Origin of the sequence: Flavobacterium hydrophilum, from assembly GCF_003202405.1 — a bacterium.
Taxonomy (GTDB): Bacteria; Bacteroidota; Bacteroidia; order Flavobacteriales; family Flavobacteriaceae; genus Flavobacterium; species Flavobacterium hydrophilum.
Map to the genome: position 1 here is coordinate 57,672 of NZ_QJHL01000007.1, position 115,343 is coordinate 173,014.

At 33.5% G+C, this 115,343-nt stretch carries 90 protein-coding genes and 5 tRNA genes (2 of these 95 cut by a window edge); 57 read left to right on the plus strand and 38 right to left on the minus strand.

Annotation, left to right across the window (positions count from 1 at the left end; genetic code table 11):
* The 3 genes from DMB68_RS21095 to DMB68_RS21105 all read left to right on the plus strand — a co-directional run.
* Positions 1 to 661, plus strand: partial view of a P-loop NTPase fold protein gene (locus DMB68_RS21095; RefSeq protein WP_110348619.1) — the end only. It extends 2,588 nt beyond the left edge of the window; only the last 661 of its 3,249 coding nucleotides appear in the window; its start codon lies beyond the left edge, outside the window; its stop codon occupies positions 659 to 661.
* Between the two features lie 167 nt (positions 662 to 828).
* The gene (locus DMB68_RS21100; protein ID WP_110348620.1) at positions 829 to 2,517 is read left to right on the plus strand and encodes a DUF262 domain-containing protein; all 1,689 of its coding nucleotides are present in this window, start codon (positions 829 to 831) and stop codon (positions 2,515 to 2,517) included.
* Entirely contained in the window at positions 2,507 to 4,498 is a 1,992-nt protein-coding gene (locus tag DMB68_RS21105) for a DUF262 domain-containing protein (protein ID WP_110348621.1), read from the plus strand. The genes DMB68_RS21100 and DMB68_RS21105 overlap by 11 nt, the downstream gene beginning before the upstream one ends.
* A gap of 307 nt (positions 4,499 to 4,805) precedes the next feature.
* Here the strand turns inward: DMB68_RS21105 and DMB68_RS21110 are convergent, their stop codons facing one another.
* From DMB68_RS21110 to DMB68_RS21120, 3 genes are all read right to left on the minus strand, one after another.
* Positions 4,806 to 5,465 (minus strand): hypothetical protein, encoded by a 660-nt coding sequence (locus DMB68_RS21110; protein WP_110348622.1) that lies wholly within the window; start codon positions 5,463 to 5,465, stop codon positions 4,806 to 4,808.
* 108 nt (positions 5,466 to 5,573) lie between these two features.
* The gene (locus DMB68_RS21115; RefSeq protein ID WP_042563947.1) at positions 5,574 to 5,831 is read right to left on the minus strand and encodes a hypothetical protein; all 258 of its coding nucleotides are present in this window, start codon (positions 5,829 to 5,831) and stop codon (positions 5,574 to 5,576) included.
* Between the two features lie 91 nt (positions 5,832 to 5,922).
* Positions 5,923 to 6,336 carry a helix-turn-helix domain-containing protein gene (locus tag DMB68_RS21120; RefSeq protein WP_042563948.1) on the minus strand — a complete coding sequence of 138 codons (414 nt, stop codon included), beginning with the start codon at positions 6,334 to 6,336 and terminating at the stop codon, positions 5,923 to 5,925.
* A 173-nt stretch (positions 6,337 to 6,509) separates the two neighbouring features.
* Here DMB68_RS21120 and DMB68_RS21125 point away from each other — a divergent pair, with 173 nt between their 5' ends.
* Genes DMB68_RS21125 through DMB68_RS21145 form a run of 5 tightly spaced genes read left to right on the plus strand, consistent with a single transcriptional unit; the run spans position 6,510 to position 10,315 of the window.
* Positions 6,510 to 8,147, plus strand: a complete 1,638-nt coding sequence (locus tag DMB68_RS21125; RefSeq protein ID WP_110348623.1) for a hypothetical protein — start codon at positions 6,510 to 6,512, stop codon at positions 8,145 to 8,147.
* Positions 8,148 to 8,158: 11 nt separating this feature from the next.
* Positions 8,159 to 8,995: a hypothetical protein gene (locus DMB68_RS21130; protein WP_110348624.1), complete on the plus strand. Its 837-nt coding sequence runs from the start codon at positions 8,159 to 8,161 to the stop codon at positions 8,993 to 8,995.
* Positions 8,982 to 9,344, plus strand: a complete 363-nt coding sequence (locus tag DMB68_RS21135) for a hypothetical protein (RefSeq protein WP_110348625.1) — start codon at positions 8,982 to 8,984, stop codon at positions 9,342 to 9,344. The genes DMB68_RS21130 and DMB68_RS21135 overlap by 14 nt, the downstream gene beginning before the upstream one ends.
* A gap of 11 nt (positions 9,345 to 9,355) precedes the next feature.
* On the plus strand, positions 9,356 to 9,913 hold the full coding sequence (locus DMB68_RS21140; RefSeq protein ID WP_110348626.1) for a hypothetical protein: 558 nt from the start codon (positions 9,356 to 9,358) through the stop codon (positions 9,911 to 9,913).
* A gap of 57 nt (positions 9,914 to 9,970) precedes the next feature.
* A complete protein-coding gene (locus DMB68_RS21145; protein WP_110348627.1) occupies positions 9,971 to 10,315 on the plus strand; it encodes a hypothetical protein in 345 nt (114 codons plus the stop codon).
* A 247-nt stretch (positions 10,316 to 10,562) separates the two neighbouring features.
* Here the strand turns inward: DMB68_RS21145 and DMB68_RS21150 are convergent, their stop codons facing one another.
* Complete coding sequence (locus DMB68_RS21150) at positions 10,563 to 11,720, minus strand: IS3 family transposase (protein WP_110348628.1); 1,158 nt, start codon at positions 11,718 to 11,720, stop codon at positions 10,563 to 10,565.
* 36 nt (positions 11,721 to 11,756) lie between these two features.
* Entirely contained in the window at positions 11,757 to 12,848 is a 1,092-nt protein-coding gene (locus tag DMB68_RS21155) for an IS3 family transposase (protein WP_110348629.1), read from the minus strand.
* 249 nt (positions 12,849 to 13,097) lie between these two features.
* Between DMB68_RS21155 and DMB68_RS21160 the strand changes: the two genes are divergently transcribed.
* The 4 genes from DMB68_RS21160 to DMB68_RS23815 all read left to right on the plus strand — a co-directional run bounded on the left by DMB68_RS21160 (position 13,098) and on the right by DMB68_RS23815 (position 16,290).
* Positions 13,098 to 13,412: a hypothetical protein gene (locus tag DMB68_RS21160; RefSeq protein WP_110348630.1), complete on the plus strand. Its 315-nt coding sequence runs from the start codon at positions 13,098 to 13,100 to the stop codon at positions 13,410 to 13,412.
* A 150-nt stretch (positions 13,413 to 13,562) separates the two neighbouring features.
* Complete coding sequence (gene mobA / locus DMB68_RS21165) at positions 13,563 to 13,997, plus strand: conjugal transfer protein MobA (RefSeq protein WP_110348631.1); 435 nt, start codon at positions 13,563 to 13,565, stop codon at positions 13,995 to 13,997.
* Between the two features lie 369 nt (positions 13,998 to 14,366).
* Complete coding sequence (locus tag DMB68_RS21175) at positions 14,367 to 14,627, plus strand: hypothetical protein (protein ID WP_086894140.1); 261 nt, start codon at positions 14,367 to 14,369, stop codon at positions 14,625 to 14,627.
* A gap of 10 nt (positions 14,628 to 14,637) precedes the next feature.
* Complete coding sequence (locus DMB68_RS23815) at positions 14,638 to 16,290, plus strand: recombinase family protein (RefSeq protein WP_394335925.1); 1,653 nt, start codon at positions 14,638 to 14,640, stop codon at positions 16,288 to 16,290.
* Here DMB68_RS23815 and DMB68_RS21185 read toward each other — a convergent pair.
* Positions 16,250 to 16,322 (minus strand) — tRNA-Met (locus tag DMB68_RS21185). The two genes, DMB68_RS23815 and DMB68_RS21185, sit on opposite strands and share 41 nt — an antisense overlap.
* A gap of 431 nt (positions 16,323 to 16,753) precedes the next feature.
* Here DMB68_RS21185 and DMB68_RS21190 point away from each other — a divergent pair.
* The 5 genes from DMB68_RS21190 to DMB68_RS21210 all read left to right on the plus strand — a co-directional run bounded on the left by DMB68_RS21190 (position 16,754) and on the right by DMB68_RS21210 (position 26,038).
* The gene (locus DMB68_RS21190; RefSeq protein WP_110348633.1) at positions 16,754 to 18,211 is read left to right on the plus strand and encodes an ice-binding family protein; all 1,458 of its coding nucleotides are present in this window, start codon (positions 16,754 to 16,756) and stop codon (positions 18,209 to 18,211) included.
* A 75-nt stretch (positions 18,212 to 18,286) separates the two neighbouring features.
* Positions 18,287 to 20,293 (plus strand): OmpA family protein, encoded by a 2,007-nt coding sequence (locus tag DMB68_RS21195; RefSeq protein ID WP_110348634.1) that lies wholly within the window; start codon positions 18,287 to 18,289, stop codon positions 20,291 to 20,293.
* Between the two features lie 272 nt (positions 20,294 to 20,565).
* Positions 20,566 to 21,447: a GTPase Era gene (gene era, locus DMB68_RS21200; RefSeq protein ID WP_026985744.1), complete on the plus strand. Its 882-nt coding sequence runs from the start codon at positions 20,566 to 20,568 to the stop codon at positions 21,445 to 21,447.
* 335 nt (positions 21,448 to 21,782) lie between these two features.
* Entirely contained in the window at positions 21,783 to 23,093 is a 1,311-nt protein-coding gene (gene der, locus DMB68_RS21205) for a ribosome biogenesis GTPase Der (protein WP_110348635.1), read from the plus strand.
* Positions 23,094 to 23,248: 155 nt separating this feature from the next.
* Positions 23,249 to 26,038, plus strand: a complete 2,790-nt coding sequence (locus DMB68_RS21210) for an outer membrane beta-barrel protein (protein WP_110348636.1) — start codon at positions 23,249 to 23,251, stop codon at positions 26,036 to 26,038.
* 163 nt (positions 26,039 to 26,201) lie between these two features.
* Here the strand turns inward: DMB68_RS21210 and DMB68_RS21215 are convergent, their stop codons facing one another.
* The 8 genes from DMB68_RS21215 to DMB68_RS21250 form a co-directional block, all read right to left on the minus strand.
* Positions 26,202 to 26,939 (minus strand): DUF2490 domain-containing protein, encoded by a 738-nt coding sequence (locus tag DMB68_RS21215; RefSeq protein ID WP_110348637.1) that lies wholly within the window; start codon positions 26,937 to 26,939, stop codon positions 26,202 to 26,204.
* A gap of 163 nt (positions 26,940 to 27,102) precedes the next feature.
* On the minus strand, positions 27,103 to 29,691 hold the full coding sequence (locus DMB68_RS21220) for a TonB-dependent receptor (protein WP_110348638.1): 2,589 nt from the start codon (positions 29,689 to 29,691) through the stop codon (positions 27,103 to 27,105).
* 248 nt (positions 29,692 to 29,939) lie between these two features.
* The gene (locus DMB68_RS21225; RefSeq protein WP_110348639.1) at positions 29,940 to 30,353 is read right to left on the minus strand and encodes an RrF2 family transcriptional regulator; all 414 of its coding nucleotides are present in this window, start codon (positions 30,351 to 30,353) and stop codon (positions 29,940 to 29,942) included.
* 112 nt (positions 30,354 to 30,465) lie between these two features.
* On the minus strand, positions 30,466 to 31,284 hold the full coding sequence (locus tag DMB68_RS21230) for a TPM domain-containing protein (protein WP_110348640.1): 819 nt from the start codon (positions 31,282 to 31,284) through the stop codon (positions 30,466 to 30,468).
* 3 nt (positions 31,285 to 31,287) lie between these two features.
* Positions 31,288 to 31,725, minus strand: a complete 438-nt coding sequence (locus DMB68_RS21235; protein ID WP_110348641.1) for a TPM domain-containing protein — start codon at positions 31,723 to 31,725, stop codon at positions 31,288 to 31,290.
* 60 nt (positions 31,726 to 31,785) lie between these two features.
* A complete protein-coding gene (locus DMB68_RS21240; RefSeq protein WP_110348642.1) occupies positions 31,786 to 32,370 on the minus strand; it encodes a LemA family protein in 585 nt (194 codons plus the stop codon).
* A 33-nt stretch (positions 32,371 to 32,403) separates the two neighbouring features.
* On the minus strand, positions 32,404 to 32,736 hold the full coding sequence (locus tag DMB68_RS21245; RefSeq protein WP_110348643.1) for a MerR family transcriptional regulator: 333 nt from the start codon (positions 32,734 to 32,736) through the stop codon (positions 32,404 to 32,406).
* A gap of 46 nt (positions 32,737 to 32,782) precedes the next feature.
* Positions 32,783 to 33,760 carry a M23 family metallopeptidase gene (locus tag DMB68_RS21250; protein ID WP_110348644.1) on the minus strand — a complete coding sequence of 326 codons (978 nt, stop codon included), beginning with the start codon at positions 33,758 to 33,760 and terminating at the stop codon, positions 32,783 to 32,785.
* Positions 33,761 to 34,028: 268 nt separating this feature from the next.
* Here DMB68_RS21250 and alaS point away from each other — a divergent pair, with 268 nt between their 5' ends.
* Together alaS and DMB68_RS21260 are read left to right on the plus strand one after the other, a co-directional pair.
* Positions 34,029 to 36,665, plus strand: a complete 2,637-nt coding sequence (gene alaS / locus DMB68_RS21255) for an alanine--tRNA ligase (protein ID WP_110348645.1) — start codon at positions 34,029 to 34,031, stop codon at positions 36,663 to 36,665.
* Between the two features lie 199 nt (positions 36,666 to 36,864).
* Entirely contained in the window at positions 36,865 to 37,242 is a 378-nt protein-coding gene (locus tag DMB68_RS21260; RefSeq protein WP_110348646.1) for a GxxExxY protein, read from the plus strand.
* 101 nt (positions 37,243 to 37,343) lie between these two features.
* Here the strand turns inward: DMB68_RS21260 and DMB68_RS21265 are convergent, their stop codons facing one another.
* Positions 37,344 to 39,089: an ABC transporter ATP-binding protein gene (locus DMB68_RS21265; RefSeq protein ID WP_110348647.1), complete on the minus strand. Its 1,746-nt coding sequence runs from the start codon at positions 39,087 to 39,089 to the stop codon at positions 37,344 to 37,346.
* A gap of 300 nt (positions 39,090 to 39,389) precedes the next feature.
* Between DMB68_RS21265 and DMB68_RS21270 the strand changes: the two genes are divergently transcribed.
* The 7 genes from DMB68_RS21270 to DMB68_RS21300 all read left to right on the plus strand — a co-directional run bounded on the left by DMB68_RS21270 (position 39,390) and on the right by DMB68_RS21300 (position 51,149).
* Entirely contained in the window at positions 39,390 to 40,133 is a 744-nt protein-coding gene (locus DMB68_RS21270; RefSeq protein ID WP_110348648.1) for a hypothetical protein, read from the plus strand.
* A 226-nt stretch (positions 40,134 to 40,359) separates the two neighbouring features.
* Positions 40,360 to 41,310, plus strand: coding sequence for a GSCFA domain-containing protein (locus tag DMB68_RS21275; RefSeq protein WP_110348649.1), 951 nt, complete (start codon positions 40,360 to 40,362; stop codon positions 41,308 to 41,310).
* A 199-nt stretch (positions 41,311 to 41,509) separates the two neighbouring features.
* The gene (locus tag DMB68_RS21280) at positions 41,510 to 46,612 is read left to right on the plus strand and encodes a translocation/assembly module TamB domain-containing protein (RefSeq protein WP_110348650.1); all 5,103 of its coding nucleotides are present in this window, start codon (positions 41,510 to 41,512) and stop codon (positions 46,610 to 46,612) included.
* Complete coding sequence (gene tamL / locus DMB68_RS21285; protein ID WP_110348651.1) at positions 46,596 to 48,911, plus strand: translocation and assembly module lipoprotein TamL; 2,316 nt, start codon at positions 46,596 to 46,598, stop codon at positions 48,909 to 48,911. The genes DMB68_RS21280 and tamL overlap by 17 nt, the downstream gene beginning before the upstream one ends.
* 104 nt (positions 48,912 to 49,015) lie before the next feature.
* Positions 49,016 to 49,498 carry a 3'-5' exonuclease gene (locus tag DMB68_RS21290; RefSeq protein WP_110348739.1) on the plus strand — a complete coding sequence of 161 codons (483 nt, stop codon included), beginning with the start codon at positions 49,016 to 49,018 and terminating at the stop codon, positions 49,496 to 49,498.
* An 88-nt stretch (positions 49,499 to 49,586) separates the two neighbouring features.
* Entirely contained in the window at positions 49,587 to 50,858 is a 1,272-nt protein-coding gene (locus DMB68_RS21295) for a DUF2851 family protein (protein ID WP_110348652.1), read from the plus strand.
* A 63-nt stretch (positions 50,859 to 50,921) separates the two neighbouring features.
* The gene (locus tag DMB68_RS21300) at positions 50,922 to 51,149 is read left to right on the plus strand and encodes a PspC domain-containing protein (protein ID WP_110348653.1); all 228 of its coding nucleotides are present in this window, start codon (positions 50,922 to 50,924) and stop codon (positions 51,147 to 51,149) included.
* 62 nt (positions 51,150 to 51,211) lie between these two features.
* Here the strand turns inward: DMB68_RS21300 and DMB68_RS21305 are convergent, their stop codons facing one another.
* On the minus strand, positions 51,212 to 52,660 hold the full coding sequence (locus DMB68_RS21305; RefSeq protein ID WP_110348654.1) for an amino acid permease: 1,449 nt from the start codon (positions 52,658 to 52,660) through the stop codon (positions 51,212 to 51,214).
* Between the two features lie 248 nt (positions 52,661 to 52,908).
* On the opposite strand from DMB68_RS21305, the gene DMB68_RS21310 reads away from it, so the two are divergent.
* The 19 genes from DMB68_RS21310 to DMB68_RS21400 all read left to right on the plus strand — a co-directional run bounded on the left by DMB68_RS21310 (position 52,909) and on the right by DMB68_RS21400 (position 70,476).
* Positions 52,909 to 53,796, plus strand: coding sequence for a ComEA family DNA-binding protein (locus DMB68_RS21310; RefSeq protein WP_110348655.1), 888 nt, complete (start codon positions 52,909 to 52,911; stop codon positions 53,794 to 53,796).
* A gap of 12 nt (positions 53,797 to 53,808) precedes the next feature.
* Positions 53,809 to 54,951 carry an acyl-CoA dehydrogenase family protein gene (locus DMB68_RS21315; protein ID WP_110348656.1) on the plus strand — a complete coding sequence of 381 codons (1,143 nt, stop codon included), beginning with the start codon at positions 53,809 to 53,811 and terminating at the stop codon, positions 54,949 to 54,951.
* 119 nt (positions 54,952 to 55,070) lie between these two features.
* Positions 55,071 to 55,265 carry a 30S ribosomal protein S21 gene (rpsU, locus tag DMB68_RS21320; RefSeq protein WP_110348657.1) on the plus strand — a complete coding sequence of 65 codons (195 nt, stop codon included), beginning with the start codon at positions 55,071 to 55,073 and terminating at the stop codon, positions 55,263 to 55,265.
* Between the two features lie 163 nt (positions 55,266 to 55,428).
* Positions 55,429 to 56,322, plus strand: a complete 894-nt coding sequence (locus DMB68_RS21325; RefSeq protein WP_110348741.1) for a tyrosine-type recombinase/integrase — start codon at positions 55,429 to 55,431, stop codon at positions 56,320 to 56,322.
* Between the two features lie 34 nt (positions 56,323 to 56,356).
* Complete coding sequence (gene hpf / locus DMB68_RS21330) at positions 56,357 to 56,659, plus strand: ribosome hibernation-promoting factor, HPF/YfiA family (RefSeq protein WP_110348740.1); 303 nt, start codon at positions 56,357 to 56,359, stop codon at positions 56,657 to 56,659.
* A gap of 91 nt (positions 56,660 to 56,750) precedes the next feature.
* Positions 56,751 to 56,824 (plus strand) — tRNA-Thr (locus DMB68_RS21335).
* A 52-nt stretch (positions 56,825 to 56,876) separates the two neighbouring features.
* Positions 56,877 to 56,957 (plus strand) — tRNA-Tyr (locus tag DMB68_RS21340).
* Positions 56,958 to 57,045: 88 nt separating this feature from the next.
* A tRNA-Thr gene (locus DMB68_RS21345) sits at positions 57,046 to 57,117 on the plus strand.
* 53 nt (positions 57,118 to 57,170) lie between these two features.
* The gene (tuf, locus tag DMB68_RS21350) at positions 57,171 to 58,358 is read left to right on the plus strand and encodes an elongation factor Tu (RefSeq protein WP_031456758.1); all 1,188 of its coding nucleotides are present in this window, start codon (positions 57,171 to 57,173) and stop codon (positions 58,356 to 58,358) included.
* Positions 58,359 to 58,422: 64 nt separating this feature from the next.
* Positions 58,423 to 58,493 (plus strand) — tRNA-Trp (locus DMB68_RS21355).
* An 18-nt stretch (positions 58,494 to 58,511) separates the two neighbouring features.
* Positions 58,512 to 58,709 carry a preprotein translocase subunit SecE gene (secE, locus tag DMB68_RS21360; protein ID WP_047777913.1) on the plus strand — a complete coding sequence of 66 codons (198 nt, stop codon included), beginning with the start codon at positions 58,512 to 58,514 and terminating at the stop codon, positions 58,707 to 58,709.
* Between the two features lie 10 nt (positions 58,710 to 58,719).
* The gene (gene nusG, locus DMB68_RS21365; protein WP_029273444.1) at positions 58,720 to 59,271 is read left to right on the plus strand and encodes a transcription termination/antitermination protein NusG; all 552 of its coding nucleotides are present in this window, start codon (positions 58,720 to 58,722) and stop codon (positions 59,269 to 59,271) included.
* A 68-nt stretch (positions 59,272 to 59,339) separates the two neighbouring features.
* Entirely contained in the window at positions 59,340 to 59,777 is a 438-nt protein-coding gene (rplK, locus tag DMB68_RS21370) for a 50S ribosomal protein L11 (protein WP_110308668.1), read from the plus strand.
* 13 nt (positions 59,778 to 59,790) lie between these two features.
* Positions 59,791 to 60,480 carry a 50S ribosomal protein L1 gene (rplA, locus tag DMB68_RS21375; RefSeq protein ID WP_110348658.1) on the plus strand — a complete coding sequence of 230 codons (690 nt, stop codon included), beginning with the start codon at positions 59,791 to 59,793 and terminating at the stop codon, positions 60,478 to 60,480.
* 22 nt (positions 60,481 to 60,502) lie between these two features.
* Positions 60,503 to 61,003 carry a 50S ribosomal protein L10 gene (gene rplJ / locus DMB68_RS21380; RefSeq protein ID WP_110348659.1) on the plus strand — a complete coding sequence of 167 codons (501 nt, stop codon included), beginning with the start codon at positions 60,503 to 60,505 and terminating at the stop codon, positions 61,001 to 61,003.
* A 93-nt stretch (positions 61,004 to 61,096) separates the two neighbouring features.
* The gene (gene rplL, locus DMB68_RS21385) at positions 61,097 to 61,468 is read left to right on the plus strand and encodes a 50S ribosomal protein L7/L12 (protein WP_007807437.1); all 372 of its coding nucleotides are present in this window, start codon (positions 61,097 to 61,099) and stop codon (positions 61,466 to 61,468) included.
* Positions 61,469 to 61,733: 265 nt separating this feature from the next.
* A complete protein-coding gene (rpoB, locus tag DMB68_RS21390) occupies positions 61,734 to 65,546 on the plus strand; it encodes a DNA-directed RNA polymerase subunit beta (protein ID WP_110348660.1) in 3,813 nt (1,270 codons plus the stop codon).
* Between the two features lie 259 nt (positions 65,547 to 65,805).
* Positions 65,806 to 70,113: a DNA-directed RNA polymerase subunit beta' gene (gene rpoC / locus DMB68_RS21395; protein WP_110348661.1), complete on the plus strand. Its 4,308-nt coding sequence runs from the start codon at positions 65,806 to 65,808 to the stop codon at positions 70,111 to 70,113.
* A 54-nt stretch (positions 70,114 to 70,167) separates the two neighbouring features.
* Entirely contained in the window at positions 70,168 to 70,476 is a 309-nt protein-coding gene (locus DMB68_RS21400) for a DUF3467 domain-containing protein (RefSeq protein ID WP_025572408.1), read from the plus strand.
* 238 nt (positions 70,477 to 70,714) lie between these two features.
* Here the strand turns inward: DMB68_RS21400 and DMB68_RS21405 are convergent, their stop codons facing one another.
* Entirely contained in the window at positions 70,715 to 72,307 is a 1,593-nt protein-coding gene (locus tag DMB68_RS21405) for a peptide chain release factor 3 (RefSeq protein ID WP_110348662.1), read from the minus strand.
* Positions 72,308 to 72,655: 348 nt separating this feature from the next.
* Here DMB68_RS21405 and DMB68_RS21410 point away from each other — a divergent pair, with 348 nt between their 5' ends.
* Complete coding sequence (locus DMB68_RS21410; RefSeq protein ID WP_110348663.1) at positions 72,656 to 74,089, plus strand: peptidylprolyl isomerase; 1,434 nt, start codon at positions 72,656 to 72,658, stop codon at positions 74,087 to 74,089.
* A 77-nt stretch (positions 74,090 to 74,166) separates the two neighbouring features.
* Complete coding sequence (locus tag DMB68_RS21415; RefSeq protein ID WP_110348664.1) at positions 74,167 to 75,120, plus strand: AAA family ATPase; 954 nt, start codon at positions 74,167 to 74,169, stop codon at positions 75,118 to 75,120.
* Between the two features lie 54 nt (positions 75,121 to 75,174).
* On the opposite strand, the gene xrtN is transcribed toward DMB68_RS21415, so the two are convergent.
* Both xrtN and DMB68_RS21425 read right to left on the minus strand, forming a co-directional pair.
* Positions 75,175 to 76,488 (minus strand): exosortase N, encoded by a 1,314-nt coding sequence (gene xrtN, locus DMB68_RS21420; RefSeq protein ID WP_110348665.1) that lies wholly within the window; start codon positions 76,486 to 76,488, stop codon positions 75,175 to 75,177.
* On the minus strand, positions 76,416 to 78,914 hold the full coding sequence (locus DMB68_RS21425) for an XrtN system VIT domain-containing protein (protein WP_110348666.1): 2,499 nt from the start codon (positions 78,912 to 78,914) through the stop codon (positions 76,416 to 76,418). The genes xrtN and DMB68_RS21425 overlap by 73 nt, the downstream gene beginning before the upstream one ends.
* 421 nt (positions 78,915 to 79,335) lie before the next feature.
* Between DMB68_RS21425 and DMB68_RS21430 the strand changes: the two genes are divergently transcribed.
* From DMB68_RS21430 to DMB68_RS21450, 5 genes are all read left to right on the plus strand, one after another.
* The gene (locus tag DMB68_RS21430; RefSeq protein ID WP_110348667.1) at positions 79,336 to 82,101 is read left to right on the plus strand and encodes a bifunctional aconitate hydratase 2/2-methylisocitrate dehydratase; all 2,766 of its coding nucleotides are present in this window, start codon (positions 79,336 to 79,338) and stop codon (positions 82,099 to 82,101) included.
* A 370-nt stretch (positions 82,102 to 82,471) separates the two neighbouring features.
* Positions 82,472 to 84,736 (plus strand): aconitate hydratase, encoded by a 2,265-nt coding sequence (locus tag DMB68_RS21435; RefSeq protein WP_110348668.1) that lies wholly within the window; start codon positions 82,472 to 82,474, stop codon positions 84,734 to 84,736.
* Between the two features lie 382 nt (positions 84,737 to 85,118).
* A complete protein-coding gene (locus DMB68_RS21440; protein WP_110348669.1) occupies positions 85,119 to 86,234 on the plus strand; it encodes a C40 family peptidase in 1,116 nt (371 codons plus the stop codon).
* Between the two features lie 318 nt (positions 86,235 to 86,552).
* Positions 86,553 to 88,781, plus strand: a complete 2,229-nt coding sequence (locus DMB68_RS21445) for a lantibiotic dehydratase family protein (protein WP_110348670.1) — start codon at positions 86,553 to 86,555, stop codon at positions 88,779 to 88,781.
* Complete coding sequence (locus DMB68_RS21450) at positions 88,774 to 89,631, plus strand: thiopeptide-type bacteriocin biosynthesis protein (protein WP_110348671.1); 858 nt, start codon at positions 88,774 to 88,776, stop codon at positions 89,629 to 89,631. Before DMB68_RS21445 ends, DMB68_RS21450 begins: the two co-directional genes overlap by 8 nt.
* A 72-nt stretch (positions 89,632 to 89,703) precedes the next feature.
* Here DMB68_RS21450 and DMB68_RS21455 read toward each other — a convergent pair whose 3' ends face one another.
* Complete coding sequence (locus tag DMB68_RS21455; protein ID WP_110348672.1) at positions 89,704 to 90,084, minus strand: response regulator; 381 nt, start codon at positions 90,082 to 90,084, stop codon at positions 89,704 to 89,706.
* A complete protein-coding gene (locus DMB68_RS21460; RefSeq protein WP_110348673.1) occupies positions 90,074 to 91,498 on the minus strand; it encodes a sensor histidine kinase in 1,425 nt (474 codons plus the stop codon). Before DMB68_RS21460 ends, DMB68_RS21455 begins: the two co-directional genes overlap by 11 nt.
* Positions 91,499 to 91,930: 432 nt before the next feature.
* Between DMB68_RS21460 and DMB68_RS21465 the strand changes: the two genes are divergently transcribed.
* Positions 91,931 to 93,340 carry an APC family permease gene (locus tag DMB68_RS21465; protein WP_110348674.1) on the plus strand — a complete coding sequence of 470 codons (1,410 nt, stop codon included), beginning with the start codon at positions 91,931 to 91,933 and terminating at the stop codon, positions 93,338 to 93,340.
* A gap of 90 nt (positions 93,341 to 93,430) precedes the next feature.
* On the opposite strand, the gene DMB68_RS21470 is transcribed toward DMB68_RS21465, so the two are convergent.
* The 9 genes from DMB68_RS21470 to DMB68_RS21510 all read right to left on the minus strand — a co-directional run bounded on the left by DMB68_RS21470 (position 93,431) and on the right by DMB68_RS21510 (position 104,709).
* A complete protein-coding gene (locus DMB68_RS21470; RefSeq protein ID WP_110348675.1) occupies positions 93,431 to 95,149 on the minus strand; it encodes a sensor histidine kinase in 1,719 nt (572 codons plus the stop codon).
* 71 nt (positions 95,150 to 95,220) lie between these two features.
* Positions 95,221 to 96,348 (minus strand): sensor protein KdpD, encoded by a 1,128-nt coding sequence (locus DMB68_RS21475; RefSeq protein ID WP_110348676.1) that lies wholly within the window; start codon positions 96,346 to 96,348, stop codon positions 95,221 to 95,223.
* Positions 96,349 to 96,439: 91 nt separating this feature from the next.
* Positions 96,440 to 97,519, minus strand: coding sequence for a porin (locus DMB68_RS21480; RefSeq protein WP_110348677.1), 1,080 nt, complete (start codon positions 97,517 to 97,519; stop codon positions 96,440 to 96,442).
* Between the two features lie 442 nt (positions 97,520 to 97,961).
* The gene (locus DMB68_RS21485; RefSeq protein WP_110348678.1) at positions 97,962 to 98,513 is read right to left on the minus strand and encodes a K(+)-transporting ATPase subunit C; all 552 of its coding nucleotides are present in this window, start codon (positions 98,511 to 98,513) and stop codon (positions 97,962 to 97,964) included.
* A gap of 99 nt (positions 98,514 to 98,612) precedes the next feature.
* The gene (kdpB, locus tag DMB68_RS21490; protein WP_110348679.1) at positions 98,613 to 100,670 is read right to left on the minus strand and encodes a potassium-transporting ATPase subunit KdpB; all 2,058 of its coding nucleotides are present in this window, start codon (positions 100,668 to 100,670) and stop codon (positions 98,613 to 98,615) included.
* A 188-nt stretch (positions 100,671 to 100,858) separates the two neighbouring features.
* Positions 100,859 to 102,580 (minus strand): potassium-transporting ATPase subunit KdpA, encoded by a 1,722-nt coding sequence (gene kdpA / locus DMB68_RS21495; RefSeq protein ID WP_110348680.1) that lies wholly within the window; start codon positions 102,578 to 102,580, stop codon positions 100,859 to 100,861.
* Positions 102,581 to 102,654: 74 nt separating this feature from the next.
* The gene (gene kdpF, locus DMB68_RS21500; protein ID WP_073099479.1) at positions 102,655 to 102,732 is read right to left on the minus strand and encodes a K(+)-transporting ATPase subunit F; all 78 of its coding nucleotides are present in this window, start codon (positions 102,730 to 102,732) and stop codon (positions 102,655 to 102,657) included.
* A gap of 143 nt (positions 102,733 to 102,875) precedes the next feature.
* The gene (locus tag DMB68_RS21505; protein WP_012024048.1) at positions 102,876 to 103,157 is read right to left on the minus strand and encodes a DUF7674 family protein; all 282 of its coding nucleotides are present in this window, start codon (positions 103,155 to 103,157) and stop codon (positions 102,876 to 102,878) included.
* Positions 103,158 to 103,365: 208 nt separating this feature from the next.
* Entirely contained in the window at positions 103,366 to 104,709 is a 1,344-nt protein-coding gene (locus tag DMB68_RS21510) for a sigma-54-dependent transcriptional regulator (RefSeq protein WP_110348681.1), read from the minus strand.
* Positions 104,710 to 104,882: 173 nt separating this feature from the next.
* Between DMB68_RS21510 and DMB68_RS21515 the strand changes: the two genes are divergently transcribed.
* Positions 104,883 to 105,890: an LLM class flavin-dependent oxidoreductase gene (locus DMB68_RS21515; RefSeq protein WP_110348682.1), complete on the plus strand. Its 1,008-nt coding sequence runs from the start codon at positions 104,883 to 104,885 to the stop codon at positions 105,888 to 105,890.
* 42 nt (positions 105,891 to 105,932) lie between these two features.
* Here DMB68_RS21515 and DMB68_RS21520 read toward each other — a convergent pair whose 3' ends face one another.
* Positions 105,933 to 106,433, minus strand: coding sequence for a pyridoxamine 5'-phosphate oxidase family protein (locus DMB68_RS21520; RefSeq protein WP_110348683.1), 501 nt, complete (start codon positions 106,431 to 106,433; stop codon positions 105,933 to 105,935).
* Between the two features lie 18 nt (positions 106,434 to 106,451).
* A complete protein-coding gene (locus DMB68_RS21525) occupies positions 106,452 to 106,826 on the minus strand; it encodes a SpoIIAA family protein (RefSeq protein WP_110348684.1) in 375 nt (124 codons plus the stop codon).
* Positions 106,827 to 107,028: 202 nt separating this feature from the next.
* Here DMB68_RS21525 and DMB68_RS21530 point away from each other — a divergent pair, with 202 nt between their 5' ends.
* Complete coding sequence (locus tag DMB68_RS21530) at positions 107,029 to 107,649, plus strand: DUF4230 domain-containing protein (protein ID WP_110348685.1); 621 nt, start codon at positions 107,029 to 107,031, stop codon at positions 107,647 to 107,649.
* A gap of 192 nt (positions 107,650 to 107,841) precedes the next feature.
* Here DMB68_RS21530 and DMB68_RS21535 read toward each other — a convergent pair whose 3' ends face one another.
* Complete coding sequence (locus tag DMB68_RS21535) at positions 107,842 to 109,599, minus strand: aromatic amino acid hydroxylase (RefSeq protein WP_110348686.1); 1,758 nt, start codon at positions 109,597 to 109,599, stop codon at positions 107,842 to 107,844.
* A 240-nt stretch (positions 109,600 to 109,839) separates the two neighbouring features.
* On the opposite strand from DMB68_RS21535, the gene DMB68_RS21540 reads away from it, so the two are divergent.
* Together DMB68_RS21540 and DMB68_RS21545 are read left to right on the plus strand one after the other, a co-directional pair.
* Positions 109,840 to 110,913 (plus strand): DKNYY domain-containing protein, encoded by a 1,074-nt coding sequence (locus DMB68_RS21540; RefSeq protein ID WP_110348687.1) that lies wholly within the window; start codon positions 109,840 to 109,842, stop codon positions 110,911 to 110,913.
* A gap of 8 nt (positions 110,914 to 110,921) precedes the next feature.
* Entirely contained in the window at positions 110,922 to 111,335 is a 414-nt protein-coding gene (locus DMB68_RS21545) for a nuclear transport factor 2 family protein (RefSeq protein WP_110348688.1), read from the plus strand.
* Between the two features lie 30 nt (positions 111,336 to 111,365).
* Here the strand turns inward: DMB68_RS21545 and DMB68_RS21550 are convergent, their stop codons facing one another.
* The 5 genes from DMB68_RS21550 to DMB68_RS21570 form a co-directional block, all read right to left on the minus strand.
* Positions 111,366 to 111,809 (minus strand): hypothetical protein, encoded by a 444-nt coding sequence (locus DMB68_RS21550; RefSeq protein ID WP_110348689.1) that lies wholly within the window; start codon positions 111,807 to 111,809, stop codon positions 111,366 to 111,368.
* Between the two features lie 38 nt (positions 111,810 to 111,847).
* A complete protein-coding gene (locus DMB68_RS21555; protein ID WP_110348690.1) occupies positions 111,848 to 112,231 on the minus strand; it encodes a group III truncated hemoglobin in 384 nt (127 codons plus the stop codon).
* Positions 112,232 to 112,315: 84 nt separating this feature from the next.
* Positions 112,316 to 113,560, minus strand: a complete 1,245-nt coding sequence (gene ilvA, locus DMB68_RS21560) for a threonine ammonia-lyase IlvA (protein WP_110348691.1) — start codon at positions 113,558 to 113,560, stop codon at positions 112,316 to 112,318.
* A 176-nt stretch (positions 113,561 to 113,736) separates the two neighbouring features.
* Complete coding sequence (locus tag DMB68_RS21565; protein ID WP_110348692.1) at positions 113,737 to 114,279, minus strand: DUF4136 domain-containing protein; 543 nt, start codon at positions 114,277 to 114,279, stop codon at positions 113,737 to 113,739.
* 30 nt (positions 114,280 to 114,309) lie between these two features.
* A protein-coding gene (locus DMB68_RS21570) for a urocanate hydratase (RefSeq protein WP_110348693.1) crosses the window boundary here: on the minus strand, positions 114,310 to 115,343 show its 3' portion. Its footprint extends 943 nt past the window's final position; 1,034 of the gene's 1,977 nt are visible here — the last part of the coding sequence; its start codon lies off the right edge, out of view; its stop codon occupies positions 114,310 to 114,312.

Here is a 115,343-nt window from a genome sequence, read left to right on the forward strand (position 1 = left end):
ATCAAATCTAAATATTGAAGAAGTTGATGATGAATTTATTGTTGATTGTTTTAAGTATAATACATTTAAGGTGTCTATAGTGTTTATAGATAATTTTAATGATGATTTTAAAAACTTAGATGAGGATTCTTATAATACGGTTTTTGGTGATGGAAGCGATGTGCATTTTAGATATTTTGAACAGTTAAAGATTGAATCGCTAACCCAAATATCACTTGATGTTTTCCAGGGGCAATTATTAAATAAAATTAAGTTAGGACAAGTTAATTTGCAGTGGTGGCAAATTCTTAAAAAATACGAATCTAATCATGAGAATTTATCAATTATAGACACCTTAAAAAACCTTAGAGACCAAATTCTAAATTCTAATATTGATTTAACTTTAGAAGGCGCAAAGATTTTATTACCATATTTTATAAAATATAATTTATTGGATTCTAATACAGATGTGTTTAGGACTATAATAAAAAACAGTTTCTTAAGTGATGAGTATTTTAATAATATTCTAATAACAAATTCTGATTACGTAAAATCATTATATCAAAAGACCTCGCCAGATGGGAAAAATGGATTTCGTAATACAATTAATGAAAAACGTGAAGCAGTGCAATCAATAGAACAAATAGCTAAACTTATAGATATAAGGAAGTCTAAAGATTAAGCTAATTCAAATCTTGTGGTAAAAAATGTTAAAGCAATAAAATATTTTTATTTGGTCTCATAACGGAGATACATACGGAAAGAATTTTTTTGTGAATATAAAAAAGCTAAATTTGAAAGACTTTTCGAATTAAAAATTTCTAAAATTATATTTAAAAAATAACTTAGGTGAATAACATATTAGAACTTAAAACAGTAAATGAACTTCAAGAATATAACTTTTATATTCCTTCTTACCAAAGAGGTTACAGATGGACAACTAAAGAAGTTCTAGAATTATTAAATGATATTTCAAATTTCACTCCTAGATTGGTTAATGATAATACTGAGGAAAGAACATGGTATTGTTTACAGCCAATTGTAATAAAAGAAAGAGAAGATTCTAAATACGAAGTTATTGATGGACAGCAGAGACTGACAACAATATATCTAATATTACATTATTTAAATCAAGATTTTGTAGAAAACAGAAGAGATCAATTATTCTCTTTAGATTATCAAACAAGAGATAGCTCAAAAGACTTCTTGCTAAATTTACAAGAAGATACAAATGAAAAAAATATAGATTTTTATTACATATCCAATGCTTATAAAACTATTTCTAATTGGTTTAATAATAAAAGTATAAATTTTGACAAGGGAAATTTTCGTTCAAAATTTAAATTTAATTCCAAAGTAATTTGGTATCTAAGTAAAGAAAGTGATTCCATTTCAATATTCACAAGAATTAATATCGGTAAAATACCACTTACCAATTCAGAACTTATTAAAGCACTGTTTCTAAATAGCTCAAATTTTAATAAAGAAGACAATAAGTTAAGACTTAGACAACTTGAAATTGCTACTGAATGGGATAACATTGAAAATTCTTTACAAAATAATAAGTTTTGGTATTTTCTTAATCAAAATCAAATTTCTACCAATCGAATTGAATTTATTTTTAATCTGATGAATGATGAACCTGATGATGAAGATAATTACTCAACTTTTAGATTTTTTAGTAAAAAATTTAGTAGTGGAAATAATTTAACTTTAGATAATAATTGGCAAGAAGTAAAAAGATATTTTCAAAGGTTTAGTGAATGGTTTAATGAAAGAGAATTATATCATAAAATAGGTTTTTTAATTAGTATTGATGCAGTTAATATTAAAAAACTATACCAAGAATCTGACAAGGCAACTAAATCTGAATTTAAAATGTATTTAGATGAGTTGATTAAATATCAATTTAGAAGTATTGACCTGGCTGAACTACAGTACTCAGACACTAAAGAAGTTAGAAAAGTTTTGTTGCTTTATAATATATTAACAATGTTGTCAACTACTAAAGATAATTCTTATTTCCCTTTTGATTTATATAAAAATGAAAAATGGGATATTGAGCATATTACCTCAATTAAAGATAAAATTCCTGAGCACAATAAAGGACAGTGGCTAAGTGACGCAATTACTTTTATTGGAAAGGAAAGTGATGAAGAAAAAAGTTTAAGAGAAAGAATTAATTTATGGGATGATGACAATGATGACGAGTTTAGAAAACTTTTTGAAGATATAGTTGCTTATTTTAATTCTAGTTTAAATGTCGATGACGATATAAATAGTTTATCTAATTTAACATTATTAGATTCTTCTACTAACAGAAGTTATAAAAATGCTGTTTTTCCATTCAAAAGAAGGATAATTATAGATCGAGATAGAAAAGGAATATTTATTCCAATTTGCACTAAAAATGTATTTCTAAAGTATTTCAGTGATTATCCTCCAAAGATTTCATTTTGGTCTCAAGAAGACAGAGAAAATTACGAAAATGACTTATTTAAAGTTTTAAATTCATATCTAGGAAATAATGGCAACTGAACAGACAAAATATAAAGGTGAAATACTTACTTTTTTCGATTTATTAAATAGTCAAAAAATTGAGATTCCAATTATACAAAGGGATTATGCTCAAGGCAGGCTTGCAGAAAAAAAAATAAGACTTAATTTTTTAAGTGCACTTTTAAATAGTATTAAAAGTGATGAACAGATAATGTTGGATTTCATATATGGTAGTTCTACAAACGAAGCATTTCAACCTTTAGACGGACAACAGAGATTAACAACATTGTTTTTACTTCATTGGTATGCAGCTACTAAAGATTCCGAATTAGATGAAGAAGTCAAAAATATTTTGTTAAAATTCACTTATGAAACTCGTATATCATCCCGAGAATTCTGTAATGCACTTATAAGGAACAAAGTAGTTTTAAATAAAGATTCCTCACCGAGAGAAAAAATTATTGATTCATCATGGTTCTTTTTATCATGGAAAAACGATCCTACGATTGATGCCATGCTTAGAACATTAGAGGATATACACGATATGTTTTTTGAAGTAGAAAATCTTTGGCAAAAATTAATAGCAAAAGATGATAATTTAATAAGATTTTATTATGTCAATTTAGAACATATCGGATTAACTGATGACTTATATATTAAAATGAATGCAAGAGGAAAACTTCTTACTCCTTTTGAAAATTTTAAAGCAAGTTTTGAAAAATTAATTAGAGATGAGAAATGGGACACGAATAGTGATTTCAGTTTAACATTCGCAAATAAAATTGATGGTGTTTGGACAGACTTATTTTGGAAATACTTTAGAAAAAACAATAGTATTGATAATGCTTTTATAAGGTTTATTTCTACAATTATCATGATTCGAAAATCAATTGATAGAAAGGAAAAATTAGAAGACAGAGCTACTTTACTTTCTAAATTGCATGACGATCCAAATATTGTTGCAGTTAAAATGTTTAATGAGAGTAGTTTTGAATATTTAGTTGAATGTTTAGATTTACTACAGATTAAATTAGCAGAAATTAAAAATGTTCAAATATTATTTCCATTATTTAGACATCAACCCAAAAATGATTTTTTTAATGAAGTATTAATAGAAGATAATGTTTCTTACACACAAAAAGTGCTCCTATATGCTCAAATTGAATATTTTAGAAGAGTAAATATTTTTGATGATACCATGTATGTTGAATGGATGAGAGTCGTTAGAAATATTGTATCACAGGGAGATATAGAAAAAAACGGAAAAAGAACTGATATTGTAAGAAGTCCTCAAACTTTTGATGGTATTATTTATCTTATTTCTGAATTAGCTCAGGGATGCTCTAATATTTATCAATATTTATCTAATTCACCAAATATAAAATCTACTTCAGCAAAAGAGCAGATCGAAGAGGAAAAATTAAAAGCAAATTTAATTATTGATAAGCCCTCAAGAAAAGAGATTATACATTCTTTAGAAGATACAGATCTGCTAAGAGGAAAAATCAGCTTTATTTTTTATTGTTTAGATTTTAATGGAATCATTAGTAACTTCAATGATGAACAATTTTTACAAATTAGAGATGCTTTTATAAACAATTTAGGGGTTGAAAATAATCTAAATAATAATTTACGAAGAGCGCTTTTAACAATTTCTTTTGAAGAAAATTTTGAGTTTTATAATTATTGGTGGTCATCGTGGAATGTTATTGATGGAGAAAAGAGAAAATTAATAAATTCTTATAGAGAAATTGAATACATAATAAACTCTGAAGAATACAGAGGATATTTTAAGACTTTGCTATTTAAATTAATTGATAAACAATTAGTTGATATAATAAATGATTTTATACCACCTTCAAATTTTCCAAATTGGAAAACTAGACTAGTAAAAGAGAGTCAGTTACTAGACACAATGAGTCTGTCGAATTATATTGCTATACCGCAGGATAAAAGTTGTTGCTATTTATTAAAAAGTCCACGACCTAGAGATATTACTGGTTGTATTAAAATTGAATAACTCCATGGAATTAGGACATCTTTTAGTGTTTTAAGAATTCAATAATTCTGAATTCCTAACAAAAAATGTAATAAAAATGAAGTGTGTATTTTTATCTAATTAATTTTAAACCAGATATTTAGTTCTTTTTTCGTTGTTGTTTTGAGACATAATCTGAAAGAATATTCAGAACGAGGTAATGGATTAAAGAAAAAATAGTTTGTATATACAAGCAAGAAGATTTAGTAAAAATTGAAGGTATAAAATAAGAAGAGTAATTAGGTTTTAAATGATCCTATTTAAATAAATAATGGTATGGTAGCATAACTTATTTAAGACGTTCAGCTGAAAATTTTTCTGCAATGACATATGGCTGTTTCAGATAAAAGTCGTTCGGACTCACATCTTCGTTTCCAAATATCAAAATTTTGCTTTTTTGTTTGTGTACATAGCGTTTATCAGCTCCGGTAACTTCATGAGTAACGTTAAATGTAAGGTTATGTTTTGCACAAACTTCTTTGATAGGTTTGCCTATTGATTTGGGAATACTTATATTTCTTTTGCTGAAGATTCTATAATGTTCTTCACTATTCCATAAAATGTCTGGGACAGTAATCCAGTTTCCGGTCTCTCTTTCAAGTATCATAGAAATATCAGCAATAAATTGATTAATATCTTTAGGTACTCCAATTATTTCGCATTCAAGTTCATTATGATTGTAGAGAAGTAATGCTGGATGTTTATCTGAAATTTTTAATCTAGTATATGGCAGGAGGATATTCCAAAAGAAACCATGATATTTTTCAGTGTTTCTGCAAGTTATTTTCCACTCTTCACGTTCGATGGGAATATCATAACTGGTTTGATTAATTGAAAAAATCATCTCCACAGTATTATCCGATGTTTTGAAGGTGAATAATTCAAGTTTAAAATCACAGTTTTGATAAAAATCATCGGTATGTGTTCTTTTAATTAAATCTTCTATCATAGAGTCTTAGTGTAATTGTTATATCAAAATCGGTATATGTAAAGTATTTAGTAATCTGTCAAAAATAATTTCGTTTCTATCCATTTCCGATGAAGTTGAAAAAAAATACTACTTAACTGTGCTGAGTAATGTAATAATATCATTTACGTTATGAGAAGAAATATAATCTAATATATAATTTTCTGCTTCTTTTTTGAGCTCTGTAGAAGTTGAAAAAGTGTTCATGTAGAAATCTTCATTTTCATCTTCAATATGAATAATTTCAGTATAGCCTTTACTAATTAATGTCCCTTTTAGTTTTAGTACTTTAAGCTCACTTTCCCTGCTAATTTCTTTCTTTATTCTCAGCTTTATAGTTTTATTCATGGTATTTTATTTTATAATTTATGCAAATATTTGACAACAAAAAAGAGACTCGAAAGTCTCTTTTTGGAATTAATATATCTTTTATAAAAGCTTATTTTGCTTTTAGTAATTTTTCCAAATATTCGACTTTGTCTTTTTCAGCTTGAACCAAACGTTCGTATAGTTTGATCTGTTGTTCGTGAGATTCGATTAATTTATCCAATGGGCTAAATGTGCAATGATTCGCATTGAATGCACCATGCGTAAAACTATTGTCATTAAAATTATTAAAATAATTAAACACACCCTCTTCTGAAAAATTCTTAATTGCTTCCACAGTTACTCCCAATGCTTTTGCTACTTCTTTTAATTTTTCTTCTTCTATTGTTTCGCTGTTTTCCATAATAGAAATAGCCTGCTGATTTGTTCCCATAGCTTGTGCCAATGCTTCCTGTTTCATGTCTTTTAGTTCACGAATACGACTGATTTTTCGTCCTATGTGATTTGGTTTTGTTACTGTACTCATAGCTCAAAGATAATAATTAAGAATAAAAAAGTAAGTCTCCTGTATGATATAGAAAAAGTCTTGTACGGTACAATACAAATTGATACGGTACAGTACGACTAATCACTTACTTGTCTGTGTGTTAAACAAAAATACAATTTTTCACACAAGTATTAATTAAAAAAAATAAAATTATGAGTAGTGTAATTCAATTTCAAGATCAGAAAGAATTGGAGAATGCCGTTAGAGAGCTCCAATCATTTATGGACATTACAGCGGTCACCCTGCATGAGGCAGAGACCGCGGGTAAAAGAGGTTATATATTTACTATAATCTTAAGGGAAGATTCACAGCAGATTGCATCGGAAATGTATGACTGGGCGGATAAGGTTTTAAAAAAATATCCGTCCGTTCCTTATGTAATTATAAATCTATGGGATGTACTGCATCGCTTAAAGCATGGGAGCTTGTATTATCTAAAGTGGTATTTATCAAACATAAGCCTGTTTAAAAACGAGGAGTTTGATTTTAAGATTACAAAAGATATTCCGACTGTATCTGTTCTGCTTAAAAAAGCAGTAAAGAAAAACCGCGGGCTTTTAGCCAAAGCAGAATCATTAAGAAGAGGTTCCCAGCATTATGAAGGAACAAATAACCATTATATGGCACTCTATACAATCCATCAGGCGGTAAACCTTCTTTTTGGTATAATCGGAGAACTGGTCATGGGAAAATCTCATTCGAATCACTATACATTAGATCACTTAAATACGATAAAGGAATATGCACCTATCTTGAAGCAGGTGTTCAATACTGATCATGATAAGGATAAAGAAATTGCAGATTTACTTGATAGAGCAAGGATTGAATTTCCTTATGGAGGCAAAACAAAGATTAAGAAAGACAGGGTTAAGCAAGCACAGAAGAAACTTTACCGCATCTTAAAAGAAACTAAAAAGATCTTCCAAGACCAGCTTTCTTACTGTGAGGAAAAATCCGTTTTTTTTATTGAACCAAAACAGAATCCAGAAATTTTAAATGATGCAGTAATAGACTATGAGAAGATTGTTAGTGATACCGTTACGTCCTATCTTAAGACTGAGGCAGTTTATTGTTTTGGAACAGTGGAAAAAAGGGTTAAATACTTTTATCTATTAGTGCTTGTCAAAGAAAGTAAAGCAAATGCAGTGCATGATCTGGCTGATATTATTAAAAGTAGAACCAAAGAGCATTGCACAGCAACACTTTTGATTCATCATATTTCTGAGCTTAAGAGCGCAACAGGTGATCAGAAGTATTTCTTTTTAAATATTATAAAAAACGGAAAGGCTTTGTTTAAAAAAGAATCTGCTGTTCTGGAACTTGGAGATCTTCCAGTCCGCAGTGTAACATCGGCAAAAGAATACCTGTGCTACAGAAATATTGTGGTAAACAATATGGAAAGATGGCAGGAAGATTATGAATGGGCATGTTATGCTCCTCTTAAAGGTTTGATGCTCCATACTATGACAGAGCAGATCTGTCTTGGGATGATCCGTTTGTTTATGGGATATTCTCCAAATCATTTTTCCCTTTCCTATCTATTGGAAATCTGCGATCATTTTAACCCTGAAATAAGCAGTTACTTTCCGAGGGATACAGAGCAGGACAGAAACTTGTTTACGATATTAAGCAGGTCATTTGCTTCGCTGAGATACAGCGGTGCTGATACTTTTTCTGAACTGGATATGAATCTCTTACAGGATCGATACAATGATTTTGCTGGTTTCTGCACAGGTGTTGTACAAGATGAATTAAGACGTACTGAGAACTTGATTTCGGCTGAACTTTAAACAGAAAGATCATGTACTATAATATTTTAACACAGAAAGACCATGCCAAATATAGGGCAGTCAAAAAAACAGTGAAGCTCTTAGTAGAGTTTGTAGAAGCTGATTGTATTTACTTTTCGGATTCTGCTGTAGAATCAAAAATAGGGATTCTGACAATTGTTGTGAGCAAAAAAAGCCCCCATTACTATGACGATGTTGTCTTCCATTTATGGAAAGTAGTTGAAAAATACAATAATTTTTCATTTTGTTTTTTTGACAGGGAGTGTATAAAGAGAGAAGTCGGAAAAGGAAATTTATTTTTTCTTTTCAATTGTAAAGAAATAGATCTTGTGTATAGAAACTCTGGAGGGAAACCTGTTGTGGATATAAAAAAATTAAACATGAAACGGCTTTTGAAAAAGACTGTTGCAAATTATCAAATGTGGATATCAGAGGCCAATACTATTGGCAGAGATTTAAAGTATCACCGTGGAAACGAGAATCATTTAATGGCATTGTATGTTATACATGAGCAGTTTCGATATCTTTTTATTAATACCTCATGGGTTCTAACGGGTGAATGGGTGATGGTTGAAAATATTTCAGACCAGCAGGAGCGTATTGCGAAGTTTAATAGTGCCTTATGTAGAACTTTTGATTTAGATAACAAAGAAGAGAAAGAACTTTTAAGAAAGCTTGATCTTGCCCGAAAAGCTGTTCAGTGGGGAGAAGAAATTGAACCGTTAACTGCAGAAATTGTTGAATCAGCATATGAAAAAATGCAGTGGCTGATGAGTGAAGTAAAAAAAATGTATCAGCAGTATGCTGAGCAAACCAAACAAATATTTAAAGAATATGGAAACCAATGAAAATAAAAAGGGGGATGATTTTATCAAAGAACTGAAAAGCAGTTTTTATTTTAGAACATTGACCCCGCAGAGAGAGAAAGAAGGTATTTATCATGCAGATATAAAATTTACGAGCTACATAAAACTCATTTATACAATACAGGATCTGCTAAAAATTGCACTTCACACACTAGAGAATTCAGATCTTGAGAATTCCAGCCAAATCGAAGATCCCTCTTTTCATCTTACGAGTATTTTGGAAATTGCAATACAGCTAATGCCGTGTAGTGAAGCGGAAGGGCTTGACAAACTGCATAAGCTTTATTTAGAGATTAATAGCGAAAATAAAAATGAAAAAATGGATAACTAATTTTTTAAATCATGAAAAAGAAGAAAAATAACTTTGAGACTAGGTTCTGGGCTGGATTTGAGGCAGGAAATCCATTTGAAGCATCTGATGCCCTTTTTGATTTTGCACATCTTGACTACTATAAACGAAATTTAACACAGGCAGTACTGTACAGCTTTAAAGAAGAAATCTGCAGTAATGATAGACCAAGCGAGATTTTTATATTCTATAAAGCAATATGCTCATTTTTGAAAACATACTACTGCTTGTATAAAAAAAGCAGTAATTGGAGAGTGAAAGAGTCAATCCGCACAGAAAATGTATTTCATCTCACTTCACTGACAAAGCAGGAATATGACAATCCTTTCGCCGTATTTCGAAAGGCATTTGCAGAGAAAAGCCTTAAGGAGTTTGAATTTTTCCTTTCTGAAATAGTGAGCGTTTCGTTGTCTCCGTACAAAGGAGACGGTGATATTGATCTTACAACTCCGTATATCCATTTAATAAAAATGCTTGATGCGGGAGAGCTTATGCGTGAAAGAGGGCTTGAGAAAATAAAAAAAGTTAATGAATCTAAAGAGAATGCCTAATGCTGAAATTACTGCATCAATGCATATAACTCGATTTAACTAGTAAAATATATAGATATGAAAAAAAATAAAATTAAATTAAATGATCTGGTTGAAAATCCGGAGCATTACTTTATAATGCTTAAACCTGCATCAAAAATGCGAAACGATATACATAATCTGGAGATAAATGTTCAGGGATATTCCGATCTGTTTTGTATGATTATGGATTTACTCAAAGCAGGAATGCTGGCATTAGACGGAATGGAAGTCAGTACCAATAATAGTCCGAGGCATGTTGAAAGATACGTTTACAGCCTTTTGAGAATAATAGAAATGCTAATTCCATTGGAAGAAGGTGACTTACTGGATATGCTCCACAAGAAATATTTAAAAGAAAATAAAAAGAGCACGACGAACTAATCTATGTCCATTTATAATTTTAATAAAACGGCGACTTTGGAGACGTTTTCCAGCCCCGCAGGGCAAGTTGTTTTGAGATGCTGAATTCATTTCAAGCATCTCAAAACACAACTTGCCGTTGTCCCGTGACAACTTATTTAGGAATGGATTTAATTGAAAGGGCTTGATGCCCTTTTTTATTGTAATGGTTATACGTTATTATTGAGATGTGTACAATGCAATGCCGGATTATTAATGTACAATGTGATTATATTAAATGTAATCTATCAAATTCTTCGATTGTTTTATGGTCTAAAAATGAATGCCTTCTTTTTTTATTATACCAATTTTCAATATATTCATATACATCGGCTCTCATCTGTTTTCTGGTTAGGAGTTTATTCCCGTTAATTAATTCTCTTTTAAAAGAGCTGAAAAAACTTTCACAAACGGCATTGTCATTATGATTTTGCCTACGACTCATACTACGTATTACACACTTATAAGAGTCTAGTGTACTAGCGAAAATTTTATTAGCATATTGAACACCTCTATCAGAATGAAAGATTAAATCTTTAGTAATTTTCCTGTTCTTAACTGCCATTTTCCAAGCGGGTAAAATTGTTGCTTTGGTACTCATTTTTGTGCTTAAAATCCATCCTATTATTTTTCTATCAAATAAATCCATAACAACCGTAAGATATAAAAAGCCTTTTTTTGTCTGTATATATGTTATGTCTGAAACCCAAGCTTTAGCAGGCTCACTGACTGTAAATTCTCTATTTAAAACATTTGGAACGACATATAAATTATGATGCGAATCAGTTGTTAACTTAAACTTTCTTTTAACTTTTCTACGCAAGCCCAACATTCTCATGTATTTTTTTACTGATGAGTTTCTTATTTTAAACCCTCTGCTTTGTAGTTCCTTTGTAATTTTAAAACATCCATATGTTCTCTTGAATTCATAATAAATGTTCATAATTTCTTGTTTTAATAGAATTATTCGAGCTTCTGAATCAGTAAGTTCTTGTTTTTTTGTTCTATAATATGTGGTTTCTGAGACGTTTAATACAGTTAACATTTTTGCAATTGAAAATTTATATTTATTTTCTTCGATAAAGTTTTTAGTCATTATTTTCCCTTGAGAAACATATTTGGTTCCTTTACTTAAAATCTCGAGTGTAATTTTTGAATTTTTAATTTTCTTTTCAAGGTCAGTGATTATGGCTTTTTCAGGAGTCAATTTAGGGTGACCCCGTCCACAAAAACTTCCTGTTCCAAATTTTTCAAAGTCTTGTCGCCATTTATACAAGGTATCTGGAGTTATTCCTAGTTCCCTTGCAAGGCTTGCAGTTTGCCTATTGCCTCTCTTATAACTTAATTTAACTGCATTTTCTTTAAAATTACGTTCGTATTTTTTCATAGTCTGAAGTTTGGTAATTTATAGCGGAATATCTTTTTAATGAAGATTTTCAATATATTCAGATATTTTTTCTTCCATTTGTTTTTTAGTCAGAAGAACCTTTAAATCAGTTAATTCAAATTTGAGGGAAATAAAAAAGTTTTTAGCCACAGCATTATCTAAATGATTCTGTGTCCTGCTCATACTTCGTATAATATTTTTATATGTGTTTAATTTACGGGTAAATATCTTATTAGCGTATTGAGGGGATCTATCGGAATGAAATACTAATTCCTTTTTTGTTTTACGATTTTGAATAGCCATTTCCCAAGTAGGCAAAGAAGTTTCCTTTATTGTCAACCCTTCACTCAAATTCCATCCAACAATTTTTCTGTCAAATAAATCCATAATAATAGTTAGGAATAAGAGTCCCTCCACTGTTTCTAAGCTTGTTATGTCCGATATCCAAATCTGAGAAGGCTCGTCAGCTTTAAACTTTCGATTTAGAACATTAGGAAAGATACAAGGATTATGGGGAATAAATGATGAGCCAGTTGTTTTATGTCTGCTACTAAGCTTACTTACAAGACCGAGTTTTTTCATATGAACAGATACGGAACACTCTTTTAATTTAAAACCTCGACTTTGTAATTCTGCAGTAATTTTTCCACTGCCATACAGCCCTTTATTTTCATAAAATATAGAAGTTATTTCTTTATCTATTAAAGTTGTTTGAAGTTGTTTGGGAGAAAGTAATTTATCTCGCCATCTATAATATGTAAATTCTTCTATGCCTAAAACTTTACACATTTTCCAAAGCGGATATTTATTTAGATTGTTTTTAATAAAATGAAAAATCATTGGTTTGCCTTCAGGGATATATTTGCTTGCGCTCTTAAAAATTTCAATTTGAAGTTCTAATTCTTTAAGCTTTCTTTTAAGTTCAGAAGATCTTTTTTGTTCGGGGGTTCTAAAATATCCACGCCCGCAGAAACTTTCTGTTCCGTATTTTTGAAGTTCAGCTTGCCATCTGTAGATGTTTGTGGTAGCTATGCCCAGTTCTTTAGCCACCTTAATAGGATTTGTTTCAAGTGCCATTTGTACTGCATTTAGTATGAAATCGCGATCGTAAATTTTACGTTTTTCCATTTCTTAAATTTCAAATTCTATACTTATGTGAATTTAAGAAATATAATGGCATTGAGTTATAAATAATAAAAGATAATATTAGCTAAGTATTTCATTATATGTGTATTAAAAATTAACTCGATTAGAGTTAAAACTTAAAATGGCTACCTGTGCATATTATTATTTACTCATGCAGGTAGGCAAGTCTTAAGGTATTCAAGTAATCAAGCAATGAAGCAATCATATATTCAAGTGCGCAGGTAAGCATGTATGCAGGTTGGCATTCCTGCCTGCAAGCCAGCAGGCAGTCACGCAATCAAGCGTGCAAGTATACACAAAGGTCAGCGGTTGCCAAGCCAGTCCAGCAGTGCCTTAAAAAAAATATTTTTCCAAAAGAAAACAGAAAAAATGAAAAAAGAAAAAGAAAGCAATCCCAAAGGACGGGATTCAGACAGGCCAAAAGGAATCGGAATAAGTCCCGAAGGGTGTCTTGAGAGGAACGAGCAAGGCATTATGCCGAAGTCTTTTTGCCAGACTGTTAAGCCCGTCATACCTTCGGTTTCTTTTTATTATTTCTTTGGATAATTATAAATAAAAAGAATTCCAATATTAAAGGTTTAAGACTGGGCTAAGAACAAAAAGCCAAATGCTTCCAACTGCTTCCACACACTTCCAAATTGGATTGTAACTCTGAGTATATTTTATATTGGTTTAAAGAAATTGAAATAAGAAGTTATGGAAAATGAAGAAAAAAAGAATCGGAATAAAGGAGGAAGACCTTCCAAAATAGATCCCGCCGTCCACCGCTATTCCATCAGTCTTACTGCAGAAGAAAATGCACGCTTCCTGACTCTTTTTGAAACCTCAGGGATGCATGTAATGGCACACTTTATTACAGCGTGTGTTTTTCAAAAAGGAATAAAAACAGTTAAGATTGATAAAGCGACAATGGATTATTATATGCGCCTGACCTCATTTTACAGCCAGTTTAGGGCTGTCGGGGTAAATTACAATCAGGTTGTAAAGATTTTATATCAAAAATTTTCCGAAAGGAAAGCTTCGGCATATCTGTACAAACTCGAAAAGCAGACAATAGAACTCGTTGTTTTATCTAAAAAGATAATACAGCTTACAGAGGAATTTGAAGAAAAACACATTAAAAAGCCTTGACATAACAGCGAAATTTCAAGAAATATAATTCTACAGACGTGTTTAATTCGCGTCTAATGTATGAAACATGATTTTCAGTGTGCCATATATAAAGAATTGATAAGATACATTGGTAAAATTTTATTAATTGCTGTTTATCGAAAAAACACCTTTCGGTTTGTTCTAGCCAAGCTTTAATTATTGAAATTGCTGTAAGCCTGCAATTTTCGTTTTCGATATTATGTCTTTGAAAGACAAGGAGTACCAGTGGCACTATAAACGTCATAGCTTCAAACATGCATAATTATATTTATTAAAATAAATATAATTATGTGTAATTAGGAAGGATCGTGAAAGCGGTCTTTTACAGTTTAGAGCAGGAGGTGCACGATGAGAAATGAAAGAACGGATAAAAGAAAAACCACTATAGGCAGGGAGTTAGTAGAGCCACATGCTGAGAGCACAAATATAATGCTCGAACAAAGAGAGAGCGTTTCTGGTAATGAGAAAGGAAAAACCGTAAAGAATCAGCAAAAATTAACTATTGAAGAATTAAGAAGTTGTAAAGGTTTTGAAACAATATCCGAAGCGGAAGGACAGGAGATAATTGAAAGCCTGTTTCAATTGGCAGTAATAGTTTATAATTTTTAAAACTAAGAATATGAGTATTGAAAATTTCAAAAAATTTCAAAAAGAAAAACTAACTCAAAAAGATGAGGTAAAAGAAATTTGGGGTTACACTAGGGTAAGCTCAAAACTACAGTTAGTAAATAATAGTCTGGAGGAACAGCGCAGTGAAATAGTTCAGTTCGCATCTAGGAATGGCTATACACTTAAGAACATACTTGGAGGTACTTATGAAAGCGCCTCGGGAGATTTCACAAGAAAAGAGTTTACAAAACTATTGGAAGAAGTTAAAAGCTCAAAGCAGAAACCTTTCGCAATTGCCATTAAATTTATCAGTAGGTTCTCCAGAACAGGAGGCAACGCTATCACTATTGTGCACGAACTAGTTGATAAGCTGGGTGTTCATCTAATCGAGACATCATCAGGACTATGCACCAATGATGAATACAGTAAACTGGATATTTACAGCAAGCTCTTGGATGCCAGAAGGGAAAACATGGACAGATTAGAAAAAACAATTCCTGGCATGAAAGCACTGCTAAGGTCAGGGAACTGGCTTGGCAAAGCTCCCAGAGGCTATACAATGCGGGGGAGAAAAGTAGGTGACTATGCCTTAATGCAGGACACGCAGTCTATTACAATCAATCAGGAAGGAGAGATTTTAAAAAAGGCATGGAAATGGAAACTTGCAGGGGAAAGAGATTATGTGATCAGACAGAAACTTGAAAAACTGGATTTGATTATTTCAAAGCAGGGGATTAGCTCTATGTGGCGCAACCCTTTTTATTGCGGGATCTTAGTTAATGCATTAATTGAAGAACCAGTGAAAGGAAACTGGGCGGGATTAGTTAGTGAAGAAGATTTCCTGAAAGTTGATAATATGCTTTCGGAAAACAACGTAATCACTGTTAAAGAATATTGTAAAACTAAAGTCAATGAGTTTAGACCCCTTACAGGATTTTTAAGATGCGAGTGCGGATGCCTGCTGACAAGTTATGAGGTTAGAAAAAAGAAAGCACATTATTATAAATGTCAAAAGTGTAAAAATGCCAGTTTTAATGCTCTGACCACTCAAAAATCAAAAATGGAAGGTTTGAATGATTCTTTTGAAAGATTATTGTCAAGGTATACATTAAATTCAAAATTTGTAGAGCCTTTTAAAATACAGTTAAATAAATTCTTTGATGCTGTGAACGCAGAGGCTAAAGATGAAACGAAAAGCTTACTTCTAAAGAAAAAAGAGATTGAAACTAAAATTGAGAATTTGGATAAACGCTATTTTGAGAATACAAATTTTGGAGATGATAAATACAATAGATATGCGCTTCAGTTTGAGACCGAATTAAAGATGATTGAAAGCCAGATATACTCCAATGCAAAAAAAATATCTAACCACAACAGACATATCGATAAGGTAGTTGAAAAAGTCTCGAACATCAGTAAATACTGGAGTGAGGGAGATATAGAGAGTAAAATAAAAATTCAAAACTTGGTATTTCCTGAGGGATTGTCAATTAGGGCTGAAAACAGGCAATATCTAACCAATAAGGTTAACCTTGTTTTTAGGTTAGTGTCAACATTTACAGGGCTTGATACAGGTAATAAAAAACAAAAAACCCATCAAAATTTTGATGGGTTATTCTCTGTAGCGGGAACAGGACTCGAACCTGTGACCTTCGGGTTATGAGCCCGACGAGCTGCCTACTGCTCTATCCCGCGATGTTTCGGGTGCAAATATACGTCGTTTTTTTAGAAATGCAACCAAAAGTTTAAAAAATGTTTTATTTTCTGTATTAACTTAATATAGATATAGTTACGCGAGTTAAGGAAAAGTGAGTTGGATTTATCTGAATATTTTGAAATGAATATCTTTAAAAATTCAGGCTTTTGCAATATCAAATTAAAGAACAAGTCAATTATAGCATTTCTAACTTAATCTCAAAGGAATTGCTTTTGATGTTTTTAATAACATATTTTTAAAAATTTATATAAATTATTGAAATTTTATTAATTTAATATCTATAAAATTATTATTATGTAAGTTTTTTCAGGATGTGAATACTACAACTCTCAACTATAATCGTATAATGTTTTCCACTTCATTGGGGTCATCTTTGCCTTAACAAATGTTTAACGTTAATAAATCCCAAATGAAAAAAATACTACTCACAATCGCAATACTATTTATTGTTTTAATTTCAGGATGTGCAAATGATGATTTCGAAGAAATTGTTGGTGTATGCCCTGTTGTATTATCAACGAACCCGGATCAAGGTGCTATTGGTATTCCATTAAACCAAATAATTTCAATCAACTTTAACGAAGAGATGAATCCGGAAACTATAGACGGATCTTCCATTATCATTACAACACCAGCAGGCGTGACTGTTCCAGGGACGGTTACCTACTCAGGGACAACAGCAACATTTACTTCCACCAATGCACTTACACCTAATACTATTTATAGCGGTAGAGTGAAAACATTGGCGAAAGATACAAATGGCAATGCTTTACAAACCGACTTTGTATGGTCATTTACCACAGGTATTGCACCAATTGTAAATTCAACTAATCCTGAAAATAATGCAACGGCTGTTCCACTTAATAAAATCATTACGGCTACGTTTAATATGCCGATGAATCCCCTAACCTTAAACGTTACAACATTTACTGTCAAACAAGGTGCAAATACTATATTAGGAGTTATTTCTTACTCTGGATCTATGGTTTCTTTTACACCTTCTGTTCAATTAGAAAGCAATAAAATATATACAGCTACCATAACTACAGGAGCCAGTAATGCTGCAGGAACACCTTTAGCTGTAAATTATGTTTGGAACTTTACCACAGTGTCTCCCGTAATTGGTAATCCTCTACCGTCAAGTACAAGTAATTTGTTCTTTGGTGTTTTCGGAGGAAACGCCGGAATGACTAATCAGGGATTATTTACGGTAGTTAATGGAAATATAGGAACAACAGCCGCTTCAACTTTAATGACAGGTTTCAGAGAAGTATTGACAGGTGATGTTTATACGGTGACTTTTCTTAACCAGGGACTTGTTATGGGTGAAATATTCGCAGCTGCTCCTGCACCAGGAAACGCTAACAAAGCAGCGGAAGCATTAGTTGGACTAAATGCAGCAAAAGATGCATACCTAAGTATTTCTCCGGCTTCAATGCCAGGCGGTATTGATCCGGGGGCAGGTGAACTAGGTGGATTAACATTAGCCCCTGGAGTTTATAAATCGGACAGCGGTACTTTCGACATAACAAATGGCGATCTTACTTTAGATGCTAAAGGCGATCCTAACGCCATATTTGTTTTCCAAACGGCTTCTGCTTTAACAGTAGGAGATTCATCACCGAGCAGTGTTAAATTGATAAATGGAGCCTTGGCTAAAAATGTATATTGGTATGTAGGCAGTACAGCGGTAATTAACTATGCTGGTGGCGGAGTTATGACAGGGAATATTATTGCGAATTCCGGAGTGACTTTATCTTCTCCTGCCAATAGTACAAATGCCAATGTAACTACATTAAATGGCAGGGCAATATCACTTGTTTCTTCAGTCACTATGGTAAATACGGTTATCAATGTACCTAACTAATCATAACTGAATTAATATAAAATATAGAATCCCATCTTAGAATGGGATTCATTTCAACAAAATAAAAAAATAAAAATGAAAGATAAAACTAATTTTAAACAAGGTTTGTACATTCCATTGTTCCCAAATCTTCTAACACTTAAAAGCATTCTAACAGTTGCTTTGGTTTGGTTAAGTATTCACGTACCGGTTCAGGCTCAGGAAATACAATACACAAAACCTACCTGGTGGTTTGGTGTGGCTGCGGGTGCCAATTTTAATTTCTATGATGGTTCAACCTATAAATTGAATGCTGGTTTTACACCTCCGGCTACTTTTCATGAAGCAAAAGGTGTGGGATTATTTGTAGCCCCTCTTTTAGAATATCAACGTCCAGATTCACGGTTCGGTTTTATGCTGCAAACCGGATACGACAATCGCAGAGCTAAGTTTGAGCAGGTGTTAACCGCTTGTGACTGTCCTGCCGATTTAAAAACGAATATTAGTTACATTACGGTAGAACCAAGTTTACGTTTTACACCATTCAAATCTAATTTTTATTTATTTGGAGGGCCGCGTCTTGCTTTTAATGTGGATAAATCATTTACTTATCAACTAGGCATCAATCCTGCTTTTCCTGATCAGGCTGCAAGTCCTGAAATAAAAGGTGATTTAAGTGATGTCAAAAAAACGATCATTTCGATGCAAATTGGGATGGGGTATGATTTTCCTCTTTCGTCGCAAAACAGTAAAACACAATTTGTACTTTCTCCTTTTGCCTCATTTCATCCTTACTTTGGACAGGATCCACGCTCTATTGAAACATTGAGCATCACAACCATAAGAGCCGGTGTGGCACTTAAATTTGGTCAGGGAAGTCCGATAGATAATGCAGTTGCAGATCCTGAAGTTCAGTTTTCGGTTAATGCGCCTGCTAATGGTGCGCCACAGCAACGTGTAAGGGAAGTTTTTCCACTAAGAAATTATGTATTCTTTGATACTGGTTCATCTGAAATACCAAGCCGTTACAAACTGCTTAAAAAGGATGAGGTAAAAGACTTCAGGGAAGATCAATTGGAAATGGTAACGCCAATCAACCAATCAGGTCGTTCAGAACGACAAATGAATGTATATTATAATGTGATCAATATTTTGGGAGACCGTATGATAAAAAATCCTCCAACTACAATTACATTAGTGGGATCATCTGAACAAGGGGAACCGGAAGGTAAAGAAATGGCGGAATCAGTAAAAAAATATTTGGTAGATGTTTTTGGAATCAATTCTTCAAGAATTACGACAAAAGGACAGCTGAAACCAAATATTCCTTCAGAACAGCCAGGAGGAACACTTGAATTGGATTTGCTTCGCGCAGGCGACAGAAGGGTTTCAATTGAGAGTAGTTCTCCGGTATTATTGGCAGAGTTTCAAAGTGGTCCTGATGCTAAAACAGCAAATACAGCAGCTTTGCAAGAAGCACCAGCTTCAAGTAATGTGGTTTTTGATGTAAAAGGAGCTAATGAAGCTTTCAATGCGTGGTCAGTACAAACCAAGGATGAAAATGGAAAAGTGCAGTCTTTTGGTCCTTATACTCAGGAAAGCGTGAGCTTGCCTCGTAAATCTATTTTGGGTGACAAAACAGAAGGAGATTATAAAATTACATTGACGGGACAAACTAAAAGTGGTAAGTCCGTAACTAAAGAAACTTCAGCGCATATTACACGTTGGACTCCGGTTAAGATCGAAGATGGAATTAGATACAGTATTATTTTTGAATTCAACGAATCAAAAGCAATCACTATTTATGAAAAATATTTAACAGAAGTTGTAGCGCCTAAAATTCCAATGAATGGAACGGTTATTATCCATGGTCATACTGATATTATTGGAGACGATGACCACAATTTAAAATTGTCTGAGGCACGTGCAAATGAAGTCAAAAATATTATCCAGAATGCTTTGGCAAAATCAAACAGAACAGATGTGAAATTTGAAGTAACGGGTTACGGAGAAGATTCTAGCCGCTCACCATTTGACAATAAATATCCGGAAGAACGTTTTTACAACCGTACCGTAATTATTGATGTTTTTCAAAAACAGTAAATTTTAATACGTTTATAATAGTTAAAGGACAGGTCTTATAGCCTGTCCTTTTTTTATGGATAAAAGCCTTTGAATCAGTTTGTAGGTTGTTGCGTGTTTTAAAAAATTCGGTAATTCTTATGGAAAGTATTGGATTCCATCGTACCTTTGTGCCCGAAACATCAAGAAATAAAGGAGTTGGCTCAGCATCGGATTTATGAATTCTAAAATTAAAACGAATTCAAATCATCGAGTAAAAATCGATACTTCACTTGATTAAAAGTACACATATTATGTCACATAAAGCAGGTTTTGTAAACATTATCGGGAATCCAAACGTTGGAAAATCAACGTTGATGAACGCCTTTGTTGGAGAAAGATTATCGATTATTACATCAAAAGCACAAACAACCCGCCATCGTATTCTTGGAATCGTGAATGGCGAAGATTTTCAACTTATATTATCGGATACCCCAGGAATCATCAAACCCGCTTATGAAATGCAGGAGTCGATGATGAACTTTGTGAAATCGGCTTTTGAAGATGCTGATATTTTAGTTTACATGGTCGAAATAGGAGAGCAGGACTTAAAAGACGAAGCTTTCTTTAATAAAATCATTCATGCTAAAATTCCGGTTTTGTTGTTGCTGAATAAAATCGACAATTCAAATCAGGAACAATTAGAAGAACAAGTGGCGTTTTGGACAGCAAAAGTGCCAAACGCAGAAATCTTCCCTATCTCAGCGCTACAAAATTTTAATGTACCGGAAGTTTTCAGCAGAATTATTTCTCTATTGCCAGAATCTCCTGCCTATTATCCAAAAGATCAGTTAACAGACAAACCGGAACGTTTTTTCGTAAACGAAACTATTCGTGAAAAAATCTTGTTGAATTACAGCAAAGAGATTCCGTATGCGGTTGAAATAGTAACAGAAGAATTTTTTGAAGACGAAAAAATCATCCGAATCCGTTCGATCATTATGGTAGAACGTGAAACTCAAAAGGGAATTATCATCGGACATAAAGGAGCTGCTCTTAAAAAAGTTGGAACCGATGCTCGTGCCGATTTAGAGAAATTCTTCGGAAAACAAATTCACATCGAACTAGTCGTAAAAGTGAATAAAAACTGGAGAAGCAATGCTAATATGCTGAAACGATTTGGATATAATCAATAAGAGTTTTTGTTTGTTTCAGGTTTCAGGTTTGAAATTTGATACGAAAAACTTCTTATAAATTTTATGCCCTAGCCCTGATAGAAGTGGAAATCCTTTTGTGGCGCTTCTTTAGCGACATAAAAGATTGAAACGGATAGCAGGATTAGCTCCTGAAAACCCTTATTAAATAACAGGAAAAATAATAAAAAACTCAGGTATTTAGAAAGATAGTGACTAAGCCACTTTTTTAACTACCTTTGCAAAAAATTAAAATAAAGCATTTTGGATTTATAAGTGATTGATTATGGGAGACTAAAATCAAAAAATCTAAAGTCTAAAATCTAAAATTCAAAAAAATGAATAACATTGTTGCGATAGTAGGAAGACCTAATGTGGGGAAATCGACCCTTTTTAATAGGCTGATACAAAGAAGAGAAGCTATTGTAGATTCAGTATCTGGGGTTACCCGTGATAGAAACTATGGTAAAAGCGAGTGGAATGGAAAAGAGTTTTCTGTAATTGATACCGGCGGATATATTCGTGGATCTGATGACGTATTTGAAGGTGAAATCCGTAAACAAGTAGAGCTTGCTATCGATGAGGCTGATGTTATTATTTTTGTGGTTGATGTAGAAGAAGGAATTACACCAATGGATGAAACCGTTGCTAAATTGCTTCGTAAAGTAACAAAACCAGTTTTATTGGCCGTAAATAAGGTTGATAATGCCATGCGTGAGAAAGATGCTGTTGAGTTTTACAACCTTGGTTTAGGAGAATATTACACATTTGCAAGTATTTCAGGAAGCGGAACGGGAGATTTATTAGATGCTTTGATTGACTCTTTCCCAGAGAAACCAGAACCAGTTCAGGAAGAAGTGGTTTTACCGCGTTTTGCTGTTGTAGGTCGCCCAAATGCAGGTAAATCAAGTTTTATCAATGCATTAATTGGTAAAGAGCGTTTCATGGTAACGGATATTGCAGGAACCACGCGTGATGCTATTGATACAAAATTTGACCGTTTTGGTTTTGAATTCAACTTGGTGGATACAGCGGGAATCCGTCGTAAAGCTAAAGTGAAAGAAGATTTAGAATTTTATTCTGTAATGCGTTCTGTAAGAGCAATTGAGCATGCAGATATTTGTATATTGGTAATCGACGCAACCCGCGGATTCGAAGGTCAGGATCAGAGTATTTTCTGGCTGGCAGAAAAAAACCGTAAAGGTGTTGTAATCCTGGTAAATAAATGGGATTTGGTTGAAAAAGATACCATGTCTACACGTGATTATGAGGAAAAAATCAAAAAAGAATTAATGCCGTTTACAGATGTGCCAATTCTTTTCGTTTCGGCATTGACAAAACAACGTTTGTTGAAAGCATTGGAAGCTACAGTTCAGGTTTTTGAAAACAGAAAGCAAAGAATTGCGACTTCAAAATTCAACGAATACATGTTGAAAGTAATTGAAGCTTATCCGCCGCCGGCGACAAAAGGTAAGTATGTGAAAATTAAATATTGTATGCAATTGCCAACTCAAACGCCTCAGTTTGTGTTTTTTGCTAACATGCCACAATATGTTAAGGAACCATATAAGAGATATCTTGAAAATAAGATTAGAGAAAATTGGGACTTTGCAGGAGTTCCGATAGATATTTATATCAGAGAAAAATAAAGTTTTAAGTCCCAATTTTGGGACTTTTTTTTTGCTTTTTTCAATTAAAAAATAGATCTGATCAGTATAAAAGGCATCATATTTGACAAAAGTTGAAATCACAAATTAAACCTTTTGATTCTTTAAAAGTCTTATGGTTCTAACTTAACCTTTTTATGACGAGATTATATTCTTTTTTATTGCTTTTTGTTTTTGTTTATTCGGCACATTCCCAAAATGATATTGTTGTCAGAGGAACTGTTCTCGATGTAAACACGCAGTTGCCAATGGAACTTGCAACTGTTTATTTTACTACTGTAAAAGATTCTACTGTTCTTGATTATGCGACCACTGATAAAAATGGCGCTTTTAGAATGGATATTAAAAAATATGATAAACCTGTTTTTCTAAAAGTGAATTATATGGGATATCAAACCTATTTTGAAGAATACAAAGGACTTTCTGAAAGCAAAGATTTTGGCAAAATATATTTAATTGAAAATGTCAATGCGCTAAATGACGTAGTTATAAAAACAGAAGCTCCTCCGGTTACAATTAAAAAAGATACATTAGAGTTTAATGCAAGTTCTTATAGAGTGCGCCCGGATTCGAATGTAGAAACCCTGCTGAAGCAATTACCGGGTTTTGATGTTGACAATGATGGTAAAATTACCGTGAATGGACGCGAGGTAAATCAGGTTTTAGTTAATGGAAAAACATTTTTTGATAAAAATGGTGCCATTGCGATTAAAAATTTGCCTGCAGATATTATAAAAAAAGTTCAGGTATCGGATTTTAAAACTAAAAAAGAGGAACTTTCAAAACAGGAATCTACTTCAGATTTTTCGAGTATCAATATCACTATTGATGAAAAGAAAAATAAGGGTTATTTTGGTAAAGTAATGGGAGGTTACGGTACAGATGACCGTTATGAAGTTAATGGTAATTTAAATTATTTTAATAATAAGCAAAAAATAAGTTTGCTGCTCACTTCAAATAATATTAATGCAACCGAATTTGCAAAAGATGATGTTTTTGATAGTATGGGAGGCGGAAGGACCAATACGAGAGGAGGAAATTCAAATTCCGGAGGCAACAAAGGTATTATACAGTCTAATTTATTAGGGATTAATTATTCTGATGACTGGAGAGAAGATTTGCTTGCTATGGGGAGTTATAATTTTTCGAACACGGTAAATAAAAACGAGAGTAACTCCAATCAGCTTAGTCTTTTGCCAACCGGAAATATTATTACTGATGCTGATTCTAAATCCAGAAATGAAAGTACTGGCAATAACGTGAATTTTGAACTGGAATATAAAATTGATCCTACTTCCAGAATTGTTTTTACGCCAAAAGTGAGTCAGTCAAGAAATATCGGCCATTCCGAGTCAAACAGTACTTCTGTGGATGAAAACAATAATCCGTTGAATAATAGTGATTCGAGATCGGATTCTGAAGGTGATAGCATGAATTTTGGAAACACAATCAACTATAATAAAGCTTTTGAAAAAAAATCAAGAAATTTAAGTTTTGTTTTCTCTAATAATAATACAGGAAATGATTCTGAAACAATAAATATTTCTAATACATTTTTTGAACAGGGAGATCGTCCGGATGAGATAAGAAATCAAAAAACAGCAAAGAAAAGCAGTAGTGATTCGTATTCAGCAGATTTAGAATATACAGAACCTATAACCGATTCATTAAGAGTTAGATTTGGTTCTGATTTTGACTGGAAAAGCAATACTAATGACGAAAGAACATTTAGTTTTGATTCTGAAACGGGTGAATATACTGATTTTGATCTGGCTTTTAGTAATTATTCCAGTTCAACTCAAAATTCAGTTACACCAAAAGTGGGCGTTACTTTACAGAAAAATAAGTATACCCTTAATATTGACAGTAGGACTTCAATAGTAAATTTTGATAATCATTCATTATACTTAAATAATCCAACAGATTTAAGTAAAAAGTATGCATTGCCTTTTGCGACTGCCTTGTTGAGATACAAGTTCAGCCGCTCTAAAAATTTATCATTTAAATTCGATTATTCAAATGCATTGCCTTCTGCAGCTCAATTAATGCCGATTGTAAATTTGAATAATCCTCTTAATACAATAGTTGGTAATCCAGATTTGAATCCTGTTGAAAAGAGCAGTGTTAATTTTAATTTCAGAAATTATGATTTTCGTTCCCGTTCAGGGTATAATTTTTCTTTAAAAGCAGATTATTACAACAACTCTATTGAGTCAACTTCCGTTTATGATGAAAGTGGAAAAAGAACTACTACATATGTAAATATTTCCGGGGTATACAATACTTCTCTTGGTGTAAACTGGAATCAGTCTATAAAGGAGGGAGTACATGCATTACGATACGGCTTTGGTTTAAACGGAGGCTATACTTTTGATAAAGGATTTACAAATTCTGTTTTATATAATGCAAAATCAATTTCCATATCACCAAAAGCTTATTTATCATATGATTATGGAGAAATACTAACTATTGCACCTTCTTATGGTTTGTCATACAGCCAGTCAAATTATGAAAATACTTCCAGAGATGCGACTTCAAATGTGGTACACAGAGCTAATGTGCAAACAACTACTTATTGGCCTGAGAATTTAGTTTTTGGAAATGATTTTGGATATACTTACAATTCAAATATCTCAGATGAATTTAAAAAAGATTTTTATTTATGGAATACCAGTTTGTCATACGGTTTCTTAAAAAAGACAATGTTTCTTAAGGTAAAAGTTTATGATGTTCTGAACCAAAATCAAAGTGCTACAAGAACCATTTCTGCAACTTCGGTGCGTGATGAAGAAAATATGGTTCTGAAACGTTATGCAATGTTTTCTATAGCTTATAAAATTGGAAATTTTGCTGCAGAAAAAGGAAAAAGAAGAGGGGGAGAACGAGGAGAAAGAGGAGACCGAGGTGGAAGAGAAACAGAGGGATAATTTTTATTCTAAAATGCCAAAGGTAATAATTGAGTTTTTTTTAGAAAGAAAATCTCTTATATAAAAGAACAAACTCCAGCTAAAAACTGGAGTTTGTTCTTTTAATAACTGTTCCAAACTTATAAGAATTAGAATTTCAAATATTTAATAGTCCTCCTATGATTTAATTTTTTTTGTCAATTCTGTGATACACGGTAAAACGAATAATATCACGATTATAAAAATCAACACCGCTGGCACGTCGCTGAAAATTTTTTAAATATCCTAATTCCAAACCAATATTGGGGTTGAAATGATAGCGTAAAGCTCCATAAATTCGGTTCTGATCAAAAGTGTTGTTTTTATTATCTTTTCCGTGATTGAATAAAATTTCATCAGATATGGTTCCTTTTAAACTTCTTTTTTCTTTTGCCCAAAGTGTAAAAGTCGATTGCAGGCGATATCTGAACCGAAAAGAAAAAGAGTAATCGTTTAATAGTTCTGTTTTCGTTGCTTTTTGTATAAAGCGTTCTTCAAGCTGAAAACGGTTGTGGAAAGTAATTTTTGCAAGGTCATTAATAAGAGTAACATCTTGTTGAATACGATATTCGGGTATGGAGAATTCAGGATCAGACAAAGGGGTTTGGGTATTAACACTAAAATAAGCAAACCCGCCGCCTAAATCAACATGCTGACTGGCTCGATATCTTCCCTGAGTCCTGAAAACAAATACGTTTTCGTGAATCGGATTCAAAAAACTTCGATTATCAAATTCAGAGTGCAGGGACCATTTTTCAGATATTGGCAAAATATTATAATATCGAATCCAGGTTAAAGTTTGTTTTTCGATGTTTTTTTTGCTTTGAGCTACAGTAAATTGACTTAAAAATGCTAAAAAAAGAAAGAATCTGAAAAATTTCATCTATGCTGTATAAATTCAAGCTGCGAATATATACAAATGAATGATGATTTTGGACAGAATAAAAATTGTTTTAAATTCTATTTTGTGAATTTAAAATTTAAAAAAAACGAGATGCACTTATAAAATGCATCTCGTTTTAACCAAACTAACTGTACTTATTTTATTATAGCGAATATTTTAAAGTGATTCCGTATGTTCTTTGGTCACCTAATACAGCTGCATAGTGTCCTGCATTTCCACCTGCTGGCAATAATTGTTCGTAATAATCTTTGTTTAAAATATTACGTCCCCAGAAGTGAACTGATAAACCATCAGTTGCACGGAAACCTAAACGAGCATTAAAAATAGCATAACCCGGAACTATTAAATATTTTGAAGCTGAAGGACTTGATGAAAATTCAGATCTGGCGTAGCTATCAAGAGCTATAAAGAATTTTCCAGCATTCCCAAAAAATCTTGCATCGTTTGTAAATTCACCTCCTAAGCTTCCTGCCCATTTTGAAACACCAGGTAAATCAGAGCCTGAAACATCTTTGTATGCTACAGAAGATCCTGTTTCTTCTAATGGAAGTGGTGCATTTTTAAATGTAACGTATTTACCGTCAGTATAAGTTCCAGCTGCATAAACGCTAAACTGTCTGTTAATCACAAAACTTGCGTCTAATTCTGCTCCTCTTACACGTACTTTATCAGCATTCGCAAGATATCCACGGTTTACACCTAATTCAGCAGCCTGAACGTTGGTTTGAAAGTCTTTAATGTCTGTATTAAATAATGTGAAGTTCAATATTGAATTTCTGAATGGAGAGGTTTTTACACCTACTTCATAATGGTTTACATCCTCAGGTTTAATTACTGCCAAATCAGCCAGAGTTTGACCTGCTGCTGGTGTTGGTAGTCCTGCTACATTCACACCAATTGGCTTATAGCTTTTTGCATAAGTAACATAAGCATTGATTTTATCAGTTGCTTTGTAAGATACTGTTACGTTTCCAGAGAAATCTACTTTGTCTTCGTTTGCATCAAAAGCCTGATTTGTGTAAACAGCTCTCTTAATAGCTAACAATTGTGGATCAGTAGTTTGAAGACCACCATACGTTTCACGTAGGTAAGTTGCATCCTTTTTATCATAATTGTATCTTAGACCCGGTAAAAAGTGTAAACCTTCTATTATCTCCCAGTCTAATTGACCAAAGATCGCGGCACTTGTTGATTTGATTCCAGCATTTGTTTTAATTCCGTATCCTTCAAGAAGACCTGGTTCTGCCCATCTTGCTAATGGAACAGGCGTAGACACGCCTCCAGCAGGAGTGTAATTTACAGGTGATTGAGAAAATCTCCATTGTGCATTACCAGATTCTTCTGTACCACGTATTTTTACTTCCTGATCAATGTAGAATACCCCGACAACACCACTTAATTTAGATGTAAGTTGGCCAGCATAGCGAATTTCCTGAGTTAATTGTGTATGTCTTGCAGGATTTTGTGATTTAGCAAGTACTTGTAAACCTGTAAAATCTCTGTCATTTGATGGATCCCATGTCCAGAATCTCCAAGCAGTAGTTGAGGTAAGTGTTCCTCCGCCAATTTTTGTGTCAATATTAAGAGAGGCACCACCTAAATCTTGTCCTGATCGCCATGGTGTATCCTGGTCAATTTTACGGTCAAAAGCATTTCTGCTTGGAAGTTGGTAATTCAAATCAGCAATAATGGCATCAAACTGACGGTAAGCTGCTCTTTTAGTAGGAGCAACACCTGCAATTACCTGTGCATATCCATCCGGACGTTGCGTAGTAAGGTCTGCCGCCAATGTGATATTAGTATTTTCTGATGGTGTATAAAGTAATTGTCCTCTAAATCCTTGATTGTTAAGAGTGTTTGTGGCTCTTCCTGTGGCAACATTATCAATTAATCCATCACGTTGTGTTCCAGAAAATGATATTCTTCCTGCAATTTTTTTACTCAAAGCACCGGTAACAGAAGCTTTAGCTTGTAAATAACCATAATTTCCATAGCTTAATTCAAAGTCAGCACCTGACGTAAAACTTGGTTTACGGGATGTGATGTTAAAAGCACCTGAAGTAGTGTTTTTACCAAACAATGATCCTTGTGGTCCGCGTAATACCTCGATTTGCTCAACATCAATAAAATCTAAAGTTGTTGCTGCCGGACGAGCGTAATAAACACCATCAACATAGAAACCAACACCCGGATCAATACCATCGTTAGTAAGACCATATGGAGAGCCTAAACCACGAATATTAATTCCGGTATTTCTTGGGTTGGATGAATATAATTGTACAGATGGAACCAATTCTTTTATACGATTTACGTTAAAAGCTCCGGCTTGCTCAGCTTGTTTACCCGTTACTACTGATACTGCAATTGGAATATCCTGAACTTTTTCTATTCTTCGTCTGGAAGATACTACCACTTCAATAAGTTCGTTTTCTTCTTTTAAAGAAACTTCTAAAACTGGCACTGGTAAAGTAGTTACTTCTACTTCAGTAGTTTTGTAACCTACATATTGTACTAAAAGAGTAAAAGGAAGTTTTTTGCCATCTGTGTCAAGGTTAAACTTTCCACTTTCATCTGTAACAGTGCTTATAGTAGTTCCTTTGATAACTATGTTAGCTGCACCTAAAGGGTTTTTTTGTGAATCTGTGATTGTACCTTCAATATTTTGTGCAAATGATACTGAAAAGGCTAAAATTGATAGTATTGTAAATATATTTTGTATAGAATTTTTCATTTTTATAGTATGTATATGTGATTAGTAGAATTTAAATTTAAATTTTTTTTACCAGCACATACACATCATAGAAGAGTTGTTTTTCACAGCAGTGAAATTTTTATTATTGCTTTTTTGCAAAAGATTAGAGACATAAGACTTACTTAATTTTACTTTCATCGGTTTAAAATTTGTAAATGATTTGTTAATTATTTTTTGGCAAATATATATAAAATCTATCAATTTGGTAGGGTTTTGAAAATATTTTTTTATTTTTTTATAAGTGAAGCAATTGTAATGTTCTGCATCGCCTTTAAAGTTTCATCGCGAATGATCATTAAACCGTGGCGCAGACTGCATTCTTCCTCGGTTTTACAATCTAAACAACGCTCATAAAAATTTAAAGATGCACAAGGCAAAAGTGCAATTGCTCCATCAAATAAACGATGAATTTCTGCCAAAGTAATGTCGTTTTTAGATTTTATCAGATAATAACCACCAAATTTTCCTTGCTTGCTGCTCACAAAACGTCCTCGTTTTAGATCTAATAAAATTTGTTCTAAAAACTTTTTAGGAATATTAGCACCATCAGCAATTTCTATAGTTTTAGAAATGTGATCTTCATCTTGTTCTGCAAGATAAAGTAAGGCTTTAAGGGCGTATTTTGCTTTATGTGATAACATCTATAGAAATTATGAATTATAAATTGTTAATTATGAATGACAAATTTAAGCTAAATCATTGTAAAAATTAGCCTAAGATGAAAACTTGAGGACAAAACCTGAAACAAAATTTCTACCAGCTGCCACTTGAACCCCCTCCGGAGAATCCGCCACCGCCAAATCCGCCACCGAAGCCACCGCCTCCTGATGATCCTCCGCCGAAACCTCCAAATCCGCCTCCGCTGCTTCTGCCAAGACTGCTTAGAAGAATGACATCCATGAGACTAGGACCTCCCCCGTTATTATTGCCTGAATTTCCGCCGCCTCGTTTATTTCGGGACACTAAAATTAATATAATTACAACAATAACAATAAATGGAAGGATTGGAAAATCTTTTTCTTTATTTTGCTTACGTTCGCCTTTAAATTTTCCTTTAAAAACATCAATTATAGCATCGGTACCTTTGTCTAGACCGTTATAAAAGCTGCCTGCTTTAAACTCGGGAATAATAATATTTCGAATTATGGTTCCGCCAATTCCGGCAGTTAAACGATCTTCAACACCATATCCGGGATTTATTGCAATCTTTTTTTCATTTTTGGCCAATAGAATGATAACACCATTGTCATCTTGTTTTGTGCCTCCAATTCCCCAAGTTTGTCCCCATTTTGTGGCTAACTGACTTACATCTTCTCCTTTTAAACTTTCGATTGTAATAACTACAATTTGAGTTGTGGTAGAATCTGAATAATGAATTAGTTTTTCCTCTAATTGTGTTTTTTCGGAAGCACTTAAAACATTTGCATAATCGTAAACTGAAGTTTGTTTTTCGGGTATTTTGGGTATTTCAAACTGGGCAAAGATAATATTGCAGGTAAATAGCGCTATAAACAAAAAGGTAAACTGAAAAATTCCGTTGGAATTTGATATTTTATTTTTGGAAATTTTCATTATTTATCCTTTTGATATTTCGTTAGATAATTCGTTTGTGTTACCTTCAGTCCAAGGAAAGTATTTTTTTAATTGCTGACCGGCATTTAAAATTCCATCAACAATTCCCTGTTTAAATTTACCGGCTTTAAATTGTCCTGTCATTTTGTCTTTGGTGCAATCCCAAAAATCATCCGTAACAAGATCATTTATGCCTTTATCTCCGCAAATAACAAAGTTTTTGTCATCAACTGCAAAATAGAATAAAACCCCATTTTGAAGTTGGGTTTCATCCATTCGTAATTCATGAAAAACTTCTAAAGCTCTGTCAAAATGAGCTTTAGAAGTTGTTTTTTCTATATGTACTCTAATTTCGCCAGAAGTATTTTCTTCAGCCTCGCGAATTGCCTCGATAATTTCCTGCTCTTCTTCTTTGGTTAAAAAATCTTCTACTTTTGACATTTTGAGTAATTTTAGAGTTTAGATTGTTGATTTTAGATTTTTATTACTGTCTAAAATTTTTTAGAATTTTACTTCAACCGGTTTATCAGCACCTGTAGAAGCTTCAAAATAAGGTTTTTCTTTGTATTCGCTTAAGAACCAGTTATTAGGAATTTTTAAAACATATCCGTTATAAACCTGAACAGATTCATTAAAGCGTGTTCTTGCAGTTAAAATCTGGTTTTCAGTACTTGCTAATTCGTCTTGCAACTTTAAAAAGTTCTCATTGGCTTTTAATGTTGGATATTGCTCAACAGAAACCAATAATTTTGATAATGATGAAGTTACTCCACTTTGAGCCTGATTGAATTGCGCTAATTGTTCCGGGGTTACATTACTAGGATCAATAGTTACAGAAGTTGCTTTTGCACGTGCTTCGATTACGGCTGTTAAAGTCGATTTTTCAAAATCAGCAGCACCTTTTACAGTATTTACTAAATTCCCAATAAGGTCATTACGTCTTTGGTAAGCTGTTTGTACATTTCCCCAATCTTTATTTACAGCCTGACTGTGTTGCAAAGCAGTATTTTTAATTCCGATTGACCAAAATGCGATAATAGCAATAAGCGCTACAATAATTCCCACAGGGATTAACCACTTTTTCATATTTGTTTGATTTAAGTTTATTTCAATTTTTAATTACAATTCGTTTTTAATGTCTGTCAATTGTGTTTTGATGGTCTCTAATTTACGTATTATTTCGAATTTATCTAATGTTTTCTTCTGACCTTCTTTTAAATGTGTTTTAGCGCCTTCAAGTGTAAACCCTCTTTCTTTTACCAAATGATAAATCAATTGCAGGTTTGTTATATCTTCAGGCGTAAACATTCTGTTTCCTTTGGCATTTTTTTTTGGTTTCAGGATATCAAATTCGCTGTCCCAAAATCGTATCAAAGACGCATTGACATTAAAAGCTCTGGCGACTTCGCCAATGCTGAAATATCTTTTATCTTTTGAAAGCTCAATATGCATGTTTTTTTGTATCTAATTTATTTCAAAAATAATACTTTTTACAGTATTAATCTAATGATTGGTTTTCCTGGTTTGCCATATGGGAAATTGCCACATATTCTGTTGCCGAAATATTTCCGTAATAGAAATTCAAAGGGTTCACCACTTTTCCGTCTTTATGAACTTCATAATGGCAATGTGGTCCTTCAGATCTTCCTGTACTTCCTACATATCCAATCACATCGCCACGTTTGACACGTTGTCCGGATTTGCAGTTGTATTTGCTTAAATGTGCATAAAGACTTTCATATCCAAAACCGTGCCTGATGACTACATGGTTTCCAAAGCCGGATGCAGAATTGTCAGCTCTTGCCACAATGCCATCACCGGTAGCATAAATGGGTGCTCCTGTATTAGCGGTGAAATCCATTCCGTTGTGCATTTTTCGCACTTTTGTGAAAGGATCGATCCTATATCCAAAACCGGAAGCTATACGTTTTAATTTTTCATTTTGTACTGGCTGAATGGCAGGGATAGCTGCTAATAAGTTCTTTTTTGTACTGGCCAGCTTCAAAATTTCATCTAATGATTTTGATTGGATAGTCAGTTCTTTCGAAAGCTGATCAATTCGTTTAGTGGTATTCAGTACTAATTGCGAATTATTATAACCTTCTAAATCCTTATATCTTTTTAAGTCTTTAAAACCGGATTTTCTAATAGAATCCGGAATTTCGGACTTGTTAAAATAAGTCCTGTAAATATTGTTATCCCGATCTTCTAAGGCCTCGGTCACATCATCAATTTCATCCATTCTCTTGTTTAAAATCGCATATTGTAATTTTAAATTCTCAATTTCACGTGCCTGCAGACGGTCTTTTGGCGTTTCAAAATAAGGTGTGTTAATCAAAAGTACAAATACTAAAAAGCCAAACAACGCCGAAGCCAGCAAAAACAGGAATCCGTAACCAATTTTAATTCTCTTTTTGGTTTTTATTTTCGTATACGCCAGATTTTCTGAGTCGTAATAATATTTTACTTTCGCCATATTTTAAAATACCCTATTTTTGCAGCTTGTAAAATCAGTTAGTCGAACAAAATTACTAAATGTTTCAGTTGTTCGGGGCTTTTTTTAAAGAACAAAATTAATTAGATAATTGGAGCAATTAGATAATTAGATAATGCGCAAAATAAGGAATTTATTGTTTTAAATAATAAGTTTTTTAATTTCAATTTTAAAATGAGCGCATCATCAAATGAACTAAATAATCTAAATAATCTAATTTTCAAATTGACACATTATCTCATTATAAAACATGAAATCACAAGACGTACGTAAACAATTTCTGGACTTTTTTAAAAGCAATGGACATTTAATTGTTCCATCTGCTCCAATCGTGCTAAAAGACGATCCAACCCTTATGTTCAATAACTCGGGAATGGCCCAGTTTAAAGAATTTTTCTTAGGAAACGGAACTCCAAAAAGCCCAAGAATAGCCGATACGCAAAAATGTCTTCGTGTTTCGGGAAAACATAACGATCTTGAAGATGTAGGTTTTGATACGTATCATCACACAATGTTCGAAATGTTGGGTAACTGGTCTTTCGGCGATTATTTCAAAAAAGAAGCGATTAATTGGGCTTGGCAATTATTGACAGAAGTTTATAAAATTCCTAAAGAAAATCTTTATGTTTCTGTTTTTGAAGGAAGTAAAGAAGATAATGTTCCATTTGACCAGGAAGCCTGGGATATCTGGAAGACTTTAATTGATGAAGACCGAATTATTCTTGGAAATAAAAAAGATAATTTCTGGGAAATGGGAGATCAGGGACCATGCGGACCTTGTTCTGAAATTCACGTTGATTTGCGTCCTGAATCTGAAAAAGCATTAGTTACAGGAAAAAGCCTTGTAAATAATGATCATCCACAGGTTGTTGAAATCTGGAATAACGTATTCATGGAATTCAACCGTAAAGCGGATAGTTCATTAGAAAAACTTCCTGCGCAACACGTGGATACCGGAATGGGATTTGAGCGTTTGTGTATGGCTTTACAGGGAAAAACATCAAATTACGACACTGATGTTTTTACACCGCTTATTGAGAAAGTAGAGCAAATTACAGGTTTAAAATATACTTGTGATGAAATTAAAAACATCAGTGAAGAACAAAATAAAACGAACATCGCGATTCGTGTAGTGGTAGATCACGTTCGTGCAGTAGCATTCGCAATTGCAGACGGACAGCTGCCATCTAACACGGGTGCAGGTTACGTAATTCGTAGAATCTTGCGTCGTGCAATTCGTTACGGATTTACATTTTTAGGAACAAAAGAACCTTTTATCAATAAACTGGTAGAAGTTCTGGCCAACCAAATGGGAGAATTTTTCCCGGAAATTAAATCCCAGCAACAATTGGTTACCAATGTAATCCGTGAAGAAGAAGCTTCTTTCTTAAGAACGCTTGATCAAGGATTGCAATTGTTAGAAAATGTTGTGACTGAGACTTCTGAAAAAGAGGTTTCCGGAGCTAAAGTTTTTGAATTGTATGATACTTTTGGTTTTCCAAAAGATTTAACGGCTTTGATTCTGAAAGAAAAAGGATTCTCTTATAATGAAGAAGAATTCGAAGTTGAATTACAAAAACAAAAAGCGCGTTCTCGTGCGGCTTCTGAAGTTTCTACGGAAGACTGGAAAGTTTTGATTCCCGGAAATGTAGAAACGTTTGTGGGCTATGATAAAACGGATAATGAAGTAAAAATTACCCGTATCAGAAAAGTGGATTCTAAAAAAGATGGTATTTTGTACCAAATCGTTTTAGACAATACGCCTTTTTATCCAGAAGGAGGAGGACAAGTTGGTGATAAAGGAATATTGGTTTCTGCAAACGAAACAATCGAAATTATCGACACTAAAAAGGAAAGCAATTTGATTTTGCATTTCGCAAAACAGCTTCCTGAAAATGTAGAAGCAGGTTTTGTAGCAAAAGTAAATACCGATTTAAGAACGTCAACTTCAAAAAATCACTCGGCTACACACTTGATGCATTTGGCTTTGAGAAGTATTTTAGGAACGCATGTTGAACAAAAAGGTTCGTTGGTAAATCCAAATTATTTACGTTTTGATTTTTCTCATTTCAGCAAAGTTTCTGACGAAGAAATTAAACAAGTTGAAGCTTCTGTAAACGCTCAGATTGAAGCACAATTGCAATTGACAGAACATAGAAATATTCCGATTAAAGAAGCATTGGATAAAGGTGCAATGGCTTTATTTGGAGAAAAATACGGAGACAATGTTCGTATGATTGAGTTTGGTGACAGTAAAGAATTATGTGGAGGTATTCACGTAAAAAACACGGCAGAGATCTGGCATTTCAAAATCATTTCTGAAGGTGCAGTTGCAGCCGGAATTCGTCGTATTGAAGCAATTACCGGTGATGCAGTGAAAAACTTTTATGTAAATCAGGAAAATACTTTAGCAGAGATAAAAGAAACGCTTAAAAATCCGCAGGATATTTTAAAATCCGTTGCATCACTTCAGGATGATAATGCAAAACTGAAAAAACAAGTTGAGCAATTATTAAAAGAAAAAGTAGGCGCATTAAAATCAGAATTAGAAAAAGATTTCCAAGAAATAAACGGAATAAACTTCCTTGCAAAACAAGTAGATTTGAGCATGGTTTCTACGAAAGATTTAGCTTCTGCTTTAGGAAGTTCAAAACCGGATTCTTTTGTGTTTTTAGCTTCTGTTGAAGATGGTTTACCAAATATTCACTGCTATATTTCTAAAGAATTGATTGCAAGTAAAAGCTTAAATGCGAATGCAGTTATCAAAGAATTGGGTAAATACATTGAAGGAAATGGGGGAGGACAGCCTTTCTTCGCATCTGGAAAAGGTAAAAATGCTGCTGGAATTGCTGAGGCTTTGGCTAAGGCAGTTGATTTTGTGAAATAAATTTTTTAATCTCGCAAAGACGCAGAGTCGCAAAGTTTTTTTAAGCTTTGCGGCTTTTTTATTGTACTAATTTTATTGCTAAGATTTTTTTGAAGTAGAAAGTGTTTTTAATCTCACAAAGTCGCAAAGTTTTTTTTAGCTTTGTTGCTTTTTTATTTTGGAAGCTTATATTTGTAAGTTTTTACTTTAATTAATAATAATGAATAAAAACGAAATTTCGGCTGTTGTTGTCGACGTTTGTTATAAGATACATGTAAAATTGGGTCCGGGGTTGTTAGAATCGGTTTATGAGGCTATTTTGCATCATGAATTAACAAAAAGAGGGTTGAGTGTAGAAAGACAAAAAACGTTGCCTGTTATTTGGGATCAAATAAATCTGGATATTGGATTTAGAGCAGATTTAATAGTTGAAAATAAAGTAATCTTAGAAATAAAATCAATAGAACAACTGACAGATATTCACGCAAAACAAGTGTTGACATATCTTAAAATCACAAAAATGAAATTAGGTTTACTAATAAATTTCAATGTGCCAATAATAAAATTTGGTATCAAAAGAGTAGTGAGTAATCTCTAATAAAAACAAAGAGTCGCAAAGCATTAAAAAAACTTTGCGACTCTGCGTCTTTGCGAGATTAATTATGCGTAAAGAGGGAACTATTAACTTAGCAACCTAGATCACTTACGCTCCCCAATCTGCTGTCGCCACATTGCATAATATAAACCTCTTTCTGCAATTAAATCATCATGTTTACCATGTTCGATAATTTTTCCTTGTTCCAAAACAAAGATTCTGTCAGCATGCATTACGGTTGATAATCGGTGAGCAATTAAAACTGTAATTCTGTTTTTGTCGGATATATTACGAATTGTTGCATTGATTTCCTCTTCGGTAATAGAATCCAAAGCAGAAGTAGCTTCATCAAAAATCAATAAATTCGGATTTCTTAAGATGGCTCTGGCAATTGACAGCCGTTGTTTTTCTCCACCAGAAACTTTAATTCCGCCTTCACCAATTGTAGTATTTAAACCGTCTTCTGCACGAATTAATAATTTTTCACAGCTGGCTCTTTTTAAAGCATCATACAAATCTTCATCGGTTGCATTTGGTTTTACAAATAGCAAATTCTCACGAATTGTTCCTGAGAATAATTGTGCATCCTGAGTGACAAAACCTAATTGTTTTCTTAAGTCGAGTAAATCAATTTCTGTGGAATCAATATCATTATACAAAACCTGACCTTCTGCAGGTGTGTATAATCCAACTAATAATTTTACTAAAGTTGTTTTTCCGGAACCGGATGGGCCAACAAATGCTACGGTCTGGCCTTGTTTGATTTCAAAATTGATATTTTCTACGGCTTTAAATTTGGCTGTTTTGTGCTGAAAACTTACATTCGAAAATAATAAAGACTGAATTGCACCAACATGTTTAGGTGTTTTAGGGCGGAATTCTTTTGGAGCATTTAAAAGAATCCTGAAATTTTCCATGGAAACTTTGGTTTCGTTAAGGACTATTATAAAGTTCCCTAATTCCTGCAAGGGACCAAAAATAAAAAAGGTGAAAAATACCATGGTAAGTAAATCTCCCACAATAATTTTTCCTCCAAAAAGAAAATAATATAATGTAAACACAACACAGGTTCTTAAAAAGTGCACCGTTGTCCCCTGAATAAAACTCAAACTTCTGATAAAGCGGACTTTTTCTAATTCAAGATGCAGGATCTTAAAGGTATTTAAGTTCAAACGCTTTTCTTCCTGATATGTTAATCCAAGACTTTTTACAAGTTCTATGTTTCTTAAACTTTCGGTTGTGGAACCAGCCAGTGCATTGGTCTGATTTACAATTTTTTTGGAAACAATTTTAATTTTTTTACCCAGATAAGAACTTACCAAGGCAATAATTGGAGCCGTAATTAAAAAGATAAGCGAAATACGATAATCGATTCGGGCAATATAAATAATGACGAAGACAAATCCGATAATCGTTTGAAAAATAAGCGAAATTGAAAGTGTAATCAGTTTTTCGGAATCAGAACGCACTTTGGTGAGTTTGCTCAGAGTTTCACCGCTTCGCTGATCTTCGAATTCGGCATAAGGTAAGTCGAGTGATTTTTTAATTCCGTCAGTATACATCTGAGCACCTGTTCGCTGAATAACAATGTTAGTAAAGTAATCCTGGAAGTTTTTGGTAATTCTTGATATCATCGCAGCACCAAGAGAAAGCCCAAGCCAGAAAGATAATGATTTGATAAACCCTATTTCGTTACCTTCATATTTGTGCAGGCCAACGCCGCAATCCTGCATTAATTTACCGGTAATAATCGAATCTGATAAACTGAAACAAATGTTTATAGTTGCCATAATCAAAGCAAAAAGCAAAAGCATTTTATGTTTGATTATATAAGAATATAATAATTTCATATTTTGAATTTTATTTTAGGAAGGCTACAAAAGTAGTGAATAGATTTGCTTTGTAAAGCTGATTTTGGTGTATTAAAAAGTTAATTTTTTAAACTGGATTTAAATTTACACAATTAACGAATTCTCTTTAAAAGATTTTATGTAGATTAATAATTTACTTACAACTTTGTTTTTTAAAAGGTTATATAATTAATGTTAGTAAATAATTATTTTTGAGTTTTTATTGTTAATTCCAAGTAGGTTTTTGATATTGATTTTAGTTTATTTGTAGGAAATATTAATGACCTAAATCTATTAAAAATGAAAAAAATTTTATGCCTTTTTGGTGCTTTGACTTTTGCACTAACTTCTTGTTCAAGTGATGATGATTCATCTTCAGATTCTTCAGATTTGGTATTGTTGAAAAAAACTATTTCTACGGATTCAGATGGAGAAAAAGTGACCACAACTTATAAATATAATGGGGATAAAATTGTCAGTATAACGGATGATCAGGGAGAATTTAACCGTTATTTTACTTACACAGGAGATTTGATTACCAAAATAGAATATAAACTTCCTAACGGGACAGTTGATCAAATAAATACATATCAGTATGATTCAAGTAACAGGCTAATTTCATTTGTGAGAGTTGAACCTTTGGATGAATGGGGAAATAAAGAGGTTTATACGTATAATACTGATGGAACGGTTTCAATAAAAGAGTATATAGGAGATGACAAAACCCAAACTGAGCTTAATGGAGAAGGAAAAGTAACTTTTACTAATGGAGAAGCTACTAAAATTATTATAGATTATGGGCCAAGTAGAAGCTATATCTATGACGATAAAAACAATCCGATGAAAAATGTTTTAGGATATGATAAATTAGGTTTTGAAGATAGCGAAGCTTCAGGTACATTACATAATATCGTTTCTGAAAAAGATCTGGACTATGATGAAATAACAGCTACCTATATTTTTACATATAATCCTTCCGGATATCCTACAAAAAGTGTTGAGGACGAAGAGGGAGAAAAAGCTACAGTTGAGTATTTTTACTAATTAGATGATCAAAAATTACAGAAGTCCAATGTTTAAGCATTGGACTTTTTTTAATAATTCCCCAACAGAACAAAAGCAATTTGGAGAAGGTGGAAATTTAAATGAAACAGTACAATATGCTTATTAGCTTATAGAATTTAAAGTTTATATTAAAAGACCAAATACTTTTTTATTTGGTCTTTTGTTTATAAGAAATGATCGAAATTTGTTTAAAATAGAAATTATTATGCAATTCAGAACCCAAATTCCAATTTCAAAAAGCAGCACTCAAATCGATTATAATTCGAAGTTACTTTCTGTTGGTTCTTGCTTCGCAGAAAACATGGCGTCCAAATTTGATTATTTTAAATTTCAAAATGAAACAAACCCGTTTGGAATTATTTTTAATCCGGTTTCAATTGAAAAATTATTCAGAAGAGTTTGTGAGCAGGATTTCTATCAGGAAAAAGACGTTTTTTTTCACAACGAACGCTGGCATTGTTTTGATGTACATTCAGATTTAAGTAACTCTGATAGGGAAGAATTACTGGAAACATTAAATAAGACAATTGCCGAAACTCACAAATGGTTAAAAGAAACAACTCATATTATTATCACCTACGGAACTTCCTGGATTTACAGAAATGCAGAAAGCGATCAAATTGTTGCCAATTGCCATAAAGTTCCTCAAAAACAATTTACAAAAGAATTATTAAGTGTTAATGTAATACAAGAAAGCATCCAAAATACAATTGAACTGATACGGAATTTAAATCCGAACATACATTTCATTTTTACCGTTTCTCCGGTGCGACATATCAAAGATGGTTTTGTAGAAAACCAATTAAGTAAATCGCATTTGTTTACCGCTCTGCATAAAACCATCAACCACCAACCACCAACTGTCAACTATTTTCCTTCCTACGAAATCATGATGGACGAACTTCGTGATTATCGTTTTTATACAGAAGATATGCTGCATCCCAACCAAATTGCGATTGATTATATCTGGAAGCTTTTTAGTGAAAGTTATATTTCAGAAGGTAGTCTTTCTATCATGAAAGAAGTTGATGAAATTCAAAAAAGCCTTCGTCACAGAAGTTTTAATCCGGAATCTGAACAACATATAAAATTTTTAGAAAAGTTACAACAGAAAATGAAATCACTGAACGAAAAGTTACCTAGTATAAAATTCTGATATACTGTTTAATGAATTGGTTATAAATATATTCTATACGGATTTTTGTGAAGCAGAAATTAACTATTCACAGTGAAATTTTAGAATAAATGCATGGAATTATGTAAATTGTTAAAGTAAAATTTTACAATTTTTGTAATTGGGTAATTCTGCCATAAACTCAAGTACAAATTTTAACTCTAATGTGTTTTATTGACATATGAATAAAAAGACAATTCATTATTTTAAAAAAACACTACGTATTCTGCTTTGGTGCGTGGGTTCTGTGGTTGCACTTTTATTACTTCTAATTATTTTAATCCAGATTCCTTCCATACAGAATTTTGCTAAGGATAAAGCCATTACTTATCTCCATGATAAGATTAAAACTAAAGTTTCATTAGATCATATATCAATCAAATTTCCAAAAGATGTAGTGCTGGAAGGTTTTTATTTTGAAGACCAGAAGAAAGATACTTTATTGTCAGGAAAACGTCTGGAAGTTGATGTTGATCTTTTTAAACTGATCAGCAGTGAACTCGAAATCAATTCTGTTTCTCTTGAAAATGTAAAAGCCAATATCTCCAGAAACAAGAATGGCGTTTTTAACTTCGATTATATCATTAAAGCATTCGAATCAAAAGAACCAAAAGTAGATGATCCCGATGCTAAACCTTTTAAAATATCGGTTGTAAAAGTCAATCTTGATAATGTAAAATTCAACTTCAAAGATGATTATGCTAAAAATGATATTCGGGTAAAACTAACTCATTTTGATACAAAATTCAACAAATTCGATCTGGATAAAATGGACTTTGATATTCCGAATATTGATCTGGACGGATTGAAATTAGTATTGAATCAGGATGTCGTAGAGAGAATTGCCGAAGTTTCAATAAAAACAGTTGATACTATTTCGAAGCGAAAAGATTTTAAATTAAAATTAGATAAAATCAGTTTATCCAAAATTGATGTTTCCTACGATAACAAAGATTCAAAACTGGATTCCGGAATAAAATTAGGCAATCTTGAACTTACAGTTAATGAGGTTGATTTAAACAAACAGCTTTTGGATTTTGAAACTTTCGAACTAAAAAATCTAAGAGGAAATCTAAGACTCGGAGCCAAAGACAAACAAATTAAAACTCCTGATTTAGATTCAACTGCAATTAAACAGTCAGGCTGGAAAGTAAAACTTACGGATGTTGATATCCAAAATATAGATTTCAAATTTGATGATATGCAGTCAAAACCTGTTCAAAAAGGAATTGATTACAGTCATTTGGATTTGGATAAATTCAATCTAAAAGCAGATAAATTATATTATGCAAACGATACGATTTCGGGAAATATCAAAGCACTGGCGGTTGCAGAAAAAAGCGGACTAAATATTCAGTCCTTAAAAACAGACTTTTTCTACGGTCCTAAAAATGCATATTTGAATAATTTATATCTAAGAACGCCGCAGACACTTGTTAAAGATAAAATCAAAGTGGAGTACAAATCGATTGCCTCGCTGAAAGAAGACCTAGGAAACCTTTCAGTTGATGCCAATCTGAGTCAGTCCAAAATTGGATTTAAAGATATTTTGCTTTTTGTTCCGGATCTTCAAAAACAGAATCCGTTTAAAAGTAATCCAAATGCGATCTTGTATCTAAACACCCGTATAAACGGGAAAGTAAAAGATCTGAACATTCCTAAGTTTGAAATGAGCGGAATCGGAACGACAAAAGTTTCCCTTTCGGGGAAAATAAAAGGACTTCCGGATGCTCAGAAATCGTATTATGATTTGGATATTAAAAACCTTTCAAGTACATCAAAAGACATTAACACTTTTGTACCGGCCGGAACAATCCCAAAAAATATTCAATTGCCATCACAAATTAATTTGAAGGGAAAATTTAAAGGTTCGGTTCAGAACTTCAAAACTAATCTGGCTTTAAAAAGTAGTTTCGGAAATGCAAAAGTTGACGGTATGTTTGATCAGCGTATTAAAAACCGTGAAAGATACGATGCTTCAGTAAGCCTCACAGAATTTGATTTAGGAAGATTAATCAAAAATGATTCCATCGGAAAAATTACGCTTAAAGCAAAAGTTAAAGGAAATGGATTAAATCCAAAAACAGCAAATGCAGCAATTGATGGTTTAGTGCAGAAAGCCGTTTTTAACAGATATACTTACAAAGATTTAGCTTTAAAAGGGAATATAGAAAACGGTTCTTTCGCGGTAAAATCCGGAATGAAAGACCCAAACCTGAATTTTGATTTAACAGCAAGCGGAGATACCAAAGAGAAATACCCAACCGTAAAATTAAAACTCAATCTCGATATTGCTGATCTTGAAAAACTGAATCTTCATGCCGGCCCGATGAAACTCCGTGGAAATGTTGATGCAGATATTACCAACAGTAATCCTGATTATTTAAACGGAAAAGTATTTCTTTCGAATATTCAGATTTTGCAGAAAGAGGAACCCATTGTTTTAGATTCCATCAGAGTTTTGGCTTTCGCTGACAAAGACAGCAATTCGATAAAAATTTCATCCCAGTTTTTAAAAGCAGAAGTAGTCGGAAAGTATAAATTGACAACTTTGACTACAGCAATTAAAAAGTCAATTTCTAAATACATTGATCTTAAAAATCCAAAAGTAAATGCAGAATCAGATGAACAGCGACTGGCTTTTACTTTAAAAGTAGATAATGATCCAGTTTTGTTTAAATTAATTCCGAAACTTACAGGCTTAGAGCCTTTAACTATTACAGGAAATTACAATAACCAAACAGATTCCCTCCAGGTTAAAGGAACGATTCCAAGAATTGTTTATGCGGAGAATATTATTTCTGACGGAAAAATAAATATTGAAGCGAAAGAAAATGCTTTAGAATATTCGATTTCTGTGGCTACAATCGAAAGCGGATCGATAAAAATTCCGTTTACGAGTTTATCGGGCCAGATAGAAAACAATATTTTGACTTATGCGCTTGAAGTAAAAGATACAAAAGATAAGCAACAATATTTTATTGCAGGAGAATTTAAGGCAGAAGACTCTAAAAATATTTTTAAAATCGATGCTGAAACATTTGTTCTTAATTATGAAAAATGGAATATCGATCCTGAAAACACGGTTGAATTTGGTGATAAAAGACTTTATATCAATAAGTTTTATTTGTCTAATGCAGGAAATGAATTGAAAATTCAATCGCAGGGAAGTAAAAATAACGCACCATTACAGGTTGATTTTGTGAATTTCAAAATCGAAACCATTCTGAATATGGTTAAAAAAGACAAGCTGCTGATGCAGGGCTTGATAAATGGTTCTGCTGTCGTAGAAAATGTCATGACAAACCCAACTTTTACATCTGATTTAAAAATTGATGACTTTACTTTTAAAGGAGATAAAGTCGGAGATCTTGAAGTAAAAGTCGACAACAAAACGAATAAAACTCTAGCAGCAAATGTACAATTGACAGACGAAGGAAACGATCTGAAACTTGACGGTGATTATAAAATTGACACAGGAACTTTTGATTTGAATGTTGCTATCAATAAACTTAATATCAAAAGCATTCAGGGTTTCAGCATGGATAATATTTCAGAAGGAAGCGGTTATTTGTCAGGAAATTTTAAAGTTGCAGGAACTACCAAAGCGCCACAGATTAACGGTGAATTAAATTTCAATGATGCGGCTTTCAGGGTTACACAGCTTAATTCATACTTTAAGATTGGAAAAGAAAAAATCACCTTTAATAATGAAACTATTTCGTTTGACAAATTTTCTCTGTTAGACGAAAATGACAATGAATTATTTGTAGACGGAACAATCAAATCGGCTGATTTTACCAAATTTGATTTTGATCTTTTGGTTCAGGCAAATGATTTTAGAGCTATTAATTCTAAAGCGAAAGACAATGATCTGTTTTATGGGGATTTGTTTTTGGATACTAAATTAAACATAAAAGGGAATCTGGACAGTCCGGTTGTTGATGGTACAATCAAAATTAATAAAGAGACAAAATTTTCAGTTGTATTGCCGCAGTCAGATCCTTCGATTGCAGACAGAGAAGGAATTGTAGAGTTTGTGAATGAAGATAATATGTATCTAAAACAAACAATTGATTTGCAAAATGAGCTTAATAAGTCGGAATTGAAAGGAATGGATGTGAATGTTGCCATTACAATCGATAAAGAAGCCGAGCTGAATTTAATTATCGACAAAGGAAATGGTGATTATTTGAAATTAAAAGGAGAAGCCGAACTGGTTGGAGGAATAGATCAGTCAGGAAAAACTACTTTGGTTGGAAAATATGAGTTTTCAGACGGTGCTTATGAAATGAATTTCAACGGAATAAAAAGAAAATTTAATATTCAGAAAGGAAGTTACATTACCTGGAACGGAGAACCAACGATGGCGAATGTAAACATTACGGCAATATATAAAGTAGATGCTGCACCGATTGATTTATTAGGGACCCAGCTTTCAGGCGAAAGCTCCACTATCAGAAACACTTACAAGCAAAAACTTCCTTTTCAGGCGTTGTTAAAAATGAAAGGTGAATTGATGAAGCCTGAAATTTCGTTTGGAATTGAGCTTCCTGAAGGAAATTACGATGTTTCAACAGATGTGGTAACGCTTACCCAAACGAAACTGAAACAATTAGAACAGGATCCGGCGGAACTTAACAAACAGGTTTTTGCCCTTATTTTATTAAACCGATTTGTAGGCGAAAATCCGTTTGCCAGTGAAAGCGGCGGAGCTAGTGCAGAATCAATTGCCAGACAAAGTGTTAGTAAGATTTTGTCACAACAGCTGAATAATCTTGCCAGCGAATTGGTAACTGGTTTTGAAGTGAATTTCGATTTAGAATCTACAGAAGATTACACTTCAGGAACCATGGAAAACAGAACCGATTTAAATGTAGAAGTTTCTAAAAAATTACTCGACGACCGATTGAAAGTAACCGTTGGAAGCAGTTTTGGAGTTGAAGGTCAGGAGCGTGCTAATGAAGAAAGTACTAATATAGCCGGAGATGTTGCCCTTGATTATCAACTTACCAAAGACGGACGCTACATGGTTCGTGCTTATCGAAAAAACCAATATCAGGTGGCTGTTGAAGGTCAGGTGGTAGAAACCGGAGTAGCTTTTATAATTACGATGAGTTATAATAAATTCAGAGAGCTTTTTCATCGTACGGAGAAAGAAAAGGAGTTGATTAGAGAAGAAAAACTTCGTAAGGAAAAAGAAAAACAAAAAAAGAAAGAAAAGAAGGAAAAAGAGGAAAACCAACCCGAAAATCAAATTGAAGGAAATGAACAAAAAACGTAATCATATAGAAAAACAATATGTAAAGTATTTTGTACTGCTGTCTTTATTTTTTGCTTTGGGATGCAGCAATACAAAATATTTACCTGAGGGAGAATTATTATATACAGGAGGATCTGTAACCGTAAAAGATTCTGTAATAAAAAGAAAAGACAGAAAAGCACTGGAAACAGAAATGGAGGGTTTACTGCGCCCTAAACCCAACAAACAAATTTTGGGATTACGCCCTAAATTATGGATTTATAATATAGCCGGAGAGCCCAAAAAAGAAAAAGGGTTTCGGTACTGGCTTCGAAATAAAGTGGGTGAGCCGCCGGTTCTCTTCAGCAAAGTTGATTTAGATTATAATGCTTCTGTTTTACGAAATTTTTCTGAAAACAGAGGATATTTTAAAACACGTGTAAGCGCTGATTCAACCGTTAGAAATAAAAGAGTGACAGCAGAATATACCGTTTTGCCTAAAAAACAATACATCATAAAAAGCGTAACATTTCCGGATGACTCATTAAAAATGTCCAAAATAATTGCCAGATCAAGCCGACGAAGCCTTTTAAAAGTAGGAAAACCTTATGATTTGGATATTATAAAAGCAGAAAGGGAAAGAATCGATGCAAGACTAAAAGAAAGAGGATATTACTATTTTAATCCGGATTATATTCTCGCCAAAGTTGATAGCAGTAAAGGTGATCATGAAGTAAATATCAGACTGGTAATAAAAGATGAAGCACCGGTAAAAGCTTTAACAGCGTACAAAATTGATAAAATTTTTGTGTATCCAAATTATTCCCTGACCAACGATAGTGTGGTTTACAGAAAAAAGGATATTAAACACTATAAAGACTTTACTATAATAGATACGGCAAATACTTTTGAACCCAGAATTTTTGACAGGACGATTTATTTTAAAAAAGGGGATTTGTATAATAGAAAAGACCATAACCTAACCTTAAACCGATTTGTAAATCTGGGAACTTTTAGTTTTGTGAAAAATGAATTTAAGGTTTCTGACAGTATTCCTAAAACACTGGATTCATATTACTACCTGACATTGCTGCCTAAAAAGTTTATTCGTGTTGAGGTTTTGGGAAAAACCAATTCGGCGAGTTATACCGGTTCAGAAATTAATGTGAATTGGAATAACAGAAACTTTTTTCGCGGTGCAGAATTATTTACGTTTTCAATATTTGGAGGAGCCGATTTTCAGCTTGGAGGACCCAACAAAGGGAAAAACATTTATAAACTCGGAGCCGAAACCAGTTTGACATGGCCAAGATTTATATCACCTTTTAATATTCAGGGCAATAGTGAGTTTGTTCCCAGGACAAAAGCAACTCTGCGTTATGAATATCAAAAACGTACCGAATTATATGCCTTAAATTCGCTTAATGCTTCTTTTGGTTATTTATGGAAAGAAAATATCCGGAAAGAACATCAGCTTAACGTTATAGATATTACTTATGTTAGTCCAAATCATGTAACAGACGAATATTTAGCCGATATTAAAGAAGATGAAGCATTAGGGAAAGTAATAGAAAAGCAGTTGATTTTTGGCCCAACATACAATTATACCTATACGAATACGATGCAGAAACGCCGGAAAAATACCATCTATTTTAATGGTGAATTGGACTTGGCTGGTAATATAACAGGATTAGTTACTGGAGCAAATGTTAAGGAAGGTAATCAAAAAACGATATTTGATGTTCCCTTTAGTCAGTATGTAAAAATTAAAACAGATTTCAGGCATTATTTAAAACTCGGAAAAGAAAGTGAACTCGCCAGCAGAGTGATTTTAGGTGCCGGGTTTGCTTACGGAAATTCCACTACACTTCCAACATCTAAACAATTTGTGGTTGGTGGAACTAATAGTATCCGTGCGTTTAGAGCCAGAACTTTAGGCCCGGGTAGTTATGTAATTCCTGAAACGACAACCGATTATGTTCCGGATCAGTCAGCAGATTTGAAACTGGAGTTTAATACCGAATACAGGGCAAAACTTTTTAGTATTGTAAAGGGAGCTGTTTTTTTTGATGCAGGAAATATTTGGCTGTTAAATGCAGATTCAAACAAGCCTGGAGCAGAAATATCAAAAGATTTTATGAAAGAAATTGCTGTTGGAGCAGGAGTAGGCTTGCGTTTTGATGTGTCTTTCTTTGTTTTAAGAACCGATTTGGCAATCCCGCTTAGAAATCCTTCGCTGCCGGACGGACAGAGATGGGTAATTGATGATATAAATTTGGGAAGCAGTTCATGGAGAAAAGATAATTTAATTTTGAATATAGCGATCGGATATCCTTTCTAATTTATTCACTAATATTTTAATTTTATTTCATTAAAGTTTAAATTTGTACAATTCTAAAATTGCTTTCTAAATGGGCAATTTCAACTCTTTTAAACTTTATCAAATTGACTTTTACCACTATAGATTTTGAAACCGCAACAGCTTATCACCCATGTTCTGTTGGAATTGTGACCGTAGAAAACGGAATTATTACAGATGAGTTTGTGACTTTAATCAAGCCGCCTAACAATGAATATAATCCTTTTACAATTCAGGTTCACGGAATTTATCCTCGTGATACTGTTAATGCAAAATCTTTTTTACAGATTTATCCTGAAATCGAAAAACGTTTGAAAAATAAGGTTGTGGTGGCTCATAACGAAAGTTTTGATAGAAATGTTTTAATGAAATCAATGGCTTTGCATGGATTGCATTACGATGATTTAAATATTGCTAATCGTTGGGAATGTACTGTGAAAATCTACAAAGCAAAAGGATTAAAACCAACGAAGTTGAGTGATTGTTGCCGTGAAATGAAAATTCAGCTTAATCATCATGAGGCATTATCTGATGCAAGGGCTTGTGCAAAATTATATTTAATGAGATAAATTTATTTTAATAAACTTTAAAAATTGTAATATTAATACTATTTTTTAGTATTTTAGAGTATTCTAAACAATATTAAAGTCTAAAAAAATGAAAGAAGATTTCCTTCATTATCTCTGGAAGTTCAAAAAATTTGATACTCTGAATTTAAAAACAGTAAATGAGGAAGAGGTTACAATTATCAATACAGGAAATTATTTAGAACTTGCCGGCCCCGATTTTTTTAATGCACAAATTAAAATAGGAGATCAAAAATGGGCTGGAAATGTTGAAATACATTTAAAAGCCTCAGACTGGTATTTGCATCTTCATGAAAAAGATACAGCTTATGAAAATGTAATATTGCATGTTGTCTGGGAATATGATGCTGATATCTATAGAAGAAATAATGCAGAAATTCCGGTTTTGGTTTTAAAGGAATATGTTTCTCCTGAAACAATTTTAAATTATAATAATCTGAAGTCTCCCAAATCCTGGATATATTGTGAAAAACAGATTTCTAAAATACAAAGCTTTGTTTTTAAAAATTGGCAGGAACGTCTGTTTTTTGAGCGCTTAGAAAGAAAATCACAAGCAATTTATGATCTGCTTAAAGAAACTAATCAGGATTGGGAAGCTGTTTTATTTTGTTTATTGGCTAAGAATTTTGGTTTGAATACCAATGGAAATGCATTTTTGCAATTAGCCAAAGCAATTCCATTTTCAATTATCCGTAAAGAAAGTTTTGAAATAGAAAACCTCGAAGCCTTGTTTTTTGGTGCAACAGGTCTTTTGGACACAGATAAAGAAGATCTTTATTTCAAGGATTTAAAATTCAGATATTTTTATCTTTTACATAAATATCAAATTGAAAAAAATTATACAGAACCACTTCAGTTTTTTAAGCATAGACCGGATAATTTTCCAACTATTCGTCTTTCGCAATTAGCGGCATTATATCATCAGCATCAAAATTTATTTTCTAAAATAATTGAACTTAAATCTATTAATAGCATTTATAAAGTGTTTGATGTTTCCACAAGTTCATATTGGCAAAATCATTATCAATTTGACAAAGAAAGCCCAAAGAAAACAAAGTCATTATCCAATTCATTTATAGATTTGCTGGTAATAAATACAATTGTTCCTTTGCAGTTTGCCTATGCAAAAATGGTCAACGACTCAATTGCAGAAGACTTAATTTCAATTTTGGATAGTATTTCTCCTGAGAAAAACTCAATTATTGAAAAATTTAAATCCTTTGGAATTTCTTCTAAAAATGCTTTTGAAACACAATCTTTATTACAGCTTAAAAGTCAGTATTGTGATGTCAATGGTTGTATGAAATGTGCTGTTGGGATGGAATTACTTAAAAATAATTAGAGAATTAAGAAAATGTGTTAATTAGATAATTTTGTATTTTTGGACGAAATTAAACCCAATTTTATGTCACTCATTTTAAAACTGAAATTCTTTTTCGAAAAATACGGTTTTCATGTCTCATCCAGATTAGCTGATAAACTTGGAATGAGGGTAACAAATGTTCGGTTGTTTTTTATTTATATCTCGTTTGTAACCGCGGGTTTATGGTTTGGTGTATATCTTACTTTAGCTTTCTGGATTAAGTTAAAAGACTTAATTCGGGCGAAACGAACTTCAGTTTTTGATTTGTAAATAAAAAAAAGGATTATAAAGTTTTTAGCTTCATAATCCTTTTTTTTATTTTATAAATGATTCTATTCCGGATTGTTCAATTTACTATTTTTCTTTCCGTATAGAAAATAAATAACAACTCCTAATGCCATCCAGATTACAAGCCTTGCCCAGCTTTCGTTTGGTAACGAATACATTAAAGCAAAACAGATGACAATACCCGCGACAGGAACAAAAGGAACCCATGGAGTTTTAAATGCTCTTGGTGCATCCGGCATTTTCTTACGCATCACCATAACACCGATGCAAACCAATACGAATGCTAATAAAGTTCCGATACTTACCATATGACCTAAGTCACTTACAGGAACAAGTCCGGCAAATAAACTAACAAATATTAAGAAGAAAAGATTCGTTTTCCATGGAGTACGGAATTTTGCATGTATTTCGCTAAAGAAAGGAGGCAGTAAACCATCTTTACTCATAGTGTAAAATACACGGCTTTGTCCCATTAACATTACCAGCATTACAGAAGTATAACCAGCTAAAATGGCTACAATTAAACCGGTTTGTAAAAAATCATATCCCGTAACAGCAAAAGCAGTAGCTGCTGGTTTTGCGTCTCCAGCAAACTTATAATAAGGAACCAGTCCAGTCATAACATGAGAGAATAATACATATAATAAGGTACAAATTATTAAAGAACCTAAAATACCAACTGGCATTCCTTTTTGAGGATCTTTGGCTTCTTGTGCCGCAGTCGATACGGCATCAAAACCAATAAAAGCAAAGAAAACTGTACCGGCTCCGGCGGCAATTCCTGACCACCCAAATTTTCCGAATACACCAGTGTTTTCAGGAATGTATGGAGTGTAGTTAGTTGTGTCGATAAATTTCCATCCTAAAACTATAAAGATGATAACCACTGCAACTTTTACAACAACCAGAATATTGTTTATTGTAGCAGATTCTTTTGTTCCTTTAATTAATAATAAAGAAAGTAACGAAACAATAAAAATTGCCGGCAAATTAACAATACCGCCCTCTATTACTGTGCCATTACTTAAAGTCAATTTTTCCCAGGGAGAACAAATTAAATCAGGAGGAAGATGAATATTAAATTTAGCAAGAAGTTCAAGAAGATAGCGTGACCAGCTCACTCCAACTGTAGCAGCTCCTAAAGCATATTCTAAAACCAAATCCCAGCCAATAATCCAGGCCATAAACTCTCCCATGGTTGCATAAGAATAGGTATATGCACTACCGGCAACAGGAATCATTGAGGCAAATTCAGCATAACAGAGACCTGCAAATGCACATCCTACTGCAGCTAAAATAAATGATAGTGTAACTGCGGGACCAGCATGGTCTGCTGCGGCAATTCCTGTAAGCGAAAATAGCCCTGCTCCAATAATTGCTCCAACTCCAAGTGCAACAAGCGAACGTGAAGATAAGGTTCTTTTTAATCCTTTTTCAGATTCGGATGCTTCACCAAGCAATACCGAAAGAGGTTTAGTTTTCCAAATTGACATACTATTATATTGGTTTATTGTTATTAAGCTCCAAATGTATTCTTTTTTATAAAAAATAAAAACAATTATGTGGTTTTAAGTTATAAAATATTTATTTTTTTGTTGAATAAGATAAGAAAAGCGCTGTGTTATCTCCCATCTGTTGCGCTTTTTGTAACAAATATAAATTGATTCTAATCTAAAAATATTTTGAAAGATGTATTTTCTTAATAAATTTATACTTTTATGGCTTAATAAACTTTGTCCTAATGAATTTTACAAATATTGGTTCACATTTTAAGTTTACAAGTCAACAGCGTAAAGGTGTTTTTGTACTTTTTATTGTTATTATAGCTTTACAATTATTTTATTTTTTTTCAGATTTCAGTCAGACTGAAAAAATCTCTCAGAAAAAACAAGAATGGCTGGCTTTGCAATCTGAAATTGACTCACTAAAAGCAATTCAAAATAAGGATAAACCAAAAATTTATCCTTTTAATCCAAATTTTATTTCAGATTATAAAGGATATAAACTAGGAATGTCAATTCAGGAAATTGATAGATTGCTGGCTTACAGGAAAGAAAATAAATATGTGAATTCTGTTGAGGAATTTCAGAAAGTGACAAAAGTTTCGGATTCTTTATTAAATGCTATTTCGCCTTATTTTAAATTTCCGAATTGGGCGCAGAATAAAAAAACTTTTAAAAACTACAAAAGTGAATATGTTCTAAAATCATTTTCTAAAAAAGAAAAAGTTACAGTTTTAGATATTAACCAGGCAAGTCAGGAAGACTTTATGAAAATTCACGGAATTGGTGAAGCGTTATCATTGCGAATTTTAAAGCAAAAAGAAAGTCTTGAAGCTTTTGTTTCGATGGAACAAATAAATGATGTTTGGGGACTTTCTCCGGAAGTTATAATCGAATTGAATAAACATTTTAAAGTTTCCGTGTTTCCAAAAATAAAAAAAATAGCTGTAAATGACGCGTCTTTAAAAGAGTTAGCCAAGTTTCCATATTTCAGATATACACTGGCAAAACAAATTGTGACCTTTAGAAGTATGAATGGAGATATTCAAAATATTGAGGATTTATCAAAAATTAAAGGGTTTCCTGTTGAAAAAGCAAATATAATTGGTTTATATTTGGAGTTCTAAAACAGGTTACAAATGAATTTTGATTACAATGAAACGCAATCTATGATTGCTCAGTCTATAAAAGATTTTGCTGAAAAAAATATAAGACCTTATATAATGGAATGGGATGAAGCGCAAATATTTCCAATTCCTCTATTTAAAAAACTGGGTGAAATGGGATTTATGGGAGTTTTAGTTCCCGAAGAATATGGAGGATCTGGTTTAGGTTATCATGAATATATTACTGTAGTCGAAGAAATTTCAAAAGTAGATCCATCGATAGGATTATCTGTTGCAGCTCATAATTCGTTATGTACGAATCACATTTTAACTTTCGGAAATGAAGCACAAAAGAAAAAATGGCTTCCAAAATTAGCAACTGCAGAGCATATTGGTGCGTGGGGATTAACAGAACACAATACAGGTTCTGATGCTGGTGGAATGAATACTACTGCTGTTAAAGATGGTGACTTTTGGGTTGTAAACGGAGCTAAAAATTTTATAACTCATGCAATTTCAGGAGATGTTGCTGTTGTAATTGTTCGTACAGGTGAAAAAGGGGATTCAAAAGGAATGACTGCATTTGTTTTTGAAAAAGGAATGCCAGGATTTACATCTGGAAAAAAAGAAAATAAATTAGGTATGCGTGCAAGTGAGACCGCAGAACTGGTTTTTGATAATTGCCGTGTGTCTGATGCAAATAGATTAGGAGAAGTAGGGCAAGGCTTTGTTCAGGCAATGAAAATATTAGACGGAGGAAGGATCTCAATTGGCGCCCTGTCACTTGGAATTGCAAAAGGTGCTTATGAGGCAGCTTTGAAATATTCCAAAGAAAGACATCAGTTCGGGCAGCCAATTAGCAGTTTTCAGGGTATATCCTTTAAATTGGCTGACATGGCAACTGAAATTGAAGCTTCAGAATTGTTATTGCACAAGGCGGCTTTCTTCAAACAACGACATAAACCGGTTACAACTATGGGGGCTATGGCTAAAATGTATGCTTCTGAAGCTTGTGTGAAAATTGCTAATGAAGCTATTCAAATTCACGGTGGTTATGGATATACAAAAGATTTTCCCGTTGAAAAATTCTACAGAGATGCTAAACTATGCACAATCGGTGAAGGAACAACTGAAATTCAAAAGTTGGTTATCTCCAGAAATTTATTGAAAGATTAAGAAGTTGAAGGTGATTTGGTTTATTAATTCATTCTCAAAAAAATAATTCATAATTTATAACTCATAATTCATAATTAATATATACTTTTGCAGCCTTAACGAAAGGAGGTGTCTATATTATGTTAATTATACCAATTAAAGACGGAGAAAATATCGATAGAGCATTAAAGCGCTATAAAAGAAAATTTGATAAAACAGGAACTGTTCGTCAATTAAGAGCACGTACTGCTTTTATTAAGCCTTCTGTTGTCAAAAGAGCTCAAATTCAAAAAGCGGCTTACATTCAAAACTTGAGAGATAGTTTAGAGAGTTAGTATATAGCTTTTGTAAAATAATAATTACCGTTAGTCATCAAAATGTAATAACTTTGATGCTAACGGTTTTTTTTATGCTTAATTCTGGGCTTTTATATAATCGAATTTAGAATTGCTTAAGTGAAATTGTGTTTTAGATATGAATGTATGTTGGGAATTAAAAATGAAAACAAATAAAGAGGCGTTTCGGGATTATCTTCAGTATGAGAAAAAGTATTCTCTTCATACTGTTAATGCTTATTTAAATGATATCACATTTTTTGAGGCGTTTAATATGGCTTATTTCGAACATGGGGATATTGATGGGGTAAATTATAGTCAGATTAGAAGTTGGATTGTTTCTTTGGTTGATGAAAATATTTCAAATGTTTCTGTTAATAGAAAAATGGCTTCATTGAAAGCGTATTATAAATTTCTATTAAAAATAAAGCAGATAGATGTTAGTCCGATGTTGAAGCATAAAGCCTTGAAGACGCCAAAAATTGTACAGATTCCATTTTCAGAAAAAGAGCTGGCAGATTTGATGCGGGAGGTGGCTGATCCGGTTGGTTTTGAAGAAATACGGGATAAGTTAATTGTGGATTTGTTTTACACAACTGGATTGCGAAGAGCAGAGTTGATTGGTTTAATGATTCATAATGTTGATTTGTCTTCTAGTGTGATTAAGGTTTTGGGTAAAAGAAATAAAGAGCGTATTATTCCGGTTTTGCCAATCGTTGTTGAGCAGTTTAAATCTTATTTAAGTGAGCGAGCTTCAGTGGAGAGAATAATAGATGTGGATTGTTTTTTTATTTCAAAAAAAGGGTTAAAATTGAGTGAATCTTTTGTGTATCGTTTAATAAATTCATACTTTAGTAAAGTCTCTGAGAAGGTAAAGAAGAGTCCGCATGTGCTTAGGCATACTTTTGCGACCCACTTACTTAATAATGGGGCAGATTTAAATTCAGTTAAAGAATTATTAGGGCATTCAAGTTTGGCATCGACACAGGTTTATACTCATAATAGTTTAGCAGAGCTTAAAAAGGTGTATGGTGATGCGCATCCAAGAAATAAATAGTAATTCTGAAATGTTAAACCCTAAAATTTATATTATGAAGGTAGATGTTCATGCAGTTAACTTCACTGTTGACAGAAAGTTGGTGGATTTTATTCAGGAAAGAATGGATAAGCTGGAAAAATACTACGATCGTGTTGTTTCGTCAGATGTTTTTTTAAAAGTTGAAAGAACAAGTGATAAAGAGAACAAGGCGGTAGAGATTAAGATTAATGTTCCTGGAGATGATTTTTTGGTTAAAAAACAGTGTAAAACTTTTGAGGAAGCTGTAGAGCTTTCTGCTGAATCTTTAGAACGTTTATTGGTAAAAAGGAAAGAAAAAGTAAGGGCACACATTTAATTGAAAATTTTTTTCGAAAAATGTTTTGATACAAAGATAAAATAGCTACATTTGCAGTCCGTTAGAAATAGCGGACTTTTTTATTGATATTGCCAGCGTAGCTCAGTTGGCTAGAGCAGCTGATTTGTAATCAGCAGGTCGTGGGTTCGAGTCCCTCCGCCGGCTCTAAATGTTTCAAATGCGATTTGAAATTGTTCATGCAATTATTGATAAAAAAGGGGAGATACTCAAGCGGCCAACGAGGGCAGACTGTAAATCTGCTGTGTGAACTTCGCAGGTTCGAATCCTGCTCTCCCCACAATAAAAGAAGTTGAGGTTTTGGATTTTAGTTTTAGATTTTTTTTAAATCTGATTCTAAATTCAAAGATCTAAAATCAGAACTCTCTGCCGACTTAGCTCAGGGGTAGAGTGCTTCCTTGGTAAGGAAGAGGTCACGGGTTCAATTCCCGTAGTTGGCTCAAGTAAGTAGGAAATTGAATTAATATATAACTAAGATTAAAAATTAAGTAAAATGGCAAAGGAGAATTTTAATCGTTCCAAACCGCACTTAAACATAGGTACAATTGGACACGTGGATCACGGAAAAACTACATTAACTGCAGCAATTACAAAAGTATTGTCTGATGCTGGTTACTGTCAAGCAAAATCTTTTGATCAAATCGATAACGCTCCAGAGGAGAAAGAAAGAGGTATTACCATTAATACATCACACGTAGAGTATGAAACAGCTAATCGTCACTACGCTCACGTTGACTGTCCAGGTCACGCGGATTACGTAAAGAACATGGTTACTGGTGCTGCTCAAATGGACGGAGCTATCTTAGTAGTTGCTGCTACAGATGGTCCAATGCCGCAAACTCGTGAGCACATCCTTTTAGGTCGTCAGGTTGGTATTCCAAGAATCGTTGTTTTCATGAACAAAGTGGATATGGTTGACGATGCTGAATTGTTAGAGCTTGTTGAAATGGAAATCAGAGATTTATTATCTTTCTACGAATATGATGGAGATAATGGTCCTGTTGTTCAAGGTTCTGCTTTAGGAGGATTGAATAATGATCCTGCTTGGGTACCAAAAATCATTGAATTAATGGAAGCTGTTGATGCTTGGATCGAAGAGCCAGTGCGTGACGTAGCTAAGCCATTCTTGATGCCGGTTGAAGATGTATTTACAATTACTGGTCGTGGAACTGTTGCTACAGGTCGTATCGAAACAGGTATTGCTAATACAGGAGATCCAGTTGAAATCATTGGTATGGGAGCTGATAAATTAACTTCTACTATTACAGGAGTTGAGATGTTCCGTAAAATCCTTGACAGAGGAGAAGCTGGAGATAACGTAGGTTTATTGTTAAGAGGTATTGATAAAGAATCTATCAAAAGAGGAATGGTTATCATTAAGCCAGGATCAGTAAAGCCGCACGCTACTTTCAAAGCTGAGGTTTATATCTTGAAAAAAGAAGAAGGTGGACGTCATACTCCATTCCATAATAACTACCGTCCACAGTTCTACGTACGTACAACTGACGTAACAGGAGTTATTACTTTGCCAGAAGGAGTAGAGATGGTAATGCCAGGAGATAACTTGACTATTAATGTTGCCTTGTTAAGCCCAATCGCAATGAGTGTAGGTTTACGTTTTGCTATCCGTGAAGGTGGTAGAACTGTAGGTGCAGGTCAGGTGACTGAAATCGTAGGATAATCCTGCAAAAAAAAACTATAAGAAGCCAGTTGATTTTCTTAATTGAAATGACTGGCTTTTAATTACGGGCGTAGTTCAAGGGTAGAATAGCGGTCTCCAAAACCGTTGATGGGGGTTCGAATCCCTCCGCCCGTGCAATAAAAAATATATCAAATGACAAAAGTTACTAATTATTTATCAGAGGCTTTCGAAGAGTTAAAGTCAAATGTTACTTGGCCTGCTTGGGCTGAAGTTCAGAAATTGACAATTGTTGTGGCTGTATTTTCGATTTTGTTTGCTTTGGCAACATGGGGAACAGACGAATTTTTTGCAAAAGCTTTGGCTGGATTTTTTAACTGGTTAAAAGGATAAATTTTTTGTGATGGCAGATAATAATGTGAAAAAATGGTATGTGGTTAGAGCAGTAAGCGGACAAGAGAATAAAGTCAAAGCTTATATCGAAACTGAAATTGCCAGATTAGGTATGGGTGATTATGTTTCCCAAGTTTTAGTGCCTACAGAAAAAGTAGTTACTGTAAAAGAAGGAAAAAAAATGTCTAAGGATAAAGTTTATTTTCCTGGATACGTTATGATCGAAGCCAATTTAGTTGGTGAGATACCACATATTATTAAGTCTATTACTAGTGTAATTGGATTTTTAGGTGAGATCAAAGGCGGAGAACCTGTTCCTTTGAGGCTTTCTGAAGTAAATAGAATGTTGGGTAAAGTAGATGAGTTGGCTGTAAACACAGATACTCGTGCTATTCCTTTCAACTTAGGTGAAACTGTAAAAGTGATCGATGGTCCTTTTAATGGTTTTAATGGTACAGTTGAAAAAATTAATGAAGAAAAGCGTAAACTTGAAGTAATGGTTAAGATTTTTGGAAGAAAAACACCATTAGAATTGAGTTTTATGCAAGTTGAAAAAGTATAATTTTTTGTTACATCTATAATATCCACCGTAATCGCTTCCAATGATTAGGGTGTTAAATTTTTTAAAAAATGGCTAAAGAAATTAGTAAGGTAGTTAAACTACAAGTTAAGGGAGGTGCTGCGAACCCGTCGCCACCGGTTGGACCTGCTTTAGGAGCTGCTGGGGTTAATATCATGGAGTTCTGTAAGCAATTTAATGCTAGAACTCAGGATAAACCTGGCAAAATTTGTCCAGTGCAAATCACTGTGTACAAAGACAAATCATTTGATTTTGTTGTTAAGACTCCTCCAGCTGCAGTACAGTTAATGGAAGCAGCAAAGCTAAAGTCTGGATCAGGTGAACCAAATCGTAAAAAAGTAGCTAGTGTTACTTGGGATGTTATCAAAGCAATTGCTGAAGATAAAATGGTAGATTTAAATGCATTCACAATCGAATCTGCAATGAGTATGATTGCTGGAACTGCAAGATCTATGGGTATAACTGTATCAGGAGATGCTCCTTTTTAATTAAGAGAAAGAAATGGCAAAATTGACAAAAAAGCAAAAAGAGGCTGCTTCAAAAATTGAAAAGAACAAACTATATACTTTGAAAGATGCTGCTGCATTAATTAAAGTTATAGCTTCTGCAAAATTTGATGAGTCTGTTGATATCGCAGTTCGTTTGGGTGTCGATCCAAGAAAAGCGAATCAAATGGTTAGAGGTGTAGTTACACTACCTCATGGTACTGGTAAAGATGTTAAAGTATTAGCATTGGTTACTCCAGATAAAGAAGCTGAAGCTAAAGAAGCTGGTGCTGATTATGTAGGTCTTGATGATTACTTACAAAAAATTAAAGATGGTTGGACAGATGTTGATGTTATCATCACCATGCCTGCTGTTATGGGTAAATTAGGTCCATTAGGTCGTATTTTAGGACCTAGAGGTTTAATGCCAAACCCTAAAACAGGTACAGTAACTATGGATGTAGCTAAAGCTGTTACTGAGGTTAAAGCTGGTAAAATTGACTTTAAAGTTGATAAAACTGGTATTGTACATGCAGGAATTGGTAAAGTTTCTTTTGGAGCTGAGCAAATTTATGACAATGCACACGAAATTATTCAAACATTAATCAAACTTAAACCAACTGCTGCTAAAGGTACCTACATTAAAGGTATTCACCTTACAAGCACTATGAGTCCTGCTATTGCATTGGACCCAAAAGCAGTATAATTGGTAGTTAATAATTTTTAGTATGACTAGAGAAGAAAAATCAATCGCGATTGAAGATTTAACTGCACAGTTAGCTGGTACAAATATCATTTATATTTCTGATATTTCTGGATTAAATGCAGAAACTACTTCAAGCTTGAGAAGAGCTTGCTTTAAAGCAGGTATAAAATTAGAGGTTGTAAAAAATACATTGCTTGCAAAAGCAATGGAAGCTTCATCTAATGACTATGGTGATTTACCTTCAGTTTTGAGTGGTAATAGTGCTATATTTATTTCAGATGTTGCAAATGCACCTGGAAAAATAATTAAAGATTTCAGAAAAAAATCAGCTAAACCTGTATTAAAAGGAGCTTATATTAATTCTGAAATTTATATTGGAGATGATCAATTAGATGCATTAGCAACTATTAAATCTAAAGAAGAACTTCTTGGAGAACTTATTGGATTATTGCAATCACCAGCACAAAGAATTATTTCAGCGTTACAAAATAAATTCGCTGGTAGCGAAGAAGCTGAGGCATAGTAATTCATTCAGGGGAATTAAGTTTTCCTGTTGCTTAATTAGCGCACAATAAACAAAATATAATTTTACAAATCATTTTAAACGATAGAAAAAATGGCAGATTTGAAACAATTCGCAGAACAATTAGTTAACCTAACAGTTAAAGAAGTTAACGAATTAGCAACAATATTAAAAGATGAGTATGGTATCGAGCCTGCTGCTGCAGCTGTAGTAGTTGCTGCAGGTGGTGGAGAAGGTGCTGCTGAAGAAGCACAAACTGAATTTACAGTTGTATTGAAAGAAGCTGGTGCTTCTAAATTAGCAGTTGTGAAATTGGTAAAAGAACTTACAGGTTTAGGTCTTAAAGAAGCTAAAGATGTAGTTGACGGTGCTCCAAGTAACGTTAAAGAAGGTGTTTCTAAAGAAGAGGCTGAAGGTCTTAAAAAATCATTAGAAGAAGCTGGAGCTGTAGTTGAGCTTAAATAATTCAACTCAGTTTTAAGAACTAGGTTTAGGTCCTGAGTTAACACTCAAAGGCCTAAACCATTTTTCGTATAATAAAATACATTAAATTTTATTATCAAATAGTTTAAAATACGAAAAAGTTTTTGATCAATACGAAGAAAAAAAATTGAACTGAATTCTTGGTTTATTTTTAAAGATGTATTGGTTTTAAAAAGAAAGTATAAACTACGCAGTGTGTTTTTACACAAAAAAAATTACTTTTTTTTAATCAAAATTTTGTCCATTGATGATAACAAATCAGACTGAAAGATTGAATTTTGCCTCTACCAAAAACATACCTCAATATCCGGATTTTCTAGATGTTCAGGTAAAATCGTTTAAAGATTTTTTCCAATTGGAAACCAAATCTGACGAAAGAGGCGACGAAGGATTGTACAATACCTTCATGGAAAATTTCCCAATTACAGATACCAGAAATAACTTTGTATTGGAGTTTCTTGATTATTTTGTAGATCCGCCACGTTATACCATTCAAGAATGTATAGAGAGAGGTCTTACTTATAGTGTGCCTTTAAAAGCCAGGTTAAAACTATACTGTACAGATCCTGAACATGAAGATTTTGAAACAATTGTACAAGATGTTTATCTTGGAACAATACCTTACATGACTCCAAGTGGTACTTTTGTAATCAATGGTGCCGAACGTGTTGTAGTATCTCAATTACACCGTTCTCCAGGGGTTTTCTTTGGACAGTCATTCCACGCAAACGGAACTAAACTTTATTCTGCAAGAGTAATTCCTTTTAAAGGTTCTTGGATAGAATTCTCTACAGATATCAACAGCGTAATGTACGCGTATATCGATAGAAAGAAAAAATTACCTGTTACAACCTTATTCCGTGCTATCGGATTCGAAAGAGATAAAGATATCTTAGAGATTTTCGACTTAGCAGAAGAAATCAAAGTTTCTAAAACAGGAATTAAAAAATATATTGGAAGAAGACTTGCTGCGCGTGTATTGAATACATGGCATGAGGATTTCGTTGATGAGGATACTGGAGAGGTAGTTTCTATCGAACGTAACGAAATCATCCTTGATCGTGATACAATTATTGACAAAGATAATGTTGAAGAGATCATAGATTCTAACGTTAAATCTATTTTGTTACACAAGGAGGATAATAACCAAGCGGATTATGCTATTATCCACAATACATTACAAAAAGATCCAACAAACTCTGAAAAAGAAGCTGTAGAGCACATTTATCGTCAGTTGCGTAACGCTGAACCGCCTGATGAGGAAACTGCTCGTGGTATTATAGATAAACTGTTCTTCTCTGATCAACGTTATAACTTAGGTGAAGTTGGTCGTTACAGAATGAACAAGAAATTGAATTTAGATATCCCTATGGATAAGCAAGTGCTTACCAAAGAAGATATCATTACAATTGTAAAATATTTGATCGAGCTTATCAACTCTAAAGCTGAGATTGATGATATTGATCACTTATCAAACCGTCGTGTTAGAACAGTTGGAGAACAATTGTCTCAACAATTCGGTGTTGGTTTAGCACGTATGGCTAGAACTATTCGCGAGAGAATGAACGTTAGAGATAACGAGGTGTTTACACCAATTGATTTGATTAATGCTAAAACATTATCATCAGTTATCAACTCTTTCTTTGGTACAAACCAGTTGTCTCAATTTATGGATCAAACGAATCCACTTGCTGAGATTACGCACAAAAGAAGATTATCTGCACTTGGGCCTGGTGGACTTTCGAGAGAGAGAGCTGGATTTGAGGTTCGTGACGTTCACTATACACACTATGGTCGTTTATGTCCGATTGAAACTCCAGAGGGACCAAACATTGGTTTGATTTCATCCCTTGGTGTTTATGCAAAAGTAAACGGAATGGGTTTCATCGAAACTCCATACCGTAAAGTAACAGATGGTGTAGTAGATTTAGAAAGCACTCCAATTTATTTAAGTGCAGAAGAAGAAGAAGGAAAAATGATTGCTCAGGCAAACATTGAAATGGATGCTTCTGGAAAAATCACTGCTTCTAATGTTATTGCTCGTGAGGAAGGTGACTTCCCAGTTGTTGAGCCATCAGCTGTACATTATACAGACGTTGCGCCTAACCAGATTGCTTCGATTTCAGCTTCATTGATTCCTTTCTTGGAGCATGATGATGCGAACCGTGCGTTGATGGGATCTAACATGATGCGTCAGGCGGTTCCTTTGATCCGTCCGGAAGCGCCGATTGTTGGTACAGGTTTAGAGCGTCAGGTAGCTTCAGATTCTAGAGTATTGATTAATGCTGAAGGAGATGGAACTGTAGAATATGTTGATGCAAACATCATTACTATTAAATACGACCGTACTGAAGAAGAAAGAATGGTAAGTTTTGATTCTGATGAGAAAACATACAACTTAATTAAATTTAGAAAAACAAATCAAGGTACAAGTATTAACTTGAAACCAATCGTAAGAAAAGGTGACAGAGTTATTCCTGGACAAGTATTGTCTGAGGGTTATGCTACTCAAAATGGAGAATTAGCTTTAGGTAGAAACTTAAAAGTTGCGTTCATGCCATGGAAAGGATATAACTTTGAGGATGCGATTGTAATTTCTGAAAAAGTAGTTCGTGATGATATTTTTACATCTATCCACGTTGATGATTATTCATTAGAGGTTAGAGATACTAAGTTAGGAAATGAAGAGTTAACAAACGATATTCCTAACGTTTCTGAAGAAGCTACTAAAGATTTAGATGAAAACGGTATGATCAGAATTGGAGCAGAGGTTAAACCTGGCGACATTTTGATCGGAAAAATTACACCAAAAGGAGAATCAGATCCTACTCCGGAAGAGAAATTGCTTCGTGCAATCTTCGGGGATAAAGCAGGTGATGTAAAAGACGCTTCATTAAAAGCTTCTCCATCTTTACATGGTGTAGTTCTTGACAAAAAATTATTTGCAAGAGCCGTAAAAGATAAACGTAAACGTACTCAGGATAAAGATGCTTTAGGCGCTTTAGAAATGGAATTTGAAACTAAATTTGTTGAATTAAAAGACAGATTAGTTGAAAAATTGTTCTTGATTGTTAACGGAAAAACATCTCAGGGTGTAATGAATGATTTGGGTGAAGAAGTTTTACCAAAAGGTAAAAAATATACTCAAAAAATGCTTTACGCAGTAGAAGATTTTGCTCACTTAAGCAAAGGTCAATGGGTTGCTGATGATGCTACAAATAAAATGGTTAATGATTTAATTCATAACTATAAAATTAAGCTGAACGACTTACAAGGATCTTTAAGAAGAGAAAAATTCACTATTACAGTTGGAGATGAATTACCATCTGGAATCTTGAAATTGGCTAAAATCTACATCGCTAAAAAACGTAAGTTAAAAGTTGGTGATAAAATGGCAGGACGTCACGGTAACAAAGGTATTGTTGCAAGAATCGTTCGTCATGAAGATATGCCTTTCTTAGAGGATGGAACACCAGTAGATATCGTATTGAATCCACTTGGGGTACCTTCACGTATGAACATTGGTCAGATTTATGAGACTGTTCTTGGATGGGCTGGTATGAACTTGGGTAGAAAATTTGCTACTCCAATTTTTGACGGCGCTTCTTTAGATCAAATTAATGAATTAACTGATGAAGCTAACGTACCACGTTTCGGACATACTTATCTTTATGATGGTGGAACTGGAGAGCGTTTTGCACAAAAAGCAACTGTGGGTGTAATTTACATGCTTAAATTAGGACACATGGTTGATGATAAGATGCACGCACGTTCTATCGGACCATACTCATTGATTACGCAACAACCACTTGGAGGTAAGGCTCAATTTGGAGGTCAGCGTTTTGGAGAGATGGAGGTTTGGGCACTTGAGGCTTATGGAGCTTCTAGTACACTACGTGAAATCTTAACTGTTAAGTCTGATGACGTTATTGGTAGAGCTAAAACCTACGAAGCTATCGTTAAGGGTGAAACTATGCCAGAACCAGGTTTACCAGAATCATTCAATGTATTAATGCACGAATTGAAAGGTCTAGGATTAGATCTTCGTTTGGAAGAATAAATAAAAGTTTGGTAGTCAGTCTCATTTTTTAATGGGACTGATTACTCATTTATATCAGTTTTTAAAGATTTATACCCGTAACCCGTTCCGATTTTTTATAACAATGCGATGCATTTTATAACTAGCACTTCAAATAATAGTTTGAGGTTTAGAGAAGTAACCCGTGGTAGTGGCGAATGATTAACTCTTTATCTTTTAAAGAGTAGATTATAAATCTAAATTCAATTTTTTAATTGTAAATAAATCAATAGTAAAAACTATGATGAATAACAGAAACAATAAAGATAAGAATCCAGTAAAAAGATTTAATAAAATTTCTATTGGATTGGCTTCGCCAGAATCTATCTTGAAAGAATCAAGAGGAGAGGTTTTAAAGCCAGAAACTATTAACTATAGAACTCACAAACCAGAGCGTGACGGACTTTTCTGTGAAAGAATCTTCGGACCAGTAAAAGATTTCGAATGTGCTTGTGGTAAGTATAAAAGAATTCGTTACAAAGGTATAATCTGTGACCGTTGTGGTGTTGAAGTTACTGAGAAAAAAGTACGTCGTGATAGAGTAGGACACATAAACCTTGTTGTGCCAATTGCTCACATTTGGTACTTCCGTTCTCTTCCTAACAAAATTGGTTATATCCTTGGTCTTCCATCTAAGAAATTAGATATGATCATTTACTACGAAAGATACGTAGTAATCCAGGCTGGTATTGCTAAAAATGCAGATGGAGAATCATTACAAAGATTAGATTTCTTAACTGAAGAAGAATATTTGAATATTTTAGATACTCTTCCACAAGAAAACCAGTATTTAGATGACATGGATCCTAATAAATTTGTTGCCAAAATGGGAGCAGAATGTATTATGGATTTATTAGCTCGTATTGACTTAGATGCTTTATCTTATGAATTAAGACACAGCGCTAACAACGAGACTTCTAAACAAAGAAAAACGGAGGCTTTAAAAAGATTACAAGTTGTTGAATCTTTCCGTGAGTCTAACTTAAACCGCGAAAACCGTCCAGAATGGATGATTATGAAAGTGGTTCCAGTTATCCCACCAGAATTACGTCCGCTTGTGCCACTTGATGGAGGTCGTTTTGCAACTTCAGATTTGAACGACTTATACCGTCGTGTAATTATCCGTAACAACCGTTTGAAAAGATTAATGGAGATTAAAGCTCCAGAAGTTATCTTAAGAAACGAGAAACGTATGTTACAAGAATCTGTAGATTCATTATTCGATAACACTCGTAAAGCTTCTGCTGTTAAAACAGAATCTAACAGACCATTAAAATCATTATCTGATTCCTTAAAAGGTAAGCAAGGACGTTTTCGTCAAAACTTACTTGGAAAACGTGTGGATTATTCTGCCCGTTCGGTAATTGTTGTTGGTCCTGAATTAAAATTATTCGAATGCGGATTGCCAAAAGATATGGCATCTGAGTTATACAAACCTTTCGTTATCCGTAAATTGATTGAAAGAGGTATTGTTAAAACAGTAAAATCTGCTAAGAAAATCATAGACAAAAAAGAGCCGGTAGTTTGGGATATTTTAGAAAATGTAATTAAAGGACACCCAGTATTACTGAACCGTGCTCCTACTTTGCACAGACTTGGTATTCAGGCTTTCCAGCCAAAATTAATTGAAGGAAAAGCCATCCAGTTACACCCATTAGTATGTACGGCTTTCAACGCCGATTTCGATGGTGACCAGATGGCGGTTCACTTACCATTAGGACCAGAAGCTATTTTAGAGGCACAATTATTAATGTTGGCTTCTCATAATATCTTGAACCCTGCAAATGGTGCACCTATTACGGTACCATCTCAGGACATGGTTTTAGGTCTGTACTACATGACCAAAGAGCGTATTTCTACAGAAGATCATATTATTTTAGGTCAGGATTTGACTTTCTATTCTGCTGAAGAAGTGAACATTGCATTAAACGAAGGAAGATTAGAATTGAATGCCCGTGTAAAAATTAGAGCAAAAGATTTTAATGATTCTGGAGAATTAGTGTACCAAATTATTCAAACAACTGCAGGACGTGTATTATTTAACGAAGTAGTACCTGAAGCAGCTGGATATATAAATGACGTATTGACTAAGAAAAACCTTAGAGATATTATCGGACACATTTTAAGTGTGACTGATGTACCTACAACGGCAGCTTTCCTGGATAATATGAAAGATATGGGTTATAAATTCGCATTTAGAGGAGGTTTATCATTCTCTTTAGGTGATATTAGAATTCCAGAACAAAAAACGAAGTTAATTGCTGATGCCAGAGAACAAGTTGAAGGTATCTCAACGAACTATAACATGGGTCTTATTACCAATAACGAGCGTTACAACCAGGTTATTGACGTATGGACTTCAGCGAATGCTCAGTTAACAGAGTTAGCAATGAAAAATATTAGAGAAGACCAACAAGGGTTCAACTCTGTATATATGATGCTTGACTCTGGGGCGAGGGGTTCTAAGGAACAGATTCGTCAGTTAACAGGTATGCGTGGATTGATGGCTAAGCCTAAAAAATCTACTGCCGGTGGTGGTGAGATTATTGAAAACCCGATTCTTTCTAACTTTAAGGAAGGTCTTTCGATCCTTGAGTACTTCATTTCTACTCACGGTGCTCGTAAAGGTCTTGCGGATACGGCTCTTAAAACGGCCGATGCTGGTTACTTGACAAGAAGGCTTCATGACGTTTCTCAAGATGTTATTGTTAACATCGAAGATTGTGGAACTCTTAGAGGTGTTGAAGTAGCTGCATTGAAGAAAAATGAGGAAATCGTTGAATCTTTAGGAGAGAGAATTTTAGGACGTGTTGCATTGCAAGATGTTATAAATCCACTTACTAACGAAGTGATGGTTGAGTCTGGTCAACAAATTACTGAAGCAATTATGAGAACTATTGAAGCTTCTCCAGTTGAAAAAGTAGAGGTTAGATCTCCATTAACTTGTGAGGCTACAAAGGGTATTTGTGCTAAATGTTACGGTAGAAACTTAGCTACCGGAAAAATGACACAAAGAGGTGAAGCTGTCGGAGTTATTGCAGCTCAGTCTATTGGAGAGCCAGGTACACAGTTGACACTTCGTACATTCCACGTTGGAGGGGTTGCCGGAGGTATCTCTGAAGAGTCTAGTATTGTTACAAGATTCAACGGTAGACTTGAAATTGAAGATTTAAAAACAGTTAAAGGAGAAGATAGCGAAGGAAATTCTGTTGATATCGTGGTTTCACGTTCAACTGAATTGAAATTGGTTGACGAGAAAACTGGAATTGTTTTAAATACACATAACATTCCTTACGGATCTAGTATTTTTGTTAATGATGGTGATACTGTCGCAAAAGGAACTGTAATCTGTAAGTGGGATCCATATAATGGGGTAATTGTTTCTGAGTTTACTGGTAAGATTGCTTACGAGGATTTAGAACAAGGACAAACATTCATGGTTGAAATTGATGAGCAAACTGGTTTCCAGGAAAAAGTAATTTCTGAGGCTAGAAACAAAAAACTAATTCCAACTTTATTGGTTTACGGTAAAGAAGGAGAATTAATTCGTTCATACAACTTACCAGTAGGTGCACACTTAATGGTTGAGAATGGAGAGAAAATTAAAGCTGGTAAAGTATTAGTTAAGATTCCACGTCGTTCTTCTAAATCTGGGGATATTACAGGAGGTTTACCAAGAATTACAGAGTTATTAGAAGCTCGTAATCCTTCAAACCCAGCTGTAGTTTCTGAAATTGACGGTGTTGTTTCTTTCGGAAAAATCAAAAGAGGTAACCGTGAGATCGTTATTGAATCTAAATTTGGTGATGTTAGAAAATATCTTGTAAAATTATCTAGTCAAATTCTGGTTCAGGAAAATGACTTTGTAAGAGCGGGTGTTCCATTGTCTGATGGAGCAATTACTCCGGATGATATTTTGAGAATTCAGGGGCCAGCAGCTGTTCAACAGTATTTGGTAAATGAAATTCAGGAGGTTTACCGTTTACAAGGGGTAAAAATTAATGACAAGCACTTTGAGGTAGTTATTCGTCAAATGATGCGTAAAGTAAGAGTTCAGGATCCAGGAGATACCTTATTCTTAGAAGATCAATTAATTCACACTAAAGATTTCATCGTTCAAAACGATAAATTATACGGTATGAAAGTAGTTGAAGATGCTGGAGATTCTTCAGTATTGAAACCAGGTCAGATTATTACACCTCGTGAATTACGTGATGAAAATTCGTTATTGAAGAGAAATGATAAAAACCTAGTTGTAGCAAGAGATGTAATTACCGCAACTGCAACGCCAGTTCTACAAGGTATTACAAGAGCTTCGTTACAAACTAAATCATTCATTTCGGCTGCGTCATTCCAAGAAACTACAAAAGTACTTAACGAAGCTGCAGTAGCAGGAAAAGTTGATGATCTTGAAGGATTAAAAGAAAATGTAATTGTTGGACACAGAATCCCTGCGGGAACTGGTATGAGAGAATACGATAATACAATCGTAGGATCTAAAGACGATTACAATGAAATGATGGCAAATAAAGAAGAGTATATTTATTAATTCTTATCAATTCCCTCTTTTCCGAAAGAGGGAAATTGAAAAAATATTCAAATTATGAGTAATCCGAAACAACAAGAGCAAATTAATATTGAGTTAGATGAAACTATTGCAGAAGGAATTTATTCTAATCTTGCGATTATCAATCACTCATCATCTGAATTTGTTTTAGATTTTGTAAATATTATGCCGGGTACTCCAAAAGCCAAGGTGAAGTCAAGAATTGTCCTGACTCCACAACATGCTAAAAGATTATTGAGAGCTATTGGAGAAAATATTCATCGCTTTGAAGCTGCCCATGGTGAAATCAAAGAAACTGAACAAGCACCAATCCCGCTTAATTTTGGTCCGGCAGGACAAGCATAAAAGTTTTAAAGCTCCAGAAATGGAGCTTTTTTTTATAAATAGTTTGTAAAAAGTGTATTTTGTCCGATTTAATTTACTTTCAACGAGTATGTTTTAATAGCTTACTGTTTAATCATACTTTTGACTTAACATAAAATAAAGAAAATTAATTTTTCCATATAAAGGTTAATTTAATTCTTAAAAAAGCGCCAACTTTCAAAGTTGGCGCTTTTTGATTTATATTTATAATGACAACATGCTATTCAAATTCCGAGGTGAAAAATAATTTCACATTTGGGTATTTACTTTGGGTCATTTGAATTGTAAAGTCAGAATCAGCTAAAAATACTAATTGTCCATATTTGTCATGAGCCAGAAATTTTTGTTTGATTCGTTTAAATTCTTTGAATTCTTCACTTTTAGGATCATTCGGTTTTACCCAACAAGCTTTGTGAACAGGAAAATTTTCATAAGTACATTTTGCGCCATATTCATGTTCTAAACGGTATTGAATTACTTCATATTGCAGCGCTCCAACTGTTCCGATAACTTTACGGTTATTCATTTCTAATGTAAACAACTGCGCTACCCCCTCGTCCATTAACTGATCAATTCCTTTGTCCAATTGTTTTGCTTTCATTGGATCAGCATTGTTAATGTATCTAAAGTGTTCAGGTGAAAAACTTGGAATTCCTTTGAAACTCATTAATTCTCCTTCAGTTAATGTGTCTCCAATCTTGAAATTTCCTGTGTCATGCAAACCAACGATATCTCCAGGATATGAAATATCAACAATCTCTTTTTTCTCAGCAAAAAAGGCATTCGGACTAGAGAATTTTAGGTTTTTCTTTTGTCGAACATGATAATAAGGTTTGTTTCTTTCAAATGTTCCCGAAACAATTTTAATAAATGCTAAACGATCACGGTGTTTTGGATCCATATTAGCATGGATTTTAAATACAAAACCGGACATTTTTTCTTCAGTAGGATCTACCAGACGGGTTTCAGAATCTTTTGGTCTTGGTGATGGTGCTATTGTAACGAAACAATCCAACAACTCGCGAACTCCAAAATTGTTTAACGCAGAGCCAAAAAACACAGGCTGAATTTTTCCATCTAAATAATCCTGACGTTCAAATTTTGGATATACTTCATCAATTAATTCTAATTCCTCACGAAGTTTCTCTGCTGCTTTTTGACCAACAATTTTATCTAATTCCGGATTGTTTTGAACGTCTGAAAAAGCAATAGTTTCTTCGATGTTTTTACGACTGTCTCCACTAAAAAGGTTGATGTTTTTTTCCCATAAATTATAAATTCCCTGAAAATCATAACCCATTCCTATAGGAAAACTTAATGGAGTAACTTTTAAGCCTAATTTTTGTTCTACTTCATCCATTAAGTCAAAAGCATCTTTTCCTTCACGGTCTAATTTATTAATGAAGACAATCATCGGAATGTTACGCATTCTACAAACAGCAACCAATTTTTCAGTTTGTTCTTCAACCCCTTTTGCAACGTCAATAACCACAATAACGCTGTCTACAGCAGTTAAAGTTCTAAAAGTATCTTCTGCAAAATCCTTGTGTCCGGGCGTATCAAGGATATTGATTTTTTTGTCATTATAATTAAAAGCAAGAACAGAGGTTGAAACCGAAATACCTCTTTGGCGTTCAATTTCCATGAAATCACTCGTGGCTCCTTTTTTAATTTTATTGTTTTTTACAGCACCTGCTTCCTGAATTGCACCTCCAAAAAGTAATAATTTTTCTGTCAATGTTGTTTTACCGGCATCAGGATGCGATATAATTCCAAAAGTTCTTCTGCGTTGTATTTCTTTTAAAAAGCTCATATTTTGTATAAATAGGTTGCAAAAGTACTATTAATTAATCCGATTTAAAAATAAATAAGATTCTGTTTTGGTTTAAGTAATTTCGTTTATTTGTTATTTATACCCGGGAAAATCATTAATATGTTTTTTCTTCATGCCTAACTATTTGCATTGTGTATAATTTTTTGTTAATAGTATGGCTGATAGTTGGATTATGTAATTGAATTGTTATTTTTGTTCGTTATAAGTTGTGAAAAAACGGTATCCAATTTTTTTGTGTTTTCTAAAGTTTTGAAAATATTGATTCATTGATTTCAGTTTTAAATAAACACTCAACCAAAGCCTTACATTCAAATTAAATTTAAAATAATGTTATTAAAAAAATTACAGCTAAAAACTATTGATTACAGGTTAGTGCTAACAATATGTTTTTTACTTTTTTTCAACTCAATAGTTTCTGCTCAGGAAGTCATTAAAGATGTTGTAGCGGAGAAACCTGTTGAAGCAGCCTCAGTTAATAAGCAAAAGGTTGACGGTATTATTGCAACAGTTGGAGACTACATTGTTTTAGACTCAGATATTGATAAAGGATATCTTGAAATTACTGCCCAAGGAGGCTCAATAAAAGATGTGACCAGATGTCAGATGTTAGGTAAACTTTTAGAAGATAAATTATATGCTCATCAGGCCATTCAGGATAGTATCATTGTAAGTGATGCTGAAGTTAAAAGTATGATGGATGAAAGGCTTACTTATATGATGAGACAAACGGGAGGAGATATTAATAAAATTGTTGAATTTTATAAAAAAAGCTCTGTAGAAGAATTTAAAACGTATTTTGCTGATATATTAAAAGAGCAAAAATTGTCTTCTGAAATGCAAAAAAAGATTATTGATGCCGTTGAAATAACTCCGGAAGAAGTTCGTAATTTCTTTAAAAAGATACCAAAAGATGAATTGCCAACTTTTGGGGCAGAGATGGAAGTAGCGCAAATAGTTGTAGAACCTAAAGTTTCAAAAGAAGATAAACAGAAAGTAATCGACAGATTAAACTCAATTAAAAAAGATGTTTTGGAGGGGTCAAGTTTTGCAACAAAAGCCGTTTTATATTCTCAGGATCCAGGATCTTCTCCTGCTGGAGGATATTATAAAATGACGAGGAAAACTCCTTTTGTCAAAGAGTTTAAAGATGTTGCTTTTAGTTTAGGAGAAGGCGAGATTTCAGAACCTTTTGAAACAACCTATGGATATCATATTATAATGGTAGATAAAATAAAAGGGCAAGAAGTAGAATTACGTCATATTTTAATATCGCCAACAGTTTCTGAAACAGCTTTAAAAGAAGCGAAGGAAAGAATCACAAATATTAGAAATAAGATTGTAAATAAAGAAATTTCTTTTGCGGATGCTGCCAGAAATGATTCTGATCAAAAAGAGACAAGAGCAAATGGAGGAACTTTAGTTAACCCGAATACTCAGGATACGCGTTTTGAACTAACTAAAATGGATGCAGCTTTATATGGACAGGTTTCAAATTTAAAAGATGATGAAGTTTCACAACCACTTCTGGATACAGATGATAAAGGTAAAAAAACATATAAATTGATCACTGTAACAAACAGAATTGATGAACATGTAGCTGATTATGCTAAAGATTATACTAAAATTAAAGAATTGGCTTTAAAAGAAAAACAAATCAGTACTATTGGGAAATGGTTTGATACTAAAATTAAAGATACATACATTAAAATTATTGGAGAATACAGAGATTGTAACTTTACTAATAATTGGTTGAAAAAATAATTTTTATTAAATAAAGAAAAGAGTTAGTTTTATGAATTCATAAAACTAACTCTTTTTAATTTAAAATATATCCATAAATGTCTGACGTAGCAGCAATTCATAATTTAGTTCAAAAAAGAAACGAATTAAAAACAGAGATAGCAAAAATCATTGTAGGGCAGGACGCCGTTGTAGATCAAATTTTACTTTGTATATTTTCAGGAGGGCATGCACTTTTAATTGGTGTTCCGGGCTTGGCAAAAACCTTAATGATAAATACACTTTCTCAGGCTTTGGGCCTGGATTTTAAACGAATTCAGTTTACTCCTGATTTAATGCCTTCGGATATTTTAGGAAGTGAAATTCTGGATGAAAACAGACAATTTAAGTTTATCAAAGGGCCAATATTTTCGAATATAATTTTGGCTGATGAGATCAACAGAACTCCTCCTAAAACTCAGGCAGCTTTGCTTGAAGCGATGCAAGAACGTTCTGTTACTATTGCGGGAGAAAATCATAAATTAGATTTGCCGTACTTTGTATTGGCAACACAAAACCCAATTGAACAGGAGGGAACTTATCCTTTGCCTGAAGCTCAGTTAGACCGTTTTATGTTTGCTGTAAAACTCGAATATCCAAGTTTTCAGGAAGAGGTACAGGTAGTAAAACAAACTACTTCTGATGTGAAAACCAAAATAAACCCTTTGTTTACGGCACAGGAAATCATAGATTTTCAACACTTGATCCGCAGAATTCCTGTAGCAGATAATGTTATTGAATATGCAGTGACCTTAGTGAGTAAGACACGTCCTGATAATCCTTTGTCAAATGATTTTGTTAAAAATTATCTGGATTGGGGAGCAGGACCAAGGGCTTCACAAAACTTAATTTTAGCGTCCAAAGCACATGCAGCTTTCAATGGTAAGTTTTCTCCTGATATTGAAGATGTAAAAGCAGTTGCAACCGGAATTTTGCGTCACAGGATTATCAAAAACTACAAAGCAGATGCTGAAGGAATAACAGAGGAAATTATTATTCAGAAGTTGATGTAAAAAATATATAAATTGTTAATTGCCTGAGATATCTTAAAATTTCTCAGGCTTTTTTTATAAAGTCAATTTACCTGTTTCATTTATAAGCCGTACAGGTTTGTTGTAAAAAAGTTTTATTAGTAATACTTCTGTGATTGAAGTATATTTTTTCTGATCACATTCATACCACCAATATGAAAGATATTGAATGTGATTTTTTTCTAATTTCACAAACCATATTTTAGACTTATTTTTTATTATTCTTTTTGATTCAGTAATTTTATAACCATCTCCTGTCCAGCAAATTGTAGGGTTGTGTGCTATTGTTTTAATATAAATGAGTTTTTCAGGAGCTACGATTTTAAAAACTTCCTTATTTATCCATATCCCGTTCTCAATATGATATTCAGGATTTAGATTTTCCAATAGATTGTAATGTGTTTCTTTTTTAATTTCCAGACTAGTAATAAAAATAATCACTAAGCCTGTCAAAAAGGGCAGTAAAGCTGGTAAAGATTGTGTTTTATAAATAGTTTCTTTTTGTTCAGTTTTAAAAAAACGAATCAAAAATAGCATGGGTACAATTTGATAAAATATAAAACAAAGTAATCCAATACTATGATGCAAAACATTCTCTTCAGTACAATCAAATAAAATCAACGATAGAATCCTGAAATAATTTGAAATAATATTCAAAACAATTACAATGAAACAGAAAGCGAGAATTTGTCTTATACTGAAATATTTTTGTTGTTTCCGTTCTTCTAAAGTTAGTAATAAAGCTCCGAAGAGTAATCCTGTTTTAAACATAGATAATCCCATGCAGGCTGTATCAATGGTAATTTTCGCATTGTTAATATAAAAATTAACGCCTTCAATTTTGTCTATTATGATGAAATTTTTCAGGGTTAAATAAACGGTATAACAAAGTGTCTGTTTTATTTCAGTTGTCAAATACTCGAAAAAAGTATTAAAAAGAGATGAAAACAATAGGATACAGATAAAAGCTATAAATGAAAATTTCCGGGTAAAGCTGTAATACAGAAAGCAAATCAATAATGACAATGCTAAAAAATGCAACGATTTTGTGTGCAGACGAAAGCTTATGAATTCCAATATAAAAATCATTCCTAAAAGAGGGTAGTTCATGTTGATTGAAGTTTTTCTACCACCGATAAGAAATAATAATATTGAGAAAACAATTCCGAAAAGGTTACTGTCAAGACCAGTAACAACAATGTTATAATTTATGATTAACAGAGTAAACAAAATCAAAATTAAAATTACCTTTTTGTTCTGTGATAAAAAGTCTTTCATTAGATAACCTGCTTTTTGTTTTTTCTGTAATAGAAGAAAAGTGTTGTAAAACCAATAATGATTAAAAGCCATTCATGAGGTTCCGGAACAGATCCGTCATTATTAACAGAAGCATTTCCTAAAGTATCAATGTTTTTTTCTATTCCGTTATTTTTATAATCTTCATCGGTTTCCAGAACAATTAAAGACGAAATTGGTGTAACAATATTAGCATCTTTAGCTAAATCAACATATTTGTTTTGTTTTAATGTGTCATTTTGAATTTCTACCTGATTATTTAAAATTTTTCCAAAGCAAAACATTCTGTACAGATGATTAGATCCTTTGCTGGTGGTTTTTTCAAGAACAGGATTTTCTTGAATTGCAATTCCGGCTGTTTCTATATTAATACTGTTTTCGAATGTTTTAAATTTTACAAAGTTGTTTGTGTTGATAAGACTTGAACAGTTTTTAATATCTGTTTGAAAATATTCTACATAACGCTGTTCTTTTACCGTCTGCCAAAAAGGATTTATTTCATCAGAAATATTAATGACTTTTAAATGTTTGTTTTTTGTGGATGATTTAATCTTTTTTAAATAATCAAAAGATTCTAACTCCTCAAAATTAGAAGAAAATCTGCCGCATTTTGTTATGATCAAACTATTGTTCTCTAACTTAAATAGAGGCAAAAGAGAATAATTAAGTTCCTGAAACTGATCAAATATATATTCACAATTTGTGGTATTGATTTCTTGTTTGGTATTGTTGATGATGACAAAGTTTTTTTTGTTAGGAATTTGTAGGAGTGCTAAAACTTCCTCAATATTCCAATTGTTCGTCAGGTCTAAGATTATTTCAGACGGAGAAAAACGAATTTTTTCTTTTTGGATTGGTTTTGCTTCATAACTCTTATTTTTCCAGACGAATACATTACTGACTGGTTCTTTACTTAAAGGAAGTTCTGCTTGCCATTCCTCTAAGCCTTCAGAGTTATTAATATAATAATTATTTTCAAAATCAAAATCTTTTGAAGCTTCAAATGCAGTATTTCCACTTACCTGAATTCTTGAGATTGTAGAGGCATTGTTAATATTTGGACCTTTAATGTTCAGACTTTGATAAGTGATTTTGTTGCCTTTGGTTTTTAATGGAGTAGTAAAGCCGCATTTAAAAGTTCGTGGCATTTCGCTGGTAACAGGAAAAACCCTAACTGTTACCCTGTTTCCTTCTTTCCATTGCATCAAAGAAGGATCTCGTGCTTCGACGCCAACAATTTGATTGTAGGCAGCTTTTGCTTTTTCTTTTGTGGTGAGAACCCCTTTTCTTTCTGTTCCATTAACCCATAATGATAGTGATGTGGCTACAGAACCTTCAGGGAGATGAAAAGAATAAATAGCTTCCTTTTGTCCCCAGCTTTTTTCATCACAGGCTATATCCATTGTAATTTCGGTGTATGCTAATCTTTCATTAGGGTAAATTTTTACATCTTCTTTAATGTTTTTCGTAATAAGGTCCCTGCCGCTCCAGAGTTGCTCTTCGGTCTCGAGTCTTTTGTTAAAATTAGATTTCAGAATATTTATTTGATCATCAGTGCTTAGATTTAATTCTTCTGTAAAATGATAAGCAATATTTAAAAACGGATTATGCGTTTTTCTTTCATTGTACTGTTGATTACTTCCAATACCATCAAGGCCTCTTAAAGTAAAGAACTCATCAGTTGCAATGTATACTATGTTTTTCTTTAGTAATATTTCATTGAAAAAATTTGGTTTTAGATTTTGAGATATTCTAATGTATGCCGGCAAATCATTATTCTCATCAAATGTTTTTGTAATACTGTATCGGTTTACTTTTTGGCTTTCTATATTTAATAATATAGTAAATAGAATGAAGCCAAATAAAACAGAACCCATTCCGGCACAAAAAGCATACATATTTCTTTTATGATCCAAAATTATTTTTGAAAGTATAACAGTGTGAGTAATAATTATAATTCCAGGGACTAAACCATAAAATCCAATTCCTAATACAATAATTCCAATTAGAGAAATAAAGAATAAAGGAATAAGAAATATGGCATAATATAGAATTAACAAGCAGGAAAACCCATTAATAAAATACGAAAAAATATTAATGTATTTGTCTTTAATATCGCTATAAATAACAAAGTTTGAAAAGCAAAACAGGAAGGTTGTGCAATAAACCCAAATTGGAAGATTTTCGAATATGTTGATTAGAATGTTTGCGGAGAAACATCCAATAAACCAATTCAGAAATAAAAACGGAATTAAGTGCTGGTATTTTTCTTTATTTCTTAAAACATTAAAAGTAAGAATTGCTGCATAGGGGAGTACAATAATAAGATTGATAACAGAAAGTGCTTCAAAACGTCCGAAATCGTAGTTGCTGCCTATTAACAATAAGATGAGTATGGCTGTGCTAAAAGAAGTAATAAAAAGACTAATTGTAGCTCCAATTCGGTCTTTAAAAAGATAATTTATTTCGTTTGTTTTCATATAAAGTTATTTTTAAATAGAAGTACTTTGAATTACAAAGTTATAAGAATAATTGAAATGTGATGATTTAATTTAATTTTTTTTAGAAATAAGTAGTTTTACGTATAAAAGAGGTTTGTAGATAAAAACTACAACGATATAAATACTTATTTAGAAAGGTTCTTCTTTAAAAACGGGGTAAAATCTCACTTCCTTTATAACATTAAATTTCGACTTTGTTAAAGAAAAGATTTTAAATTGTTGATAATTTATTATTTAAATGAAAAATTAAATTTTTGACAACAAATAGGGTTGAAAATCATTATTTTGCAATAATAATTTTTGAAAAAGGGACATCTGTTATATTTTTTTTAATTCTCAGCTTTAATTCCTAAATTTGCGAACAAAAAATAAAAATACCTAGTTTATAAAGACTTCTATTATGAATATTTACAAGGATTACATTCAAGAGATTGAAGAAAGAAAAGCCCAGGGTCTTCATCCGAAGCCAATTGATGGTGCTGAATTACTAAGCGAAATCATTGCGCAAATTAAAGATTTAAATAATGAATACAGAGAAGACTCTCTTAAGTTTTTTATTTACAACACTTTGCCTGGAACCACTAGTGCTGCTGGTGAGAAAGCTAAGTTTTTAAAAGAAATCATTCTTGGTGAATCTGAAGTAAAAGAAATTACACCTGTTTTTGCCTTCGAATTATTGTCACATATGAAAGGGGGACCTTCTATTAAAGTACTCCTTGATTTAGCTTTGGGTAATGAGGCTGCAATTGCGAAACAAGCGGCTGAAGTTTTAAAAACTCAAGTTTATTTATATGATGCTGATACAGCTCGTTTAGCAGAAGCTTACAGCGCTGGTAACACAGTTGCAAAAGAAATTTTAGAAAGCTACGCAAAAGCTGATTTTTTTACAAAATTACCAGAAGTTGCTGAAGAAATTAAAGTGGTTACTTACATCGCTGCAGAAGGTGATATCTCTACTGATTTATTATCTCCGGGTAACCAGGCACACTCTCGTTCTGACCGTGAATTACATGGAAAATGTATGATCACTCCTGAAGCTCAGGCAGAAATTAAAGCATTGCAAGCACAGAATCCAGATGCTTCTGTTATGTTAATCGCTGAAAAAGGAACAATGGGAGTTGGATCTTCTCGTATGTCAGGTGTAAACAACGTAGCTTTATGGACTGGTAAGCAAGCATCTCCATACATTCCTTTCGTGAACATTGCTCCAATTGTAGCAGGTACTAACGGAATCTCTCCTATCTTCTTAACTACTGTAGACGTCACGGGTGGTATCGGTATCGACTTACAAAACTGGGTAAAGAAAACAGATGCAGAAGGAAACGTAGTTCGTAACGAAGCTGGTGATCCTGTTTTAGAAGAAGTTTATTCTGTAGCTACAGGAACTGTATTAACAATCAATACAAAAACTAAAAAATTATACAACGGTGAGAAAGAATTAAAAGATATTTCTAAATCTTTCACTCCTCAAAAATTAGAGTTTATCAAAGCGGGTGGATCTTATGCTATCGTTTTTGGTAAAAAAATCCAAACATTTGCTGCACAAACTTTAGGAGTTACTGCTCCAACAGTATTTGCACCAGCTAAAGAAATTTCTATAGAAGGTCAGGGATTAACTGCTGTTGAAAAAATCTTCAACAAAAATGCAGTTGGTGTAACTCCAGGTAAAACATTATATGCAGGATCAGACGTACGTGTGAAAGTTAACATCGTAGGTTCTCAGGATACTACAGGTTTGATGACTGCTCAGGAATTAGAGTCGATGGCTGCTACAGTTATTTCTCCAGTTGTTGATGGTGCTTACCAATCAGGATGTCACACAGCTTCAGTTTGGGACAAAAAAGCGCAAGCTAATATTCCTAAATTAATGAAGTTCATGAATGATTTCGGTGTTATTACAGCGAGAGACCCTAAAGGTGAATATCATTCAATGACGGACGTTATTCACAAAGTGTTAAATGATATTACAATTGATGAGTGGGCAATTATCATCGGTGGAGATTCACATACACGTATGTCTAAAGGGGTTGCTTTCGGTGCCGATTCAGGAACTGTAGCTTTAGCTTTAGCAACAGGGGAAGCTTCTATGCCAATTCCAGAATCTGTAAAAGTTACTTTTAAAGGTGAGATGAAACAACACATGGATTTCCGTGATGTAGTTCATGCGACGCAATCTCAAATGTTGAAGCAATTTGATGGGGAGAACGTTTTCCAGGGTAGAATTATTGAGGTTCATATCGGAACTTTATTAGCTGACCAGGCGTTTACATTTACAGACTGGACTGCAGAAATGAAAGCGAAAGCTTCTATCTGTATTTCTCAGGACGAAACATTAATTCAATCGTTAGAAATTGCTAAGTCTCGTATCCAAATCATGATTGATAAAGGTATGGACAACAAAAACCAAGTTTTACAAGGTTTAATTGATAAAGCAAACAAACGTATCGAGGAAATTAAAACAGGTGCTAAACCAGCTTTAACTCCAGATGATAATGCAAAATACTATGCTGAAGTTGTTATCGATTTAGGTTTAATCGAGGAACCAATGATTGCTGACCCAGACGTTAACAATGTTGATGTTTCTAAACGTTATACACACGATACCATTCGCGAATTATCTTTCTATGGAACAGATAAAAAAGTAGATTTAGGTTTCGTAGGTTCTTGCATGGTTCATAAAGACGATTTAAAAATTGTTTCTCAAATGTTACGTAACGTTGAAAAACAAAATGGGGAAGTTAAATTCAACGCACCTTTAGTAGTTGCAGCTCCTACGTATAACATCATCGACGAATTAAAAGCTGAAGGTGATTGGGAAATGTTACAAAAATATTCAGGTTTCGAATTCTCAGATGCCTTACCTAAATCAACAGCACGTACTGAATACGAAAACATTATGTATTTAGAGCGTCCTGGTTGTAACTTATGTATGGGTAACCAGGAAAAAGCTGAAAAAGGAGATACTGTATTAGCTACTTCAACTCGTTTGTTCCAAGGACGTGTAGTAGAGGATAGAGATGGTAAAAAAGGAGAATCTTTATTAGCATCAACGCCAGTAGTTGTACTTTCTGCAATTTTAGGAAGAATGCCATCTATCGAAGAGTATAAAGCTTCGGTTGAAGGTATCAACTTAACAAAATTCAAACCAATTTCTACTAAATTATAATAGTAAGAATTTCATAATTTCTAAGCGAGGCAATCTAGTTATAGGTTGCCTCTTTTTATTTATATTTTGAGCTGCTAAGCATTGTGTTATTCGAGTATAGTATTCATTCGTTCCTCGCTGCCAATTAAAGCTTCTATCTCTGCTGGATTACCGTTGCATGATTTGCTAAATCAAATTTCTAAGGTAGAAGGTGCAATTGCAATAGGTTATTATAAAGGCTAAATAATTATATTAGATTGATTTTCAATTTACTACCTTTTAAGAAAAATAGAATAGTTTTAAATAATAGTATTAACAATTATTTTAGCAAAAACCATAATAAAATCCTTAAATTTAAGCTGATTTACACTAACATAATTAATATATAAGTATGGCTTTTGATATAGAAATGATTAAAAAAGTGTATGATAACATGCCTGGACGTGTTGATGCAGCACGTCAGATTGTTGGTCGTCCACTTACATTGACTGAGAAAATTTTGTACAACCACCTTTGGGACGGAAATCCAGCCAAAGCGTTTGGAAGAGGAGTTGATTATGTTGATTTTGCACCGGATCGTGTAGCCTGTCAGGATGCAACGGCGCAAATGGCATTGTTGCAATTTATGCACGCCGGAAAGAAAACAGTTGCTGTTCCAACAACGGTTCACTGTGATCACCTGATTCAGGCAAAAGTAGATGCTGCAACCGATTTGGCCAGAGCCAAAACACAAAGTAATGAAGTTTTTGACTTCTTGTCATCAGTTTCGAATAAATATGGAATTGGTTTCTGGAAACCGGGAGCCGGAATTATTCATCAGGTAGTACTGGAGAATTATGCATTTCCGGGCGGAATGATGATTGGTACGGATTCTCATACTGTAAATGCAGGTGGTTTAGGAATGGTAGCAATTGGTGTTGGTGGTGCTGATGCTGTAGATGTTATGTCTGGTATGGCGTGGGAATTGAAATTTCCTAAATTAATTGGAGTAAAATTGACCGGTAAATTATCAGGATGGACTGCTCCTAAGGATGTTATCCTTAAAGTAGCCGGTATTCTTACTGTAAAAGGGGGTACTGGTGCTATTGTAGAATATTTTGGAGAAGGTGCAACGGCTATGTCCTGTACTGGTAAAGGTACAATTTGTAACATGGGAGCTGAAATTGGAGCTACTACTTCAACTTTCGGATATGACGATTCTATGAGCCGTTACCTGCGTTCTACAAACAGAGCTGATGTTGCAGATGCTGCAGATAAAATAGCTCCTTATCTAACTGGAGACCCGGAAGTTTATGCTGACCCTGAAAAATATTTTGATCAGGTTATCGAAATCAATTTATCTGAATTAGAGCCACATTTAAATGGGCCTTTTACTCCGGACTTAGCGACTCCAATTTCTAAAATGAAAGAAGAGGCAATTAAAAACAACTGGCCATTACAAATTCAGGTAGGTTTAATAGGTTCTTGTACCAACTCATCTTACGAAGATATTTCCCGTGCAGCTTCTTTAGCAAAACAGGTTTCAGAGAAAAACTTAAAAACAAAAGCCGAATTTACAATCACTCCGGGATCTGAAGTAGTTCGTTCTACAATCGAAAGAGACGGATTTATTGATACATTCCATAAAATTGGTGCAACAGTTTTTGCTAACGCCTGCGGACCTTGTATTGGTATGTGGGACAGGGAAGGAGCAGAGAAGGAAGAAAGAAACACAATCGTTCACTCTTTCAACCGTAATTTCTCAAAACGTGCAGATGGTAACCCGAATACTTTAGCTTTTGTAGGTTCTCCAGAGCTTGTAACAGCTTTAGCTATTGCCGGTGATTTAGGATTCAATCCGTTGACGGACAAATTAATTAACGAAGATGGCGAAGAAGTAATGCTTGATGAACCAACAGGAGATGAATTGCCTGAAAAAGGTTTCTATGCCGAAGATCCGGGATTTCAGGCTCCTGCCGAAGACGGTTCAGGAGTTCAGGTAGTTGTTAGTCCTACTTCAGAGCGTTTGCAATTGTTAGCTCCGTTTGAGGCATGGGATGGTAAAAATATTACAGGTGCTAAACTACTAATCAAAGCATTCGGAAAATGTACTACCGATCATATTTCTATGGCAGGACCATGGCTGCGTTTTCGCGGACATTTAGATAATATTTCGAACAACATGCTGATTGGTGCCGTAAATGCATTCAACCAAAAAACAAACTCGGTAAAAAATCAATTGACAGGACAATATGATGCTGTTCCTGCAGTAGCACGTGCCTACAAAGCGGCTGGAGTGCCATCTATTGTTGTTGGAGATCACAATTATGGAGAAGGTTCTTCTCGTGAGCACGCTGCAATGGAACCACGTTTCTTGGGAGTCAAAGCGGTATTGGTAAAATCTTTCGCCCGTATCCACGAAACAAACCTTAAAAAGCAAGGTCTTTTAGGATTAACTTTTGCTAACGAAGCAGATTACGATAAAATTCAGGAAAATGACACAATCAACTTTACTGATTTAACTGAGTTTGCTCCGGGAAAACCGTTAACATTAGAATTTGTTCATGCAGATGGTTCAAAAGATATTATTTTGGCAAACCATACTTACAATGCAGGTCAGATTGGCTGGTTTGTTGCAGGTTCTGCATTAAACTTAATTGCTGCCGGTAAAGCTTAATCTTAAATTTTGATAATAGTAAAGAACGCTCTGTGAAAACAGGGCGTTTTTTATTAGAAGCTAATCCGGCTGTCCGCTATATCTTTTGTCCCGATAACTATCGGGACAAAAGGATGCCGCTTCCATCCGGGCTAAGACTCCGGTTTTCAACACAACTTTTATTTTAAATTTTATGATTTTCTATTAAATTTATAACTAACACAATAACTTTGAGTTAGGCATGGAAACCTTTTTGTGGAAGCAATTTGACATAAATTTGTTGTTAAAAAAAGTGTTTTTTTTACTTTAAAAAGTTAAATTCGCTTTTTTGGTAATAAAACTTTCTTTTTTGAGTTTAAAATTAAGAAAGGAATTAGTGTAGAAAATTAAAATTCCCCAAATAATGATTTTCAGATTTGTCTTTATATTTTTGCTTTTTAGTGTAAGTGCTTTTTCTCAGGATAATTATATCAAACATACTATTTCAAAAGGTGATAACCTTTACAATATTGCTAAGAAATATGGAGTTAAGCCAAAAGATATTGCAAATGCCAATCCTGATGTACCGAAAATTTTAAAATTAAATTCGGTTTTATTGATTCCCAATTCTAATCCATCTCAGGAAATAAAAACCAATCAATCCGTTACTCAGATAAATCCAACTTCACATGAAGTTTTGGCAAAAGAAACACTTTGGGGTATATCCAAAAAATATAAAGTTTCTGTTGAAGATCTGAAAAAAGCAAATCCTTCGCTGGAAACAGAAGGGCTAAAAATAGGGCAGCAAATTGTTGTTCCTTCCCAAGGAAATTCAGTTATACAGAAACCGGCTGAAAACACTCAATCAGAATTGGTTGAAGTTTCAAGGGAAGTGATGCCAAAAGAAACAAAATATGCCATCGCCAAAGAATTCGGAATTACGGTAGCTGAATTGGAAAAACAGAATCCCGAAATCAAAAGCAAATTACCTATTGGATACACTTTGAAGATTCTTACTTCAAAAGAAAAAGCCGATACCCTGAATGCTTCAAAACCGATTCAGGAAACAAAAGATATAACAAATTCACCTGTTCAGATAGCTGATAATTTATCAGTTAAAAAAGATTCAACTATAATAAGGGTTAGCAATCATTCTGATTTAGTTGATCAGCTGGTTCTAAATGCGACAGATAACATAGGAACACGTTATCGCTCCGGAGGTACTACTAAAGCAGGTTTTGATTGCTCAGGACTAATGTATTGTACTTTTGGTAATTTTGATATAAAGTTGCCGAGAAGCTCTATTGAACAATCCAGAATTGGTACAAAAGTTAATCCCGAAGAAGCTCAAAAAGGAGATTTAATTTTCTTTAAGACTAACGGAAGGCATCAAATCAATCATGTCGGAATGGTTGTAGAGGTTGTCGAAGAAGAAATTAAATTCGTTCATTCTTCAACCCATGGAGGAGTTATTATTTCTTCAACCAAAGAGCCTTATTACGAAAGAGCTTTTTCGCAGGTAAATCGTGTTTTAGAATAGTGTCAAAAATGGGTTTCTGATTCTTCGAATAGAAACGGCTTTCTCAATAAGTTGGTTTTGTGGTATTTTTCACTTGTTTTTTGGCTAATTTATCGAATAAATTTATTTTACATTCGTTACATAACTAATAAACAGATAATTATCATGAAAAAAACATTGAAATTACAGACGCAAAAAGTCTCTAAGCTTACACACAATGCTAATGGAGAGAAGAATCAAAAGTTAACTCCTATTGTTACTTACATTGCAACTCTTATTTTAAAGTAATTTTAAGAATTACAAGCCAAAATAGCCTTACAATAGGCTATTTTTTTTGCTATGGATAAAAATATCGATTATACATATTTTGAGGATTTTATTATAAGGACACCTGTATATCATTTTGAAGAAAAAGAATTTCAAACGATAAATTTTGAGCAAATTTTTAGTTTTTTTCAAACCGATGGTTTTTTCAGGGATGCTATTTTTGTAGCATCGCAAGTCCTTTATAATGAAATAAATAAGTCTTTGGATAAAAACTGTATAGAAGAAAGGCTAATTAATTCTTTGACAAAATATTATGTAAGATCCAGGACCAGATGCACTCCTTTTGGCTTGTTTGCAGGCTGTGCAGCGGGTAAAATTGGAAATGAAACGGATATTATCTTAAAAAATAGAAACCATTACACCATACACACCCGACCAGACATGGAACTGGTGTCTAAACTCACAAAATATTTTTCTTCTTTGCCGGAAATAAAAAAACAAATAAAATTTTTCCCAAATGACACTCTTTATCCTGTGACTGATTTTTACAGTTATATAGAATCAGAAATAGTAGATAATAAAAAAACGTATTTTAAATCGACTACAGAAAATAATGAATATTTGTCAGCTGTTTTAGACTTTTGTAATCACGGACGTTTTTTTGCTGAATTGGTTGAATTTTTAGTAAGCCTAGATTTTGACAAGGAAGAATCTGTTGCTTATGTAGAAGATCTTATTGAAAATCAGATTCTGACAAATGATTTAGAGATTTCAACAATTGACTCAAATCCATTAAAGACATTAATTTTAAAATTAGATTCTTTTATATGGGAAAAAAATGAGACAGTTAATCTTTTTATTAATTTAAGTAAAAATCTAATAAATTGCTTTTCAAATACAAGTGTCGAAAAAAGTCCAATACAATGGATTCAACAAAATGCAACCATTTTTTCATTTGTAGGACATGATTTCCGAAGTATTTTTCAAAACGATCTGCAACTCGCTGTTTTTCAAAATACACTTTCTGAAAGTACTATAAAAAACATACAAAAAGCTATAAATGTTTTAAAGAAATTTACCCCCTTGACCGCTGAAGACGTGCTGGGAGATTTTAAAAAACGATTCTACGAAAAGTATGAAGAAGAGGAAATTCTTTTACTTAGGGTGCTTGACGATGATTTTGGAATGGGGTATCCTTATTTGGAAGAAAAATTAATACTGCCACTTTTGCATAATGTGCAATTTAAAAATACAGCTACTGCAAAAACTGTTCAATGGAGTAAAAAAGATATGCTCTTAACTCGTAAACTAAGTGAATTTTTCTTAAAAGATGAAATAGCTAAAGAGGCCGGGATAGAAATTACAGATCAGGATTTAGATTTTATAGATGATGAAAATAATCAAAATCTTCCTGAAACCTTAGCAGCTATAGTTGAGATCTACCGTGATAATAGCAACAATGAATTTACTTATATTTCTGGGTTTTCAGCATCAGCTTGTAAGCTTCTTGGAAGATTTTCATATTTTGACAAAAGTGTAGAAAATATAACAAAAAATATTATAAAAAAAGAAGAGGAATACTTAGATAAGGATACCATTTTTGCTGAGATTACACATTTGCCCGAAGCAAGAGAAGGAAATGTAATATTACGCCCCGCAATAACAGATTTTGAAATTCCTATTTTATCCAATTCCCTTTTACCTTCTGACAAACAGATACAATTGAAAGATTTGTTCTTGTCAGTTAAAAACAACAGATTGGTACTGAGATCAAACAAGTTGAATAAAAAAATTATACCACGTCTTTCTTCTGCTCATTTTTCAGGACATCCTAAAAATTTGTCATTTTATAAATTTTTAGCAGACCTGCAATATCAGAATACACAAAAAAGCATATACTTCGATTGGGGTGTTACAGGACAAGAATTTAAGTATCTTCCAAGAGTAATTTATAGAGGGTTAGTATTATCGAAAGCTTATTGGAATATTGGTGAAAAAGAAATTAATGAACTTGTAAGTATGAGTAAAGAGTCAGATTATACGAATAAAATAGAATCTTGGAGAATTCAAAATAATATTCCGTTAAAAGTTGTTATAAAGGACACGGACAACAAGCTGTACATAGATTTTAATAATGAACTGTTTTTGAAAATATTTTTTAATACGATAAAAAACAGCCAAAAAATAATTCTTGAAGAAGTACTTTTTACAGACAAAAATGTCTTTGTGAGAAATGAAAAGGGAGAGTGTTTTACAAATGAGTTTATAATAAATTTTTATAAACAACATACCAATGAGTGATGTTATTAAAAGAAACTTTAAGATAGGTGAAGAATGGCTTTATCTTAAATTATATATGAGAAGTTTTTTTGCGGATAAAATTCTAATAAAAATAAATGATTTTATTTCAGACAAAATAAATGAAAACAAAATAGAAAAATGGTTCTTTATTCGTTATAATGACCCTGATTTTCATATCAGACTAAGATTGTTTGTACCGGATCAAAACGAAGCTTTCAGAATTATAGGTGAAATAAACAATTTATTGTCAACAGAAATTAACGAGAAAATAGTTATGATTACGCTAGGTCATTATAGCAGAGAAATTGAGCGTTATGATTTGTATTGTATGGAAAAAATAGAAGATTTGTTTTTTTATGATACAATAACCGTTTTGTCAGTTTTGAAAAACATCACGACTGGTGAATTATCGGAAACAGACAGATGGTTATATGGAATGATTGCCATGGACAAAACCCTGACAGATTTTCAGCTAGGCGATGAAGAAAAAAAGATTTTTGTTTTGAATATGAATCATCTTTTTAGCAATGAATTTGAAAAAGATAAATTCTTGACTAAACAATTGGATAAAAAGTTTAGAGAAAATGAAATGCTTATTAGTGACAATCTAAATAAAAGCAACGTTTTTTCTAAATTAATAAATCAAAGATCAGAAAAGAGCAAATCCAATATTACAGAAATAATAGCCCTGCACCAAGAAAAGAAGTTGACTCAAAATATAAATATAATAATTTCAAGTTATATTCATATGAACTGTAATCGATTATTTCGAATCAAACCCAGAGAACAAGAATATATTTTATATGATTTTTTAACTCGTTTTTATACAAAAAAAATATACAGGCGATAGAGTTGAGTTGCTCCAAAAAGTAATAATTTTTCAAAACAGACTAAATTTTTTTAAGCAATTATTTAGTTTTAATTAAATTTTACTTCTAAAATATTCCACTGATAAAGGTTTGTTTAAAAAATCAATAACATGATGAGTTTCTTTTATTTTTTTAATTTCATCAGAATCAAGAGTTGATGATAATACATAAATTTGCGATTTTAACTTTATTTCCTCTTGTAAATTCTCATATTCTTCCAAAAATTCGAAACCATTCATAATAGGCATTTGAATGTCAAGCAAAATAATAACTGGGCGATTTGTTTTATTCTCTTCAAGCCATTCAATCCCTTCCTTTCCATTATTGGCAATAATAATTTCCTCAACATGAAATACTTTTTTGAGTAATTGTTGAGTAACAATCTGGTCAATTAAATTGTCTTCAATTAATAAAAATAAAGGTTTAAATTCCATAATTGTTAGGTATTGTTAGTGTAAACGTAGTTCCGACGCTGTTTTCTGAAATCAGAGAAATATTTCCTCTGATGTTCTCAACTGCTTCTTTTACAATATAAAGGCCTAAACCTGATCCTTTATTTTTGTTTGTTCCGAAATACATTTCGAAAATGTGTTCTTTAAATTCATTTTTGATTCCAATTCCGTTATCAGTGATTTCGATTTTGGTAAGGTCATCTTGATTGTAAGTGTTGATTGAGATAATCATCTCCTCTTTACTTGTATCGGCATATTTTATAGCATTGGAAAGCAAATTGCTGATAATAATTTTTAAACGTAAGCGGTCACTCTGAATTTGGTCTGCTAATATGTCCTGTTTGAAAATTATTCGGTTTGCATTTTCGATGTGCATTAGTTGTGAAATTTCTTCATCAAATATTTCTTTCAGGCTTACAGGTTCAATAATGATTTGTTTTCGTTTGTTTTTTGAGTAATCAATAATGTCGCTAATAAATTGATCCTGCCTGACAAGACTTTGATACATTAAACCTAAGTACTCTTTTATCTGAACGATATCATCTTCCAGCTGTGTAATTTCAATTAAGCCCTTTAATGACGTTATTGGAGATCGCAAATCATGCGAAGCACTATAAACAAAACGATCCAATTCATGATTGACTAATATCAGATTTTCATTTTTGGCTTCGGCTTCTTTCTTTGAAGCTAATAATCTTTTTACCATTATTGAATAATAAAAACTAACACTGCATACAATAATCAATGTGAAAATGATATTTGTAATAATGAGAGAGTTTTTAATTTTACGGGTTCCATCACTAATAATGTTTGAAAAATTACGCTCATTAATAGTTAATTTGTCGCTAATAGAACCAATTTCCTCAAGGAATTTTATCTGATCAGTCCGACTTAAAACCTTACTATTGATTTTGGTATTAATTTCTTTACCAATTTCAGACAACTTAACAATTAGTTCGTCGCCTTCTTCCCATTCATTAATGGCTTTTGATAAAAAAGAAACCTGCTTAAAGTTTTCAAATAACCAAATTATGTCATCCAGATCTTCCGGATGGTTTCTTCCCGTAACTAATGCCTTTCGGGCTATTTCACTGTCACCAAATTTCACTAATGTTTCTCTGGCAATGCGGGCACTTTGTGGTACTTTTAACTCTTCCTGAAACAATTTCCATTTATGATCATCTTGTGTAAAGACATAATGTATAAGATGTCGGGAAGCATCTTTTTGTCCTTTTGAATAATGAGATTCACCATTGATATAAGCTCTGTTGGCAGATAATATTTTGATTGTAAAAAGGTTCACACAAATTAGTAAAGCACAAGAAATAAATACAATTGACAACAGAATGTAACCGTTAGTAAAGCGTAGATTTTTTAGAAAAACAACCTGAAACATAACTTTGGAATTTTTGGTTTATATTAAATTCTGTCTGCGTACTACGTAACCGGTTTACTGTTGTTTTTAGTTTTTTCGGGCTAATTAAAATGTATTGTCAATTAATAGCTACATAAATTTAATAAAAAAAGAAATCCGTTTAACGTATTTCTTTTTTTTCTTGTTAAATTTTATAAGGTAATGCTGCTCTTTGTAATTGATTTATTTGTAGTTGTTTTGAGTTTTTTATGTTTTGCATAATTTAAATTATAATTCTGATGTTCTTGTAAAAACCGAATTTGCGTGAGGGGTAGAGGCGGCATCCTTTTACCGGCGAAGCAGTGTAAAAGATATAGCCGAAAACCCGACCCGCAGGGACACGCCCAAAAAAGTTTTCGATACTCTGAAATTTCTAAAAAAAGTATATCTTTAACCAACCAAAAACCAAAAATAATGCAGGAAAATAACCAGGAAAATTTTAAGAGAGAACTCGGATTACTAGACGGAACCATGCTTGTAGTAGGTTCTATGATTGGCTCCGGAATATTTATCGTAAGCGCCGATATCGCCAGACAAGTAGGTTCAGCAGGATGGCTGACACTGATTTGGCTGATTTCAGGACTAATTACTATTATTGCTGCTGTAAGTTATGGTGAACTGAGTTCGATGTTCCCAAATGCCGGAGGACAATATGTATATCTGAAGGAAGCATACAATAAACTGATTGCTTTTTTATATGGCTGGAGCTTTTTTGCCGTGATTCAAACCGGTACAATTGCTGCCGTTGGTGTAGCTTTCTCAAAGTTTGCAGCTTATCTTTATGAACCTTTCAGCGATGAAAATATATTGTTTGAATTAGGGGATTTTAAACTGAATGCAGCACAAATTGTATCAATCGTTACTATAGTTTTGCTAACGTATGTTAACAGCCGTGGTGTGAAAAACAGTAAAGTTCTTCAGACCGTTCTTACGATTATTAAGATATTATCATTACTTGGTTTGATCGTTTTTGGATTAACGCTTGCTGCAAAAGCTTCTGTTTGGGATGCCAATTGGGCTGATGCCTGGACACCTCATTCTTATGATGTAGATAACGGTTCGTGGCTTCCTATCAGCGGAAAGGCCCTGATTACGGGAATTTCAGCAGCCATGGTAGGATCATTATTTTCGAGCGATGCCTGGGTTGGGGTTACTTTTATTGCAGGAGAAATTAAAAATCCAAAACGTAACGTAGGTTTGAGTTTATTTTTAGGAACTTTTATTGTTACCATTATTTATGTTTTGACAAACCTGATGTATCTGGCTGTGATACCAATGGACGAAATAGCAACTGCAAAATCAGACAGGGTAGCAGTAGTGGCCTCTCAGTATATTTTTGGAGATATCGGAACTTTAGTTATTGCGATCATGATTATGATTTCGACTTTTGCCTGCAACAACGGATTGATTATGGCGGGTGCGAGGGTGTATTATACCATGGCAAAGGATGGTTTGTTCTTTAAAAAAGCAGCTGTTCTTAATGAATTTAGTGTTCCTTCATGGGCACTTTGGGCACAATGTGTCTGGGCTTCGGCTTTGTGTCTGACCGGAAAATACGGTGCTTTACTGGACTTTGTAATTATTATTGTTCTGATTTTTTACATTCTGACAATTTACGGAATCTTCATATTACGTAAAAAAATGCCGGATGCAGAAAGACCTTATAAAGCATTTGGATATCCGTTTTTACCATTACTCTATATTGTTTTAGCATCGGCAATTAGTATCTCTTTATTGATTACAAAATTTTCAACCTGTGGTTGGGGAATTTTAATTATGTTGATTGGAATTCCAGTTTATTATTTGACGAAACCAAAAGAATAAAACCTAAAATTTAAAACGCCTTACGATTAAAAAAGTAAGGCGTTTTTTTATGATTATAATTTGTGTTTTTATGTTTTTCTAAAGAAAAAATTAAACCTTCAACGAAAACCAAAACGTACTTCCCAATCCCAAATTACTTTCTACACCAACACTCCCGTTTTGAGCTTCGATAAATTCTTTACTAATTGCTAAACCCAATCCCGTTCCCGATTTTGGACTTCCCGGAATCTGGAAATATTTATCAAAAACCTTGTCTTTGTATCGTGGTTCAATTCCTTTTCCGGTATCAATAACCTGAAAAACGATTTGATTATTTTCTTCTTTTAATTTGATGAAAATAGTGCTTTTTTCAGCTGAATATCGAATCGCATTCGACAGATAATTAATCAAAACCCAGCCCGTTTTTTCGGCATCGGCTTTTACGTTTTTAAGATTTTTATCGGTATCAATAATTAATTGAATCTGTTTTTGATCAGCTTGAACTTTTACAGCTTCAACAGCATATTTTACAATTTCATACGGATTGCTTTTTTCAATATTTAATTGAATATTCCCGGTTTCCAATTGCGATAAATTGAGCAGTTCACCAGTAATTTTCAATAATCGCTGACTATCCTCTTTAATACTTTCAATCAGTTGTTTTTGATCTTCGTTCATATCGCCCGTTTTGGAATTCTCGAGCAATTGTAGACTCAATTTTATAGAAGCAATCGGCGTTTTTAATTCGTGCGAAACTGTTGCGATGAAATTCGTTTTGGCAAAATCCAGTTCTTTAAAAAGCGTAATATTTCTAAGTATAATGACCTCGCCAATGTTGATCTCTTTTTCTTCGCCCGTTGGCGTTATTGTAATGTTAATAGTTTCTTTTTCGAAATAACTTTCTTTAGCATTAGCGAAAATTTTCAAAGGTTGTTTCTTTGAATTTCCATTAGTTTCTTTTAAAATTAAGGAACGAATCAGATCATTTGTATTCGCTAATTCAGATGCCGTTTTTCCAATTATATCTTCCGATTTTAACCCGATAATTTTCAACGCTTCGTCATTTGCAAACAAAACAATTTCTTCATTGTCCAAACCAATAATCGGATCGTTCATATTATTGATAAGCGTTTCCAGTCGTTTTTTCTCAAAAAGAAGTTTATACACATTGCTGTCGTGATATTCTTCGAGCTTTTGTGCCATTGTATTAAATGATTTGGCAAGATCTCCAAATTCGCTATGACTTGTAAAATGAACACGTTCAGAATAATTTTTATTCGCAATTTCCTTAATACTCAGCGTTAATTCCCTAATCGGATTTGCAATGTTATTTGGCAGATTGACCAATAAATTAAAAGCAATTAAAAAACATAAAGTCCCCACAATAGCAATGGAAAAATTGGACGTTTCTGCAGTTTTTTTTGCAATGTCACTTTTTTGTTTGATGGCATCCAGATTCAGCTTCATAATCGCAAAAATATCCTGACGGATTTGTCCTTTTACAGTTTCGTCAGAATTGTTTTTAGCGAGAAGAGCAAAACTTTCTTTTAGTTTTTCAGTTGCTTGTTTTTCGCCTGGTTCTGTAATATTATGGGTTTGTTTCTCTAGATTTTCCTCAAAATTCTGAATCGTTTCTTTCGAACCCAATTTAATTATATCCAAAGCAGAAATCATATTTCGGGAATATTCGAGCGTATTATAATTCGATTTCAGAATATTCTCCGTGTCCTGCTTAATCAAAAATACAGCATAAGCACTCACTAACGAGAGAATGATGATCATCAAAAATAATAATCCAACACCCAGATTCAATTTGGTTTTAATTCTCATATTTTTTGTGTAAAATGTTATTTGTAAAATGTGAAACGAACATCTGGCCTCTCACTTTTTACATTTTACGATTAAGACAGTATAACAAGATCAACGTTTGATAAAGACAATTTATTTAGCAGACGTCTGAAAATTGTTGTAGACAAAATTACTTTAAATAAATTCAAATGTGGTTTTCCTATACAAACAGTTGTAATTTGTTTTTCCTCTACGGTTGTCAAAATCGCATTCGAAATATTTGAATTTTCTACTTTAATAACTTCTGCGCCAAGCTGAACAGCGAGTTTAAAGTTATTAATTAAATGTCTTTGTTTATCGAGTGCAATTCTTGTAGTGCTTTCTTGTGGTGTTTCAACATACAAAACATACCAGATTCCGTTATAATAACTAGCCAATCGTGCCGCTTTCCGAATCACAATTTTAGCCGTTTTATCATTACTGCTAATACATGCTAATAGTTTTTCATGGCGTAAAGCATGCAGCTGAGGCACTTCATTTTCAACTTTCCGAACGACTTGGCTAGCCACTTCCTTCAGAGCCAATTCACGCAATTGCAGAATTTGTTCCGATTTAAAGAAGTTCTGCAAAGCCGTCTGAATCTTATCTGTCGTATAAATTTTTCCTTCCTTTAAACGTGCAATCAAATCTTCTGAAGTCAAATCGATATTCACGACTTCATCAGCTAATCGTAATACATTATCCGGAATGCGTTCCTGAACATCAATTCCTGTAATGCGTTTTACGTCTTCGTTTAAACTCTCAATATGCTGAATATTAACAGCCGAAATTACATTAATTCCAGCCTCCAGAATTTCCAAAACATCCTGCCAGCGTTTTTCATTTTTACTTCCTTCAACATTCGTGTGCGCTAATTCATCAACAATAACCACTTCTGGACGAAGATTGATAATCGCCTGAACATCCAATTCTTCTAATTCTTTTCCTTTATAAAAAATGGTCCGTCTCGGAATTATAGGCAAACCCGCTAATAATTCATGCGTTTCCTTCCGCATGTGGGTTTCGATGTAGCCAATTTTTACATCGATTCCGTTTTTCAATAACGAATGCGCTTCCTGAAGCATACGAAAAGTTTTGCCCACACCGGCACTCATTCCAATGTAGATTTTAAACTTCCCTTTTCGTGATTTCTGAATTAAATCGAGAAAGTGCTGTGCGTTATTATCTTTTTCTTCTTTCATATTTTATTGGGTAAAATGTTTTTTGTAAAATGTAAAATGTCTTGCGTAATGCTTAGTACATCTTACATTTTACAAAAAACATTTCACTAGACTAGAAACTAATCGCCAACGAAGTCGTTAAAAACGTATTCGTATCCGTTGGAAGATTATCTTTGTTTGTGAAGATTTCGTCTTTACTTGAAAGATTTCTGGCTTCAATTCTAAACATAATAGTATCAGTAACTAAGTAATCAAAGTTAGCTGAAAATCCGTAAGTTTTAAAACCATTTGGGGTTTCAGTCGCGATAATTACCCCTTTTTCGTCACTATAATATTCACCTCGTACTGCAAGCTGAATCTTATCAACTGGTTTGTATTGCAGAATCAAAACTGGCGAAAACCAAGTGTCATATTTGTTACTATTTTTAGCCGATTGCTGAGATCCAATATCAAAACCAGCTGTAATATTTGTCTTTTCCGTTACTTTAAACTGTCCATAGAAATTATTAAAATAACGCCATTTTTTGTCAATATCCGGCTGTTCATTTCCAACATAAGTACTCCAGTTCAAAGTAACCCGATCCGACGGTTTGTAGGTAACCTGAGTTCCAAAAGCAGGCGTTTGATTTCCTTCGACTTTCTCAATTCTCTGCCAGCCATTCAAGTACATACCCGCCAAATACCATTCTCCAGATTCTGATGTATAACCAATTTTAACTCCCGTTTCATAATAAGGCGAATTCTCAGCCAAAATACTTCTCGTTAAAGTCTGACAGTCTTTTCCAATCGCACTCTCAAAACCAATATGCGAAGGCATAATTCCCGCATCAACCCATAAATTATGGTTTTTCGAAATCTTTACACCAACATTCGCTTCGTAAACATTTTTCAATAAACCTTGTTCGGCAGACATATTATACTCAGCATAAGTTCCCGCCATCAAAGCAAAATTTCCCCGAATATTTTCTTTCGAATAATTCACTTTCGCCATTCCTAAATTCAGGTTTACCTCGTTACTTTTATTATAGCTGTAAAAAAAGTTTGGCCGAGTATGATTTTCCGGTTTCACGAAATCATAACTATAATAAGTGTCTACATATCCTGAAAACGTAAACGGACTTTTAGATGCTGACTGTGCATGTAAATTGCTAAAACCAAAAGCGATTAAAGCAGTAAGTATTATTTTTTTCATTTTTGTGGTATTCAATTATTTATTTAATAGATTTTTTAGGAGCTAATCCCGCTATCCGTTTCAATCTTTTGTGCCGAACCCCGGCACAAAAGGATTTCCACTACTATCGGGGCTAGGGCATTTGGGGTAAAAAGGTGTTTTTCGTTTCCTGCAAGGTTTTCAAAACCTTGTAGGGATTTAATTTTAAAGTTTTTGATTTAAGGGCTTGTTTTGTCATTTCGACGTAAGGAGAAATCACACTAGAAATTCCGTCTAGTGAATCGCCAATCTTTGTCGAGCTACTCGTGGAGATTCCTCGTTCCTCGAAATGACAAACGTTGTGGTTACGGTACAATAATTTCTAATGAGTTTATCATGCCTACAAGGTTTTAAAAACCTTGTAGGAGAAAAACCTTAGTCCCGATAGCTATCGGGATAGCGACTCAGAACCTCAGAAACTTTTCTAGCGAAGCTGATCCAGCGCCACATTCAATTCCAAAACATTTACCGTTTCAGGCCCAACAACAGCCGTATTAATTTTAGATTCAACCAAAGATTTTACTTTAGTTTCATCCAGTTTTCTTTCTTTAGCAATTCGTTTTACCTGAATCAAAGCGCCTTGTGGAGAAATATTCGGATCTAAACCGCTTCCTGAAGCTGTAACCATATCAGCTGGAATATCAGTTTTTTTCAAGTAAGGATGAACCAGTAAAAGCGTGTCAATTCTTTTTTGAACCAAAGCCAGATATTCGGCGTTGCTTGGACCTTTATTACTTCCGGCACTTCCAGCAGCATTATAATCAACAGCCGAAGGTCTTCCCCAGAAATAATTCGACTTATCGAATTTCTGACCAATTTTTTGATAACCAACCACTTTTCCGTTAACCGAAATCGTTTCTCCTTTCCCTTGATTTGGAGCAATTTGTGCGATTCCGTAAATCGCTAAAGGATAAATAACCGCAAACAAAATCAAAGTAAATACGGTAAGTTTTAATAGTGAAAATATAGTTTTCATGTTTTTAGTGTAAAATGTTAGATGTAAAAAGTGATTTGTAAATTGTTAGATGTAAAATGTAGATTTTTCATCATTTCACATTTTACAAATCACATTTCACTACATAAAAAGAGTTACTAGTAAATCAATTACTTTAATTCCGATAAAAGGAACAATCAATCCGCCAAAGCCATAAATCAAAAGGTTTCTTTTTAAGATAGCACTTGCTCCAATTGGACGATAATCAACCCCTTTCAGCGCAAGCGGAATCAAAATCGGAATGATAACTGCGTTGAAAATTACAGCCGATAAAATCGCACTTTCAGGGCTATGCAAGTGCATAATATTCAAACCTTGAAGCGCAGGAATCGCAGTAATAAAAAGAGCAGGAACAATAGCAAAATATTTCGCAACGTCATTTGCAATAGAAAAAGTAGTTAAAGTACCTCGAGTCATTAAAAGCTGTTTTCCAATTTCAACAATCTCAATTAGTTTCGTTGGATCATTGTCAAGGTCGACCATGTTTCCGGCTTCTTTCGCTGCTTGAGTTCCGCTGTTCATCGCTACTCCAACATTGGCTTGAGCCAAAGCCGGAGCATCATTTGTTCCGTCCCCCATCATGGCAACCAGCCTTCCTTCAGCTTGTTCTTTCTTGATGTAATTCATTTTATCCTCAGGTTTAGCTTCGGCAATAAAATCATCAACACCGGCAGCTTCGGCAATAAATTTAGCCGTAAGCGGATTATCACCTGTAACCATAACCGTTTTGATTCCCATTCTTCGCAAACGCTCAAAACGTTCTTTCATTCCAGTTTTTATAATATCCTGAAGTTCGATAACACCTTGAATTTCATTATTTTTGATTACAACTAATGGTGTTCCTCCGTTAGACGAAATAGAAATTACTTGCTGTGCTGTATCTTCAGGGAAAGAATTTCCAGCTTGCTGTGCAATATTTTTTGCAGCATCTTGCGCTCCTTTTCTAATGTTGGTTCCGTCTTTTAATACAACTCCGGAAGTTCTGGTTTCGGCAGTAAATTTGATGGTATGTGAAATATCAGAGGTAGTTTGTAAAAAGCTTGCTTTAACTTCATTTTTTACATCGATCATCTCACTCAACTCTAAGATACTTTTTCCTTCAGGAGTATCATCTGCAAGAGAACTCAAAACAGCCGATTTCACGAAATCATCAAAAGAAATTCCTTTTGTTGGATAAAAATTGGTTGCTTTTCTGTTTCCGATAGTGATGGTTCCGGTTTTATCCAAAAGTAATACGTCAATATCTCCGGCAGTTTCCACCGCTTTTCCAGATTTTGTAATTACGTTGGCACGCAATGCTCTGTCCATTCCGGCAATCCCAATCGCAGAAAGCAAACCTCCAATTGTCGTTGGAATTAAGCATACAAACAAAGCAATAAAAGCCGCAATCGTGATGGGTGCATTTGCATAGTCGGCAAACGGTTTTAGCGTAACGCACACAATCACGAAGATTAAGGTAAATGCGGCTAATAAAATGGTTAAGGCAATTTCGTTTGGCGTTTTCTGACGACTCGCACCTTCAACCAAAGCAATCATTTTATCTAAAAAGCTTTCGCCAGGTTCAGAAGTTACGATTACTTTTATTTTATCAGATAATACTTTTGTCCCGCCGGTTACAGATGATTTATCACCACCTGCTTCCCGAATTACAGGAGCACTTTCTCCGGTAATCGCACTTTCGTCAATGGTTGCCAATCCTTCGATAATTTCTCCGTCAGTTGCAATTAAATCGCCTGATTCACAAACGAAAATATCTCCTTTTTTCAATTCTGATGAACTGATATTTTTGATTTCTCCATTTGGTAAAATCTGTCTTGCCGGAGTTTCTTCGCGTGTTTTTCTTAAACTATCGGCTTGTGCTTTTCCTCTGGCTTCAGCAATAGCTTCAGCAAAGTTGGCAAACAAAAGTGTCGCTAGTAATATTAAAAACACAATTAAATTATAAGTAAAACTACCTTGGTCAGTTGCTCCCATTAAAATGGAAACACAAACAGCAAACATAATGGCAGTTCCTATTTCTACGGTAAACATTACCGGATTTTTAATCATCAATTTTGGATTAAGCTTCACAAAAGATTGCACTAAGGCTTCTTTTACCTGTTTGCTTTCAAACAATGATGCGGATTTATTAGTTGTCATTTTTTTGAATGTTATTTATTAAGCTAATATTTATTTTAAACACATAGAGACATAGATTTTTACTTTGAGAGTTAGGCATTTCACTTGCATGCAAACACATAGCTATGTGTGAAAAACTAGTTTTTTTAATACTCTTTCTGTCTGTTTTGTTTTGCTATGTTTCTATGTGTTTAAAATATTCAGCATTTTTATTTTAGTGTGAAATATTCTGCCAATGGACCTAAAGCCAAAGCTGGAAAGAATGATAAAGCAGCAATAATTGCGATTACGGCGAAAACCATAATTCCGAAAATCGTAGTGTCAGTTTTTAAAGTTCCTGCACTTTCCGGAATGTATTTTTTATTCGCCAATAATCCTGCAATTGCCAATGGCCCAATGATTGGAATGAAACGGCTTAACAGTAATACAATTCCTGTAGTGATATTCCAAAAAGGATTATTATCTCCTAAACCTTCAAAACCAGAACCGTTGTTGGCAGCACTTGAAGTGTATTCGTATAACATTTCAGAGAATCCGTGATTGCCAGGATTGTTCAGCCAGCCTGTTGCGTTTCCGCTAAACCAATAACCCATTGCGGTATCATGCGCTGCAAAATAAGAAGCTATCGCTGTTCCGGCTAAAATCAATAAAGGATGAAGAATCGCAATAAAGGCTGCAATTTTAACTTCGCGTGCTTCGATTTTCTTCCCTAAAAATTCAGGAGTTCGGCCCACCATTAAACCGGAAATAAATACAGCCAGAATAATGAAAATATAAAAGTTCAGGATTCCAACGCCACAACCTCCGTAAAAGGCGTTGACCATCATGGCAAGCAATTGCATTGCTCCGGAAATAGGCATAGAACTATCGTGCATGCTGTTTACAGAACCTGTAGAAATTACAGTTGTGGCAATACTCCAGAAACCTGACATTGCTGGGCCAAAACGAACTTCTTTTCCTTCCATCGCTCCGGTTGCTTGTGCGATTCCCATTTTTTCGATAGCAGGATTTCCGTTGATTTCACTCATAACTGTTGGAACAACTAAGAGTAAAAAACCAACTGTCATTACACCAAATATGATGTTTGATAGTTTTCTTTTGTTGAGGTAAAATCCAAGAGCAAAAATCATCGCAAACGGAATAATCATTTGCGCCCAAAGTTCAACTCCGTTAGTAAAATAAGTTGGATTTTCTAATGGATGCGCTGAGTTGGCTCCAAAAAATCCACCACCATTTGTACCAATATGTTTGATAGCAATAAATGCTGCGGCTGGCCCGCGAGAAACTTCTACATGATCGCCTTGAAGTGTTGTAATAGCATCTTTACCTTCAAAAGTCATTGGAGTTCCGCTAAATATTAGTGCAATAGCCACAATTGCTGAAAGCGGTAATAAAATACGAGTACAGCTTTTGATGAAATAATTGTAAAAATTACCCAATTGTTCTGTTGTTCTTTCTTTCATTGCTGTAAAAATCATAGCGGCAGCAGCCATTCCGATACCGGCAGAAACAAATTGAAGGAACATCAAGACGATTTGGGAAAGATAAGAAACCCCGCTTTCACCTGAATAATGCTGTAAATTACAATTGACTAAAAATGAAATAGCCGTATTAAAAGCCAGATCAGGCGTCATAGATGGATTATTATCTGGGTTAAGAGGTAAAGAACCCTGAAATAATAAGACAAAAAAGCAAAGAAAGAACCAAACCATGTTGATACTTAAAAGTGCTTTTAAGTGCTGTTTCCAGTTCATTTCTTCAGCTGAATTAATGCCGCTGATTTTAAAAATAAATTTTTCAATTGGATTGAAAATCGGGTCAAGAAGTGTTTTATTTCCTAAATAAACTTTAGCAATATATTTTCCTAATGGAATCGCTAAAACAATGGTGAGGAGAAAAATACCAATGACGCCAAGTAACTCTGTGTTCATATTATTTAATTTTAGATTGTTGATTTTAGATTTTAGAGCTCTTTGAAAGAATCTTAAATTCTAAAATTCTTTTTTTAAAATTTTTCGGGTTTGATTAATACATAAATCAAATACACGAAAACGGCGATTGAAATGATAAATAGTGCAGTCATGATTTAGATTTTTTCAAAGAATTCAACTGACAGAAAACAAATTGCAAACAGTAAGACTGCTAAAGCAAGAAGAAGGATTGTGACCATGATTTTTATTTTAGATTTTTGAGTTCAGATTTCAGATTAGTGAACCGATTAACCGATTAAACACCAGAGGCATTGACCTGCTTGATATATTCCGCTTTAAGCGTTTGAGGAAAAAGATGAGAAATATTGCAGTGGCGCATTTCCATAAAAGACGAAACTGAAAAAACATACACATTAGAAATGGCATTTTTAGTTTCGATGCTTCCGGTTATAAACAAACGTTCGGCAAGAGCCAGACATTTTTTAGCTCTTACTATATTTCCAGAAATAATAGATTTTTTGGTTATCTCAGCAAACCGTTCGGCTTGTTTGTAGATTGAGGTTACTTGATTTTTCATGAGAATGAATTTTTATGTTCTTCCTCCTTATGCCAAAATATGTTCCGAAAAAATGAAGTTGTAGCTAAAGTGCTGTCAATAAAAGGGATGTAGTTTTGTGCCAAAAATTAGGCATAAAAAAAGCCTATCAAAATGATAAGCTTTTATTGAAATGATAGGTTTATTTAATTATGAATTGTAATCTTCTTTGAATTTTATTTTGCAATTGTTATTGAATTTGATATTCTTCCAGTTTTCTATATAAAGTCGCAATTCCAATTTCTAATAATCTAGCCGTTTCGGCTTTATTTCCTTTTGTATAATTTAAAACCTTTTGAATATGAAGTTTCTCAACGCTCTGCATCGAGAAAGCCGACATTGATTTGCTGGTTTTTTCCGTTTGATTTTGCATTTCATAGGGAAGAACATCCGAAGTTAAAGTATCTCCATTACTCAAAATAACCGATCTTTCGATAATATTTTTTAGTTCACGGATATTTCCCGGCCAGGAATAATTTTCTAATTTCTGAATAAAATCATCTGAAATCGATAATGTTTTTTTATTTGTTTTTTCAGAAAATTGTTTGACAAAATAATTAACCAGCAACGGAATATCTTTAACTCTTTCTTTTAACGAAGGAAGTTTAATTTCGAAAATATTCAAACGAAAATACAAATCAGAACGGAAACGATGTTCGTCACTTTCTGTTTTTAAATCTCTGTTTGTAGCAGCAATTAATCTGAAATTTGATTTTTTTGGAGTCGTGTCTCCAACCGGAATATATTCAGAAGTTTCTAAAACACGCAATAATTTTGCCTGAAGATCTATCGGCATTTCTCCAATTTCATCTAAGAATAACGTACCGCCATTAGCTTCTTCAATAAAACCTTTTTTATCTTTTAAAGCTCCCGTAAAAGCGCCTTGTTTATGACCAAAAAGTTCGCTTTCTAAAATTGCTGCGCTGAACGTACTGCAGTTTAAAGCCACAAAAGATTTTCCTGTACGATTGCTGTTTTCGTGAATCGCCTGTGCAAAAACTTCTTTTCCGGTTCCAGTTTCTCCGGTTAATAAAACAGTCGAATCAGTTTTGGCGACTTTTTGGGCAAGATCAATGACTTGTTCGATTCCTTTTGATTTCCCAATTATGCTGGAAAAGGAATATTTATCTCCAATACGTTTTTCAAGTTGTTGTACTTTTTTCTGCAAATGCACTTTTTCGACCGCTTTATAAAGAAGAGGAATAATTTTATCATTATCATCGCCTTTCACAATATAATCAAAAGCACCATTTTTCATGGCCTGAACGCCGTCAGGAATATTTCCAAAAGCTGTCAGCAAAATAACTTCCGTCAACGGAAAACTGCCTTTTATATTTTGAAGAAAATCAACGCCGTTTCCGTCAGGCAGTTTTACATCACATAAAACGACATCTATATCGTTTTGCTCCAGCTTCTTAAAACCCGATTTTAAATCTTTGGCTTCAAAAACTTCGAAACCTTCTGATTTTACAATGCGTACCAGAAGACTTCTCAGTTTTTCTTCGTCGTCTATAATTAATATCTTGTTTGTCATTTACAGTGTTGCTAAAAATCAAAGTTGATTAAGAATTACAAATTTAGCTTTAAAATCATTTGCCTTTTAGGATTCAAAATATAAATTTGGTTTCAAACATTATAAATCTATTAACACCGAAGAATTTAGGATTCGTAACAAATGAATTAATTTTGTAAAAAGACATTTATTACATGAAAGACCCGATTTCAATCTCCATATTAGAACTGGCTATTATTAACAATGATAGCAACGCAACTGAAACATTAAATAAAACAAAAGAAATTGCCCAGTTAACAGATATTTTAGGTTATAAAAGATTTTGGCTTGCCGAACATCACAATATGGCGCATGTGGCCAGTACTGCAACGGTAGTCCTGATTGGATATGTTGCCAGTCAGACACAAAATATCCGTGTAGGTTCAGGGGGAATTATGCTGCCTAATCATTCGCCATTAATCGTTGCAGAGCAATTTGGAACTCTCGAAACTTTATATCCCGGCAGAATCGATTTAGGTTTAGGAAGAGCTCCCGGAACCGATCAGCCAACTGCTGAAGCCATTCGAAAAGATTTTTTTGAACAGGCACAGCGGTTTCCGCAAAATGTATCTAAATTACAGGATTATTTTTCTGAGGGAAATGCTACTGCAAAAGTGCGTGCTTTTCCGGCTGAAGGAACAAAAGTACCAATCTGGATTTTAGGATCAAGCATGGAAAGTGCTTCCTTAGCAGCTTCTTATGGATTTCCATATGCGTTTGCAGGGCATTTTGCACCTCGTCAGATGCTACAAGCTTTTGAGTTTTATCGGAATAATTTTCAGGCTTCTGAATTTCTGGATAAACCGAAAACAATGGCTTGTGTAAATATTATTGCAGCGGATACTGATGAAGAGGCCGAAAAATTATCTACAAGTTTGTACCAGATGTTTTTGAATTTAATTCGAAATGACCGTAAAGGACTTCAGCCTCCTGTAGATTCACTTGATGCTATTATGAGCGAAGAAGAGCGTTTTCATGTCAATCAGATGACCGGAGGTTCATTTGTTGGAAGTAAAAAACAAATTGAAGCAGATTTGAAAAAATTCATTGATTACGCTAAAATTGATGAACTAATGATTACTAGTCCAATTTTTGATCATCAGGCAAAATTAAAAAGCCTGCGATTGACCAAAGAAATAATCGATGAATTGAATGCAAAATAAATAGCTGTAAAATTAAAAGAGAGGCCTTTCGAGCCTCTCTTTTTATAGTTTTAATTTTCCTTCAACACCTATATCTGCAGTATTTCCAAATAATGCTGACCCTGCCATTTTAAGTAATGAAATAACTTTTCCGTCTTTTGTGTCCCAGTAATAAGCATCTGATGGTACTACTTTTATAACTGTAACATTTGGGTCGTTTTTGCCTTCTTCAAACCAGGCTTTTGCAACCGGAGTCCATAATTCGTCAATTATCGATTGATCTTTATATATCGATGCTGTACCGTAAATAGAAATGTATTGAGAACTTGAATTGTTAGCAAAAAACAACTGAACCTGATTGTCTTTTAAAATTTCAAAATTCTTATTGCTGTTCGCAGAACTAATAAACCATAAATTTCCGTCATCATCAATATCCTGGATACCCATTGGTCTTGATTGAAGAGGTGTTTTTGTTAGTTCAGTTACAAAAATTCCTGTTTTAATTTCTTTTACTAATGAAATTATTTTTTCTACTGCTTCTTTATTATTTAAATCTTTATGCATGATATATCTTTTTATAATTTAATCCAAATCAATTTTTTCTGCTGTCCAGTCAACTGCAAGTAAATAATCTTCTTTTTTGAAACCTTTAAATTCTCCCGGCATGACCGTATTAAAAACTTTAGTAAAATTGATCATTCTCTGACAATCTGTTACGATTGCAGCACGAGTCCATTTCGTAATGTTTTTAATGCTTAATAAAGCTTCGTGTAACCATGCACCTAATGTGAAATCGGTTGGGGAATTATCAAAAAACAATAAATAATTGAGTTGTGGAGTATCGTGAATTAAAAGTCTGACTTCTGATGTAACAAAATCAACATCGCCTTTAACTATGTGACCAGCTGTCTTAAAGCCAATCATATTTGCTGGTAATTCTTTAATTTTTTCAATCATAACATTTTAATTTTAGCAGGTTAAATTTCATTTTTCACAAAATTAAAGTAAAGGCTGCGTTTTGGTTTATGTAAATAGCTGATAATCTTACATAATTTCAATGTTTAGAACAAAACAGCTTGTAAAAGGTTTTTATGAATACTAAAGACTACTTCTCAAAAAAGCATTAAATTAGCTATATCATTAATATCAAATCCAGATTATGCTTAAAAGAATTTTAGTTGGTGCCGCAATTGTAGTTGTTATTCTGCTTGCTTTCAAATATTGCGAATTTAAAAAAGGTGACGATTCTACAATCGATTATAATACAAACCTAATTCAACAGCAAATTTTGAATGTTGGAAAACTTGTTGTTACTGAAGGGCATTTTTCTGAAGTCATCACCTATAAAAATCAGCAGAAGTATTTGATGGATATGATTTCTTTTGAAAAGAAAGCACTTATTGTGGTAAACGCAAATGTTACAGTTGCCTACGATTTGCACAAAATGAAATATGATATTGACGAAAAAAACAAAACAATTACAATCCTCAATATCCCGAAAGAAGAAATTACAATCAATCCTGATATTCAGTTTTATGATGTGGAGCAAAGTAAACTGAATCCTTTTACGGGAGATGATTACAATAAAATCAATAAATCCGTAAAAGCCAATCTGGCTAAGAAAATTGAAAAATCTACACTTAAGACGAATGCCCAAAACAGATTAATAAGCGAATTGTCTAAGATTTTAATTCTAACAAATTCAATGGGCTGGAAATTAGAATATAATGGAAAAACCATTGAGTCGGAGAGTGAGCTTAATCAGGATTTGAAGTTGTAATTTTAAGAATTAGAGGTTTTGCAATATTGTCATTTCGACGAAGGAGAAATCACACTAGAAACTCCGCAATCAAAATCGCCAATTTTTGTCGAATTCCGAGTGTCACTTCTGACTAGCAATGTGACTGTTTGCTTGGCAAAAAACTTTGCGACTTTGTGTCTTTGCGAGATTAAAAAACCTATGTGCAATAATTTAAACTGCTTCCTTATCAAAAATCAAATTTAGCCCACCAGCAATTAAATGGGCAATTTCCGGACGTTTTTCTTTCAATTGCTCCAGATAAACCAAGGCTTCCTGTAAAAGCTGTTTCTCATCCGAATCTTTTAAAAGTTCAGTAATTTCAACTGAAAGTAACCAATCAGCAGGATGATCTTTTTTTAGTTTTTCAAAAACAGATTTTAGATCAGATTTAGAATCATTATTATTTCGGATATTTCGAACAGTCGAATATAAAATTTCTAAATCATCACGTTCATTTGTATGTTTTGCTTTTATGGTTTTAGTTGTAGGAACAATATTAATCAGATCAAAACTATTCACATCGGCTGGACCGGAAAAAGCAGAAACCACTTTTTTACCAATTGCCATATCGTAATTGCCCCATTCCGGCTGGAACAGAATCGTATCGCCATGCGTAACAGTACAATTTCTAAAACTAATCAGGATAATTTCTCCATGAAGATTTCTTGAACCGGTAATAATTTCTCCTTCAACTATGATATTGCCTTCAAATTCCAGTTTAATAGTTTCGTTTTCTACGATGCTGTACGCCTGCAAATCCTTCGGACTCATGTCTTCTATGGCTAAATTGAAACCTTTGAGTTTTCCAATCGGGCTTCCAAATCCGTGTGAGTGGGTTAAAATTCCGTGGCCTACCAATTCTTTTTCACGGTATGATAAAGCTGTTTTTCCGGTTGTCTGAATGTAGACCGGTTTTCCTTCTTCTTCAATAACATTAGTAAAAACGCCTGAAATTTGTAAACCGGTACTCAGTTCTATAGTTCCCAAAGCATTCGATTGAATCAGTTTTTGAATCCCGGACAAACCTCCGGTTCTTAAAGCCATTTTATTTGCAAATTCTTCTAAAATCAGACTCAGATGCGAGAAAGTTGGTGTTACATACAATTGAGGCTGTAACTGTGTAATATCAAAATTTTGATTGGCAGCAGAAATATTATAAGGGATTTTCTTCACATTATCCGTCATGCACCAGGCACTTTCTCCAATGGAAGAAAGTAGTCCGGCGCCGTAAATTTTAGGATTTTCGATAGTTCCGATTAAACCGTATTCAACCGTCCACCAGTGTAGATTTCGAATTTGGGCCATTTCGGATAATTCCCCCATATTGTTTTGCAAATTGGCCACAGCTTTTTCGGCTTCATCAATTTTTTCCTGAGGCGTGTCTTCGGCTTCTTTTAAAATTGACAACAGTCGAATAGCCTCATACATCTGATAATCTTTATGAGATGAAATCGCTTTACAGCCAATTTCTCCAAAACGGCGCAGGTATTCCGCATATTCTGGATTCGCGATAATAGGAGCGTGGCCGGCACCTTCGTGAATAATGTCAGGAGCGGGAGTGTATTCAATATGTTCTAATTGTCTGATATCCGAAGCGATAACCAAAACATTATAGGCCTGGAATTCCATAAAAGCGTTTGGTGGAATAAACCCGTCTACGGCAACTGCTGCCCAGCCAATTTCAGTCAGAATTCGGTTCATCCCATACATGCTTGGAATGGAGTCAATCTCAATTCCTGTTTTTTTCAAACCATCCAAATACGAATGATGGGCCACTTTCGATAAATAATCTACATTTTTACGCATCACATAACGCCAAACCGCCTGATTAATTGGAGTATAATCACCATAATCCTGTGGTTTGATGAATTGCTTTAAATGTTTAGGCAGTTTTTCTAATAATGGATTTGTTTCAATCGTTGAATTCATTTGGAATAGCTGTAGGTTGTAATTGTAAAATTACGATTTTTTGGTGTTTAAAATAACTTATTCGATTATGAATTTCTTTAATACGTGTGGTTTATTGTAAAATTAATAACTTTTTGAAGTTTTTTATCTCTTCTGGGTAATTTTGAATGCAGTTGTGAATTTTCTAAATAAATCAGAGAACAAAAAATAACAATAAAATACTTAGTTTTACAGAAAGTATAATTTCAGGTATTCACAAGTATGAAAGTTTTTTTTGTCATTTTAGCTATAGTAGTTCTGTTTATTTTAGGAATACGATATTTTTTATTCAGGATAGGGGATCCGGTAAACAGCAAAGTCTCTGATTCGTATTTTTATCACTACAGAAAAAATTTGATTGTGCATTCGCCGATGGGAAATTGGTTTGAATTGGGCTATTTTGAATCTGATGCCGATGTAAAATCTTTTCAGCCAATCAACAGGGATTTTGGAAAAGATAAAAAGGACGTTTTCTGGAAAGGAAGAAAACAAAATGTTGATTATGCAACGTTTCAGGTTGATGCTTCTGGAATTATTAAGGATAAAAACCATGTGTATACGACGAACGGAAAAGAATATAATTTTTTAGGAATCATTACAGATGCAGATCCTAAAACCTATCAATTATTAGATCCGTCTTTGCCTGAACACAAACGTCAAAGCTGGAATAAGGATGTTAATTCGGTTTTTTATAGAAGTAAAAAGATACAAGGAGATCCGGCTACTTTCAGACCTTTAAATGATGGAATAGCTGTAGATGCAAATTATATTTATTCGATTATTCATGAAAGAGGTGAGGGTATGTACCTACTGGATGTTGATGAGGTTATTCAAAAACATAAAATGATTGATGGCAAAATACAGGTAATCAACGACACGTATGTACAAATTGGAAATTCAATTGTTTCTGCTTTTACTAAAGATGAATTTACGCTTCATACTTTCGAAATTATCAAAAACAGTAAAGAAATCGACTATTTTACAATAGTTGTTAATGATACCTTGATTTATAAAGGAATAGAATGTCCGGATGTTGATATCGAATCTTTTGAATCATTAGATTATGGTTATTCAAAAGACAATAGAAACGTGTTTTATAATGGCAAAAAAATAATTGGAGTAAGTCTTACGGGGTTTGAAATTATTTCTCCGGATTATTCCAAAGATAATCAGCATGTTTATTATAAGAATGAAGTGGTTAAGGGAGCCAATCCAAAAAGCTTCAAAAGAACTTCTGAAAATGATGTTTGGGAAGATGGTAAAAACAAATACAAGAACGGAAAAATTATAAACTAATTTATAGTATGGAACAAAAAATACCATTGCCGCCTTTTACTTTAGAAACGGCAATTCAAAAAATTAAAATGGCAGAGGATGCCTGGAACAGTCAGGATCCGGAACGGGTTTCAAAAGCGTATACCGTTGATAGTGAATGGCGAAATCGCGATCAGTTTATAAATGGAAGAGAAGAGATTGTCTCTTTTTTGACTCAGAAATGGAAAAAAGAGTTGCACTATAAACTTAAAAAAGAATATTGGGCACATACTGAAAACCGTATTGGTGTCAGATTTGAATATGAATATCAGACTGCTGAAGGCAATTGGTTTAGAGCGTACGGTAATGAAAACTGGGAATTTGATGCTAATGGACTCATGCAAAAAAGATTTGCGAGTATCAATGATATTCAGATTAATGAATCTGAGAGGAAATTGAAATAAAATTTTTAAACCTATGAAAATAACGACTGTTTAACAATCGTTATTTTCATAGTTCAATTTCTCCATTTTATCCTCGTAACTTTCAGTTTCTTTTTTGGTCATACGAACTTCTTTCAGCGTTACTTTTAATTGCTTTTTACTGTCAGGACTTATCCATATTCCGTTAAAATTAGTTCCTTCTTTCTTTAAAATCATAGCTCCTGAAAACCCATACTCGACTAATGCAAATTGGTTTTCATTCTTTTTATTTTGGGTAATGTCTAATTGTATCCAGCTTCCGGATTTATCGTAACGGTACATTGAAGTGTACATTATATCCGCTGTACAAGGATTTTCTTCTTCTTTTATATAAAATGTGACGGCTATTTTTCCGTCAATAGTGCCTTTGTACAGCATGCTTTTGGCAGATTGTGCCTTTGTGGCGATAGCAAAGAACATACAAAGTAGATTACAAACAATAATTAGTTTTTTCATATTTAGTAATAAAGTTTTATTGAATTTATATTGTTCTTTTATTGATTTCCCTGATTTCTGAAATATTCAATTTTATAATTGAACATGTAGGCCATATTAGCTGCACGAACTTTTGCTTCTTCGGCTAATTTTCCAACAAATAAAGAATCAACTGTTTCTGTAAAAATTTCCATCCAGCGATCAAAATGTGCTTGGTCTACAGGTAAATGTTTGTGTGGCGGAAAAGGGCTTCCGGAATACGTATGTTCTTCTAAAAGCAAAGTCTGCCAGAAACGGTACATTTTTTCTAAATGTTCCGGCCATCTTCCCGTCATTTTTTCATTAAAAATAGGCCCGATCAAATCATCGTTTTGTACTTTTTCGTAAAATGTATTGACTAAAAGTTTTATGTTTTCTATATTTGAAATATCCTGCAATGCCATTGTTGTAAATTAAATTTTCAACTACAAAAATACGATATAACCCCTTCTTTATTTGCTGATATTTATCATAACAGCATATTTTGTTTAACCAATTAACTGCGTAAACAAATCCTGATTATCGTTCAGATAATGAAATTCGAAGCCATTTTTGGTCATATTCATTTTAATGGCTTTAATGTCTTTTTTGTTTTTCAATTCTAATCCAACTACAACAGAACCAACTTCGCGGTTGTTCTTTTTGTGAAACTGAAAATAGGTAATGTCATCATCAGGTCCCAAAATATTGTTTACGAATTCTTTTAAAGCGCCCGGACGCTGCGGAAACTGAATCATAAAATAATGCATCAATCCTTCGTAAAGCAAGGAGCGTTCTTTTATTTCGGCTGTTCTTTCGATATCATTATTGCTTCCGCTCACGACACAAACTACAGTTTTGCCTTTTATTTTGTCTTTATAAAAGTCTAAAGCAGCAATTGTCAAAGCACCTGCAGGTTCTACCACCATAGCTTCTTCATTGTATAACCGTAAAATGGTAGTGCAGACTTTTCCTTCAGGAACCAGAATAATATCCTCCAGGTTTCGTTTACAGATTTCGAAAGTCATATCGCCAACTTGTTTTACCGCAGCTCCGTCAACAAACTTGTCAATGGTTTTTAAGACTGTATTTTTGTTTGCTTCGATGGAAGTTTTCATCGAAGGCGCTCCTTTTGGCTCGACTCCAATTATTTTTGTGTTCGGGCTTAAATGTTTAAATACCTCAGATAAACCGGAAGCCAGTCCGCCTCCGCCAATTGGTACAAAAACATAATCGATCGGCTGTTTGTAAGTGTCTAAAATTTCAAGACCAACAGTTCCCTGTCCTGCAATTACTTTTTCATCGTCAAATGGATGTATGAATTTTTTATGATTTTTAATAGCGTCAGCAGTGGCTGAGCCATACGCGTCATCAAAAGTATCTCCGGTAAGCACGATTTCAACAAACGATTTCCCGAATAACTGAACTTGTTTTACTTTTTGCTTCGGGGTAGTTTTGGGCATATAGATTTTACCTTTTATATGCAGCAAATGACACGAGTAAGCAACACCCTGTGCATGATTTCCTGCACTGGCACATACAATTCCATTCGATTTTTCTTTTTCACTCAACGAAGCAATCTTATTGTAAGCGCCTCTGATCTTATAAGAACGGACAATTTGTAAATCTTCTCTTTTTAATAAAATGGTCGATTTAAATTCGTCTGAAAGATTTAGGTTTTGTGTGAGCGGTGTGGCTGCAACAACATTTTCAAGTTGCTTTTTTGCATTAAGTACTTCGTTAAATAAATTCATAATATCAGTTTTTCTAAAATAAAAAACCTCCCGTTTTGGGAGGTTTCATAAATGTATGTTTACTTATTTATATAACATCCCGCTCATTACTGCTGAATTGCAATAATGTTGATAATAGCGATAATAATGTTATTAAAGTTTGTCATTTTTTGTTGTCTGAAGGACAAATGTATCAATTATTTTTTTACCTGTGGCGGATACTGAGCCAAAATTTTGTTTACAAAAGCAGCAATTTTTTCATCTTTTTTGTCAATGTTTCGCGTAAGTGTTCCCTGACCCTCACCCTGCCAGATCATTTCTTTCTTTTTGGCATCGATCAAATCGATATATAAAGTACCTTCTGTAGAAGTTGAAACACTTGTTTGGTTTCCTCCGTACATCATCCACGGATTCCATCCCCATCCCCAACCGTAGCCCCATCCGGCATTAAATTGGTTAACATTCACCTGCTCTCTTGATTTAGTAAAAATGTTTACTAATAAATCAGGATTCTCACTTTTAGTAAATCCTTTTGCCTGCATTTCGGCATCAATTGCGTGTAGAATGCGTCTTTTATCCAAATCAGAAATCTCTACTTTGTCAATTCCGGGTTTGAAGAAAGCATAGGTTTTATAAGGCGCAAAATCGACATTTTTATCGTAATCAGAATAAACAGTAACACTGCTGCATGAAGTAAGAATCAATAGCAGCAAAATCGGAACTAATTTGAATGTTTTCATAAATTTTAGTATTAAATGTTTTTGTTTTAGTTATAGTAAGCTTTCATCAACCAGATTAGGCAAAGTTACTTTTAATAAAGGCTGAACCTCCATTGCTCTTTTTATAGCAAAAACAGCACCTTCATTTCTAGCCCAGCTTCTTCTTGAAATTCCGTTGTTTACATCCCAGAAAAGCATTGACGTTAAACGTTTTGAAGCTTCTGTAGAACCATCAAGAACCATACCAAAGCCGCCGTTTATAACCTCTCCCCAGCCAACTCCGCCACCGTTATGAATGGATACCCAGGTTGCTCCTCTAAAACTGTCGCCAATCACGTTTTGAATGGCCATGTCGGCAGTAAAACGGGATCCGTCATAAATGTTTGAAGTCTCTCTGTATGGAGAATCCGTTCCCGAAACATCATGATGATCGCGCCCTAAAACAACAGCACCAATTTCACCTTTTGCAATTGCCTGATTAAAAGCTTCGGCAATTTTAATTCGTCCTTCGGCATCAGCATATAAGATTCTAGCCTGCGAACCTACAACGAGTTTGTTTTCCTGTGCACCTTTTATCCATTTGATGTTATCCTGCATTTGCTGCTGAATTTCATCCGGAGCAGTCTCAGCTATTTTTTCTAAAACTTTGCAGGCTATTGCATCCGTTTTTAATAAATCTTCCGGCTTTCCGGAAGTACAAACCCAACGGAAAGGTCCAAATCCGTAATCGAAACACATTGGTCCCATAATATCCTGAACATAACTAGGGTATTTAAAATCGATATTGTTTTCTGCCATTACATCGGCTCCTGCGCGGGATGCTTCTAATAAAAAAGCATTTCCGTAATCAAAGAAGTACGTTCCTTTTTCCGTATGTTTGTTAATAGCAGCTGCGTGGCGGCGTAAGGTTTCCTGAACTTTTTCTTTGAATAATTCAGGATTTTCAGCCATCATTTTGTTAGCGTCTTCAAACGAAATTCCAACCGGATAATAACCGCCTGCCCACGGATTATGAAGCGAAGTCTGATCGGATCCTAAATCAATTCTGATGTTTTCTTTGTCGAAACATTCCCAAACATCAACCA

Coding starts and splice junctions, on each gene's coding strand:
- DMB68_RS21105 (WP_110348621.1), top strand. CDS start 2,507: ATGGCAACTGAACAGACAAAATATAAAGGTGAAATACTTACTTTTTTC.
- DMB68_RS21110 (WP_110348622.1), bottom strand. CDS start 5,465: ATGATAGAAGATTTAATTAAAAGAACACATACCGATGATTTTTATCAA.
- DMB68_RS21115 (WP_042563947.1), bottom strand. CDS start 5,831: ATGAATAAAACTATAAAGCTGAGAATAAAGAAAGAAATTAGCAGGGAA.
- DMB68_RS21120 (WP_042563948.1), bottom strand. CDS start 6,336: ATGAGTACAGTAACAAAACCAAATCACATAGGACGAAAAATCAGTCGT.
- DMB68_RS21125 (WP_110348623.1), top strand. CDS start 6,510: ATGAGTAGTGTAATTCAATTTCAAGATCAGAAAGAATTGGAGAATGCC.
- DMB68_RS21130 (WP_110348624.1), top strand. CDS start 8,159: ATGTACTATAATATTTTAACACAGAAAGACCATGCCAAATATAGGGCA.
- DMB68_RS21135 (WP_110348625.1), top strand. CDS start 8,982: ATGGAAACCAATGAAAATAAAAAGGGGGATGATTTTATCAAAGAACTG.
- DMB68_RS21140 (WP_110348626.1), top strand. CDS start 9,356: ATGAAAAAGAAGAAAAATAACTTTGAGACTAGGTTCTGGGCTGGATTT.
- DMB68_RS21145 (WP_110348627.1), top strand. CDS start 9,971: ATGAAAAAAAATAAAATTAAATTAAATGATCTGGTTGAAAATCCGGAG.
- DMB68_RS21150 (WP_110348628.1), bottom strand. CDS start 11,720: ATGAAAAAATACGAACGTAATTTTAAAGAAAATGCAGTTAAATTAAGT.
- DMB68_RS21155 (WP_110348629.1), bottom strand. CDS start 12,848: ATGGAAAAACGTAAAATTTACGATCGCGATTTCATACTAAATGCAGTA.
- DMB68_RS21160 (WP_110348630.1), top strand. CDS start 13,098: ATGCAGGTTGGCATTCCTGCCTGCAAGCCAGCAGGCAGTCACGCAATC.
- mobA (WP_110348631.1), top strand. CDS start 13,563: ATGGAAAATGAAGAAAAAAAGAATCGGAATAAAGGAGGAAGACCTTCC.
- DMB68_RS21175 (WP_086894140.1), top strand. CDS start 14,367: ATGAGAAATGAAAGAACGGATAAAAGAAAAACCACTATAGGCAGGGAG.
- DMB68_RS23815 (WP_394335925.1), top strand. CDS start 14,638: ATGAGTATTGAAAATTTCAAAAAATTTCAAAAAGAAAAACTAACTCAA.
- DMB68_RS21190 (WP_110348633.1), top strand. CDS start 16,754: ATGAAAAAAATACTACTCACAATCGCAATACTATTTATTGTTTTAATT.
- DMB68_RS21195 (WP_110348634.1), top strand. CDS start 18,287: ATGAAAGATAAAACTAATTTTAAACAAGGTTTGTACATTCCATTGTTC.
- era (WP_026985744.1), top strand. CDS start 20,566: ATGTCACATAAAGCAGGTTTTGTAAACATTATCGGGAATCCAAACGTT.
- der (WP_110348635.1), top strand. CDS start 21,783: ATGAATAACATTGTTGCGATAGTAGGAAGACCTAATGTGGGGAAATCG.
- DMB68_RS21210 (WP_110348636.1), top strand. CDS start 23,249: ATGACGAGATTATATTCTTTTTTATTGCTTTTTGTTTTTGTTTATTCG.
- DMB68_RS21215 (WP_110348637.1), bottom strand. CDS start 26,939: ATGAAATTTTTCAGATTCTTTCTTTTTTTAGCATTTTTAAGTCAATTT.
- DMB68_RS21220 (WP_110348638.1), bottom strand. CDS start 29,691: ATGAAAAATTCTATACAAAATATATTTACAATACTATCAATTTTAGCC.
- DMB68_RS21225 (WP_110348639.1), bottom strand. CDS start 30,353: ATGTTATCACATAAAGCAAAATACGCCCTTAAAGCCTTACTTTATCTT.
- DMB68_RS21230 (WP_110348640.1), bottom strand. CDS start 31,284: ATGAAAATTTCCAAAAATAAAATATCAAATTCCAACGGAATTTTTCAG.
- DMB68_RS21235 (WP_110348641.1), bottom strand. CDS start 31,725: ATGTCAAAAGTAGAAGATTTTTTAACCAAAGAAGAAGAGCAGGAAATT.
- DMB68_RS21240 (WP_110348642.1), bottom strand. CDS start 32,370: ATGAAAAAGTGGTTAATCCCTGTGGGAATTATTGTAGCGCTTATTGCT.
- DMB68_RS21245 (WP_110348643.1), bottom strand. CDS start 32,736: ATGCATATTGAGCTTTCAAAAGATAAAAGATATTTCAGCATTGGCGAA.
- DMB68_RS21250 (WP_110348644.1), bottom strand. CDS start 33,760: ATGGCGAAAGTAAAATATTATTACGACTCAGAAAATCTGGCGTATACG.
- alaS (WP_110348645.1), top strand. CDS start 34,029: ATGAAATCACAAGACGTACGTAAACAATTTCTGGACTTTTTTAAAAGC.
- DMB68_RS21260 (WP_110348646.1), top strand. CDS start 36,865: ATGAATAAAAACGAAATTTCGGCTGTTGTTGTCGACGTTTGTTATAAG.
- DMB68_RS21265 (WP_110348647.1), bottom strand. CDS start 39,089: ATGAAATTATTATATTCTTATATAATCAAACATAAAATGCTTTTGCTT.
- DMB68_RS21270 (WP_110348648.1), top strand. CDS start 39,390: ATGAAAAAAATTTTATGCCTTTTTGGTGCTTTGACTTTTGCACTAACT.
- DMB68_RS21275 (WP_110348649.1), top strand. CDS start 40,360: ATGCAATTCAGAACCCAAATTCCAATTTCAAAAAGCAGCACTCAAATC.
- DMB68_RS21280 (WP_110348650.1), top strand. CDS start 41,510: ATGAATAAAAAGACAATTCATTATTTTAAAAAAACACTACGTATTCTG.
- tamL (WP_110348651.1), top strand. CDS start 46,596: ATGAACAAAAAACGTAATCATATAGAAAAACAATATGTAAAGTATTTT.
- DMB68_RS21295 (WP_110348652.1), top strand. CDS start 49,587: ATGAAAGAAGATTTCCTTCATTATCTCTGGAAGTTCAAAAAATTTGAT.
- DMB68_RS21300 (WP_110348653.1), top strand. CDS start 50,922: ATGTCACTCATTTTAAAACTGAAATTCTTTTTCGAAAAATACGGTTTT.
- DMB68_RS21305 (WP_110348654.1), bottom strand. CDS start 52,660: ATGTCAATTTGGAAAACTAAACCTCTTTCGGTATTGCTTGGTGAAGCA.
- DMB68_RS21310 (WP_110348655.1), top strand. CDS start 52,909: ATGAATTTTACAAATATTGGTTCACATTTTAAGTTTACAAGTCAACAG.
- DMB68_RS21315 (WP_110348656.1), top strand. CDS start 53,809: ATGAATTTTGATTACAATGAAACGCAATCTATGATTGCTCAGTCTATA.
- rpsU (WP_110348657.1), top strand. CDS start 55,071: ATGTTAATTATACCAATTAAAGACGGAGAAAATATCGATAGAGCATTA.
- DMB68_RS21325 (WP_110348741.1), top strand. CDS start 55,429: ATGAAAACAAATAAAGAGGCGTTTCGGGATTATCTTCAGTATGAGAAA.
- hpf (WP_110348740.1), top strand. CDS start 56,357: ATGAAGGTAGATGTTCATGCAGTTAACTTCACTGTTGACAGAAAGTTG.
- tuf (WP_031456758.1), top strand. CDS start 57,171: ATGGCAAAGGAGAATTTTAATCGTTCCAAACCGCACTTAAACATAGGT.
- secE (WP_047777913.1), top strand. CDS start 58,512: ATGACAAAAGTTACTAATTATTTATCAGAGGCTTTCGAAGAGTTAAAG.
- nusG (WP_029273444.1), top strand. CDS start 58,720: ATGGCAGATAATAATGTGAAAAAATGGTATGTGGTTAGAGCAGTAAGC.
- rplK (WP_110308668.1), top strand. CDS start 59,340: ATGGCTAAAGAAATTAGTAAGGTAGTTAAACTACAAGTTAAGGGAGGT.
- rplA (WP_110348658.1), top strand. CDS start 59,791: ATGGCAAAATTGACAAAAAAGCAAAAAGAGGCTGCTTCAAAAATTGAA.
- rplJ (WP_110348659.1), top strand. CDS start 60,503: ATGACTAGAGAAGAAAAATCAATCGCGATTGAAGATTTAACTGCACAG.
- rplL (WP_007807437.1), top strand. CDS start 61,097: ATGGCAGATTTGAAACAATTCGCAGAACAATTAGTTAACCTAACAGTT.
- rpoB (WP_110348660.1), top strand. CDS start 61,734: ATGATAACAAATCAGACTGAAAGATTGAATTTTGCCTCTACCAAAAAC.
- rpoC (WP_110348661.1), top strand. CDS start 65,806: ATGATGAATAACAGAAACAATAAAGATAAGAATCCAGTAAAAAGATTT.
- DMB68_RS21400 (WP_025572408.1), top strand. CDS start 70,168: ATGAGTAATCCGAAACAACAAGAGCAAATTAATATTGAGTTAGATGAA.
- DMB68_RS21405 (WP_110348662.1), bottom strand. CDS start 72,307: ATGAGCTTTTTAAAAGAAATACAACGCAGAAGAACTTTTGGAATTATA.
- DMB68_RS21410 (WP_110348663.1), top strand. CDS start 72,656: ATGTTATTAAAAAAATTACAGCTAAAAACTATTGATTACAGGTTAGTG.
- DMB68_RS21415 (WP_110348664.1), top strand. CDS start 74,167: ATGTCTGACGTAGCAGCAATTCATAATTTAGTTCAAAAAAGAAACGAA.
- xrtN (WP_110348665.1), bottom strand. CDS start 76,488: ATGGCTTTTAATCATTATTGGTTTTACAACACTTTTCTTCTATTACAG.
- DMB68_RS21425 (WP_110348666.1), bottom strand. CDS start 78,914: ATGAAAACAAACGAAATAAATTATCTTTTTAAAGACCGAATTGGAGCT.
- DMB68_RS21430 (WP_110348667.1), top strand. CDS start 79,336: ATGAATATTTACAAGGATTACATTCAAGAGATTGAAGAAAGAAAAGCC.
- DMB68_RS21435 (WP_110348668.1), top strand. CDS start 82,472: ATGGCTTTTGATATAGAAATGATTAAAAAAGTGTATGATAACATGCCT.
- DMB68_RS21440 (WP_110348669.1), top strand. CDS start 85,119: ATGATTTTCAGATTTGTCTTTATATTTTTGCTTTTTAGTGTAAGTGCT.
- DMB68_RS21445 (WP_110348670.1), top strand. CDS start 86,553: ATGGATAAAAATATCGATTATACATATTTTGAGGATTTTATTATAAGG.
- DMB68_RS21450 (WP_110348671.1), top strand. CDS start 88,774: ATGAGTGATGTTATTAAAAGAAACTTTAAGATAGGTGAAGAATGGCTT.
- DMB68_RS21455 (WP_110348672.1), bottom strand. CDS start 90,084: ATGGAATTTAAACCTTTATTTTTATTAATTGAAGACAATTTAATTGAC.
- DMB68_RS21460 (WP_110348673.1), bottom strand. CDS start 91,498: ATGTTTCAGGTTGTTTTTCTAAAAAATCTACGCTTTACTAACGGTTAC.
- DMB68_RS21465 (WP_110348674.1), top strand. CDS start 91,931: ATGCAGGAAAATAACCAGGAAAATTTTAAGAGAGAACTCGGATTACTA.
- DMB68_RS21470 (WP_110348675.1), bottom strand. CDS start 95,149: ATGAGAATTAAAACCAAATTGAATCTGGGTGTTGGATTATTATTTTTG.
- DMB68_RS21475 (WP_110348676.1), bottom strand. CDS start 96,348: ATGAAAGAAGAAAAAGATAATAACGCACAGCACTTTCTCGATTTAATT.
- DMB68_RS21480 (WP_110348677.1), bottom strand. CDS start 97,519: ATGAAAAAAATAATACTTACTGCTTTAATCGCTTTTGGTTTTAGCAAT.
- DMB68_RS21485 (WP_110348678.1), bottom strand. CDS start 98,513: ATGAAAACTATATTTTCACTATTAAAACTTACCGTATTTACTTTGATT.
- kdpB (WP_110348679.1), bottom strand. CDS start 100,670: ATGACAACTAATAAATCCGCATCATTGTTTGAAAGCAAACAGGTAAAA.
- kdpA (WP_110348680.1), bottom strand. CDS start 102,580: ATGAACACAGAGTTACTTGGCGTCATTGGTATTTTTCTCCTCACCATT.
- kdpF (WP_073099479.1), bottom strand. CDS start 102,732: ATGACTGCACTATTTATCATTTCAATCGCCGTTTTCGTGTATTTGATT.
- DMB68_RS21505 (WP_012024048.1), bottom strand. CDS start 103,157: ATGAAAAATCAAGTAACCTCAATCTACAAACAAGCCGAACGGTTTGCT.
- DMB68_RS21510 (WP_110348681.1), bottom strand. CDS start 104,709: ATGACAAACAAGATATTAATTATAGACGACGAAGAAAAACTGAGAAGT.
- DMB68_RS21515 (WP_110348682.1), top strand. CDS start 104,883: ATGAAAGACCCGATTTCAATCTCCATATTAGAACTGGCTATTATTAAC.
- DMB68_RS21520 (WP_110348683.1), bottom strand. CDS start 106,433: ATGCATAAAGATTTAAATAATAAAGAAGCAGTAGAAAAAATAATTTCA.
- DMB68_RS21525 (WP_110348684.1), bottom strand. CDS start 106,826: ATGATTGAAAAAATTAAAGAATTACCAGCAAATATGATTGGCTTTAAG.
- DMB68_RS21530 (WP_110348685.1), top strand. CDS start 107,029: ATGCTTAAAAGAATTTTAGTTGGTGCCGCAATTGTAGTTGTTATTCTG.
- DMB68_RS21535 (WP_110348686.1), bottom strand. CDS start 109,599: ATGAATTCAACGATTGAAACAAATCCATTATTAGAAAAACTGCCTAAA.
- DMB68_RS21540 (WP_110348687.1), top strand. CDS start 109,840: ATGAAAGTTTTTTTTGTCATTTTAGCTATAGTAGTTCTGTTTATTTTA.
- DMB68_RS21545 (WP_110348688.1), top strand. CDS start 110,922: ATGGAACAAAAAATACCATTGCCGCCTTTTACTTTAGAAACGGCAATT.
- DMB68_RS21550 (WP_110348689.1), bottom strand. CDS start 111,809: ATGAAAAAACTAATTATTGTTTGTAATCTACTTTGTATGTTCTTTGCT.
- DMB68_RS21555 (WP_110348690.1), bottom strand. CDS start 112,231: ATGGCATTGCAGGATATTTCAAATATAGAAAACATAAAACTTTTAGTC.
- ilvA (WP_110348691.1), bottom strand. CDS start 113,560: ATGAATTTATTTAACGAAGTACTTAATGCAAAAAAGCAACTTGAAAAT.
- DMB68_RS21565 (WP_110348692.1), bottom strand. CDS start 114,279: ATGAAAACATTCAAATTAGTTCCGATTTTGCTGCTATTGATTCTTACT.